The following is a 115,343-nucleotide window of genomic DNA, read 5'->3' as shown; positions in this document are numbered from 1 at the left end:
CCGACCAGCCCGCCGTCAAGGCCAACATGGTCGTCATGGGACCGTCGACCCGGCCTGCCGGGGAGGCGCCGCCGACGAAGACGCAGCTGGTCGTCGTCGGAGCGGTCCTGTTCTTCCTGCTCGCGGTCCTCGGCCATCTCGCCACCGCGCGGATGGGCCGCCGTCTGCGCACCGAGCCGGAGATCGCGGCGGCGCTCGGCGCGCCGAGCCTCGGCACCGTCGAGGTCCCCGGTGAGCGGCGGGCGGACCGGGCGAAGGGCGCCGGTCCACGTGCCCTGGCGCGTCGGCTCCTCGGCGTCGACGTCCGGTGGGACCTGCCCACCCCCCTGACGGGTGACGAGGCCAGCGGCCGGATCCGCTACCGGCGGGTGGGCGCCCGGCTCCGGGAGCAGGTCCCGGCCCCGCTGCGGCTCCTGGTGGTCGTCCCGGAGGGTGACGAGCCCGCGCGCAGGGCCGCCGGGCAGCTCGCCGCCGAGACCGCGGCCGATGCCTCCCCGGGCGTTCCGGGCGGCGGGCGTCCGGCGCCCCGGGTGGTGGAGGTGTCGGTGTCCCAGCCGATGGTGCGGGACCGCGCCGACGAGTCGGGGGCGCTGGTGGTGCTCAGCGCGGGCAGCTGGACGGCCGGGGAGCTCTCCGGCATCGGCGAGGCCTGCGCGGACGCCGGGCACGACGTCGTGGGCGTCGTCGTCGCCTGCACGGTCCGGGCCGCTTCGGCACGGTCCGTCGGCCGTGCCCGGAAGAAGGCCGCCGCCCCGGCGTCCTCGGACGGCGGGCGGCCCGAGGGAGGTGCCGAGTGACGACGACCCCGGCCTCGGAACCCACGGCCCCCACCCCTCTCCTCGACCTCCAGAGCCTGGTGGTGGCGGTACGGCGACGGCGACGGCTCTGGTCCGCCGTGGCGCTGCTCGGGCTGCTCGCCGGAGCGGGCCTCGCGGTGCTGCTGCCGCCGCCGCCCACCGCGACGACCAAGGTGCTGGTCGCCCACCAGGAGGACCAGCCGAACGACCCCGGGACGCTCATCCGTACCGATGTCGCCCTGCTGCACACCACGCGCATCGCCGGTGCGGCCCTGCGGTCCCTCAAGTCCACGGAGGAACCGGAGGACTTCATGCGGGACTACGAGGGCGCGGGGCTGACCAACAACGTCCTCCAGATCACGGTGACGGGCGCGACCGACGCGGAGGCGGTGGCCCGGACGCGGGCGCTGGCCGACGCGTTCGTCGCGGACCACGTACGACGCATACGGGAGGTGTCGAACGCCGAGGCCAAGGCCTTCCTCGACCAGCGCGACCGGCTGCGGAAGGACCTCGCGCAGGTCAACAAGGCGATCGGCGAGGGACCGGCGACGAGCGGGACGAAGGCGTCGGCGGACATGGAGTCGCTCTTCGCCCGCCGGGCCGAACTCAGCTCCCAGATCGCCGACTTCGCCCAGCGGGCGGCCAGCGCGGGGATCGGCACGCCCCGGCTCGTCGCCGGGACGCAGATCGTGGACGCCCCGCGCGTGGTGCGGCACTCCCTGCCCAGGACCGCCGCCACCAACGCGGCGGTCGGGCTCGCCCTGGGACTCGCGCTCGGGCTCGCGGTGGCCTCGGTCGGCGCGGTGGTGGCGGACCGCCCCGTGCTGCGCCGGGACGTCTCCGCCCACCTCGGCGCCTCGATCATCGCCGAACTCCCGCGCCGGGCACCCCGGTTGTGGGGACGGCGGCGGGACCGGGAGGCACGGGAACGGCTCGTCTCGTCCCTGGCACGCACCCTGCGCCGCGCCACCGAACCGGTGTCGCTCCTCGAACTGGGCTGCGCGGGCGCCACGGGCACGATCGCCCTGGACCTCGCCGGAGCCCTGGGGACGGAGGGGCCCGTGGTCGTCGTCGACGCGCTGCCCCGCCGACGGCTCGCCGACCGGCGTGCCGCGCCGGGCGGCCCGACCGTGGTCAGGGACGAGAGCGCCCCGGCCGGACCGGGCCAGGAACTGCGGATCGGGGTCGGCACCGTGGCGCCCGGCACCGCGTGGACCGACCTCCAGCACCTCGGTGCGCGGACGGTCCTCGTCGTACGGGCGGGGCACGGCAGTGCCGCCTGGCTGCACACCGTGGCACGGCAGCTCGCGGACCAGCGCATACCGGTGATCGGTGTGGTGCTGATCGACCCCGATCCGCGTGACCGTACGGACGGCACGCTGTGGGACGGGCTCGACACCGCGCTGCGCGGCCGACGGGACGCGACGGCGGGACAGAACAGGACGGGACGGCATCGGACGGAACGGCTGCCGATATGGGCGGCCCGGGTCCCGGACAGCGACCAGGAGGCGCGCTAGCACATGTGTGGCATCGCAGGGACCTACCGATGGCCGGACGGGAAGGCCGTGACCGACCGGCTCACCGACATCATCGCCCACCGAGGACCGGACGGGGCGGGCCGGTACGGCCACCCCGTGGGTGACGGCGAGGTACAGCTCGGTCATCGCCGGCTGGCCATCGTCGACCTGTCGGAGACCGGCGCCCAGCCGATGGTCTCGGACGGCCTCGTCCTGACGTACAACGGCGAGCTGTACAACGCGCCCGAGCTGCGCGCCGAGCTGACCGCCGCCGGGGTGCGCTTCCGCGGCACCTCCGACACCGAGGTGCTCCTGGAGGCGTGGCGGCGCTGGGGCACGGACTGCCTGCCCCGGCTGCGCGGCATGTTCGCGTTCGGGATCTTCGACGAGCGCACCGGCGAGCTGGTGCTCGCCCGCGACCAGCTCGGCGTCAAACCGCTGTTCCTGCTCCGGCGCGGCGGAGGTCTGGTGTTCGCCTCCGAGCTGAAGGCGCTCGCCGCCGCCACCGGCGGTTCGCTGGAGGTGGACCACGCGGCCCTGGTGGCCTCGCTGCTCTACTACTGGGTGCCGGACACCCGGTGCGCGTACCGCGAGGCGGAGAAGCTGCCGCCGGGGACCTGGCTGCGGTGCCGTCCGGACGGCCGGGTGGAGCGGGGCCGGTTCTGGAACCTCCGGGAGGTCGCCGCCGAGGGCCGGGAGCGGGCCCTCTCGGGGGACGTGCCGGACATCGCCGCCGTCGTCGAGGAGTCGACCCGGCGGCATCTGCTCTCCGACGTCCCCGTGGCGACCTTCCTCTCCGGCGGTCTCGACTCCAGCTATCTGACCGCGCTCGCCTCCCGCGAGCTGCCCGGCATCTCCGCCTACACGATCGGGTTCCGCGCCGAGGACGCCAAGTTCGAGGCGATGCCGGACGACCTGCGCTACGCCCGTCAGGTGGCCGGGCGGTTCGGCGTCGACCTGCACGAGATCGAGATCGCCCCGGACGTGCTCGACCTGCTGCCGCAGATGACGCGGACCCTGGACGAGCCGATCGGCGACCCCGCCGCGATCAACACCTTCCTGATCTGCTCGGCCGCCCGGGAGGCCGGGGTCAAGGTGATGCTCTCGGGGATGGGAGCCGACGAACTGTTCGCCGGGTACCGCAAGCACCTGGCGAATCTGATCGCGCTGCGCTACCAGCGGGTGCCCCGGCCCGTGCGGCGCGGTCTGTCCTCGGCGGTGGACCGGCTGCCGGTGGCCACGGCCCGCCGGGGATACCGGTCGGTGCGGTTCGCCAAGCGGTTCCTGTCCTTCGCCGATCTGCCGGAGGAGACGGCGTTCCGCCGCAGCTACACCATGTACGACCGGGGCGAGCTGCTGGACCTGGTCGATCCGGATCTGGCCGGGACGGTCGACGACGTGCTGACCGAGCACGCGGACGTCTACCGGGACAACGACCTCGACGACTTCGTCAACCGCATGTGCCTGGGCGACACCCGGATGTTCCTGCCGGGTCTCAACCTCGCGTACACGGACCGGTCGAGCATGGCCGCCTCGACCGAGGTGCGGGTCCCGTACGTGGACGTCGAGGTGGTCAGGGCCGCGTTCGCCGTGCCCGGCGACCGGAAGATCGTCGGCCGGCAGGGCAAGGCCGTCCTCAAGGAGGCGGCCACCTCGATCCTGCCCCGGGAGATCGTGTACCGGCCCAAGGGCCTGTTCAGCGCCCCGCTGCGGGCCTGGATGAGCCGGGACCTGGCGCCGCTGGTGCGCGAGGTGGTGAACGACGGCGTCCTCGTCCGTTCCGGGTTCCTGCGCCGGGACGCGCTGGCCCGGATGGTCGCCGAGGACGCCGCAGGACAGCGGGACTTCTCCAAACATCTGTGGCATGTGCTGACCCTCGAGTACTGGTACCGCGCCGCGACCTCCGGGTCCGGCGAGAACGCTCGCCCGACGGCGTAGAAGCAAGGGGACTTCGGTGAAACAGGTCGTGCAGAACTACAAGAGCGGTGAGCTGACGGTGCTCGACGTGCCGGTGCCGGGGTGCAAGCCGGGCGGGGTGCTGGTCCGTACCGCCTATTCGCTGATATCCACCGGGACCGAGCTGATGAAGGTGTCCGAGGCCGGGATGTCGATGCTGGGCAAGGCCCGCTCCCGGCCGGACCAGGTGGCCAAGGTCATGCAGAGCGTGGCCACCAACGGGGTGCCCGCGACCTACCGCAAGGTGATGGGCAAGCTGGACTCCTACACGCCGCTGGGCTACTCGCTGTGCGGGGTGGTGGAGCAGATCGGCCCCGGGATCGACGACGTGAAGGTCGGCGACCTGGTGGCCTGCGCGGGGAACGAGCACGCGCTGCACGCCGAGCTGAACTGGGTGCCGAAGAACCTGTACACCCGGGTGCCGGACGGGCTCGCGCCCCGGCACGCGGCCTTCGGCACGGTCGGGTCGATCGCGCTCCAGGGCGTCCGGCAGGGCGGGCCGCAGCTCGGCGAGTCGGCGCTGGTCATCGGTCTGGGGCTCATCGGGCAGCTGGTGGTGCAGCTGCTCACCGCCTCGGGCGTCCGGGTCGTCGGGGTCGATCCCGATCCGGCACGGTGCGAGCTGGCGGAGCGGCTCGGCGCCGTGGCCTGCGGCGATCCCTCGTCGGCGGCCGTGGAGGCCGCCGTCGCCGAGCTGACCGACGGTCACGGTGTGGACCAGGTGTATCTGGCGGCGGGCGGCGACAGCAACCAGCCGGTCGAGCTGGCGGCCCGGCTGTGCCGGGACCGGGGCCGGGTCGTGGACATCGGCAAGTGCCGTCTGGACCTGCCGTGGAACGCGTACTACGAGAAGGAGCTGGACGTCCGGTTCTCCCGGAGCTACGGCCCCGGGCGGTACGACCCGGAGTACGAGCTGGAGGGGCGGGACTATCCGATCGGCTACGTGCGCTGGACCGAGCGCCGCAATCTGGCCTGCTTCCTCGACCTCCTCGGGCGGGGCAGCGTGGACGTGGAGCCGCTGATCTCGCACATCGCGGACTTCGACGACGCCGTCGACACCTACCGGCGGCTGAAGGACGGCGAGCTGAAGGCCGTGGCCGTGCTGTTCCGGTATCCGGAGGAGTCCCCGGCGCGGGAGGCGGCCCCGGCGGTGACCGTGCCCGTGGTGTCGCGCGGCGACCGGGCGCCCGCCCCGGCCCGGTCCGCCGGGAGGCCCGTGCGGCTCGCGTTCGTCGGCGCGGGGAACTACGCGACGTCGATGCTGCTTCCGCACCTGGCCGGGCGGGAGGGCGTCGAGCTGTCCACGGTCGTCACCACGACGGCGCTGTCCGGGGCCAACGCGCAGCGGAAGTTCGGCTTCGCCCGCGCGACCACCGATCTCGACGCCGTGCTCGGTGACGGGTCCGTCGACGCGGTGTTCGTGGTCACCCGGCACAGCTCGCACGCCGAGCTGACCCGCCAGGCGCTGCTCGCGGGCAAGACGGTGTTCGTGGAGAAGCCGCTGGCGCTCACCGAGGACGAGCTGGCGGGGGTGCTCGCGGCGGTGGAGGAGTCCGGCAACGACCGGCTCCAGGTGGGCTTCAACCGCCGGTTCGCGCCGCTGCTCCAGGACGCCAGGAAGCAGTTCGGCGACCGTACCGGCCCCGCGAGCCTGCGCTATCTGGTCAACGCGGGCCGTCTCGAACACGGAAGCTGGTACCTCCGGCAGGGCACCGAGGGCTCGCGGTTCGTCGGCGAGGGCGGGCACTTCATCGACACGGCGAGCTGGCTGCTCGGGGCCGATCCGGTCTCGGTGTACGCGATCACCACGCCCGGCAACGAGGACCTCCAGGTCGTGCTGCGCTACCCGGACGGGTCGACCGCCACCATCAGTTACGTCACCACCGGCGCCTCGGGCTTCCCCAAGGAGACGCTGGACCTCATGGCGGACGGCAGGGTGCTGCGGCTCGACGACTTCGTGCGCGCCTCGGTGTACGGCCGCAAGCGGTGGGTCAGTTCGCGGCTGCCCAAGGCCCGGGACAAGGGCCAGTCCGCCGAGCTGGCCTCGTTCGTGCGGGCCGTGCGGACCGGCGGGCCGCTGCCGGTGCCGCTGGAGTCGCTGGTCGCCACGACGGCGGCGACCCTCGCCGTGGGGGCGAGCCTGGCCGGTGGCGCGCCGGTGACGCTGGCGGGGCCGCGATGACCATGAGCGCGGGCTGGTACCTGCGGCGGCTGTCCCGGATGGGGCCGGGCGAGGTCGGCGGCCGGGTGGGCGACGCGGTGCGCAGACGGCGGTGGCGGTCGGCGCCGCCGGACTGCCCCCGGGTGACCGGTGCCCGGTTCACCTCGGTGCTGCCCGCCGGGGCGCTCGCCTCGGTGCCGCCGGACGCGGCGAAGCGGCTGGTCGCGGACGCGGACCGGCTGATGGCCGGGCACGGCGAGTTCTTCGGGGTGGAGCGCGACGACCTGGTCGCCCCGGACTGGTGGTACGACCCGAAGACCGGGCGCCGGGCGCCGTGGGGGTACGCCTTCGACGTGCCGTACCGGGACGAGGAGGTGGTCGGGGACATCAAGCAGATCTGGGAGCCGTCCCGGCACCAGTACCTCACCGTGCTGGCCGCCGCCTACGCGGTCACCGGGGACGAGCGGTACGCGGAGCGGGTGGCCGAGCACCTGCGGTCGTGGTGGGCGGGCAACGCGCCGCTGCGCGGGGTGCACTGGATCAGCGGCATCGAGCTGGGCATCCGGCTGCTGTCCTGGGTGTGGATCCGGCGGCTGCTCGACGGCTGGCCGGGCGCGGCCGGTCTCTTCGAGGACAACCCGGTGGCGGTGAACCAGATCTGGCACCACCAGCGGTGGCTGGCCGCCTTCCCCAGCCGGGGCTCGTCGGCGAACAACCATGTGATCGCCGAGGCGGCCGGGCAGCTCGCGGCGGCCTGCGCGTTCGGCTGGTTCCCGGAATCGAGGCGGTGGCGGGCCGACGCGCTGCGCTCGCTCGCCCGGCACCTGCGGAGCAACACCTTCCTCTCCGGCCTCAACCGTGAGCTGGCCAGCGAGTACCACGGTCTGGTGCTGGAGCTGGGCCTGGCGGCGGTGGCCGAGGCGGACGCCGCCGGGGTGCCGGTGCCCTCGACGGTGCGGCTGGTGCTGCTGCGGATGACGGACGCGCTCGCGGCCGTCGTGGACGACCGGCTGCGACCGCCGCGCCAGGGGGACGCGGACGACGGTCACGGTCTGGTGGTGGACGGCGCGGGCACCGACCGGTGGGGGTCCCTGCTGGCCACCGGGGACGCCGTGTTCGGGCGTCTCGACTGGTGGCCGGTGGTGACCGGCACCGATGTGCGCACCCCGCTGCTGGCCGCGCTCGTGCGGGCCACGGCTCCGGCGGTGGCCCGGCCCGCGGAGCGCCCGGCCCACTTCGCCGACGCGGGCATGACCGTCCTGCGCGGTCCCGGGGGGATCTGGTGCCGTTGCGACGGGGGTCCGCACGGGTTCCTGTCGATCGCGGCCCACGCCCACGCGGACGCGCTGTCGGTGGAGGTGCGGCACGACGGGGTGGACGTGCTCGCGGACCCGGGGACGTTCTGCTACCACGGGCAGCCCGAGTGGCGGCGGTACTTCCGCTCGACCCTCGGTCACAACACGCTGGAGTGGGACGGCGCCGACCAGTCCGCTTCCGGCGGCCCGTTCCTGTGGACCCGGCAGGCCCGTACCCGGGTGCTGGTCGCGGACCCCGGCGCCGAGGGGGTGGCCCGCTGGTGCGCCGAGCACGACGGCTACCAGCCGGCCACGCACCGCCGCCGGGTGGAGCTGACCGGCGCCGAGCGGGAGGTGCGGGTGGTCGACGAGATCCGGGGCGACCGGCCCGTGCGGCTGGCGTTCCATCTCGGTCCGGCGGTCAGCGCGGAGCTGTCGGGGAACCGGGCGGTGCTCACCTGGAGCCGGGACGGCGAGGACCGTTCGGCGGTGCTCGACCTCCCGGGCCAGTTGGCCTGGCGGGCGCACCGGGGCGAGGCGGAGCCGCCGCTCGGCTGGTACTCCGCGGGCTTCGGGCGCAAGGAGCCCGCCACCACCCTGGTCGGTACCGGCACCGGTCTCGCGGAGGGCGCGGAGGGGTTCACCACGGTGCTCACGTTCCACGGCTAGCGCCCTCGCGCGTGAGGACGACACGGGAGGCCGGGCCCCGCGAGCCCGGCACGGATCGGCGGGACATGTCCCTGGGAGGAGGCGTGGTGTTCAGGAGGCGGCGGTGGGCGTTGCCGGTGGCGGTGCTCGCGCTCGTCCTGCCGATGGCGGCCGGGTGTACGGGCCCGGCGGACGCCCCGGTGGCGCCGACGGGTGCGCCCAGCGCGTCCGGGGCCTCCGACGTCTCCGTGGCCCGGGTGTGCGACGGGCCCGTGGCGGGCCCCGGGTCCGCCCCGGCGGGCGCGGTGGCGGTGGATCCTTCGGTGGTCGGTGATCTGGCGGCGAAGACCGCGAGCCGTCCCCCGGGCACCACGTTCTGGCTGCGTCCGGGGACGCACCGGCTGGACGGTGACCGGTACGCGCAGGTCGTGCCGAAGGAGGGGAACCGCTACCTGGGCGCGCCGGGCGCCGTCCTGGACGGCGGGAAGGTCAACCAGTACGCGTTCGGCGGTACCGCCCGGGGCGTCACGCTCAGCCATCTGACGGTGCAGCGTTTCGTCGCGCCGAACAACGAGGGCGTGGTCAATCACGACATGGCCGACGGCTGGGTGATCGAGCACACGACGATCCAGCACAACTCCGGCGCCGGGCTGATGGCCGGTGCGCGTCAGCGGCTCACGGGCAGTTGTCTGCGCGCCAACGGGCAGTACGGGATGAACGCGTACAAGACGGGTGACTCCATCCGTGGTCTGGTGGTCGAGGGCAACGAGGTCGTGGGGAACAACACCGACGACTGGGAGCGGCGGGAGCCGGGCTGCGGGTGCAGCGGGGGCATCAAGTTCTGGGCGGTCGACGGTGCCGACGTGCGGGGCAACTGGGTGCACGACAACCGGGGCGCCGGGTTGTGGGCGGACAACAACAACAACGACTTCCGTATCGAGGACAACGTCATCGAGGCCAACGACGGTGCCGCGCTGGTGTACGAGACCAGCTACAACGCGGTCATCCGGAACAACACGATCCGGCGGAACAACTGGGTCGAGGGCCGCGCGTCCGCGGAGGGCGGCGACGACTTCCCGTACGCGACGGTCTACGTCTCCGAGTCCGGCGGCGAGCCTCGGGTCCCGGCCCGCACGGACAAGATCGAGATCTACCGGAACGTGCTGGAGGACAACTGGAACGGGATCACCCTGTGGGAGAACGCGGACCGGTTCTGCAACAGTCCGGCCAACACCTCCACCGGCTACTGCACGCTGCTCGTGAAGGACACCGGGCGCTGCGCGCGTCCGGCCATCGCCGGGGCTCCGCTCTACGCGGACTGCCGGTGGCGGACCCAGCGGGTGGACATCCACGACAACCGGTTCCTGCTCGACCCGTCCGTCCTCGCGTGCACGGCGGGGTGCGGCCGGATGGCGGTGGTGGCCAACTACGGCACCTACCCGCACTGGTCGCCGTACCGGGGCGACCGGGTGGCGCGGGCGATCACCCTCGAACAGGACAACCGCTGGCACGACAACGTCTACCGGGGGCCGTGGACCTTCGTGGCCAACGACCCGAGCCGGAGGCTCGACCCGGGGCAGTGGCGGCGGGCGCCGTACCTCCAGGACGCGGGCAGCACCTTCGCCGCGCGGTCGGGCGGCTGAGATGAGCGAGGACCTCAGGGGCACGGGACGGGACGGGACGGGCGGGCCGGAGGCGCGGACCGGTGCCGTGGCGCCGGGTGCGCCGAGCGCGTCGGAGCGGCGGTCCGGTGCCGTGGCGCGGCTCGTCGGGACGCCGAAGGCCGTCGGCGTCGTCTGGGCGCTGCTCGGCCTCAACACGCTGGGCTCGGCCGGGGCGAAGACCGTGGTGGCGATCCCGCGCTCCTTGATACAGATGGCCACCATGGGTGCGCTGGTCACCGCGTTCGCGCTGGCGCTCGTGCTCAATCTGCGGCTGCGCGTGCGGCCCAGTGCCTTCGTGTTCCTGCTCACCCTGCTGCTGGTGCCGAGTCTGATCTCCAGCGTGCAGTTGGAGGTCGGGTTCGGCGCGTTGTTCCGCTGTGCCCGGCTGTCGCTGTTCGTCGGCACGCTGTGGCTGCTCAGCCGCTGGTGGGACGGTGGTCTGACGTTCGTCCGGTACCACGTCCGGATGTACTTCGCGGTGCTGGTGCTCGTGGCGGTCGGGCTGGCGGTCGCGCCGGGGACGGCCATGCCCGAGTACTACGGCGGGCGGCTCGTCGGTGCGCTGTGGCCGTTGACCCCGCCGCAGATCGGGCAGTACTCCGCGGTGATCATCGGGCTGACGGTGCTGCTGCTGCTCGGCCGTCGGACCGGCGGGGCCCACGCGACGGCGGTCATCGTGCTGTCGGCGGTCCTGCTGGCGATGACCCACACCCGGACGGCCACGCTCGGTCTGCTCGTCGGGCTGTCCCTCGCGATCGGCTCGCTCGTCCTGACCAGTGCCGCCGCCCGCCGGTTCTTCGCCTGGGCGGTGGTGTGCGGCGCGGTGGCCGCGGTGGCGTTCAGTTCCGCGATGCAGGCGTGGTTCCTGCGCGGGCAGAGCCAGGAGAACTTCGCCAATCTGACGGGCCGGGCCGTGGTGTGGGACTCGCTCCTGTCCATGCCCCGCACGCTCGGGGAGCAGGCGTTCGGTACGGGTCTGGGCGACAAGTCGTTCGACGGCCTGCCGATCGACAACAGCTGGCTGGCGGTCTATCACGAGCAGGGTCTGACCGGGGTCGTGCTCGTCGCGTCGATGATCATCGTGCTGGGGGGTGTCGCGCTGCTCCGGCCGCCGTCGCTGCCGAGGGCCTGCGCGATCTTCCTGATCAGCTACTGCGCGATCTCCTCGTACACCGAGGTGGGGCTCGGCGACGCCTCCGCGTACCTCCTGCACCTGACCCTGGCCGCCTCGCTGCTCGCGGCCCCCGTCCCGGCCGAGCCCCTTCCGACGCCCCCACTCCCCCGACGACGTGTCCCGCGATGGGCCCGGAGGTGACCTGAGAGATGTATGTCCTGGTGGTCCACAACCGATACTCCTCGGCGCAGCCGAGCGGGGAGAACAGGGTCGTCGACGAGGAGGTGGAACTGCTGCGGGCGGGCGGCCACCGGGTCGAGCTGTTCGAGCGGCGCAGTGACGACATCGCCGGCCGGTCCTTGCTGGGCAAGGTGGCCGTGCCGCTGCTCGTGCCGTGGAATCCGGGGGTCCGCAGGGAGCTGGCCGACCGGCTCAGGGCCGACCGGCCGGACGTGGTGCACGTCCACAACGTCTTTCCGCTGCTGTCGCCCGCGGTGCTCGCCGCCTGCGCCGACGTCGGTGTGCCCGTCGTCGCCACGCTGCACAACTACACCCAGGTGTGCCCGCCGGGCACGCTGCACCGGGAGGGCCGGTCGTGCTCGGAGTGCGTCGGGACGGCGTGGGCGCTGCCCGCCGTCCGGCACGGCTGCTACCGGGACTCCCGGCTCGCGACGGTTCCGATCGCGGTCGGTCTGTCGGTCAACCGGCGGCGGTGGTGGACCGGCGTGGAGCGGTTCTTCTGCATCTCGCAGGCGCAGCGCGAGGTGCTGGTGCGGTCCGGGATGCCGTCGGAGCGGCTGACGGTGAAGCACAACTTCGTGCCCGACCCGGCCGACCGCCGGGAGGGCGCCGGTGAGCACCTGCTGTTCCTGGGGCGGCTCGCGGAGGCCAAGGGGATACGGCTCCTGATGGCCGCGTGGGACGAGCTGGCCGCCGGGGGCGGGGTGGGCGTACCCCTGGTGATCGCCGGGGCGGGCCCGCTCCAGCCGGAGGTGACGGCGTGGGCGGCGGGCCGGGAGGACGTGCGGTACGCGGGGCTGCTGGATCCGGCGGAGTGCCGTAAGGCGGTCGCCCGTTCGGTGGCCGTGCTGGCTCCCTCGATGGCCCTGGAGACCTTCGGTCTGGTGGTCGCGGAGGCGATGGCGGCGGGGGTTCCGGCCGTCGCCGCCGGTCACGGCGCCTTCGTCGAGCTCGTCGAGGAAGGGGTGACGGGGCTGCTGCACCGGCCGGGTGAGCCCGGTTCGCTGGCGTCCCGGGTGCGGGAGGTCGCGAGCGACCCGGACCGCAACCGGGAGATGGGCCGGGCGGCCCGGCGCCGGTACGAGCGGGGCTTCAGCCCCGCCGTCGGCCTGGAACGTCTGGTGGAGGGGTACCGCGCCGCGATGGCGGGGCGGTCCGGCGGTGGGCACGGCGCGCCGTCGACGGACAACGGGAACACGGGCCCGCGGCGGGACGACCGCGCGGGCAGGGATGGGGGAAGTAGATGACAGGATGCCGACTCTGCGGTTCGGAGGCGCTGGTCAGCGTCGTCGATCTCGGGGCGACTCCGCCGTGCGAGAGCTTTCTGGCGGCGGAGGAGCTGGACCGGCCGGAACCGACGTACCCGCTGCACCTGCGGGTCTGCACCGACTGCTGGCTCGCGCAGATACCTCCGCTGATCACACCGGAGGAGACGTTCACGCAGTACGCGTACTTCTCGTCGTACTCGACGTCCTGGGTGGAGCACGCCCGGGTGTTCGTCGCGGACGCCGTACGGCGGGCGGGCCTGGGCCCGGACGCCTTCGTCGTCGAGGTCGCGAGCAACGACGGCTATCTGCTGCGGCACGTGGTGGACCGGGGGATGCGCTGCCTCGGCGTGGAGCCCTCGGTGAACGTGGGCGCCGCGGCGCGGGAGGCGGGCGTGCCCACGCTCACCGCGTTCCTGTCCCCGGAGACCGGTTCGGCCGTCCGGGCCGAGCACGGTCCGGCGGACCTGGTCGTCGCCAACAACGTGTACGCGCACATCCCCGACGTGGTCGGCTTCACCCGGGGGCTCCGCTCGCTGGTCGCCGACGACGGCTGGGTCTCCATCGAGGTGCAGCACCTGCTGACCCTGATCGAGGAGAACCAGTACGACACGATCTACCACGAGCACTTCCAGTACTACACGGTCGCGTCCGCGATCCGGGCGCTCGCGAGCGGCGGGCTCACCCTGGTGGACGTCGAGCTGCTGCCCACGCACGGCGGTTCGATCCGGCTGTGGGCCCGGCCGTCGGAGGCGGCCGGGGAGCCGACGCGGGCGGTGGCGGACGTGCTGGCCCGGGAGAAGGCCGCCGGGCTCCAGGAGCTGTCCGGGTACACGGACTTCTCGGCCCGGGTGGCGAAGGTGCGCAGGGACCTCCTGAAGTTCCTCGTCGAGGCGGCCGAGCGCGGTGAGACGGTCGTCGGCTACGGCGCCCCGGGCAAGGGCAACACCCTGCTCAACCACTGCGGTGTGCGGCCGGACCTGCTGGCGTACACGGTGGACCGCAACCCGTACAAACACGGCAGGTTCACTCCGGGCACCCGTATCCCGATCCTTCCGCCGGAGCGGATAGCCGCCGACCGGCCGGACTACGTCCTGGTCCTGCCGTGGAACCTGCGGGACGAGCTGATCGAGCAGTTGTCCTTCGTCCACGAGTGGGGCGGCCGACTGGTCTTCCCCATCCCGGAACTGAGCGTCGTCGAGGTGAAGTCATGAAGGTCGTGCTGTTCTGCGGCGGTTACGGGATGCGGATGCGCAACGGAACCGCCGACGACGTGCCCAAGCCGATGGCGATGGTCGGCCCCCGGCCGCTGATCTGGCACGTCATGCGCTACTACGCGCACTTCGGGCACAAGGAGTTCATCCTGTGCCTGGGGTACGGGGCCCATCACATCAAGGACTTCTTCCTCCGCTACGAGGAGACGACGTCCAACGACTTCGTGCTGCGGCAGGGCCGTACGGAGCTGCTGTCCACGGACATCTCCGACTGGACGATCACGTTCGCGCAGACGGGGGTGGAGTCGCCGATCGGGGAGCGGCTGCGCCGGGTGCGGCACCATCTGGACGGCGACGAGATGTTCCTCGCCAACTACGCCGACGTGCTCACCGACGCCCCGCTGCCGGAGATGATCGACCGGTTCTCCCGGCGGGACGCCGGGGCGTCGATGATGGTGGTGCCGCCGCAGTCCTCGTTCCACTGCGTGGAACTCGCCGAGGACGGTCTGGTCGGCGGCATCACCGCCGTGAGCGAGCTGCCGTTGTGGGAGAACGGCGGCTACTTCGTGCTCCGGCAGGAGGTCTTCGACCACATACCGGAGAACGGGGACCTGGTCGCGGACGGGTGCGCGGGCCTGGCCAAGGGCGGGCGGCTCGTGGCGCACCAGCACCGGGGCTTCTGGAAGCCGACCGACACCGTGAAGGAACGCGCCGCGCTCGACGCCGGGTACGCCCGGGGCGACCGCCCGTGGGCCGTGTGGGAGCGGGACGGCGCGACCGTGGACGGGGTGGGGACCGCGTGATACATCTCGGGGCCGGGGGCCTGGACCGGATCGTCGCGGTGGGCGCGCACTGCGACGACATCGCGATCGGCGCGGGCGGCACCCTGCTGACGGTGTGCCTCGCGCGGCCGGGCGTCCGGGTCGACGCGCTGGTGCTCTCCGGCGGTGGCGGCGACCGGGAGGACGAGGAGCGGGCCGCGCTCGCCGCCTTCTGCCCGGACGCCGATCTGCGGCTGACCGTGCTGAAGCTGCCCGACGGCCGGCTGCCCGCGCACTGGGACGAGGCCAAGGCCGCGGTGGAGGAGCTGCGCGCCCGGACCGATCCGGACCTGGTCCTCGCGCCGCGCACCGACGACGCGCACCAGGACCACCGGGGCCTGGCCAAGCTGATGACCACGGGATTCCGTGACCACCTCGTGCTCGGCTACGAGATCGTCAAGTGGGACGGCGATCTGGGCCGTCCCTCCGCCTATCAGCCGCTGTCGCCGGAGACGGCCGAGCGGAAGGTGCGGCTGCTGCAGGAGCACTACCCCTCGCAGCGGCACCGGCCCTGGTACGACCGGGAGGCCTTCCTCGGCCTCGCGCGGATCCGGGGCATCGAATGCCACGAGCGCTACGCCGAGGCGTTCGCCGTCACCAAACTCACTCTCGACCTGGGGGAATGAACCTTGCGCGTACTGCTGACCGGACACCAGGGCTATCTGGGCACCGTGATGGCCCCGGTCCTCGCCGCCGCCGGGCACGAGGTCGTCGGTCTCGACTCGGGCCTGTTCGCGGACTGTGTCCTCGGCCCCCGGCCGGAGGACCCGGCGGGCCACCGGGTGGACCTCCGGGACGTCACGGCCGACCATGTGGCCGGGGTGGACGCCGTGATCCATCTGGCCGCGCTCTCCAACGACCCGCTGGGCTCGCTGGCGCCGGACCTGACCTACGACATCAACCACCACGCCTCGGTACGGCTGGCCCGGCTCGCCCGCGAGGCCGGGGTGCGCCGTTTCCTGTACGCGTCGACCTGCTCCGTCTACGGCGCCGCCGGGGGCGACGACCTGGTCTCCGAGGAGGCCCCGCTGCGTCCGGTGACGCCGTACGCGGAGTCCAAGGTGCGGGTGGAGGACGATCTGCACGCGCTGGCAGACGGCGACTTCACCCCGGTGTACATGCGCAACGCCACCGCCTTCGGGTACTCGCCCCGGCTGCGCGCCGACATCGTCCTGAACAACCTGGTGGGCCACGCGCTGCTGTCCGGCGAGGTCCTGGTGCTCTCCGACGGCACGCCGTGGCGGCCACTGGTGCACGCCGCCGACATCGCGCGGGCCTTCACCGCCGCGCTGGAGGCGCCCCGCGAGGCGGTGCACGACCGGGCGTTCAACATCGGCGGCGAGGCCAACAACGTCACCGTCGCCGAGATCGCCGAGCAGGTCGCCGAGGCGGTCTCCGGCGCGAAGGTCCGCATCACCGGCGAGAACGGCGCCGACCCCCGCTCGTACCGGGTGGACTTCTCCCGGTTCCGCGCGGCGATCCCCGGCTTCGACTGCGAGTGGACGGTGAAGCGGGGCGCCCTCGAACTCGCCGACGCCTACCGGGAGCACGGGCTGACCAGGGAGGACTTCGAGCGCCGGTTCACCCGGCTCGCCGTGCTGCGCGCGGGGTCCGAGAGCGGCGCGGTCGACGGCACCCTGCGGTGGCGCCGATGACGACGGTCGGCGAGGAGATGCACGCGCTGGTGGAGCGGCTGTACCCGCTCTGCCGGAGCATCACGGGCGACGGGGTGCGCGCCACCCTGGACATCGTGGGCGAACACCTCCCGCTCCAGGTGCACGAGGTGCCGACCGGGACGCGGGTGCTCGACTGGACGGTGCCGCAGGAGTGGAACATCCGGGACGCGTACATCGCCGACGCGAGCGGCAGACGGGTCGTCGACTTCGCCGCGTCCAGTCTGCACGTGCTCGGCTACAGCGTGCCGGTGGCGGCGACGATGCCGCTGGCGGAGCTGCGGGGCCATCTGCACACCCTGCCGGACCAGCCTTCCCTGGTGCCGTACCGGACCAGCTACTACACGCCGGAGTGGGGGTTCTGCCTGTCCCAGGAGACCCTGGACGCGATGCCGGACGGCGACTACGAGGTGCGGATCGACTCCACCCTCGCGGACGGCCACCTCACCTACGCGGAGCACGTGGTGCCGGGGCGGGTGCAGGACGAGGTGATCGTCTCCTGCCACATCTGCCACCCTTCGCTGGCCAACGACAACATGGCGGGGGTCGCGGTGGCGACGTTCCTGGCCAAGGAGCTGGCCGGGCGGACGCCGTACTACACCTACCGGTTCATCTTCGCGCCGGGCACCATCGGGGCGATCACCTGGCTGGCCCGCAACGCGGAGCGGGTGGAGCGGGTCAAGCACGGTCTGGTGCTGGCCTGTGCCGGGGACCCGGGCCGGCTGACGTACAAGCGGAGCAGACGCGGCGACGCGGAGATCGACCGGGTGGTGCGGCATGTGCTGACGGCCTCGGAACGCCCGCACCGGATCGACGAGTTCACGCCGTACGGCTACGACGAGCGGCAGTACTGCTCCCCCGGTTTCGATCTCGGCGTGGGCTCGCTCAGCCGCACCCCGTACGGGGCCTATCCCGAGTACCACACCTCGGCGGACGATCCGGACTTCGTCTCCCCCGAGGCGATGGCGGACACGCTCGCCGTCTGCCGCGAGGTGTTCGCGGTCCTGGACCGCGACCGGCGGTACCAGAACCTCAGCCCGTACGGCGAACCGCAGCTCGGCCGACGCGGGCTGTACGACTCGCTCGGCGGTCGCAGCGACGCGAAACAGGCCCAGATGGCCATGCTCTGGGTGCTCAGCCTGTCGGACGGCGAGCACGGTCTGCTGGACGTCGCCGAGCGGTCGGGCCTGCCGTTCGGCACGGTCGCCGACGCGGCCGACGCCCTGCGCGACGCCGGACTGATCAAGGCGTGACCCGATGAGCACCGGAAGCGAGAGGACGGCGGTGCCCACGGCCCGGCCCACCGCCCTGCGGACCATCGCCGGGCGGCTGTCCTGGGGGCTGGCCGACCAGGCGGTCTGCAGCATGACCAACTTCGTCGTGGGGGTCTATGTCGCACGGTCGCTGGGGCTGGCCGCGTTCGGCGTGTTCAGCCTGGTCTGGGTGACCTACGGCGTGGTGCTCGGGGTCTCCCGCGGGCTGGCCACCGACCCGCTGATGGTGCGTTTCAGCGGGGTGCCCACGGGCGTCTGGCGTGCGGCGGCGGCCCGGTCGACCGGGACCGCGCTCTGCGTCGCCGTCGCCGTCGGCGCCGTGTGCCTGGCGGCGGGGCTCGGGCTCGGCGGCCGGGTGGGGCACGCGTTCGCCTGCCTCGGCGCCGTCCTGCCCGCGCTGCTGCTCCAGGACGCCTGGCGGTTCTCCTTCTTCGCCGCGGGCACCGGGCGGAAGGCCTTCGCCAACGACCTCCTGGGCGGCCTGGCGCTCGTCCCGGCCATGGTGGTCGCGGCCCGGGTGGGCAGCGTGGCCGGGTTCGTGCTCGCCTGGGGCGCCGCCGCCGCGGTACCGGCGGCGTACGGCTGCTACCAGTCCGGCATCCGGCCCCGGGTGACCGAGGCGCGCGCCTGGCTGCGCGAGCAGCGCGACCTCGGCTACCGGTACCTCGTCGAGAACGTCGGCGTCAGCGGCGCGGGCCAGCTGCGCGCGTACGGGCTCGGCGCGATCGTCGGGGTCAGCGCGGTCGGCGTCGTCCGGGGTTCCGAGCTGCTGCTCGGCCCGTTCCTCGCCGTCCTGATGGGCCTCTCGCTCGTCACCGTCGCGGAGGCGGCGCGGGTGCTGCGGCAGGCCCCGCACCGGCTCCGCGTGTTCTGTCTGCTGCTCGGCGGCGGGCAGGCCGTCGCCGCGCTGCTCTGGGGCGCGGCGCTGTTGTTCGTACCGGACCGGTTCGGCGAGTTCGTGCTCGGCGGTGTCTGGTACGCCGCCTCGCAGCTCATCGTGCCGGCCACGCTCGGTGTCGCGGGCGCGAGCCTGGGCACCGGCGCGGCGGCCGGGCTGCGCGCGCTCGCCGCCGCCCGGCGCAGCCTGCGCTGTCAGCTGATCGCCTCCACCCTCTACGTCTGCGGCGGGCTCGGCGGGGCGCTCGTCGGCGGCACCGTCGGCTCCGCCTGGGGCGTCGCCGGAGCCACGGCGGTCAGTTCCGCCGTGTGGTGGCTGGAGCTGCGGTCCGCCCTGCGCGCGCACGATCACCACACCATCCGTGAAGTGAGGACCACATGACCACCCCTCCCCGGCTGAGCGTCGGACTGCCCGTGTACAACGGCGAGGAGTACCTCGCCGAGGCGTTCGAGGCCCTGCTCGGCCAGACGTACGAGGACTTCGAGCTGGTCGTCTCCGACAACGCGTCGACCGACGGGACCCGGGACATCTGCCGCCGCTACGCCGAGCGGGACTCGCGCGTCCGGTACATCCGGCTGCCCCGGAACATCGGCGCCGCGCCGAACCACAACTACGTGTTCACCGAGTGCCGGGGCGAGCTGTTCAAGTGGGCCTCGCACGACGACCTGTACGCCCGGGACCTGCTGCGGGCCTGTGTGGAGGCGCTGGACGAGCGGCCGGAGGTGATCCTGGCGCACAGCGGGCAGGCGGTCATCGACGGCGAGGGCCGGGTGAAGGTGCCGTACGAGTACGGGCTCGCCACCGACTCCCCACACGCGCCGACGCGTTTTCGCAGCATGTTGTTCGAGCCCGGCGGCGACGACTTCTACGGGGTGATGCGGGCCGATGTGCTGCGCCGGGTGAAGCCGCACGACAGCTACCACCACGCGGACCGCACGTTCGTCTCCGAGATCGGTCTGCACGGGCCGTTCCACCAGGTGCCGGAGCTGCTGTACTTCCGCCGCGACCACCCGACCCGGGCCGAGCGGGCCAATCCGTCCAAGCGTTCCCGGTGCGTCAATCTGGACCCGCGCCGGGCCGGTCCGCTGCATCCGACGCCCCGGCTGCTCGCCGAGTACGTGGGCGGGTTCGTCTCGGCGGTCCGGCGGGCGCCGCTGTCCCCGGCGGACCGGCGCGCCTGCTACGGCCATCTGGTGGCGTGGGCGGCCAGCCGGGTCCGGCCGGGTGCCGGTGAGCGGGTCGAGGACCGTGCGCCGGTCGATCCGCGCCGCACCACGGTCTCCCTCGACGACCTGGTCGCCGGGCGCGAGGGGAGGAAGGCGTGAGCTCCGCCGGGCGTGCCGGGGCGCGCGTCGGGGTGTTCGGGCTGCTGGGCTCCGGCAACCTCGGCAACGACGGTTCGCTCGAAGCGGTCCTCGGCTACCTCCGCGCGGAGCATCCGGGGGCGGTGGTGGACGCGCTGTGCGGCGGGCCCGAGGCGGTCACCGCCCGGTACGGCGTCCCCGCGACCCGGCTGCACTGGTACGGCGGGGAGTACCGGACGGCGTCGCGGGCGGGCGCGGTCGCGGGCAAGGGCCTGGGCAAGCTCGTCGACGCCGTGCGGACGGCCGCCTGGGTGCGCCGCCACGATGTGGTGATCGTGCCGGGCATGGGGGTCCTTGAGGCCACGCTGCCGCTGCGGCCGTGGGGTTTCCCGTACGCGCTGTTCCTGCTCTGCGCTACCGGGCGGCTGTTCGGCACCCGGGTCGCGCTGGCCGGGGTCGGCGCCGACACGATCCGCGACCGGCCGACCCGGGCGCTGGTGCGCTGGTCGGCGCGGCTGGCCGCGTACCGGTCGTACCGCGACACCCTGTCGCGGGACGCGATGCGGGCGATGGGCGTGGACACCTCGGGCGACGAGGTGTACCCGGACCTCGCGTTCGCCCTGCCGACGCCGTCGCCGGGCGCGCCCCCGGGGCCGCCGGGCCCGGTGTGCGTCGGTGTCATGGCCTTCCACGGGGGCAACGACGACCGCGACCGTGCCGAGGAGATCCACCGGCGCTATCTCGACGGGACGACCCGGTTCGTCCGTGCGCTGGCCGAGGACGGCCGGCCGGTCCGGCTGGTCACCGGGGACGCGTGCGACGCGCCGGTGGTGGCCGCGATCCTCGAAGCGGTGGACTCGCCGCTGGTCACCGCCTCGGAGGCGGCTTCGCTCGGCGATCTGATGAAGGAGATGGCCGCCGCCGACACGGTGGTGGCGACCCGTTACCACAATCTGGTCTGCGCGCTGAAGGTCGGCACGCCGACGCTCGCGCTCAGCTACGCGGCGAAGAGCGACGCGCTGATGGCCGAGATGGGTCTCGGCGCGTACCGCCATCCGGCGCGCGAGGTGGACGCCGACCGGCTGCTCGAACAGTTCCGGGAGCTCGAACGGCGCTCGGCGGAGCTGCGGAGCGTCCTCGCCGAGCGGAACCGGGCCGCCGCCCGGCGCCTCGACCACCAGTTCGCCGCTCTGACCTCGGCCCTCTTCCCGAGGACCGGTCCTGCCCACGCCCACGCCCTGCGGGAGAACACATGAAAGCGACCCCGGTCCCGGAGATCGACGGGGCCTACCTGTTCGAACCGACGCCGTACGCCGACGAACGCGGCTTCTTCTGCCGCACCTTCGACGCCGAGGTGGTCCGCTCGGTCGGCCTCGACCCGGACGCCTTCGTCCAGGACAGCCTGTCGCGGTCGGTCCGGGGCGTGCTGCGCGGTCTGCACCTGCGCGCGGGCGCCGGGGAGGCCAAGCTCGTGCGGTGCTCGTACGGGAGGATCTTCGACGTCGTCGTCGATCTGCGGGCGGGCTCCTCGACGTACCGCAACACGGCCTTCTTCGACCTCTCCGGCGAGACGCAGAACACCCTGTACGTCCCGGCGGGGTGCGCGCACGGTTTCCAGGCGCTCACCGAGACCGCCGACATCTCGTACCGCATCGACCGGCCGCACGACCCCGCCGAGGACGTGACGATCGCCTTCGACGACCCGGAGCTGGGCATTCCGTGGCCGCTGCCGGTCGCTTCGGCGTCCCGGCGGGACCGGGAGGCGCCGAGCCTCGCCGAGGCCCTGAAGCGCGCCGAGGCTCTGAAGCACGAGGAGAACTGAGATCAGCGTGAACACCGAAGACTTCCCCCTCCCCCGCTCACGGCGGGCGAACGAGCGGTTGCACGCCCTGATCCCGGGCGGCGCGCACACCTACGCCAAGGGCGACGACCAGTACCCCGAGGACCTGGCCCCGGTCATCAGCCACGGGCGGGGCGCCCATGTGTGGGACGTGGACGGCAACCGCTACGTCGAGTACGGCTCCGGTCTGCGGTCGGTCAGTCTCGGCCACGTCCATCCGCGCGTCACCGAGGCGGTGCGGCGGGAGCTGGACCGGGGCGGGAACTTCGTCCGGCCGTCCATCCTGGAGGTCGAGGCCGCCGAGCGGTTCCTGGCCACGGTGCCGACCGCCGAGATGGTGAAGTTCGCGAAGAACGGCTCCGACGTCACGACCGCGGCGGTGCGCCTCGCCCGCGCCGTGACCGGGCGTCCCCGGGTGGCCGTCTGCGGCGACCAGCCGTTCTTCTCCACCGACGACTGGTTCATCGGCACCACGCCGATGCCCGCGGGCATTCCGGCGGCGACCACCGATCTCACCCTGGCCTTCCCGTACGGGGACCTGGCCGCCACGGAGGAGCTGCTCTCGCGCCACCGGGGCGAGGTCGCCTGTCTGATCCTGGAGCCCGCGGGGCACAGCGAGCCGCCGCCCGGGTACCTCGCCGGTCTGCGCGAACTGGCCGACCGGCACGGGTGCGTGCTGGTCTTCGACGAGATGATCACCGGCCTCCGCTGGTCCGAGGCGGGCGCCCAGGGCCTGTACGGCGTGGTCCCCGACCTCTCCACCTTCGGCAAGGCGCTGGGCAACGGCTTCGCCGTCTCCGCGCTCGCCGGGCGCCGGGAGCTGATGGAGCGGGGCGGGCTGCGGCACTCCGGCGACCGGGTGTTCCTGCTGTCCACCACGCACGGCGCGGAGACCCACTCGCTGGCCGCCGCGATGGCCGTCCTCGCCACCTACACCGAGGAGGGGATCACCGCGCGGCTGCACGCCCTCGGCGAGCGGCTGGCCGCCGGGGTCCGCGCGGCGGCGGCAGGAGCGGGCGTCGGCGACCACCTCGTCGTCCGGGGCCGGGCCAGCAATCTGGTGTTCGCCACTCTCGACGGGGCCGGGCGGCCCTCGCAGGAGTACCGCACCCTGTTCCTGCGCGCCCTGCTCGCGGGCGGGGTGCTCGCCCCGTCGTTCGTGGTGAGCAGCGCGCTCGTCGAGGCCGACATCGACCGCACCGTGGAGGTGGTGGCCGAGGCGTGCGCGGTGTACCGCAAGGCGCTGGACGCCGGGGACCCGACCCCGTGGCTGGCGGGGCGGCCGGTGAAGCCCGTGTTCCGCCGTCTGGCGTGATCTGACGTCAGGGCTGTGCGGGGCGGCCGGTACCGGCCGTCCGCGCGGCCCGCCGGTCGGCCGCCCGGTCGGTCAGCCGGGCGAGGGCGGGTACGGCCGCGAGCGCGGTGCACCAGCCGCCGACGGTGTCGGTCGGATAGTGCGCGTCCAGGGCGACCTGCGCCCAGCCCATGGCGCCCCCGGCGAGCAGCGCCCCGGTGAGCACCAGCAGCGCCCCGGCCGCCCTGCCGAGGCCGAGGCGTCCGGCCGCGAGCACTCCCGCCACGAGGGCGAGGGCGGTGAGGAAGGCGGTGTGTCCGCTCGGGTAGGACAGGTGGCCGCCGTTGATGGTCCGGCCCACGACGTGCTTGAGCAGGGTCGTCGCCACCACGGGCACCCCGGTGCCGAGGACGACGAACACCGCCGCGCGGGGACGGCGGAGCAGCAGGCAGCCCGCCACGGCGGCCACGATCAGCGCGGCGGCTCCGGCGGGCTCTCCCAGGAAGTCGACGGCCAGGGCGAGCGTCCGCCACGGTGGCCGGAGGTCGTCCAGGGCCGCCGCGATCCGCTCGTCCACGGTGCCGGGTCCGCCCCTGTCGCCGTACAGGACGCCGAGCAGGAGGACCACGAGGGCGGCGAGGACGGCCGCCGGGCCCAGCGTCGAACGCAGCGCGGGTGGCAGCAGCACCGGGGGTGTCCGCCGGTCGGTCACGTCCGGTTCGGCGGTGGTGATCAGGCGGTCCAACGGAGCCCCCTCGTCGTGTCGGGCCGCTGTCCGGCGGCCTCGACCGGCCCCCAGAGCGCGGCTCCTGGCCCCGTCCGGCGTGCGGGTGCCGGGGGCGGTCGGCCTCGGCGCCTCACCCTAACCAACGAACCGGGCGCGGCACACCGCGTACGGGATCACGCGGGCGGCGCCCCGGCGGGCGACACGGCGGGCCGGTGGGCCGGGAGGCTCCGGGGCGGCTCCCCGATCGCTTCCAGTCGCTTGATCATCCGGCGTACGTGGATCAGGGGCAGGATGCCGAACACCCCGAAGGACATGTCGACCACCGACCACCAGAAGGGGATGTCCCGGATCGGGCCGCAGATCAGGGCGAGCGGGATGATGCCGACGCAGGCGATCATGCCGAACTCGACGACCCAGACGTTACGGACGGGGTCGCGGTGGACGCCGTAGAAGGCGACCGCGATGACGAGGTGGGCGAAGGCCAGCCAGTCGGTGCCGTAGAGCAGGTACGGGGACTCGGCGCCGGCGGTGTCGAGTCCGAGCCGGACCTTGTGGATCCACTCGCCGAGTCCGGGCAGGGCGTCGGCGACGGGGGCCGCCCAGGTGCTCAGGGCGGAGTCGAGCAGCCGGAGTTCGGTGATGAGCGGGAAGGCCGTGAGCCCGCTCAGAACAAGGCAGACGACGAAGAGGATCAGCCAGGCGCGAATGCGTGCGAGAAGGGCTCGGGGCCCGTTCGTGTCGCTCATGGGGGCAGCGTACGCCTCTGTTGAACGCGTTCAAAAACAGGGGTGGCGGCAGGGGAGAAGCACGGGCGCCGGGTCCCGCGGTCCGCTCGCGGCCGGAGCGGAGAACCGATACGCCCCCACGCGCGCGCGTGAACGGGTCCGGACGGCGGGGGCCGTGACGCCGGGTCACACGGACGCGCGACGGCCCGCCCGACGAAGCCCCCGCCGCTCCGGCCCGGACCCCCGGGCGGCGAGCCGTTCCCCTCGGGCCGCGAGGTCTCCGCTCAGCGGTCGGCGGTGGCCGGGGCGGGTTCGCGGGCCGGGGCGTCGCGCATTCCCAGGCGCAGGTGCTCGACGTGGTAGAGGGCCTGGTCGAGGAGTTCGGCGACGTGGTCGTCGTAGAGCGAGTAGACGATGCTGCGGCCCTGGCGTTCGCCGGTGACCAGGCCGAGGTTGCGCAGCAGGCGGAGCTGGTGGGAGCAGGCGGAGTTCTCCATGCCGACGGCCTCGGCGAGCTCCCCGACCGAGCAGGGACCCTCCTGGAGGCGGGCGAGGATGTAGAGCCGGGAGGGGGTGGCCAGGGCCTGGAGGGTGGCGGCGACGTCGGCGGTGCCGACCGCGTCGAGGCGCTCGCGGGTGCTGGCGCTGCTGATGGTCTGGCGTCCGTGGCCCATGCGCCCCATCATACCGATGACACATGAAGACCTGTTCACATGTTCCTGTATTGTGGGATTGTTGCCTCGTCCCGCCCGTGAAGGGTCGTTCCGTCATGCCTTCTGTCCTGGACCGGCGGTCCGCGCCGCCCGCGGACGGCCCGCGCCCGGTCCCGCCCCGGCGGCGCACCCGCCTGCTGGCGCTGCCCGAGGCCCGCTGGGCGCTCGCCTCCCTGGTGCTGTTCCTCCTCGCGCTGGCCGTCCATCTGCTGGACGGCCCGGGATGGCTGTGGGGGGCGCTGTTCGCCGCGACGTACGCCGCCGGGGGGTGGGAGCCGGGCTGGGAGGGGCTGAAGGCCCTGAAGGGCAGGACGCTCGACGTGGACCTGCTGATGGTGGTGGCCGCGCTCGGGGCCGCCGCGATCGGTCAGGTCCTCGACGGGGCACTGCTGATCGTCATCTTCGCGACCTCCGGCGCCCTGGAAGCCGTCGCCACCGCGCGGACGGCGGACTCCGTGCGCGGCCTGCTCGACCTCGCGCCCACCACCGCGACCCGTCTGCTGCCCGGCGGCGGGGAGGAGACGGTGGACACCGGGGACCTGGCGGTCGGCGACACGGTGCTGGTCCGCCCCGGCGAGCGGATCGGCGCGGACGGCCGGGTGGTGGACGGGGCCGGTGACGTGGACCAGGCCACCATCACCGGCGAGCCGCTGCCGGTGGCCAAACGGGCCGGGGACGAGGTGTTCGCCGGTACCGTCAACAGCACCGGCGCCCTGCGCGTGCGCGTCGAGCGGGACCCGTCGGACTCGGTGATCGCCCGGATCGTGAAGATGGTGGAGGAAGCCTCCGGGAGCAAGGCCCCCACCCAGCTCTTCATCGAGCGGATCGAACAGCGCTACTCGATCGGCATGGTCGTCGCGACCCTCGCCGTCTTCGCGGTGCCCCTGGCCCTGGGCGCCACCCTCCAGTCCTCCCTGCTGCGGGCGATGACGTTCATGATCGTGGCCTCGCCGTGCGCGGTCGTCCTGTCCACGATGCCTCCGCTGCTGTCCGCCATCGCCAACGCGGGACGGCACGGCGTGCTCGCCAAGTCCGCCGTCGTCATGGAACGCCTCGGCCAGATCGACACCGTCGCCCTGGACAAGACCGGAACCCTCACCGAGGGCACTCCCCGCGTCACCGACATCCGGCCCCTGGCGGGAAGCGGCCTGGACGAGGACGGCCTGCTGGCGCTGGCGGCGGCGGCCGAGCACCCCAGCGAACACCCCCTCGCCCGCGCCGTGGTCGCCGCCGCCCGCGAGAGGAACCTGTCCCTGCCCGAAGCCCGCGACTTCACAGCCGCCCCCGGCCGTGGTGTCACCGCCACCGTCGACGGCCGTGGCATCGCCGTCGGCTCGCCCGCCCGGCTGCCGGACGACTCCGGCCCCGGCGCCCACCGGGCCGTGGTCGCCGCGCTGGAGGAGGGCGGTCGCACCGTCGTCCTGGTCGCGCGCGACGGGGTGCCGGTGGGGGTGCTCGGCCTCGCCGACCGGCTCCGGCCCGACGCGGCGGCCACCGTCGCCGCCCTCACCCGCCTGACCGGCCGCACCCCGGTCCTGCTCACCGGCGACAACGAGCGCGCCGCCCGGCACCTGGCCGCCGAGGTCGGCATCACCGACGTCCGCGCGGGACTGCTGCCCCAGGACAAGGCCGCCGCCGTCAAGGAGTGGGAGGCCGAGGGCCGCCGGGTGCTCGTGGTCGGCGACGGCGTCAACGACGCTCCCGCCCTGGCCGCCGCGCACACCGGGATCGCCATGGGCAAGGCGGGCTCCGACCTCGCCCTGGAGACCGCCGACGCCATCGTCGTCCGGGACGAACTCGCCACCGTCCCGTCCGTCGTCCAGCTCTCCCGCACCGCGCGCCGCCTGGTCGTCCAGAACCTGGCCGTCGCGGGGGCGTTCGTCACCGTCCTGGTCGCCTGGGACCTGATCGCCACCCTTCCCCTCCCGCTCGGCGTCGCCGGACACGAGGGCTCCACCGTCATCGTCGGCCTCAACGGCCTGCGCCTGCTGCGCGAAGCCGCCTGGCCCCGCCCGGCCGAGGACACCGTGTGAGCGGACGCACCCGCCGCACGGCCCCGGCCCGCGACCACCGGTCACGCCCTCGGCACATCTGACGGGACCTGCCATCCCCGGGCCGAAGTGCCTCTCGCCCAGGGGTTTCTGTCGGTGTCTCCGAGCGGATCGGGCGGGCGGCCCGTGGTGTTTCGGAAGACGGGGAGGGGGCGCGCGGCTTCCCTGGCTCGGGCCCGCCGCGCACTCCCCCCTCGTGACCCCTCGCCACCTGGGCTTTCTCGCCTCCTCTCATGGCTTTTCCCCGCCTCCCCCGCGTGCGCTCCGGCGCATTCGACTGTGCCCCGGCGCGCACGAACAGCCGTGAACTGCGCTGTGCGCTCGCCGCATCAAGTGAAAAGCTGTCTGGTGTGTTGGTATGCCCAACACCTTCGGGCAACGTTCCGACCAGCGGTTCTCACCGTTGAGAGGGACACGCATGACGAGCCACGCAATTGAAGCCGAGTTCGAGAGCCTCCTCGACCGGGCGCTGGACGCGACCGGTACCGGAGCGCGCTGGACGACCGACACCGACGACATGTGGTGCCGGGTCGCGAACCCCTCGGGGGCCCAGCGCACGCAGGGCTGGAAGCTGCACGTGTCGGCCAGCGCCGCCTCCGCCCCGGCGGTCCTCGCGAAGGCGCTGGACGTGCTGCTGCGGGAGGAGTCGACGTTCAAGTTCGCCCGGTCGCTCGACCAGGTGAGCGCGCTGAACTCCCGTGCCACCCCGCGCGGAAGCTCGGGCAAGTTCATCACCGTGTACCCGCGTTCCGACGAGGACGCGACCCGGATCGCCCGGGAGCTGCACCGTGCCACGGCGGGGCTCACCGGCCCCCGGATCCTGTCGGACCAGCCGTACGCGGTGAACAGTCTGGTGCACTACCGGTACGGCGCCTTCGTGGGCCGGCGGCGGCTCTCGGAAGAGGGCCTGCTGGTGTGGTTCATCGAGGACCCCGACGGCAACCCGGTCGAGGACAAGCGCACGGGTCAGTACGCCCCGCCGTCCTGGGCGGTGTCCCCCTTCCCCGCCTCGGTGCCCGCGCCGCCGCGCAAGGAGGACGCGGCGAACCGTCCGGTGCTGCTCGGCGGACGCTTCTCGGTACGGGAGGCGATCCGGCACACCAACAAGGGCGGTGTCTACCGGGGCACCGACGTGACCACCGGCGCCCCCGTGGTGATCAAGGAGACCCGGCCCCATGTGGAGGCCGACTCCTCGGGGAACGACGTCCGCGACTGGCTGCGGGCCGAATCCCGGGCCCTGGAGAAGCTCAGCGGTACGGGGCTGGCGCCCGAGGCGCTGGCGATGTTCACCCACGGCGGCCATCTGTTCCTGGCCCAGGAGGAGGTGCCGGGCGTCCCCCTGCGCAACTGGGTCGCCGAGCACTTCCGCGACACGGGGAGCGAGCGGTACCGCGCCGACGCGCTGGAGCAGGTCGCGCGGCTCGTGGACCTGGTCGCCGCCGCCCACGCCCACGGCTGTGTGCTGCGGGACTTCACCCCCGGCAACGTGATGGTCCGTCCTGACGGCGAACTCCGCCTCATCGACCTGGAACTGGCCGTCCTCACCGAGGACGAGCCGCTGCCGACCCGGGTGGGCACCCCGGGGTTCAGCGCCCCCGAGCGGCTCGTGGACGCACCCGTCTCCCCGACCGCCGACTACTACAGCCTCGGCGCCACCGCCTGCTTCGTCATGGCGGGCAAGGTGCCGAACCTGCTGGCGGAGGAGCCCGCCGACCGGCCCGCCGAACAGCGGCTCGCCGACTGGCTGGCGGCCTGCGCCGCACCGGCGGGCCTTCCCGAGGGCCTCACCGAGATGTTCCTCGGCCTGATGCGGGACGACCCCGCCAAGCGCTGGGACCCCGCCACGGCCCGGGAGGCGCTCCGGAAGACGCACCCCGCGCGGCAGGGGGTCCGGACCGTCGCACGGGCCGCGGCCGACGACGAACGGCGCGGCACGGTGGCCGGGATCGTGGACCACCTCGTGGACTCCCTCACCCCGGCGGACGACCGGCACCTGTGGCCGGTGTCCACCATGGCCGGGGAGACCGACCCCTGTACCGTCCAGCAGGGCGCGGCCGGTGTCCTCGCCGTCCTCACCCGGTACTACGAACTCACCCGGGACCCCCGGCTGCCCGAGGTGCTCGCCACCGCCGGACGCTGGATCGCCGACCGCACCACCGGCACCGGACCCGTCCGCCCCGGACTGCACTTCGGGGGCCGCGGAACGGCGTGGGCGCTGTTCGACGCCGGGCGGGCCCTCGACGACCGGGGGCTGACGGACCACGCCCTGGCCCTGGCCCTGGCGCCGCAGGAGGCCACGCTCAGCCACGACATCACCCACGGGGCCGCGGGCAGCGGCATGGCCGCCCTCCACCTGTGGCACCGCACCGGTGATCCGCGCTTCGCGGAGCTGGCCTCCGAAGCGGCCGACCGGCTGGTCGCCGCCGCGCTCCACGAGGACGCCGGGGCCGGCTGGGCGGTGCCCGCCGAGGCGGTCTCCGAGGAACGCGGCAAGCGGTACCTGGGCTTCGCCCACGGCAGCTCCGGCATCGGCGCGTTCCTCCTGGCCGCGTCGGAGGTGACGGGGCGCGCCGAGCACCGGGACCTCGCGGTGGCGGCCGGTGAGCTGCTCGTGGCCCACGCCGTACGCGTCGGGGAGACGGCCCAGTGGCCCGCCCAGGCCTCGGACGTGCCCACGGCCTCGTACTGGTGCCACGGCTCGGCGGGCATCGGAACCTTCCTGGTGCGCCTGTGGCGGGCCACCGGGGACGACCGGTACGGCGACCTCGCCCGGCGCGGCGCGGGCGCCGTGACCGAACGCGCCTCCCGCGCGGCCCTGACGCAGTGCCACGGGCTCGCGGGCAACGGCGACTACCTGCTCGACCTGGCCGAGGCGACGGGCGATCCCGCCTATCGCGCCATGGCCGAGGAGCTGGCCCGGCTCATCGTCGCCGAACGGGCCCGGCGCCACGGTCACGTGGTCTTCCCCAACGAGTACGGGGAGACCTCGACCGGTTGGAGCGACGGTTCCGCAGGAATCCTGGCCTTCCTCCTGCGGATCGACCACACAGACCCCCGGCACTGGATGGTCCAGAAGCCGGTCTAGCGGGCAACACCGTCCGCGTCACATCGCAGAGAAGGAGTCACACCATGGAGAACAACGACCTCGAACTGCTGGCCGCCCTCCACGCCCTTCCGGAGACCGACCCGGTCGGGGCCGACGGTGGCGCGTTCAGCGGCACCTGTGAGTGCGTCGGGCTTCTGACGCTCCTCAACACCATCTGTATCGGCATCAGCTGCGCCTGATCCTCAGGCAGCACCATCCGGCCGACGGCTGTCCCGGGCAGCCGTCGGCCGACGGCCGTTTCCCGGGCGCGCCCGTCAGCGGCGACGGCTCCGCACCACGGGCGGGACGGCCGCCGAAGTCTCCCAGGACGAGGACCAGACGACATGCAGCTTCACGCCGGTGACGACGATCTCGCCCCCGCGGGCCTCATGACCACGGCCGTCTCCGGCCCGGAGCCCGGCCACGACCCCCCGGCGCCCGCCCTCGCCATCAGCACGCGCGGCCTGGTCAAGAGCTACCCGGGCCCCGACGGCACCACCACCCTGGCCGTACGCGGTCTGGACCTGGACGTGCGGCAGGGCGAGACCTTCGCGTTCCTCGGCCCCAACGGTGCCGGGAAGTCCACCACCATCGCGCTGCTGTGCGCCCTCGCCCGTCCCACCGGCGGCCACGCCACGGTGGCGGGCGCCGATGTGCGCACGGAGCCCGACCGGGTGCGGCAGCAGGTCGGTATGCTCTTCCAGCACAGCGCCCTGGACCCGGACCTGACGGCCGAACAGAACCTGTACATCCACGCGCGGCTCTACGGGATGCGCCGCCGCACCGCGCGCCGCCGCACCGCCGAGGTGCTGGAGACCGCCGAGCTGACCGACCGGCGCCGCTCCCCGGTCCGCGCCCTCTCCGGGGGGATGCGGCGGCGCCTGGAGATCTCCCGTCAGCTGCTGCACGCCCCCAGCGTGCTCTTCCTGGACGAGCCGACCACCGGTCTCGACCCCCATGCCCGTGCCCAGATCTGGGAGCACCTGCGCGCCCTGCGGGAGAAGCACGGCAGCACGCTCTTCGTCACCAGCCACTATCTGGACGAGGCGGAGAACTGCGACCGCATCGCCATCATCGACCACGGGCGACTGGTGGCGCAGGGCACGCCCCTGGCGCTGAAGGCGGCCGTCGGGGACGACCGGGTGGTGCTGCGGACCAGCGACGACGTCCGGGCCCGGCGGGTCGTCCGGCGGGTGGTGCCGCCGGACCGCGCCGTCTCGGTGGACGCCGACGGGGTCTGGCTGCGGGTGCCGGACGGCAGCGCCTGGATCCCCCGGCTGTGCGCGACCCTGGAGGCCCACGGGGTCTCGGTGCAGGCCGCCTCCGCGACCCCGCCCACCCTCGACGACGTGTTCTTCCACCACACCGGCCGCAGCATCCACGCCGCGCAGTCCGGGCGCGCGCCCCTCGCTCCCGCTCCGGGCCGGACCCCGGCGGAGAACGGCGGCGGCCGATGACCGCGCTCACCCTGGAGACCCCCGGCGCCCCGGACGTCACGGCCGGGGAGCGGCTGCCCCGGCTGCGGCACGAGCTGCGCGCGATCCACGCCCTGGTCCACCGGGACCTGCTGCGGCTGGCCTGCCAGCGCGCCCACACGGCGCTGATGCTGCTCCACCCGGTGCTCTATCTGTTCATCCTCGGTGGCGGCATGGCCGCCCTGATCCCCGACGCGAAGCTGGGCGTGGGCTATCAGACCTACCTCTTCCCCGGCATGTTGATGATGACCGTGCAGACCCCGGCCATCATGGTCGGCATCAGGCTGATCACCGACCGGCAGAGCGGCTACCTCAGGGAGCTGCTGATGGCTCCGGTGAGCCGCTCGACCCTGCTCCTCGGGAGCTGTCTCGGCGGCACGCTGGTGGCGACGGTCCAGGGGGCCGTGCTCCTGTCCTTGTCCGGCGCGGTCGGTCTGCCGTACGACCCGGTCCTGCTGCTGACGCTCCTCGGCGGGATGCTCCTGGCCTCGTTCACGATCACCGCGCTCGCCCTGGCCCTGGCCGTGGGCCTGCGCAGGCCGGAGACGTTCCACACGCTGCTCGGAGTGGTGATGATGCCGCTGCTCTTCCTCTCCGGCGGGTTCTTCCCGCTGGAGAACATGCCGGGCTGGGCGCACGCCCTGGCCGCCGTCAACCCGATCGCGTACGGGGTGGACCTGCTGCGCCGGAGCATCGGGCTGCGGGTGCCGGGCCAGGAGGCGGTCGGCGGGATCGCGTGGGGCGGCTGGCAGCCGCCGCTGCTCCTGGAGGCCGGGCTGCTCCTGGCCGGGGGCGCGCTCGCCCTGTGGTGGGCCACCCGCCGCTTCAGCCGTCCGGAGTGACGAGGACCGTGCCGTTCTCCCGCCCCGGTGGCCGGGGCGGGAGGACGGCGGCGGGGCTCAGGAAGTGCGCTTCAGCGTCCAGGTGTTGGGGTCGAGGCTCGGGACGGCGGAGTAGCGGCACGAGCTGGAGTAGTAGGTGCTGACGATGGTCCATCCGGCGGGCGGCCAGGTGGAGCCGCAGGCGTTGACCTGGGTGCCGACCGGGTAGCCGCGCAGGTCCTTGATCTGCTTGCTGTTGGGCGTGAAGCCGGGTCCGCAGCCGCTGCTGTTCCACCACTGGACGTCCACCCAGCCGCTCGGGGTCAGCGCGCTGGCGCACATGTTGACGGTGTCGCCGGGCGCGGCGGACGCGGGTCCGGTGGAGAGCGCGAAGACGGCGGCGGTGGCGGTGGCCATCGCGGCGGCGTGACGGATGCGGAACACGGGACTTCCTCCCGGCGCGCTGGACCTGCCGCCGGCCTTCGGCGGGCCTCACCAGGCGCCGCAGTATTGGTATCCGACATCGGGACGGGACAGACAGTCCTCTTCTGGGCACAACTCCTGGGCGGTTTACGGCCGCTGAGCGGGGCGGGCGGTTCGCACGGCGCCCGTCCGGGCCCGGGGCGCCGACGTTTCCCCCGGGCTCGGGCTCGGGCTCGGGCTCGGGCTCGGGCTCGGGCTCGGGCTCGGGCTCGGGGGATTGTCAGTGCCGGGTGACAGGCTGGAAGCATCATCCAGACGGAACCGAGGGGGCCCCGCCATGTCCGGAACCCAGAACTACATCAATCACGTCGCGCTCGTCCTGGACGCCAGTTCCTCCATGTCCGCTCTGAGCCGGAAGGTCGTCCAGGTCGCCGACCAGCAGATCGCCTATCTGGCGCGCCGGTCCCAGGAGTTGGACCAGGAGACCCGTGTGACGGTGTACGTCTTCGCGGACGAGGTGGAGTGCGTCATCTACGACAAGGACGTGCTGCGGATGCCGTCCCTGAAGGAGCTGTACCGGGTCGGCGGGATGACGGCGCTGCTCGCCGCGACCCTGAAGTCGCAGGACGAACTGGCGCGGACGGCCCAGCTGTACGGTGACCACAGCTTCCTCACCTTCGTACTGACCGACGGCCAGGAGAACGCGAGCCACCGCTGTGCGGGCGTCCCGTCCGGGGGGCCGGGCGCGCTGGCCGGGGCCGTCGCCTCGATGATCGAGCGGCAGGAGGACAACTGGACGCTGGCCGTCTTGGTGCCGGACCAGGCGGGCAGGCGGGAGGCCGTGCGGTGCGGCTTCCCCCAGGACAACGTCGCGGTCTGGGACGCCACGAGCACCCGGGGCCTGGAGGAGGCCGGTCAGGTCATCCAGGAGGCCACCGAGAAGTTCATGATCGGGCGCACCAAGGGCATCCGGGGGTCGCGGACGGTGTTCTCCACCGGTGCGGACGCGGTCAACAGGGAGACCATCGAGGCGGCGGGGCTGACCCCGGTCGAGCCGGGGGCGTACGCGCTGATCCCGGTGACCCGTGACGTCGCGATCCGGGAGTGGGTCGTCGAGTCCGGTCACACGTACCGGTCCGGGGGCGCGTTCTACCAGTTGAGCAAGGCGGAGAAGGTACAGGCGCGGAAGCGGATCGCGGTCCTGGAGAAGAAGACGGACCGGGTGTACTCGGGTCCGGAGGCGCGTGCGCTGCTCGGTCTGCCCGACGCGGAGGCCCGCGTCAAGCCCGATCAGAACGACGACTTCACGATCTTCGTCCAGAGCACCAGTGTGAACCGGAAGCTGGTGACGAACACGCGTCTGCTGCTCATGCTCTGACGCCCCGGGCCCGGGCCGTGACCGGTGTGGGCCTGTCGCGGCGGCGGACGGGACGACGGGGCGGGCCCGGGGGTTCCGCCCCGTCGTCGGCGGTACGTCAGCCGGTCTGGCCCGCCGGGACCGGAGTCGGGACCGGAGCCGGGCTCACCGCGAGCTGGCGGATCAGCGGCAGGTCCGCGTACAGGTTCGCGCCGGGGCACTCCGTCGGGAAGCCGTCGCGGTGGCCGGAGATCCGCTGCATGGCGACGACCTGGCCCTTCTTGTACAGGCCGTTGTCCGCCGCCGCCACGAGGTTGACGGTGCTCGCCGGGTCGTAGCCGTACAGGCCGAGCTTCCAGGCGGCCACGCCCGCGATGGCGTCGAGCAGCGGCGGTGTGGCGACGGCGTCGTTGTAGTTGCCGAGGACGGCGATGCCGGTGGTGTCGGTGTTGAAGCCGTAGGTCTGGGCGCCGAGGACCGGCTTGTCGATGCCGCCCGCGCGGCCCTCGAAGACGGTGCCGCACTTGTCGACGAGGAACTGGTAGCCGATGTCGTTCCAGCCCTGTCCCTGCACGTGGTAGAGGAAGATGCCACGGATGACGGCGGCCGACTGGTCGCAGGTGTAGTCGTTGCTCCCGGCGGTGTGGTGCACGAACACGGCCTTGGTCTGGGCGGTGTACGTCGGCGGGTTCAGGACCAGGGACTCGTCGGCGCCCCAGCCGGACCTCGGGGTGATGGCGGGCTGGACGGTGGTCGTCGTCGCGGTCGTCGTGACGGTGCGCGCCTCCGAGGGCAGCACGGCTCTGGTCGCGGTCCGGACCGGGGCGGCGGTCGCGGTCGCGGTCGGGTCGACCAGTTCCACGCGCAGGCCTCCGGGCAGCTTCTTCCCTGCGGTGACGCGGACCTGGACGCCGTCGGCGGGGCCGGTCCAGAGCGGCTGGGTGCCCGCCCTGGCCCCGGCGTCACGGGCGGTCTCGGGGGTCCGCACGTCCAGGTCGAGGGTGCGCCAGCCGGACCAGACACCGGTGATGTGGTCGCGGGTGCGGACCTGGGCGGTGCCGCCGAGCTCGGCGCGGGGGTCGGCCCAGGTGAGTCCGATCATGCTGAAGGGCGCGGTGCGGCGGGCCGGGAGGGCCCGGTGCGCGGGGTCCGTGCCGTCGAGGGCGATGCTGCGCAGTCCCTTGACGGCGGTGGCGGTGGGCGCCGGGGCGGGCGCGGAGGTGGCGGCGGGCGCGGCGAGACCGGTGGTGGTCAGGACGGCCGTGGCGATGGCGGCGACGGTGGCGGCGCGGGCGGTCCGGCGGAGGGGCTTCGGGGTCACGGGTTTCCTCGTGGTTCGGTACGGGGTGGAGGTGTCGGTGTGCGCGCGGGCGCCTCCTCCGGGGGCGCTCGCGGTGGTGGAGCTCCGGACGTGGCGGCCCGCGCCGGTGGCGCCGGGACCGGCGCGGCGGCCGTCCCGCGGGCCGGGCGGGCCGACGACGGCGGCCGTTGTCGCGGGACGGCGGGCGCGCTTCCGGAATTCCGGGACGGTCCCGGTTCTTCCGGGCCTTTCCGGAACCGGGGGGCCTTCCGTGGCTGACATGGTCGCTCTTTCGTTCGATAGGGAGATCGTCCTGCTTATACACCATCAGGTTCCTCGAAATCCAGGCGGCGGGGACATTAAGTCATTTACCCCGCGCAACCGCCCCGCCCACTGACTTGGCGTCAACTGGTCGAATTCCGCGAGCGTTTGACTCCGCTTCGGCCGCCTGACTCAAAACCGACCGCTCCATGGGGACGGCCGGGCTCCGTCGGGCTTCCCGTGTGCGGAGCCGCAGGCAGACCGCACGGCGGGTGCCAGAGAAAGCACGCGGCCATGGCCTCGTAACGCCCCGGCGTCCTTTCCGCGACAACTCCCGCGCGGGCAGGGGCTCGACGGGACACGAGAAGGCTGCGACGGAAGAGCTTCGGGGGATAAGGGCGCGAGAGGAAGGGTTTCGGCTCCTCGCCGCGCGGTTCCCCGAGCGGCGGCGGAATATCCCTTTCACGTCCGCCGGGACCGGAACCCGGTGAATTGCCGTAAGGGACGCCCCGGCGCGTCCCCCACCGATCCGTCCGGAATCCCCGCCCCGTGACGGGCGGTGCCGAATCGCGTTTCCGGGACCGGGTTACAGCCAAGTTGGCGTCCAGGCACCGCCCTTGCCCGTCCCGGACCCCGAGAACGCTCTGGGACCCGCCCGGGAGCACGGTCTTCGAGCGTCCCGCCCGCGCCGCCGTCGCACAGGCATCGCACCGGTGTCGTCGTCCGGTCACACACCCGTCGTCGTCCCCTCGCACTGCGCGGCCCCTCGGTGGCCGGAAACCCCATGACCCGGGCGTCCGGGCCCCGATCCGCGTTGATGGCCCTCCCGCCGACCTCACATACTGCGCTGACCGACGGCGGGCGACCTCCTGTGCCCCCGGCCGGAACCGACCACTCCCACCCCAATTCCTCTCTCCTGGGGGAGACTTGCGCGCACATGTGAAGAGAGCAGGCGCCTTCACCGTCGCAGCGGCCACATCGGTGGCCCTGGCGGCAGGCATGACCGGCCCCGCGACGGCGGTGGCCGCCCACGCGACGGCCGTACCCGACGTCCGGGGCGTCACCGGAGACCAGCGCGTCCCGCTCGTCACCGGCGACCGCGTCGTGGTGAACTCCAAGGGCCGGATGGTGGGCTTCGAGCCCGCCCCCGGCCGTGAACACATACCCGTACAGGTGCAGCGCACCGGCGACCGCACCCTCGTGGTGCCCGCCGATGCCCAGCAGCTGATCTCCTCGGGCAGGCTGGACCAGCGGCTCTTCGACCTCGGCGTCCTCACCGACCCCCGGCTGCGCGAGAGCCACGGCTCCGGGCTGAAGCTGATCGTGCGGTACGCGGGAGGTGCCGCCGCCGCCCGGTCCGAGGTCCGCGCCGCCGGTGACGCCGGGCTGCGGCGCACCTTCCCGACGCTCGACGCCGACGCCGTCACCGCCTCCCAGGACGACCTCACCCGGGTCTGGGACGCGCTCACCGACCGGGGCAGGGCCGGTGCCCGCACCGCCGCCGCGGGCATCTCCACCGTCTGGCTGGACGGCGTCCGCTCGGCCCGGCTCGACCGCAGCACCCGGCAGATCGGCGCCGACAAGGCGTGGCAGTCCGGATTCGACGGCACCGGCGTCAAGATCGCCGTTCTCGACACCGGCGTCGACAAGACCCACGACGACCTGAAGACCCAGGTCGTCGGCGAGAAGAACTTCTCCTCCTCCCCCGACGCGGTGGACCGGGTCGGCCACGGCACGCACGTCGCGTCCATCGCCGTGGGCACCGGTGCCAAGTCCGGCGGCCTCTACAAGGGCGTGGCGCCCGGCGCCAAGGTGATCAGCGGCAAGGTCCTGGACGACGAGGGCTACGGAAGCGACTCCGCCGTCATCGCGGGCATCGAGTGGGCCGCCGCCGAGGGCGCCGACGTCGTCAACCTCAGCCTCGGCAGCCCCGACAGCCCCGGTGTCGACCCGCTGGAGGCGACCATCGACCAGCTGTCGGCCCAGAAGGGCATCCTGTTCGCCGTCGCGGCGGGCAACGACGGCGAGCTCGGCTCCTCCTCGATCGGCTCCCCCGGCAGCGCGGACTCCGCGCTGACCGTCGGCGCCGTCGACAAGGACGACCGGCTGGCGCCGTTCTCCAGCACCGGACCGCGCCCCGGCGACGGCGCCGTCAAGCCGGACGTGACCGCGCCCGGCGTGGCCATCACCGCCGCCGCCGCGCCCGGCAGCCTCCTGGACACCAAGCCCGGCACTCCGCACCCGGCGCCCGGCTACCTCCAGATCGACGGCACCTCCATGGCGACCCCGCACGTCGCGGGCGCCGCCGCGATCCTGAAGCAGCGCCACCCGCGGTGGAAGTCCGCCGAGCTGAAGGGCGCGCTGACCGGGTCCACCAAGGGCGGCGCGTACACCGCGTTCCAGCAGGGCACGGGCCGCGTCCAGCTCGACAAGACGCTCGACCAGAGCGTGATCACCGAGCAGGCGTCGCTGAACTACGGCACGGCGCTGTGGCCGCACCAGGACGACAAGCCCCTCACCCAGAAGGTCACCTACCGCAACCTCGGCACCGCCGACGTGACCCTCGACCTGTCGGTGAACACCCTGGACCCGGCGGGCAGACCCGCCCCGGCCGGATTCTTCTCCCTCGGCGCGTCGAAGGTGACCGTCCCCGCGGGCGGCACCGCCGACGTGGACCTGATCGCCGACACCCGCGTCGGTGACGTCGACGGCGCCTTCTCCGGCTACGTCACCGCGACGGCCGGGGGCCAGTCGGTCCGCACCGCCGCCGTCGCCGTGCGCGAGGCGGAGTCGTACGACCTGACGCTCCGGGCCGTCGGCCGCGACGGCGCCGACGCCACCTTCTTCTCCAGCACCCTCAACGGCGTCGACGGTCCCGCCTCGGGCTTCAACACCCGCGTCGACAACCAGCCGGGCAGCCACACGATCCGGGTGCCGAAGGGCTCGTACACCCTCAACACGGCCGTGTACACGGACCCGTCGGACTACACCAAGGGCACCGACTGGATCGCCCAGCCGAAGCTGGAGGTCACCGGGGACGCCACGATCGTCACCGACGCGCGCACCACGAAGCCCGTCGACCTCACCGTGCCGGGCATCGGCCAGTCGGACTACGCCGGTACGTACTACGAGCGCAGGACCGCGAACGGCTTCGCCGGCAACGGCTGGGTCCTCCGGGGGATGGCCGGTTTCCGCACCGCGCACCTGGGCCCGGCCGTCACCGACGGCTCGCTCCTGCAGACCTGGGACGCACACTTCCTCAAGGACGCCACCAGCCAGTACTCGGTGGCCTTCGGCGGCAGGACCGGGACCGTGGCCACCGGCTACACCAAGCACGTGAAGGCGAACGAGCTGGCCACGCTGAAGGTCGGCATCGGCGCCTCCGTGCCCGGGAAGTCCTTCCTCACCTCCCCGTTCGCGCACCTGCCGGGCGCCCCGGAGGGCAACGGCTTCTCCGCGCCGCAGCCCGCGCCGGGTGTCCGCACCTTCTACGTCTCCACCGCCGACGACGTCACGTGGCTGACCAAGTCGTCCCAGGCGGGCGCCCCCGACCAGTGGGGCTACCCGGCGTGGGACGGCGACCAGGACATGGCCGAGCCGAAGCGCTACGAGGCCGGCCGGACGTACCGGGAGACCTTCAACACGGGTGTCTTCGGTCCGCTCCTGAACAAGAACACCGGTGTCTTCCGTACCGCCCCCGACCCGGCGACGGGTGTGCAGCAGATCGTCGGCGCCGTGCCGCTGTTCTCGGACGGCCAGGGTCACCTGGGCTCCGTCCGGTACTCCTCGGCCACGACGGCGCTGTACCGCGACGGTGTGAAGATCGGTGAGAACGCCGACGGGCTGAGCGGCACGGAGCCGTTCACGGTCGGTGCCGACGACGCCTCCTACCGGCTGGCGACCTCGGTGGAGCGCCCGGCGGGCGTCACCTCGGTATCCACCCGGATCGAGACGGACTTCACGTTCCGGTCGAAGCGGGTCGCGGCCACCACGGCGCTGCCGGTGTCCACGGTGCGGTTCGCCGCCCCGGTCGACCTCGGTTCGCGCATCGCGGCGAACACCCCGGTCGCGGTGCCGCTGACGGTGCAGGGCGCGGCGGCCGACGGCAACCTGGCGTCGCTCTCGGTGTCGGTGAGCTACGACGGCGGGACGACCTGGAAGCCGGTCGAGGCGCGCGCCGGTCTGGTCGTCGTGCGGAGCCCGGCGAAGGACAGCGGTGTCTCCCTCTCCGCGAAGGTCACGGACAAGCAGGGCAACGTGTCGACGGTGACGATCCGCGACGCGTGGCTCGGCAGGTGACGCCGCACCGCCTCGGCTGAACGTCCCTCACCGGGCCCGGCGTCACCATGTGGGTGGTGACGCCGGGCCCTTCCTCACGACCGGGCCCTTCCCGTCCGTCCCGGTGCCGTCCCCTTCAGCAGGGGTCGCGCCACGCGTCGAGCGGGAGGCGCTTGCGCATCGAGGAGAGCCGCAGTTTCCTCGACTCCGGGCAGAAGGCGTGCGCGGGTTCCTCGTACTCCACGTGGAAGACCGCCTTGCCCGCGGCGACGAAGGGGGCCAGCAGCGCGCACTCGTCGAACTGCGCGCACTCCTCGTTGACCGCGAAGTCGAAGTGGTCGATGAGCTGCGGGATCTGGGCCAGGTCGTTCTTGAGTCCGACGGCCAGGCCCCGGGCGTGCGCGATCTCGGCGATCATGCGGTTGTACCGGAGCTGGTCGCGTGCCGTCAGGGGGAAGCCGGTGTCGGCGGCGTACCCCTCCACGAGGTCGGGTTCGACGGCGTCGAAGCCCTTGTCGCGGCACATGTCGAAGCGGCGTTCCATGAGGGGCCGCAGCACGGACAGCCGACGGATGTCGAGCCACCGCTCCCCGTGCCAGCCGTTGGGCCCGCCGAGGACGGAAGCCGGGAAGTCGTCGCGGTCCGGGCGGTAGTCCTCCCAGGCGCCGACGTTGACGTAGCAGATGACCTTCCGTCCGGCCCGGTGCAGCGCCGCCACGTCCTCGGCGGTGTTCTCGAACGCGTCGATGTCGTAGACGGCCACGTCGACCGACCGGTCGATCTTTCCGTTGAGCTGCCACTGCCAGGTCAGTCCCGGCCGTGGCTGCCAGCGCCGGGCGGGGGTGCCGGTGGCGCCGGGTGTCCGGGCCGGTCCGGGCGGTTCCGGCCGGACCGTGTGCGCGGGGGTCCGTGTCCCCCGGGGCGGTTCGGTGCGGTCCGGGGTGGCAGGGGGACCGGTGCTCCGCGCGGGTGCGGTCCGGTCCGCGCCCGCCGCGCCGCCGGGGGGAGCGGTGCCGGAGCAGGCGGTGAGCACGGCGAGCAGGAGCAGCAGGGCGGTGGCCGTCCCCGCCCGGGGCCGGTGGTTCACCGGTCCGTCTCCGTGAGCGCCGGGGTCAGGGCGGCCCAGGGGTTGGGGAGTTCCCCGGTCACCGGACCGCAGACCGTCGCCCCGCGTTCGCGGGCGGTCCTGACGGCGAGCGGCACCAGGGGCAGGGGCACCCCGTAGACCAGGTGGCACAGTTTTTCCGCGGGGAGTCGCGCCGTCCACGCGGGGCGGCTGAACCCCGATACGTAGGTGCTCCAGGAGCCTTCGAAGGTGACGGTCAGGTCGGCGAGCCGGGCGTAGCCGGGTGCCGGGTGGACGCCGGGGTTGAGGACCACGGTGGCGGCCCCGGCCCGGCGCAGGGTCCGTACCAGGCGCTTGCAGTCGGCCAGGGCTTCCTGGCGGGCGGTCGTCCGGTCGAGGAAGCAGCCGTCCACGCCGTACCAGGCCCGGTGGCGGTCCCAGTCGGCGGTCACCTCCGCCGGGGTGCGGACGCCGTAGTCGGTGTCGACGTAGCCGAGCAGCCGGGCGCCCGCCGTGCGCAGGGCGCCGACGGCGGCGGTGAAGGCGGGGTCGGGTGCCTCCCCGGGGCCGTTCGCCGGGTTGATGACGACGCCGTAGGTGCGGTCCCCGGCCGTGATCAGGCGCCGCCAGGCGTCCGGGTCCTCGGCCGGATGCACGTACAGCGGGACGAGCAGGCTCACGGTGCCGCCACCCGCTCGGGGGCGCGGGCGGGCCGGTGGGCGGCCCACAGGTCCGTGAGGGAGTCGCCGAAGGAGTGGACGGGACGCCAGCCCAGGTGCCGACGGGCGGCGGTGATGTCGGAGCACTGCCAGGAGACGTTCGCGGAGCGGGCGGAGCCGCCGTCGGCCTCGACGATCCGGCCGGGGAATCCGGCCGTGTCGGCGAGCCCGTGGACCAGTTCGCGTACGGAACGGGCCTCCCCGCCGCTGATGTTGAGGACCGGTGGGAGCGGGCCCGTGACGGTGGCGGCGAGTTCGGCGGCCCGTGCGACGTCACGGGCGTCGACGAAGTCCCGGTACGCGGAGAGGTCGCCGAGCCGGAGTTCGGCGCCCGGTTCGGACGGCGCCCCGGCGAGGAGGGCGGCGACCCGGCCGGGCAGCCCTTCCGGTGGTGCTCCGGCGCCCACCGGGTTGCCGACGCGGAGCACGACCGCGTCGAGGCCGGAGGTGGTCACGGTGACGGTGCCGGCCAGTTTGGTGGCGCCGTAGGGTCCGGCCGGGGCGCAGGGCGCGGATTCCTTGACGGCGTGGCCGGGGTCCCCGGGGCCGTACTCGGCGGCGGAGCCGAGGTGGACGAGCCGGGCGGCGGGGGCGGCCTCGCGCAGGGCGGCGCAGAGCGCGGCGGCGCCCCGGGCGTTGACCTCCGCGAGGTGGACCGGGTCGCCGCCGGTGGCGCCCGCGCAGTTGACCACGGCGTCGGGGGCGGCCTCCGCGAGGGTCCGGGCGAGATCGGTGGGGCGGACGGTGGCGAGGTCGGCGGTGACGTCGGCGGCCGGGGAGCGACCGCCGAGGAGCACCCGGGTGCCGGGGCGGGCGCGGAGCCGTTCGACGACATGGCCGCCGAGGTATCCCCCGGCGCCGAGGACGAGGATCCTCATGGTGGTTCAGGCTCCCTTGAGCAGGAGGGACTTGCGGCTGGTGAACTCGGCGTTGGCGCGGTCGTAGTCGTCGGGGCGGCCGATGTCGAGCCAGTAGCCGTCGAAGGCGTAGGCGTGCGGCGGGGTCCCGGCGGCGAGCAGGTCGAGGACGAGTTCGTCGAAGCCGAGCGGCAGTCCCGGGGTGTACGTCTCCAGGGTGTCGCGGGAGACGCCGTAGACGCCCATGGAGACGCGGTAGTCGATGCTGGGCTTCTCGGTGAAGGCGACGACCCGGCTGTCGTCGGTGGTGAGGACGCCGAAGTCGATGCGGACCTTGCGGGCGTAGGTGGCGATGGTGAGCGGGGCGCGCGCGGCGGTGTGCTGCCGCAGGACGTCGGCGTAGTCGAGGTCGGTGAGGACGTCCCCGTTCATGACGAGGAAGTGCTCGGGGAGCCGGTCCTTGAAGGTGAGCAGGGGGCCCATCGTGCCGAGCGGGCTCTCCTCGGTGGCGTAGTCGATCTTCATTCCCCACTGGGAGCCGTCGCCGACGTAGGCGCGGATGATCTCGCCCAGGTGGCCGATGGCCAGGGTGCAGTGGGTGAAGCCCGCGCCGGACAGCTGGCGCAGCACTATCTCCAGGATGGCGTGTTCGTCACCGATCGGGACGAGCGGCTTGGGCAGGGCGGTGGTGTACGGCCGGAGCCGGACGCCCTTGCCTCCGGCCAGGATCACAGCGTGCATGGCGGACCTCCTTCGGGGTGCGTGCCGTCGGGTTCAGATGTTGTAGATGCCGGTCTTGTAACGAGAGAGGTTGGCGGGGTCGGTGAACCAGTCGGCGGTCCGGGCGAGTCCTTCCTCCAGCGTGTGGCCGGGGCTCCAGCCGGTGGCGTCGGTGAGCCGGGAGGCGTCGGCGACGAGCCGCATGACCTCGGAGGCGGCGGGCCGGAGCCGTTCGGCGTCCTCGCGGACGTCGAGGGGGGCGTCCATGACCTTGCCGATGAGGGCGACCAGGTCGCCGACGGAGATCTCGCCGCCGGTGCCCGCGTTGAAGGTGCGGCCGACGACCCGTTCCGCGGGGGCGGTGCCGACGGCGAGGAACGCCTGCGCGGTGTCGGCGACGAAGGTGAAGTCGCGGGTGGGGCGAAGGTCCCCGAGGGTGAGGGTGCGCTCCCCCGCGGCGACCTGTGCGATGACGGTGGGGATGACCGCCCGCATGGACTGGCGGGGCCCGAAGGTGTTGAAGGGGCGCAGGGTGACCACGGGGGTGTCGAAGCTGGCGTGGTAGCTGTCGGCGAGCCGGTCGCCGCCCGCCTTGGAAGCGGCGTACGGGGACTGGGTGTTGATGGGGTGGTCCTCGGTGATCGGCACGGTCTGCGCGGTGCCGTAGGTCTCGCTGGTGGAGGTGTGGACGAGCCGGGGGGTGCCGAGGGCGCGGACCGCCTCCAGGACGTTGAGGGTCCCGGTGACGTTGGTGTCCACATAGCTGTGGGGGGCCTGGTAGGAGTACGGGATCGCGATGAGCGCGGCGAGGTGGTAGGCGCAGTCGGCGCCGTCGAGGAGGGCGCGGACGGAGCCGGGGTCGCGGACGTCGCCGAGCACGATCTCCACCTGGTCGAGCACCTCGGGCGCGAGGGTCTCCAGCCAGCCGTAGGAGGAGAAGGAGTTGTACTGGGCCATGGCGCGGACCCGGTGGCCGGAGGCGACGAGCGCCTCCGTGAGGTGCGAGCCGATGAAGCCTTCGGCTCCGGTGACGGCGGCGAGCGGTGCGGAGGTCACGTGCGGGTTCCTTTCGGGGCGGTCGCGGGGACCGGGTGGGACGGGGAAGGCATGGGGGTGCCGTGCGGCCGGGCGGCGCGGGTGGGCGCCGGCCGGTCGTCAGGCGTGCGGGGAGGGCCGCCCGAGGAGGGCGAGGGTCACCCCGACGAGGCAGAGCGCGGCGGCGCCGCAGACGGCGGGGAGCAGCGCGTCGGGGCCGGGTGGTCCGGCCGCCCAGGTGACGGCGCCCGCCGCGGCGGCGGAGGTGAGGCAGACGAGGGCCGGTGGCCAGGCCACTCCGAAGGCCTGGAGCAGCAGCGCGGTCCAGAGCAGGGCCGCGAGGGCGAGCAGGGCGGCGGGTCCGGTACCGATGATCAGGGCGGGCGGCAGGAGGAGGAGCAGGTAGCCGGTGAGGCAGAGGGCGAGGACGCCGCAGGAGCGCAGGAGGAAGCCGCCGGGTGTGGTGGCGCGGCGCAGGGCCGTGACGGACCAGCCCCGATAGCGGTAGAGCAGCCATTCGGCGGGGCCCATGCTGAGGGTGAGGGCGATGACCGCGTACGGGTCGCGGCGCCCTTCCAGCATGGTGAGGACGGCGGCGGCGAGCCCGAAGAGGCCGTACGGCACGGAGGCGCGCAGGGGCGGGCGGGGGCCCGCGTCGGCGGCGGCCGGTTCGGCGAGGCAGTCGGCGAGGACGCGGGCGGCGGCGGCGAGGGTGGCCAGGACGGCGAGCAGGGGCAGGGTGAGCCGGATCAGGGCGCCGGGGTCCCACCAGGGCAGGACGGCTGCGCCCAGGACGAGCGGGGTGAGGGTGAGGAGCAGGAGGCGTTCGCGGCCGAGGACGAGGAGGACGCCCGCCGCGCCCAGGTAGAGCGACTGGAGGCCCGCGACGGCGGTGACGGGTCCGCCTCCGGCGGGGAGGGCGGCGAGGGCGGTGGCGACGGCCGCGCCGAGTGCGGCGCCGCCGACGAGGGAGCGTCCGGCTTCTCTGCGGCCGGTGACGAGCCGGAGGTGGGCGCGGTGTCCGAGGGCCTGGCCCCAGGCCCAGGAGACGGTGCCCGCGACGATGAGCGCGGGGGCGTGCCGGGTGACGTCCCAGAGGGGTGAGGTGAGGAGGTAGGCGAGCGCGGGGAGGGCGAAGAGGGCTCCGCGCAGCAGGCAGCGCAGGGTGTCCGGTCGCCAGGGGTCGGCGGTGGCGGGCGGTTCGGGGAAGGTCCGGGGGACGCGGTCGTAGAGGGCGGCGGCCAGGGAGAAGAGGGTGGGGTGTCCGTACCGCTCTTTGATCATGGAGGCGGAGAGGCCGTCCGCTTCGAGGAGCGCGGCGACCTCGTAGGGGTGGACGGCGGGTCCGATGCGGTCGGCGAGTTCGGCGGCGAGTTCGCTGACGGCTTCCTCGTCGGGGCCCTTGCGGGGCATCCGGATCGCGAGGGTCGGCGAGTCGCCCGGGTCGGCGGACCAGCGGCGCGGCCGGGGCACGGCGAGGCGGATCGCGAGGGTGTCCTGTTCGCTGCCGCCGGGTTCGAGGGACATGGGGCCGCTCATCCGGCGAAGCTTCCGGTGCCGCTGACCGCCGGGGTGGGCAGGACGATCCGGGCGGGCGCCGGGACCGGGCCCCGGGCGAGTTCGCGGTAGATGGCGCGGAAGGTGTCGATGGTCTGCCGCAGGGTGAACTGTTCGACGACGCGGGTGCGGGCGGCGGCGCCCATGGCGCGGCGCCGGGCGGGGTCGCCGAGGAGCCGGAGGGCGGCGGCGGCCATGGCCTCGGGGTCGCGCGGGGGGACGACGAGGCCGGTGTCGCCGACGGCTTCGCGGACGCCTCCGACGTCGGTGGAGACGGTGGCGCGTCCGCAGGACATGGCTTCGATGAGGGTGAAGGGGAAGCCTTCGCTGATGCTGGAGAGCATGACGACGTTGCCGGCGGCGTAGGCGTCCCTGATGTCGTCCACGCGTCCTTCGAAGGTGACGTGTCCGCCGTGGCCGAGGTCGGCGGCGAGTGCCTCGCAGCGGTCCCGGTAGGCCTCGCCGCCGCGCGGGGTGCCGCCGAAGAGCCGGAGCCGGGTCTCGGGGAGGCGTTCGCGGACGAGCGCGAAGGCGCGGATCAGGGTTTCCAGGTCCTTGATGGGGTCGACGCGTCCGGCCCAGCTGAGGGTGAGGGCCTCGGGTTCGGGTCCGGCGGGCGGGAAGGCGGCGGGGTCGACGCCGTTGTAGACGGTGCGGATGGCGGCGGGGTCGGCGCCGCCCTCCTCCTCCCAGAGCCGGTTGTAGCGGTTGCCGGGGGTGATGAGCGCGGCCCGGCGGTAGCTCTCTTCGGCGAGCAGCCGGAAGAAGCCGAGGATCACGGCCTTGACGGGCCAGCGGTAGGGGGCGGTGCGGTAGCCGAGGTAGCGCTCGCGCAGGTAGACGCCGTGCTCGGTGAGGAGCAGGGGGACGCCGTGGCGTTCGAGGGCGGCGAGTCCGGGCAGGACGGCGACGCCGCCGCTGACGGCGTGGGCGACGCCTTCGGTGGGGACCGGTGCGGCCAGGGGGCGCAGGGCGTGTTCGAGGAGGGCGGTCGCGGTGAGCGCGTCGTGGACGGTGGGTCCGGCCTCGGCGGCGGGTATGCCCGGCCGTCGCCAGACCGAGGTGAGGACGGATATCGCGGTGTCGCCGCGGAGGAAGGGGCTGAGGACCCCGTCGGCGGCGGCGTGCGCGAGCCCGTGCAGGGCGGGGGCGAATCCGGCTTCGGCGGTGGGGTCGAGCAGGGCGGTCAGGAAGGTCTCGTAGGTGTCCGCGAGGCGTCTCGCGGTGCGTCCGCGCGGGGCGCGGCCGGGTGGGGCGGGGCCCCACATGGGGACGGACAGGACGTCGGTGACGTGGGCCGGCAGGTCCCACGCGAGCGGTTCGCGTCCGGTGCCGGTGACGGCTATGACGTCGAAGCGTATGTCGGGCATCCCGGTGACGAGCTGGTCGCACCAGACGCTGACGCCGCCGTGGCTGTGCGGGTAGGTGCCTTCGGTGAGCAGGGTGACGCGCGGGGCGCCGGAGCGCCGGGCGCCCTGGGGTACGTGCATGGGTGTGTGCTCCACGGCGGTGGTGGGGTGGTGGTACGGGTCCCGGGCACCCCTGTCGGTGAGGTGTCCGGGACCTTCGCTGCCGGTGGTGGGGTCAGCCGTCGGTGCCGGGCGCGACCGGGGCGGAGACGCCCCGGGGTACGCGGGCGACCGGGGCGGGCGCGGGGACGGGGCCCGGGGCGCCGGTCGTGGTGACCGGGGCGGGCGGCGCGGACAGGGTGAGGGTGAGCGGGGTGGCCGTGAGGGCGGTCCAGCCGGAGCGGGTGCCCGCGTAGGCCTCGCCGAAGGCGGTGCCGGCGCGCAGGGTTCCCGCGGGCATGGTGGCGGGGACGGCCAGTCCGGTCGGGCCCTGGACGGTCACGGCGCCGCCGATGCGGTAGGCGGTGATCTGTCCGGCGCTGACGGCGGTCTGCCAGGCGGTGCGGCGCTTGAGCTCGCCGCCGATGTCCTTCATCCGCAGGTTGACCACGGGGGTGCTGGTCGCGAAGAGCGACTGGTAGCTGTCGAGGACGCCGTCGAGGACGGGGTAGGCGATGCGGTCCTCGGCGAGGTTCGACTGGTGGATGAAGTGCGGCTTCGGGTCGTTGGCGAGGACGTGGCCGAGGGCGATCTGGCGCTCCAGCGGCACGATGTGGTTCGTGTAGCCGGTGGCCGGGTCGAGCGGGGCGGGCAGGCAGGTGGTGGTCGCGGGGTTGTCCTCGCAGATGCCGCTGCCGCCCTGGGCGCGGCTGGTGTAGATCCAGTTGTACTCGTCGACCTGCTCGGCGGCCCGGCCCGCGTTGTAGAAGATGTTCATGGGGTAGCGGGGGACGGTGGTCGCGGAGCCGACCTGTCGCTGGCCGGGGTCGCGGGAGTTGTCCGAGGCCAGCCAGGTGATGCCGTTGTCGCCGAGGGCGAGGCCCAGGTTGGGGTTGTCGGTGGGCTGCTGGGGCAGGACGCGCAGCCCGGAGTGCTCCCCGGTGACGAGTTCGCCGTTCTCCAGGGGCAGTCCGGCGCTCTGGCCCCAGACGCGGTTGAGGGCGATCTCGTCGGAGACGGCGGCCCTGCTCACCCACTTCACGGAGCCGTTGGGCAGGGTGGCGCAGCGCCAGGGCACGACGGAGGTGTCCTGTTCGCAGCCGAGGAAGGCGTGGGTGTAGGTGTGGTTGATCCAGCGGAACTGGTTGCGCTGGGTGACCAGTCGGTCGGCGAGCGGGTCGGCGCCGTTGTTCTCCTCGCGGTGGTCCACGCTGCCCGCGGCGTTGTAGGCGAGGTCGAGCGTGAAGCCCCGGGTGTTCTGCCAGGTGACGGCCGCGTCGACGTCGGCGGGGGTCATCCGGATGGGGTCGGGTACGGCGTTGGGGTCGGTGCAGTCGACGTCGCCGGGGGTGCAGTTGAGCGTGGAGTTCCAGCGGTCGTCGGCGGCGAGGACGTCGTCGATGTGGACGGCGAAGTAGTTGCGGGAGGCGCCCAGGTGGACGCCGTCGGTCATCCATTCGACGATGCCGCGGGCCAGCAGGCGGAACTGCTGCTGGTAGCGGTTGTAGACGAAGGTGACGACGAGTTCGCGCCGTCCGTCGTGCTGGTACTCGCCGACCAGCGAGCCCTTCTTGGTGGTGCCGGGGATCGTCGCCTCGACGTACGGGGTGAAGTCGGCGCCCGCCACCGGGGTGGAGAGGTAGGCGTAACTCTCGCCGACGGTGGGCGAGTTGTCCTCGAAGGGCACCGCTCCTGCGAGGTATCCGAAGGGGCCGTTGCGACCGGCCGTGGTGACCTGGGCCTGGACGCCGTCAAGGCTGCCGGAGTAGCCGCCGTAGACCGGGTACTGGAGTCCGGCCTCGGGCCGGGCGTAGGTGTACGCGTCGACCTGCGGGATGTCGTAGGCCTGCTCGTAGGCGACGAGGGCGGCCATCTCGGACGAGTTCGCCGGGAACGGGTTGTCGTTCGGCAGGACGACCGCCTGGAACTTGGCGCGGGCGCGGCCCCCGACGCTGTCGGCCAGATAGGCGGCGTCGATGACGGGCCGGTCGGCGCGGTTCAGGTCGATCTCGGTGTACGGCGTTCCCGCCGTCTGGAGTTCGGCGGCGATGGCCTGGGTGGCGGGCCCGCCGTCGGTGACGACCAGGACCCGTAGGTCGACCCGGGGCAGCGGCTCGACCGCCCCGGCGGTCGAGGTGGGCAGGACGAGTCCCGCCAGGAGCGCGCCGGTGGCGAGCAGGGTGGTGCTGACTATCCGCTTCATGCGGTGGTGTTCTCCTCCCGGAGCAGGGGTGGGTACGGCTCCGTGGAGCGGACGCACCCCCTCGTGCGACGCCGGCGTCCCCCTCGAAGGCCGGTCGTCCACGCATCCGTCGCGTCAAATGGTGAGGTATCTGTGAGGTTTTTGTGGTGTTGCTGCGCAAGGTGGCGGGAATTCGCCGGTCCTCGCGGAGGGCGATGGCGGTGCTTCCGGGGCGCTCAGGGGGTCTGCCGCCGCACCGGAGGTGATCCTTCCGATGGCCTACAGGTCATGACTGGCGGGAATGAGGACCACCGGCGGGCCGAGGGCCCGCCGGTGGCTTCGCCAGAGGTGTGGACCTGTCCGAAAAGGAGGCCGCTAGGGGCGAGTTTCGGACGGTGTCCGCCCGGGGCGCCGGTGTCTCAGGCGCAGAGGACGCGGGTCTCCGGGGTGTAGACCGGGCCGCCGTTGACGCTGGTGGTGTCGCTGAACTCGGCGTAGAAGTACGAGTAGAAGCCTATGTTGCCGTTGCAGCCCGAGTCGGGGGCGACCTGGAGGGTCAGCGTGACGGTGCGGCTCTGGCCGGGCGGGATGGTCGCGCCGTAGTTGGCGCCCAGGTTGGCGGGGCCGGTGCCGGAGCAGGAGCTGCTGCCCGAGGGGCCGGCGAGCGTGCAGCCGGTGAACGCGTACTTGAGGTCCGGGCGCTGGGTGGTCAGCCAGGTCGGGTCGATGGTCTGGTAGACGAACCAGATGTCGTAGTTCTTGTTGTTCGTGAGCGTCATCGAGAGGTTCACGGTGCCGCCGGGCGTGGTGGTGGCGGCGCTGGTGGAGAAGGTCAGCTGCGCGGGTGCCGGGTCGGCGGCGTTCGCGGCCGGGGCCAGGCCGAAGAGGCCCATACAGAGCGCGAGAACGACGGTGAGACCGAGGCGTCGGGTCAGGAGTGATCGCATGGTCCGGGAGGCTAGGCACCGGGAGGGCGCGCCGTCTCCCTCCACGAGCGGAATGAGGCGGTCCCCGCGGCCGAAAGTATTCCCTGTGTGAAGGCGGTGGGGAGAAAACGTGAAGGCCCGCGCGAAGGATCTTTGCGCACGCCGTGGGGAGTGTGGCACCACCCCCGGAGAGGGGCGCGGAGCCCCGCGCGAACCGGTCGCCCCCGTCACGGATTTGGCGCGTACGCAACAGACCACGATGCGCCGGAACCTCCTCCGCATCGCACAACGATCAATACTTTCGGGCCAATTGGCGTGATTCAACCAGCCGATCCCGTCTCCCGTCGCCATCGAATGGAGACCGATCCTGATCGATTACTTTCTGTTATTTTCTTTGATTTTCCTGTGCACGTTTGGGCCGCCGTGATCGCTGATACCGGTGGAGGCGATGGCCTCCGGTACCGCGGAGAGGGGGCGGCGGGCGGTGCGCAGGATCGACGGGAGGGGGCCACATGCGGGAGGGCACGACGGTGTCGCGGAGCGGACTCGCCGCGGAGGCGGCAGCGGGGGGAGACACCGCACGGGCCCGGGAGGGCGTGCCCGCAGCCACGGTGAGGTGCTCCGCCCGCCCGGGGTGGACCGACACGGACGCAGAGGTGCTCCCGTGAGCGATGTCGGCACGGAGGAGCCGGGCGCCACCGGACCGCCCCGGCCGCCCCTCCCCCCGGACGGATGTCCCGCCGGGTACTGGGAGTTCCACGCCCGGCTGTACGACAGGTTCGTCAGGTTCGCACGGTACGACCTGCGGTCCGACGAGCTCGCGGAGGCGGCCGTGGACACCACCTTCGCGGAGCTGATGTACCGGTGGCCGAAGGTGGCGGCGCGGGACAATCCGACCGCCCACGCGTGGACCGTGCTGAAGAGGCGCCTCGTCGACCAGGGCCGCAGACGCCGGAGGACCGCCCTCCCGGTCGACGACCCGACCCTGTGGAGCCTGCTCGACGAACGTGCCGGGGCGCACGACCCCTTCGACGCACTGGCCCTGCGGATCTCCGTGCGCAACGCCGTCCACCGGCTGCCCGAGCGGCAGCGGGACGTGATCACCCTCTATTTCCTGCTGGACCAGCCGACCTCCGTGGTGGCCGAGGTGCTGGGCATCAACGAGGCCACGGTCCGCTCGCACATCAGCCGGGCGCTCCCCCGCCTCGGGCGGACACTCGACCTGCCGGGCAGCCGCCCGGACCACCGAAGGGCCTGCTCATGAGCGAGCACAGTGAGGTCTTCCGGTCCGTGGAGGACGTCCTCGCCACGGCCTCGTCCGACGTCCCCGGGCGGCGGCCCGATCTCGCGGCCTCCCGCGCCCGGCTCCTGGCACACGCCGCCGGTCTCCCGTCCGCACCCGGCGCCGGGGCCGCCGACGAGCCGTCCGAACCGGCCACCGGGACCGTCACGGACAGTCACCCCGGGCGGCCTCCGCTCGACGCCGACGAGGCCCTGCGCCGACTGGACGCCCTGTGCGGCTCGGTCGTCCTGTCCCGCACGGCCGGTTCCTCGCTCGCCGCGTTCGCCGAGTACACGGCGGCCGATCCTGGTGGCGCGCTCGTCTTCGCCTGTGTGCTGCATCTCGCGGGTGACGGCGAAGGGGCCACGTTCTGGTGGCAGTTGGCGGCCGGGGCCGAACTGGACCCGGCCGTCCACTGCCTGTTCCTCGACCACTCCCGGCGCGGGGAGTACCAGGACGCGGCCGTGTGGGCCCGCCGTCTCGGCGACGCCGACGCCCCGCACGCCCTCACGGGCGGCCCGCTCCGCTCCCCGTCCCCGCTGCTGCGGCAGACGCTCGCGCGGGCCCGCCGGTGGACCGTTCCGCACGAGCACGAGGACTTCGGCACGGTGCCGCTCGCCACCCCGGGCCTCGCCAAGGAGGTCTTCGCGCTGGCCCCCCGGCGCGAGGGGACGGCCCCCGGGGACTGGATGGTCCCGCACCCGGCGGCGGCACCGCGCGCGAAGGAGGGCGGCCGGGCCGCCGGAGGACCCGCCGCGCGCGGGCCACGGGCGGACGGGGGCGCCCCGCCGCCCGGCGGGAGCACCGCCTTCTCCGTACGGCCCCTGCGGCACACGACCCTGACCGCGCTCGCCCAGCAGGTGCCCGAGGCACCGGACCGGTGGACGGAGGCGATGCGGGTGCTGGACGTCCTGCACGCCGTCCGGGGCGCCCGCGCGCCCCTCGCCCCGGCCGGGATCGCCTCGGCGGCGGGGCTCGGCGGGATCGACCTCGGCCGGCTCCTCGGCTGGCTGTGCGGGCACCATCTGCTCAGCCGCCTCCCCGACGGCTCGTACACCGTCGGGCCGCTCTTCTCCCCCGTCCCCGCGGGCGATCCGGTCCTGCGCCACGACACCCTCACCCGGCTGCTCGACGATCTGCGGGACACCACGGGCGCGGCCGTCTACTTCTCGCGGTACACCGACGGGGAGATCGACATCCAGCACTGCTCGGACGGCCCCGGCACTCCGGCGATCATCCAGTGGGTCGACCTGAAGGAGGCCGCCCACGCCAGCGCGAACGGCAAGAGCCTGATGGCCCAGCTCGACTTCGAGGGCCGGATGGACCACCTGGCGCGGTACCGGCCGTACGCCCTGACGGAGCGGACCATCACGGATCCCGCCGCGCTGTTCCGCACCCTGGACGGCCACGGCCCCCACGCCAGCCAGTTCGACGTCCTGGAGTACTCGCGGCGCGAGGTGTGCGTGGCGGTTCCGGTGGCCCTCGACGGGCAGCCCGCCTGCGTCGCCCTGTCCCTGCCCGCCGACCGGTCGCCACGGCTCGTCGAGGCCGCGCGGATCCTGTCCGGGCAGTCGGCCCTGATCCTGCTGACGCTGCTCGCCGCGCTCCCCGCCGCCGCACCGGAGCCGCCGGAGGGAGGGGCGGCGGCGTCCCGGCACGGCCCCTCGGGGCTGCTCCTCCCGGCGGGCTCCCTCGGTCCCTCCCCCGTCGACTGGACCGGCTTCCTCACCGATACGCACCACTCCTGACGACGACCCGCACCCGTGAGCCCGGGGGTGCGTCGCCCAGCCCCACGCCCAGGAACGGACGTCGGCGCGCGACCGGGCTCCTCCGGCGCGCCCGCATCACCGACATGATGGACATCGTCTTCTCCGCGCTTCCGGAGTTCCTCGGCAGTCTGTGCGCGGGGCTCGTCATCGCCGCCGTCGGCCGCGCCCGCAGACGCCCCCGGCGGAGCCGCCGGAGCCACCGGGCCGGGCGCGGTCACCGATTCTGAGGGCGGGAGCCCGCGCGCGTACGCCCGCCGGGGAGTGTCGTCGGGGAGTGCCGTCGGTCAGCGCCTGACGATCCGGTCGAGGACGTCGGCGACGGCGGACTTGACCGCTTCGCGGTGGTGCAGGGGTTCGGCGGGCAGGTCGCTGGTGGGGCGCACGCCCCGGTCGGCGAGGACGTGGAGCATCCGCAGGGTGCGCAGGCAGTTGCTGATGTGGGCGGGTACCGGGGTGCTGATGCGGTCGGACCCGAAGCGTTCCGCGATCGGCTCCAGCCAGCCGGTGGAGCCGGCTCCGCTCAGATCGGTACGGGTGAGGACCAGGGCGACGGCCCGCGCCAGGCGGTCGTCCTCCAGTTGGTCGTAGACGTGGTCGGTGGGCGCCGTCAGCCGTGCGGCGGCCAGCTCCAGCATCCGTACGGGCGCCACCTCGGGGTGGCGGCCGAGGCGGGACAGCAGGTCGGCGCCGTGCGCCACCGCGTGCAGCCAGCCGAGCGTCCCGTCGTGGCCGCGCAGATCCCGCTCCGCCGGGTACCAGCGCTCGAACGCGTCCACCCATCCGGCCTTCAGGTCCCCCGCCGCCACCAGCATGTCGAGCACGAGGGGCGCGAAGGTACGGGCCTCGATCCTCGGGTCGTCGAACCGGGCGGCCATCTCGTCGCCCAGTTCGAGCCGCCGGGACGCCCCGATCGTCCCCCGGTCTATCCAGGTGGCCAGAACGGTGTAGGGCGCGCCGTCCCGGACCAGCGGGTCGGGGTCCGCCAGGGCCCGGGACAGTTCGCCGACGAGGTCGTCCATGGCCCGGTCGGCGGGCACGGCGCAGTCGGCGGCTTCGATGGTGTTCCAGTCGATCATGCCCGGCAGGGTAGACGCCCACCGCCGCCCCGCGCCTCCCGATTAGGCGCACATATGGGCTTATTTTCTCAACTGCCTTGCGAGGGAGTGGAGTTCTCAGGAAGACCGAGCGGCCCTGTCGCTGCCCCAGGTCCGGGAGGCTGCCGTCCCAGGTCGTGGCCGGGGCAGCCCGGTTCACTCCGTGTCGTCGACTCCCTCGACGTCGACCGGGCTCGTTCCGTCGAAGGTCACGAGGATCCCGTAGGGGTCCGCGAGCCGGAAGCGGCTCTCGGTGAAGAGGACGGCCCAGGACCGGCCGCCCCACACCGTCGCCTCAGGACCGGCCAGGGGAAGGTCCGGCAGGTCCAGCAGGCCGATCTCCTCGGCGGTGAGTCCGAAGCGCTCCTCCCCGAGCCGGGTGCGGCAGTACCGTCGCGCCTCGGCCACGAGGGCGTCGAACCGGCCCACCACCTCGTGGGCCAGGCGGAGGGTGGCCTCGTCGGGCGGCGCGGGTGGTTCGGTCACCACGCTGATCGCCGCCGACCCGCCGCCCTCGGGCTCCGGCCGGGAGCCGGTCCAGCAGGCCAGATGCGCAGGGCCCGGCGTACGGCTCAGTACGAGCCCCGCGACGCTCAGGGTCCTCGGCAGTCCCCCTCCTTCGCCGGGCGCTTCCGTCTCTTCCGTGCGCGGGACGTGCGGTGGTTCGTCGTGGTCCGGCATCGGCTCAGCATAGGACCGGGGGGCGGGACCCCGTCCCGGGGGCCGGACGGCACGGCGGAAATTCCCGGCAGGCCGAGAAGGCGACTGTTAGGGTCGAAGGGACGTTGACCGTGTGACGAGGAGCGGCAGACATGTCGGGTGACGACGACATCTCCGGGTGAGACCCGGAACTGACGGCCACCGCGGCGCCCCGGGCGCAGGCGGAGTGGCCCGTCTCGTCGTACCCCGTTTCCGCATGTCTGCCCGGGGCGAAGCCCTCTCCGCCCCCAGCCCTCCCGAGGTCCTTCCATGTCCGACGTCTCCGTCGTCTGCTCCGGCCTGTCCTTCTCCTGGCCCGACGACACCCCCGTCTTCCACGACCTGACCTTCGCCCTGGCCTCCGGCCGTACCGGGCTCGTCGCGCCCAACGGCTCCGGCAAGAGCACCCTGCTCAGGCTGATCGCCGGTGAGCTGCGGCCGTCCGCCGGTTCGGTGTCCACCGGCGGCACCGTCGGGTACCTCCCGCAGACCCTGCCCCTGAGCGGTGACCTCACCGTGGCCGAGGTCCTCGGCATCGCCCCGGTGATCCGCGCCCTCGACGCCGTCGAGTCCGGTGACGTCGGCGAGGAGCACTTCGCCACCATCGGCGACGACTGGGACATCGAGGAGCGGACCCGTGCCCAGCTCGACCGCCTCGGGCTCGGGGGGCTGGCCCTCGACCGCCGTCTCGGCACCCTCAGCGGCGGCCAGATCGTCTCCCTCGGTCTCGCCGCGCGGCTCCTGGCCCGCCCCGACGTACTGCTCCTCGACGAGCCGACCAACAACCTGGACCGGGACGCCCGGCACCGGCTGTACGACGTGCTCGCCGACTTCAACGGGCTGCTCCTGGTGGTCGCCCACGACCGGGCCCTGCTCGACCGCATGGACGGCATCGCCGAACTGGGCGCCTCCCGGCTGCGTCTCCACGGCGGCGACTTCACCTCGTACGAGGAAGCCGTGCGCACCGAGCAGGAAGCCGCCGAGAAGAACGTGCGCAACGCGGAACAGGACCTGAAGCGCGAGAAGCGCGAGCTCCAGCAGGCCCGCGAACGCGCCGACCGCCGCGCGAGCAACGCCGCCCGCAATCTGAAGAGCGCCGGGCTGCCCCGCATCTTCGCGGGGAACATGAAGCGCGGCGCGCAGGAGTCCGCCGGGCGCGCCAGGCAGACGCACGTGTCCCGGGTCGGTGAGGCCAGGGACCGTCTGGACGAGGCCGGGCGGGCGCTCCGTGACGAGCAGCGCCTCTCCCTGGACCTGCCCGACACCCAGGTGCCCGCCGGTCGGGACCTGTTCCTCGGTGAGGGGATGCGGGTCCGGCGCGACGACCGCGACCTGTTCGCACAGGACGGTGTCGATCTCTCCGTGCGCGGGCCCGAGCGCATCGCGCTGACCGGTCCCAACGGCTCGGGGAAGACCACCCTGATGCGGCTGGTCAGCGGTGAACTCGCCCCGGACGGAGGGCTGGTCAAGCGCGGTGACGGCCGGGTCGCCCATCTCTCACAGCGCCTGGACCTGCTGGACACGGACCGCACCGTGGCGGAGAACTTCGCCGCCTTCACGCCCGAGCGGTCCGACGCGGAGCGGATGAACCTGCTCGCGCGGTTCCTGTTCCGGGGCCCCCGGGCGCACCTCCCCGTCGGTGTGCTGTCCGGCGGGGAGCGGCTGCGGGCCACCCTGGCCTGTGTCCTGTGCGCGGAACCGGCGCCGCAGCTGCTCCTCCTCGACGAGCCGACGAACAACCTCGACCTGGTCAGCGTGGGCCAGTTGGAGGGCGCGCTCCAGTCGTACCGGGGCGCGTTCCTGGTGGTCAGTCACGACGACCGGTTCCTCGCCGAGATCGGGGTGGACCGCTGGCTGCGGCTGGCCGACGGCAGGCTGGAGACCATCGGCGGCCCTGGGATGTGACCGGCGGGCGCGTCCCGTGCCCCGGGCGGGGACGGGACGCGGCTCGGTGTCCTCGGGCGCGTTCCCGAGGACACCGCCCGGTGGGACGACGCCTCCGGCGGGACGCTCCGGGCGAGGCTCCGGCCGCGTCCCCGCCGGAGCGGTGAGCTTCTCGGGCGGGGCCGCTCGCCGGGGGTCTCCGGGGCGGTCCGCACCGCGCCCCGGAGACCTGGAGCCGGGGGCTCAGTCCTCGTCGCCCTCGTCCTCGTCGTCGCCCTCGAAGAAGTCGCCCACCTCGTCCACGACTTCGGCGGCCACCATGCCGCCGACGACGCCCACGGCCAGGCCCGCCGCACCGGCGGCGACGACGGTGCCCATGCCCGGCCCCGAGCGGTGGCCGCCGTCGTGGTGGCCGTGCCCGTGGTCGCCCTTGTGGGCGTGGCCGCCGTACGGATCGTGGCCGTACGCATCGTGGGAGCCGTGGCCGCCCTGGGCGAAGAGGGCGCCGCCGGGCCCTGAGGCGCCGTGGTTCCCGTACGCGGAGTGGTGTTCCACCAGCCTGCGCAGCCAGTCGTCCACCTCGGCGTTCCAGTCGATCCGCTCGACGCCGTGGTGGCTGACGGTGAAGCGGGTGAGGGCGTCGTGGCCCTCGGAGCGGAAGCCGCCGCGCTTGTCGGCCTCCAGGACGACCTCGAGACCGGCGGGACCGGCGAGGAAGGTCACCTCGATCTCGTTGACCTGGTGCGCGTACCGGGGGGACGGGGCGAGTTCGATCTCCTGGTAGAAGGGCAGTTGCTGGCCGGTGCCGCCGATGTGGCCGAGTTCCAGGTCGGCCGACTTGAAGCCGAGGCCGAGCTGGCCCAGGGCTTCCAGGATCGCCTCCTGCGCGGGCAGGGGGCGGACGGCCAGCGGGTCCGTGTCGCCCTTGTCGCGGGCGCCCGCGACACCGAGTTCGGTGCGGACGCCCAGCACGATGCCGAGGCCCTGCCCGTACAACTCGGTGATCGGGGTCTCCCAGGGCAGCGGGAAGGAGAAGGGGACGCTTCGGTGCTCCTCCTCCGCGAGCCGGAAGTTCCCGGCGACGACGTGCCGGTGGAAGACGGCGAGGCCCTCGGACTCGCCGTCCTCGTGCTCCGCCTCGACCCGGGCCACGAGTTCCAGGGTGATGTGCTCGATCGTGAAGTCGGCGCCGCCGCCCTTCAGATGGACCTGCCCGCTCAGGACACCGCCCGGCGTCACCGCGCCGGGGTCGAGCACGGTGTCCACCGAGGGGCCGCCGACGCCGAGCGAGCCGAGCAGACGCTTGAACACCATCTGGCGTTCACTCCATTCATGTCACGTGGGGTGGTTCGGCACGAGGAGCTCCGGAGACCGCAAGCCCTCTACATGCCTGTAGAAGCATAGAGGTGGCCGGTGCGTGCCAGATCCACTCAGGGGTCCGCCGGGTCGCGTCCGTACCGGAGTTGACCCTCCGCGCGCGGGTCGCGGCGGCGACGGAGAGGGCGTCGGCCCGTGCGCCGGATCCTTGGGGACGCCCGCACGGGTGAGTCGCCCGGACGACGTCCGACCGCGCGGCCGTACGGACGTGAAGCCCCGCCGAAGGGCCCGCCGGTCGAGCACCGCCCGCCCCCGCGCCGTACGGGACGGCCCGTGGCGACGGCTGCCCGCCGGGCGGAACGCGGTCGGCCGCCCGGCCCGTGCGGGCGGGGCGGCGACACGGGCGGCGCGGGTTACTTGGCGGCGGCCAGGGCCGCGAGGGCCTGCGCCCAGCGGGCGAACTTCAGGTCCGCGAGGTCGGCGACGGTCTTCACTCCGAAGGCCTCCTCCAGCAGCTCGCCGTCCCGGTCGGAGACGCCCTTCAGCGCGGCGACGGGGGCGGCCAGGATCTCGGGCAGGCTCTTCTCCGCCCACGCCTTGTCCAGCACCTTGTCGAGATCGATCGAAGCCATGAGGCCCTCCAGCCGTCGAGCAGGCGCGACCACCGCGCCTCTACACAGCTGTAGAAAATACGCGGTCGATCACTTCCGGAAGCACCCGCGCCGCATCTCGGCCAAGAAAGTCCGAAAGACGGCGCAGGTGGGTGACGGGGGCGGCGAGAGGCCGCCACCCGGACGACGGCGGCGGGAGGTCGCCCGGACGACGGAGGAGCGGGAGAAGGCCGTCCCGACGACCGAGGACGGCGAAGCCCGCCGGGACGGCCGAGGGACCGGCGAAGGCCACCCTGAGGAGGGAGAGACCGGGGGAAGCCACCCGGACGGCAGGGAACGGGAAGCCGCCCGGACGGCAAGGGGCGGGAGGTCACCCGGACCCTTCCTAGTCGCCGCCTCCCCCACCGCCTCCGTCCCCGCCGCCACCGTCCGAGCCGCCGCCCGAGTCCCCTGCGTCGCCGCCGTCCGCGCCCCAGCCGTCGCCGCCGCCCGCCTCGCAGTCCTCGCCACCGGTGCCGAGGTTGCTGTACCAGGAGCAGTCCCAGTCGGAGTCCGTGACGGCCTCTCCGCCGCCGCCCCCCGTGCGCCGTCGGGCCGGGAACCGGGCCAGGCCCGTCGTGTCCCCGAGCCCGAACGCGACGGAGAAGAACTGCGCCATGACGGCGTCCCGCGGGTCGTCGCCCTCGTACCGGACCGGTCCGAGTGGCAGGAGCACCGCGTCCTGCCCGGCCGCCCGGCGCCGGGCGGGGCGGCTCAGAAGGGCGACGTGGTGCTCGTCGCGCAGCAGCCACGAGCTGGTCGCGCTCCCCCGCAGCAGCGTCCACCGCTGTCCGGGCAGCGTCACCTCCACCGAACTCCTGGACTTCCGCAACCTCCTGTGGAGTTCGAGACCGGCCGTGACGTCCCCGACGGTCAGGCACAGCCCCCTGGACGGTTCGGCCGCGTCGGGCCGGAAGCCGTACGGTGCCCGCATCCGTACGACGGGGGCGCACGGCCCCCACACGTCGACGCGCGCCAGACGCCGGTCCACCGCCACGGTCACCGGTCCGGCCGGTCCTCCGGCGAGGCGCCGGGCCATCCAGAGCGGCACGCCTTCGGCCGCCGCCCGGTCCGCGAGCGCCGCCACCCCGGCCGGACCGCCGCTCAGCCGTACCGCCAGCTCCCCCAGTTCACGGGCGAACGCGGCGGCGTCCCGTACCTTCAGCGCCGTGGCCGTCCCGGTCACCCGGGTGACCGGGACGACACCGGGCCCTTCCGGCAACCGGTCCAGGGGCCGTTCCGAACCGCCGCCGCCGAGCCAGCGTCCGCGCCGGTACGCCTCCGCCATCGCCCCCAGGTTCAGCACGTCGAGCGGCGTACTGGTACCGCCCCTGCGCAGCCGGTCCCCGGTCAGTTCGACCGTCCGCGCGAACGGATTGCGCGACCGTTCGCCGTAGAGCACCCCGCTCATCGTCCCCGCCCCCGCCGGTCCGCTACTTGCTGACCGCGAAGCGCATCAGGGCGTGCTCGTCGCCCTGCTTGATCTTCCCGGTGGTGTTGATCACTTCGAGTTTCCAGCCGCCGCCCACACGCAGCGCCTTGGCCACGGCGCAGCCGTTGTCCTGGGTGAGCAGGCTGGGCCAGATGTCGGCGACCTGCTGGGAGCTGCCGCCGGTGGCGTCGTACACCTTGAAGCTGATGTTGCGCGCCTTCTGGAAGGAGCTGCCCTTCTTGTAGGCGGCGGCGACGAAGACGATGGCGGTGATGTGGGCGGGGACGCGGGCGAACTCGACGGTCACGGTCTCGTCGTCGCCGTCGCCGTGCCCCGTCTGGTTGTCGCCGCTGTGGACCAGCGCGCCGTTCCCCATCGGGTCGAGGGAGTCGAGCCCGGCGAGCCGCACGGGGTCGCCGCCCTGCATGGCGACGGCTATCAGGTCGAGGTCGGTGCCGGTCTTGCGGCGCAGCCGGCCCAGTACGCCGCCGCTGCTGCCCGCCGTGGGGTCCCAGGACACCCCGATGGACAGCCGGGTCACCCCGTCCAGGTCCGCGGGTCCGTCTTCCTTGGTCAGCGTGATCATCTGCGTGCCTTCCTTCTGCCGGGGCTTCCTCGGGGCTTCCCCCGGGGCTTCCCTCAGGGCTTCTTCCCACGCAGAGTGTGCCCGGCGTCCCCGTGGTTCCCTCCGGGGGGTCCGGGCGGCGGCACGCGCGGGCGCCCGCCCCGGTCTCTTCGCCGGGACGGGCGCCTCTCGTACGGTCAGGGCAGCAGGTGTCCGAGCGTCCCGCCGTGGATCTGGCCCTCGCAGTTGGTCTGGTGGGACTCGAAGATCTGACGGTTCTCGTTGCGCAGGCACCTGAGCAGCGGCAACGTGGAGACGCCCGGGGGCGGGCTGGTGTAGAGCCAGCCGAGGCGGGTCACGTACGCCTGGCCCTCGCAGTTGACGTCCGTGCTGGTGAAGTGGTCACCGCGCACCTGGCAGAGGTAGAGCGGCGCGGTGCCCGGGGCGGCCGAGGTGTGGAGGGTGCCCAGCGGGCCCTGGAGCTGGTACCCGACGGGGGCGTCCCACGGGGTGCTGAGGGTGTCCGAGGACTTGTGGTAGCGGTACAGGACGAAGGTCGGCGAGGTCACGTTCGGTTCGCCGGTGCACAGGTACTCGATGTGCACCTGGACGTAGCCGTTGGGCAGTGTGTTGACCACGGTCGGGCCGGCGGCCACCTGGCACTCGGACGGGGCGAAGCCACGGGCGGCGGCGGCTTCCAGACCGGTGGCGCGGGCTGCCTGCACAGCCACGTTCAGAGGGCCGCTGCCGAAGCCCTTGATGTAGAGCTTCACGGGCCCCACGGTGGAGACGGCGGCCGGGGCGGCGGGCGGCGCGACGGCGGGCGCGGCCGACGCGGAGGCGCCGAGCAGGGTGGTGGCGAGCGTGGCGGCGAAGGCGGTGGCGAGGACGGCGGAGCGTCCGGCGACCTGGCGTAAGAACTTCAAGGGCGTCCCTCGGTCGGATGCGTGGATGGCCGGAGCGGACGACGGAGGCGCTGTCGCACCCCATGTGCTTCTGCGTGTCATCCGCAACAGGACCATCACTACCAGGCACCGGCTGGGCCGTTCGGGCGTGTCGCGCGGTACGTCCGGTTCCGGGGCGGTGCTGACCGGTGACGCCCTCTTGACGGTGCGTCGGGCGCGTCGGGCCGTACGCCCCGCCGGGAGCCTCCCTGCTCAGCGGGGGGCGGGGACGGCCGTACGGGACTCGTCGTGCTCGTCCGAGTAGGTGGTCACCGTGGTGGACGTGACATGGCTCAGGAGACCGAGCAGCAGGAAGAGCCAGACCAGTACCTTCGCGGCCGTGCCCAGGACGAGCGGCCGGGTGCCGGAGGCGGGCCGCTCCGCGAGCGGACCGGGGACGTCGCCCAGGATGCCCTTCGGGTACACGGGCGTCAGCATCATGGCGTACGCGGAGAAGCGCATCCGGTAGCGGACCACGGCCGCCGTGGCGCCGTAGACCGGCTCGGGCAGACGGCCCAGGGCGATGCCGATCAGCCAGAACACCCAGCCGATCACGAACCAGCCGCTCTGGGCGAGGCTGCTGACGATCGCCGCCGGGATCATCAGGATCAGCCGGAAGAGCACCGCGAGCCGGTTGAGCGGGGTGGCCCGCAGTTCGATCTGGACCGGATGGTCGGGGACGTCGAAGGCGAACGGCGGATAGCGGTCCACCAGCAGGAAGGCACTCGCCGTGACCCGCGTCTGGTAGACGAGGACCGCGCCGAGGAACGAGGCGATCGGATCGGGCAGCCTGCCCAGCACCAGGGCCGCGAACCAGCCCGCGACCGTCACGAAGAACGCGAGGAAGGACAGCACCGCCACGACGACGAACTGCGGCAGGAGCAGCAGCCAGCGCAGCAGGACCGTCCAGCGCCGCTGCGGTCCCGGTGGGGGCACGTCGAGGACCGGCCGCCATTCACCGCCCTCGACGTCGTCCGAGGGGCGGGGTTCCCAACCGGTCGCCATGGGCGTCTCCGTCTCCTCCGGGAGGTCGAGGTCCCTTCGATGATGACCCGGCCCGGCGGAACCCGCACCAGAAGGGCGGCCACCGGAGGAACCGGTACGAACCGGGTGCCCTCCCCACCCCCGAGGGGGAGGGCACCCGGGGGCCGGGGGCGATGTCCGGGACCGGGGCCGGGACCGGACCGGGATCGGGCAGGAACCGGAGCCGGGCCGGGCCGGGCCGGGTGGGGTCCTGCCCGGTCCTGTCCTGTCCGGGCAGGTCGCGTCGGGCTCGGCGCGGAGCCAGGATCAGGATCGGGCTCGGGCCGGACCCGGCGGGATACGGCTCCGGCACGGTTCCCGCGTCGCCCCGGACCGTCCCGGCCCCGTCCCGGCCCGGCGCGGCGGCCCGGCTCCAGCCCGGCGCGGCGCGGCTCCGGCATGGTTCCCGGGCCGCGCCGGGACCGGTCAGTTCCCGCCCGGCCGGGTGAACTCCTCGATCAGCACCGGGTACTGCTCGCCGCCGTGCCCGGCGGCGATCGCGCGGTCGGCCATCGCCTTGAGCAGCTTCGGCAGTTCCGCGTCGACGCCGAGCGCTTCGCTCTCCTCGATCAGATGGGCCATGGCCCGCGCGTCGGTCTCGAGCGCCGCCACCTCGGCGGTGAAGGTGTTGCTGTCGATCTGCTCGGCGTACCCGGGCAGCCAGTCGGCCACGCCCATGGCTATCCGCCGGGCGAAGGGCGCGTAGGTCGCGGCGTCCACACCGGCCGTCCGGAGGAGGGCGGTGCCCTGCAGCCAGGCGTTCAGGACGCTCCACATCATGGTGAGACCGGCCGCGTCGTAGAGCGACGCGAGCCCCGGGTCGTCGCCGAGGTGGGTGACCGTGCCGAGGGCGGCGAGGGTCGGCTCGTGGGTGGCGAAGAGGTCCACGGGGCCGCTGTGCAGGATCGTGGCCTCCGGGGTCCCGATCGAGGGCGGGACGGCCATGACGGCGCCGTCCAGGTACCGGGCGCCGCGCTCCTCGGCCCAGCGCGCGGTCTCCCTGGCCTGCGCCGAGGAACCGGAGGTGAGGTTGATCAGGGTCGTACCGCGCAGCTCGACGCCGTCCGCGCCGAGCACCTCGTGGACGGCGCGGTAGTCGGTGAGGCAGAGGATCGCGAGGGTGTCCGGCCGGAGCGCGTCGGCCGGGGTGGGTGCGAGCCGGGCGCCCCCGGCGACGAGGGAGGCGGCCTTGGAGTCCGTACGGTTCCAGACGGTGGTGGGGTGTCCTGCCTTCAGGAAGGCATCGGCGAGGGCACGGCCCATCAGTCCGAGGCCGAGGACGGTGACGGAGGAAGTGGTTCGGTCGGTCATGACAGCATCGTGAACGTTGATACCGGTGTGAAGGTCAAGCGAGGGATGTCATGAGGATCGGGGAACTCAGTCGCCGGACGGGCGTCCATGCCCACCAGTTGCGCTATTACGAGGCCCAGGGCCTCCTGGAGGCCGAGCGCGGGGCCAACGGCTACCGCGCGTACGACGAGAGCGCCGTCCTGCGGGTCCGGCAGATCCGGCATCTGCTCGGCGCCGGACTGTCCTCCGAGGACATCGCCTACTTGCTGCCCTGTGCCGTGGGGGAGGTCCCCGAACTGGTCGGCTGTCCCGACCTGCTGGCGGCGATGCGGTCACGGCTGCGGCGGCTGGAGGAGCAGTCGGAGCGGATCGCCCGGTCCCGGGAGGCCCTGAGCGTCTACATCGACGCGGCCGAACGCATGGGGGCGGAGGCCTATCCGCCCTTCGAAGGACCGGGGCGGGAGGCCGCGTCCGCCTGACGGCGGGGAGACCGCTGCGGCGCGCACGGAGCGGCTGCGCGGTACCGTCGGCCGGGGCGGACGCCCCGACGGGTCGTCCCGCCCCGGCCGACGCGGCGGACCCGGCTCAGACCGAGAGCAGGTCGACCACGAAGACCAGCGTCGAGTGTGCCGGGATCAACGGCGAGGGCGACTGCTTGCCGTAGCCGAGACGCGGGGGAACGACGATCTCGCGTCGGCCACCGACCCTCATCCCCCGCACTCCCCGGTCCCAGCCCTTGATGACCCTGCCCCCGCCCACGGCGAACTTGAACGGCTGGCCCCGGTCCCAGGAGGCGTCGAACTCCTTCCCGGACTCGAAGGTGACTCCGACGTAGTGGACCCTGACCACCATGCCCGGCTTCGCCTCGGCCCCGTCCCCGACGACCAGGTCCCGAGTCGTCAGCTCGGTGGGAGCGTCTCCCTCGGGCACGACGACCTCGGGCTTCGTCAGTTCGCTCATCACAGCCTCATCGCTCTCCGCCGGAAACCTCCCGACGGCCCTTGCCGTACTCATGGGCGCTCCATGCGGCACACGATCACGCTACCGAGAATCCGGACCTCCGAGCGCGTCCGCTCCCGAGGTGCGCGGCGCCCGGCGGAACCCGGCGGAACGTCCAGGATGCCGCCCTCGTGGCCCCCGGGAGCGTTCGCCGGACGGCCGGGAGCGGAGCGGGCCCCCTCGCCCCGTGGCGAGCCGTCTGTGGCGACCGTCACGGCGACCCGGCCCGCCGGTGGCCGGAACCCGTACGGTCCGCCACGCGTCCGATTCCGGATCGATCGTCCGGTCCGGAATCGGCATCCGCCCCACCCGGTGTTGGCGTGACCGACGTTCCGCCGAGATGCGCCGTTCACCCTGGTCACGGCCGGATGTGCGCTCAGGGAGTGGCTGCCGTGACTCTCACGGTGGACGAACCACCCTCCCGTACAAGCCACTTGGGGCCGCAAGAGCTTTCGGCGCACAAACGGAAAACAGCCATTCTTCTCATCGGAAGCGCGCCATCGTCCGGGCTTCCCGAGGCCCGGACGTACGCGCGAGTAGGTACCCTCGCCACGGACTGAAAGTGTCATGACCTCGCCATCCTTCTGGTCCGGACCCCCCTCCGCCCCACGGAGTGGCACGCTCCACCCCGGCCCGTCAACCACACGGGCCCGGTTGGCCGGAAGGTTCCCGGCCCCGTCCCCTCGGCGCCCGGCCCCCTGTACCTTCCTCCTGACCCTGCCGCCGACCGGGGTCACGCCCGCTCACCCCCCCTCGTCCAGGCCGCCCCACGGCCTCAGCCGCTCAGTGCTCCCCTCCTCTCCTCCGCCCTCCCACGGTGGTTCGCCATGCCCGCTGCACCCTCCCCGCCGCCACCCCGCCGACCGGGGGCGACCGTGCGTTTCCAACTGCTCGGACCGCTCAGCATCACCGACGGGCGGACTGTCGCGGTGCTCCCGCCGTCCAAGCCCACGGCGCTGCTCGCCGCCCTGCTCGTCCGCCCCGGTTCCCTCGTCTCCGCCGAGCGGCTGCGCGGTTTCGTCTGGGGCGAGGAGCACCCCCCGACCGCCAAGACCGCGCTCCAGAGCTGTGTGCTGCGGCTGCGGCGGCTGTTCGCCAAGTACGGCATCGAGCACCAGGCCGTCGTCGCGGTGGCGGGCGGGTACCGCATCGACGCCGATGCCGACACCCTGGACCTGCTCCACTTCCGCCGCCTCGTCGAGGGCGCCGCCTCCTCGGACTCCGGGGCCGAACTGTCCGCGCTGCGGACCGCGCTCGGCCTCTGGCAGGGAGCGCTCCTGTCGAACGTCCCCTCCGAACTGCTCCACCGCGACGAGGTGCCCCGCCTCGCGGAGGAACGGCTGCGGGTCCTGGAACGCGTCTGCGACATCGAGCTGGAGCACGACCGGTGCCGGGAAGCGCTCGTCGATCTTTGGGAGGTTACGCGCGTATACCCGGCCCACGAGCGGTTCGCGGAGCAGCTGATGACCGCCCTCTACCGGACCGGCCGGCAGACCGAGGCCCTGGCCGAGTACCACAGGATCAAGGGCCATCTGCTGGAGCGGCTCGGCGTGGATCCCCGGGCCGCGCTCCAGCGCCTGGAGATGTCGATCCTGCGCGGTGAGGACCTCGGGCCCCTGGACACGGCACGCGGTCCGCTGACGCTCGCCCCTCCACCGAGGACGACCTCGCCGAGCCCCTCGCCGCACAGCTCGTCGACGGTCGGGACGGCAGGCTCCCCGGACTCCCCGGACTCCCCGGACTCGACGCACCCGACGCACCCGACGCACCCGACGCACCCGACGCACCCGACAGACTCCGCCGGCTCCACGGACTCGACCCACCCGACGGACTCCACGGACTCGACGGACTCCACAGGCCCGTGGACCGGTCCCCCGTCCAGTCTCTCGTCGAGCGCCTCGGGACCGCCTTCGACGCGTCTCGCGGATCGGCTCGCGGTCCCGCCCTCGCCCTGTCCGTCGCTTCCCCCGCCTCCTCCCTCGCTTCCTTCCGCGTCAGCTCCCTCGGGGGCTCCCCCGGCGGCTCCGCCCCTGTCGGCCCCTCGCCCGATCCTCCCGGCGGAAACCCCCTCGCCCCACCCCGCGCACCCGGCGTCCGACCCGGTTCCCGGGATCTCGGCATCCAGACCCGTCGAGCCCCTTGAGGACCGCCCGCCCGCCACCGGCTCCCTCCTCAGGACCGCCGCGACCGGCGCGACCGGCGAACGCCCCACCGCCCCCCTCCCCACGGTCCCGCACTTCACCGGGCGTGAGGACGAAGTCGGGTCCTTGCTGGCCCTGCTGGATCCCGGCCGGTCGGGCGCGGGGGCCGAGCGCCTCCCGCTCGCCGTTCTGTCCGGCGCCCCCGGCATCGGCAAGACGGCCCTCGCGCTCCACGTCTCGCACCGGACGATCCGTCACTTCCCCGATGGCTGCGTCCTGTTGAGCCTGACCGGCCCGGACGGCACCCCGCGCCGGACGGAGGAGGCCGCCGCCGAACTCCGCCGCGCGCTGCCCCGGGGCGCCGACGGGGAACGCGGGCGCGCCCTGCTCGTCCTGGACGACGTCGTCCACCCCGACCAGGTCCGGCCGTTGCTGACCGCCCACGCGGGCGGCGCCGCGCTCGTCACCAGTCGCATGGGACTCGCCGGGCTCGTCGCCACGCACGGCGGCACCGTGCACCGGCTCGACACCCTGGAGCCCGAGCAGGCGCGGGCCCTGCTCACCGCCGTCCTCGGCCCGGCCAGGTTCGCCGCAGAGCCCACCGCCGCGCGGACCCTCGCGGCCGTCTGCGGACACCACCCGCTCGCCCTGCGCATCGCCGCCGCCCGGCTGCTCACCCGCCCCCGGATGCGCGTCGGCGACTACGCGGAATGGCTCCGGCACGACCCCGTCGGACGGCTCAGACTCGCCGACGACGCCCGGATGTCGGTACCACGGCGCTTCGACGAGGCCCTCGGGCGGCTGTCCCCGGGACTCGCCGAGGCCCATCTGCGCCTCGCCGCCTCGCCGTACGAACCGCTCACCGCCGCCCGGAGCGCCGAGGTCCTCGGCCTTCCGGTGGACACGGCGGAGGAGATCGTCGAGCGGCTGCTCGACGCCGGGTTCCTGGAGGAGAGCCAGCCCGGCGCCTTCTGGACGCACGAGTTGCTGCGGGCCCACGCGCGCAGGACGACGGGCACCGCCTCCGGGCACGCGACGGCGCCGCTCCGCCCGCCCCGGTACGGCGAACTCCCCCCGGCGGGACGGCCGGAGACCGCCCGCGCCACGGCGACCACGACCACCTGAGGGCCCGGACCGCACCCGTACCCGCCGTCCGGCCGAAGCCGCCGCCCCGCCCGCACCGCACCCGCCCGTCGCCCCGGGCTCCATCCCGCCACCCCAACGAGAGGTGTGACGCACGCATGACCGCAACGCCCTACGCGGAGATCGCCGGAACCCGGCCCCGGGTCCGTCGGGACGTCCTGTTCACCCAGACCCCCGACGGGGTGATCTTCCACAACGCCGACGGCGGATTCCAGCTCACCGCCAGGTCCGGCTACCGCTTCGCCACGCTCCTGGTGCCGTACCTGGACGGCACCCGGGCCGTCGAGGAGATCTGCCGGGGCTTCGGCGAGGCCCAGAAGGCGATGGTGGGCGAGCTGGTCAAAGCGCTCTACGCGCGGGGATTCGCCCGTCCCGTGCCCGCGCCGGAGGAGGGTCCCACCACCCCCGCGAACCCGCCCGCCGTGGCCGCCCGGTTCGCCCCTCAGATCGGCTACGTCGACCACTACGCGGACGGCGCCGAGGCGCGCTTCGCCCGGTTCCGGGGGACCCGGGTCGCCGTGCTCGGCGACGGTCCGACAGCCCGCTGGTGCGTGCTCTCCCTGATCCGGAACGGCTGCGCCGCGATCGGTGTCGAGCCCGCCTTCGCGGACGGCACCGGGGGTGTCGCGTCCGAGGAGTTCGCGGCCGTCCACGCGGAGGCGGCGGCACTCGCCGAGGAGGGCTGCCCCGTCGAACTGGCCGTCCTGGAAGGGCCGGTGGAGGTCCCGGGGCGAAGCGGCTGGGCGTCCTTCGACGGGTACGACGTGGTCGTGGCCGCCGCCGGGGACGACGTCCCCGGGCGCGTGCTGCCGCTGCTGCGGGAGGGCGTTCCGGAGGGCCGTGTCCTCCTCCCCGCGTGGACGTTCGGCGCTCTGGCCGTCATCGGTCCCGCCATGGCCTCCGGCACGTCCTCCTGCTGGGCGTGCGCGGCCCTGCGGCTCGGCGCGTCCTCCGGTACGGCCGCCGGGGACGCGGCCGAGCTGTGGAGCGGTCTGGCGCTCGGCACCGGCACCCCGGGCGACCGGCCCTCGGGACCGCTCGCGGCGATGCTCGGGAACCAGTTGGGGTACGAGGTGTTCCGGCTGGTCACCGGGGCGCTCCCGGACGAGAGCCGGGACCGGGTGCTCGTCCAGTCCACGGCCAGCTTCGACGTCGCTTCGGAGCCGCTGCTCGCCCATCCCCGGTGCCCGTTCTGCTCCTCGCCCGCCGGACCGCCCGAGCCGGTCGACCTGACGGCGGCCCCGGCGCGCCCCGCCTTCCTGCCGACGGTCGCCACCGCCCCCGACGACGAGGCCGCGCGGGGGCCGCTCGCCGCCCTCGAACGGCGCTCGGTGCTCGTCCGGCCGTTCGCCGGGGTGTTCAGGGAGTACGCCGACGAGCCGCTGACGCAGACGCCGCTGAAGGCGGGTTCGGTCGTCCTCGGGCTCGGCGCGCGGGGCACCCGTACCGTCACCGCCTTCGACGTGCACCACACGGCGGGTGCCCGGCTGCGGGCGCTGGACGCGGCGGCGACGGTCTACGCCGAGCACGTGGTCCCTCCCGCCGTCCCGGCGGAGCGGTCGGCCGTCCTCCCCTCGGTGGACCCGGACCTGCTCACCGTCGCGTCCGGTACGGGCGGCTCCGGTGGGGAGCCCGTCTGGACCCTCGCGACCTCGCTGCTCACCAAGGAGACCGTACGGGTGCCCTCGGGCGCCGTGCGTCCCTTCAGCCGGGACAACGCCGACCGGCGCTTCGAGCCCACCCGGGCCGGGGCCGGGGCCGGGGAGGACCTGCCGGGGGCCGCGGCGGCGGGGCTGCTGTCGGCGCTGTCCCACGACGCCCTGCGCCGGGCCGTGGCGGGCGGCGGGAGCGTCACCGTGCTCGCGGCGGACGCCTTCGGCGAGGACCCGGAGATGACGTTCCTGCTGCGTTCGGCCGCGCTGCTGGACCTTCCGGTCGAGCTGCTCGACCTCGGCGAACGGGCGCACTCCGGCGTGTCCGTGGTCCTGGCCCGGACCGACAGCCCCGCCGGGGGCGACGGCTGGGCCGTCGGGGCGGCGCTGGATCCGGCCTCGGCCGCCGTCGACGCGGTGCGGGACCTCCTGGGCCGGGCCCAGTTCGCCGCCGAGGAGGGCGGTGCCGTCGCCGACGAGGGCGACCCGCTGATGCGGGACCTCGACGCCTCGCTGATACGGATCGCCCCAGGCACGGATACAGACACGGACACGGTGGCGACGGGCGCGCCGCCGCCGGAGTGGGCCGACGTCCTGGAGCGCCTCGCGGCCACCGGCCGGGACGCGCTGGTCGTCCCGACGCACGCGGCCGACCTGCCGGGCGCGGGCGTCCACACCGTGCGGGTGCTGCTCACCCGGGCGGCGGCCCGATGAGAACCGGACCGCCGACGACTCCGGGGGGCGCTCCGGAGGCCGTACCGGACGCCGTGTCGGCCCCGCCTCCGACGGCCGTTCCGGAGGCCGTGCCAGAGACCACACCGGAGTCCGCGCCGGGTTCCGTGCCGCCCCAGCCGCTCGCGTGCCACGACGTCTTCGCGGACGCGCTGCGCGTGGCGTTGCGGGCGTGGGAGTCCGGGGGCGTGCCGCTGCCCGAGGTGGTGGTCGGTGCCCTCGGTACGGGTGACGCGTACGCCGGGGCGGTGCCGTCCGGGGGGCGGCTGCCCGTGCACCTCTACGGGCGTCACCTGTTCGTCGGTCCCTGGCCGTCCGCCGGGCGGGGGCGCGGCTGCGCGACCTGTCTGGCGCGGCGCTGGCAGGGCGTCCGCTCGGTGCCGCTGCGCGACGGTCTCGAACGCGGTGCGGAGACCCGGTGGGCGGGCGACTGGCCGTACGGCGTGCCCTTCGCCGCGACCGCCGTGGCCGCCCTGGTGGCGGGGCTCGCGGCGGCGGGCCCGGGGCCGGGCCCGTACCCCCGGGTCCATCTGCTCGACCTGGACGCGGGGACCGTGCGGAGCCATCCGCTCGTGCCCGATCCGGAGTGCCCGTCCTGCGGGGTGCCGGAGGCGGACACCGCCGGGGGCGCGGCCCTGGAGCTGAGGCCCGCGCCCAAGTACCGGGAGGGGGTCTTCCGGGTCCGCCGGATCGAGGACCACGCGCTGCCGGTGGACGCCTTCGCCAATCCGCACTGGGGGGCGATCGGTTCCTCGGTGGTGTGCGACGTGGCGTCCACCACCACCTCGGCGACCGTCGGCTGCTTCTCGTCCCGCTCCGGGGAGTATCTGCGCGAGACGTTCTGGGGCGGTCACGCCGACACCTTCGCGCGCAGCCAGCGCGTCGGGGTGCTCGAAGGGCTCGAACGGTACGCGGGGATGCGGGCCAGGACCCGGACGGCGCGGCTGACGGCGTCGCTGGACGAGCTGGGCCCGATGGCCGTGGACCCGCGGGTGACCGGTCTGTACGCGGAGGAGTTCCACCGCGACAACCCCCGGGTGCGGCCGTTCGCCCCCGACCGGCGCATCCCCTGGGTGTGGGGCTGGTCGTTGCGCGACGGCGCGCCCCGGGCGGTGCCCGAGGTCCTGGCGTACTACCACGCCCCCGGTCTCGAGCACCGGTTCGTGCAGGAGAGTTCCAACGGCTGCGCTTCGGGGGGCAGTGCGGAGGAGGCCGTCTACTTCGGTCTGATGGAGGTCGTCGAGCGGGACGCCTTCCTGCTCGCCTGGTACGGGCGGGTCCCGCTGCGTGAGATCGACCCGTCGACCAGCGTCCGGGCGGGCACCCGGCACATGGTGGACCGGCTCGCGATGTACGGCTACCGGGCCCGGTTCTTCGACGCCCGGCACGATCTGCCGGTGCCCGTCGTCACCGCCTGCGCCGAGCGGGTCGACGGCGGGGTGGGCCGTATGTGCTTCGGCGCGGGGGCGGGGCTCGACCCCGAGTCGGCGCTCGACTCGGCGCTGTGCGAGATCGCCACCGACTCCGTCAACCTGGTCGGCAGGACCCGGCGCGACGAGGCCCGGCTGCGGGCGATGGCCGCCGACTTCTCGCTGGTGACCACCCTCCACGACCATCCGCTGATGTACGGCGTCCCGGAGACGGGCCGTCACGCCGACTTCCTGCTGCGGCAGCCGGAGCCCGCCCCGCCGCTGGCCGTCGCCGAGCTGGCGCGGGCGCGCACGGCGGGGCCGGGCGGTCCGGCCGTGGGGGCGTCCGCCGTCTCCCCCGACGTCCGCGAGGACCTGCTGTGGGCGGTGGGCGCGGTGGCGGACGCCGGTCTCGACGTGGTGGTGGTCGACCAGACGCTGCCGGAGCAGCGGGCCGTGGGGCTGCACACCGTGAAGGTGCTGGTGCCCGGTCTGCTGCCGATCGACTTCGGCTGGTCCCGGCAGCGGGCCCGGCACATGCCCCGGATGCGCGGGGCGCTGGCCGGGCACGGGCACGGGCTCAATCCCGCTCCCCACCCCTTCCCGTAGCCCCCCTCCCGCCGTGCGGTTCCCGTGCCCCGTGCGGCTCGCCCGTCCGGTGCGCCGCCCGTTCCGCCCGCCGTCCGAAAGGAGGCCGACCCCGATGGGGTTCGCCCATGAGTACGCCGACGCCGTCCTGTACCGGGGCCGCGTTCCGATGGAGCCCGCCGACTTCGTCCCCGACTGGCCCGACGGGCCGCGCCGGGGGAAGTTCTATCCCGACGCGGAGCCGTACGCGCTCCCCGACGGCCCCGGTCCCGCCGACGCGCCGGCCCGGCTCGGTCTGCTGCCCCCGCCCGGCGGCCCCATCGGGTCCGGCGCGCCCGGTTTCACCCTGCCGCTGCTGTCCGCGATGCTCAAGGACTCGTACGGGCTCACCGGGCGCCGTCTGGGCGTCCAGGCCAACAGCGATCTGCCGGGGCTGCCGCTCTACCCGCACGCCAACTGGTCGCGCGGCACGGCGGGCGGCGGCGGCCTCTACCCGGTGTCGGTGCACTGGGTGTCGGGGCCTTCGGGGCCGCTCACCCCGGGCGTCCACCACTACGACGTGCACCGGCACGCCGTACGGCGGCTGCTGACGGGCGATGTGACGGACCGGGTCCGGGAGGCGCTGGGCGCGGACGCGCCCGCCGGGGCCCTGGGGACCGACCAGTATCTGGTGCTCGGGGTGAAGTACTGGCAGACCGCGTTCAAGTACAACAGTTTTGGCTACCACGTGGTCTGCACCGATGTGGGCACCCTGGTGCAGACCTGGCGGATCTGGGCCGCCGCCCACGGGCTCCGGATCGCGCCCGTCCTCTGGTTCGACGAGCCCCGGCTGAACGGGCTGCTCGGCACCGACGGCGAGGAGGAGAGCGTCTTCGCCGTCGTCCCGCTGCGCTGGGAGGACGGCACCGGGCGCGCGGCCTCTCCTGACGGGGCCGGACGTTCCGTGTCCCCCGGTGGGACCGGACGTTCCGTGTCCCCCGGTAGGGCCGAGCGGGCGGTGTCCCCCGCGGGACCCGGGCCCGGCGCCTCCCCCGGCCCCCTCGCCCGTACGGCCTCCCCCGACGGGGCCGGTCACGGCGGGACCGGCTCCGACCGCACCGGGTCCGGCCGCGACCCCGCCGTGCGGCACCGGGACGTCGAGCGGTCCCGTACCGTCGTCCGGTTCCCCACCGTCCTCGCGATGCACGCGGCGACGGTGGCCGGGGCCACGGACCGGCCCGCGCCGGGGGCGCTCGCCGCCTCGGCGGCGCGGCCGGTTCCCGGGGGCGGCACCCGGATCGCCCTGCCCGCGCCCGAGCTGCCCGAAGTGCCGGTGCGGCGGGTGCTGCGGAACCGGCGCAGCAGCTTCGGACGGTTCGACGCCTCCGTCCCGGTCACCCCCGGCCAGTTGTCGACGGTGCTCGCGGCCTGCGCGGCGACCTCGCTCGGCGGGGACGCGGCCCCCGAGGGCACCCCGCGCCTGGTCCGGCTCTACGCCTTCGTCAACCACGTCGAGGGCATCGCTCCCGGGGCGTACGTCCACGACGCCGACACGGGCGAACTGTCGCTCGTCGTCCCGGGCCCGCAGGGTCACTTCCTCCAGGAGAACTACTTCCTGGCCAACTACAACCTGGAGCAGGCGGGCGCGGTCCTGGTGCCGACGGTCCGCACGGCGGCCGTCCTGGACGCGGTCGGCGACCGGGGCTACCGGCTCGCCGTCGGTACGGCGGGCGCGGTGGCGCAGACCTTCTACCTGGCGGCGTCCGCCCTCTCCCTGGGCGCGGGGGTGGCCCTCGGCTTCGACAACGTGTCGTTCGTCGAGCGGCTGGACCTCGCGGGCACCGGGGAGGCGCCGCTGCTCATCATGCCGCTCGGCAACGAGCGTCCCGGTCCTGCCGACTTCCGCCACGAGATCGCCTGAGGTGAGACCGCGATGACACTTCTGACCAGCGGTACGGCCGCCCGCCGACCCGTCACCTGGGAGGTGGGCCGCCGTTTCCTGCTCCGGGCCGCGGGGCTCCCCGTGGAGACCGTGCGCGGGCTGCGCTGCCCCCGTACCCGCGCCTGGGCCGACGAGGTGCTCGCCCGGGAGGACCGGCTGACCGCCGAGGGCGCCGCCGTCAGCGAGCTGCTGCACGGTCTGCTCGGGGCGGCCGACGCCACCGGCGACGAGGCCCGGCGGGCGCTCCTCGCCCTGCGCCGCCGCGTCTTCAACAACCGGGCGCCCGCCGACCCCGGGGCGGCCGTGCGTCTGGTCGCCGGGCTCGACGCGGCGGCGGGCGGGCGGGTCGCCGCCTGGCTCGACGACCGGGAGCGGTACGGCGCCCTGCTCGACGCCGGTCCCGCACTGCTGGCCGGGGAGCTGGCGACGGCGCGGGGCGAGCTGCGCGTCGCGCTGTCCCGCGAGGAGATCCGCCGGGGTCTGCTCCTGGCGTCACCGACGCTGGACAGCAGGCTCGACGGGTATCTGACGGCGGGCGTGGACACGGAGTCCGGCGCGGGCGCGGGCTCCGGCTCCGCTTCCAGCCCCGGCTCCGGCTCCGGCTCCATGTCGGGCGGGCGGATGCGGAAGGTCGAGCGGTCGGCGCTCACGTACCTCTACCGCACGGCGTGCAAGACCAGCCCCTTCAGTACGTTCACACCGGTCGCGTCCGCCGTCTTCGGCACGGTTCCCGACGGCGCCGGGGACGACGGACCGGGGCCGCGCCTCGGCGCGGAGCGGACCGGTCATGTGCGGCTCAACGTGCTCGCGCTGGGCCGGATCGCCGATCTGATCCTGGCCGATCCGACGCTCCGCCAGGACCTGCCCGTCGTCCTGTCTCCGGGCTGGGGGCGCGACGAGGACCGCGTCCGGTACGTGCGGCAGTGGGTGACGAGCGGCGACGACGACGCGTCCGTGACCTTCGACTCCGTCCGCGACCGGCTGTTCTACCTGCGGAGCAGCGGCACCCTCGAACGGCTGCTCGGGTTCCTGGACGGCTCCCCGGGGCTCCGGCACCGCGATCTCGTCGAGCGGCTCCGGGCCGAGCACGGCGCCGAGCACGCCGAGTGCGAGCGGTACGCCGCCGCGCTGCTCCGGGTCGGGATGGTGCAGGTGCCGTGTCTGCGCACCGATGTGCACGCCACCGATCCGCTGGACGCGTTCCGGCGGGCCCTGCGGGCCCTCGCGGTGCCGTGGGCCGAGGCGGTCGCCGACCGGCTCGGGGGTCCGGCGGCCCGCCTCGCCGCGTATCCGGCCGCCGGACCCGCCGAGCGGCGCGCCCTGTTGCGGACGCTGCGCTCCGAACTCCTCGACGTGCAGCGGGGGCTGGGCGCCGAGGAGCCGTCGCTGCCCCGGACGCTGCTGTACGAGGACGTCGGCGCGGGTGAGGGGCTGGTCGCCGACGCGGGACTGCTCGCGGGCCGGACGGCGGCGGCGCTGCGCGCGGTCGAGGGCGTGCTGCCGATGTTCGACCTGACGCTCCCGCACCGGATCTCCCTGCACGGCTTCTTCCTGGCCCGGTACGGGCGGGGCGGGCGCTGCGACGATCTGCTGGGCCTCGTGCACGACTTCCACGAGGACTTCTTCGACCAGTACGTGTCCTTCACGGCGAAGCGCTCGGCGTTCGACGCGGACGGCGCGTACGTCCCGGAGGAGAACTGGTTGGGCCAGAGCGCGCTGCGGAGGCTCGACGACGCCCGCCGCCGGTTCGTGGCGGGGATGCGCGAGCTGTGGGACCGTCACGGCATGGAGGAGGAACTGCGGCTGCCCGCCGGGCTGCTGGCCGACGTGTCGGCCGAACTGGAGCCTCTGGCAAGGGACTTCACTCCGCTGAGTCATCATCTCCAGGTGGTGCGGCCCCCGTCCGGGGACGCCGGGGCGACCCGGGTGGTCCTGAACCGTTCGTACGGCGGGCTCGCGTTCCCCTTCAGCCGCTTCACCCATGTGTACGACGGGCCCGCCGCGTCCGGCCTGTCCGACGCGCTGCGGGCCGAGCTGCGGGACCGGCAGCCGCCCGGGGCGGTGTTCGCGGAGCTGACCGGTGGTCCCGTCACCAGCAACCTCAATCTGCACGGACGTCTGACCGACCACCGGATCGTGTGTCCGGGCGAGACGGCGGCGGTGCCGGAGGAGGCCCGGATCGACCTGGACGACCTGTGTCTGGAGCACGACGAGGCGGCCGACCGGCTGGTGCTGCGGTCACGGCGGCTCGGCCGCGAGGTGGTGCCCGTCTACCTCGGCTATCTGGTGCCGGTGGCGCTGCCGGAGATCCCCCGCACGCTGCTGCTCCTTTCACCGAGCGGGATGGCCCCGGCCGATGTGTGGGGCGGGGTCCCGGAGGGCCCGGCGGTGGACGGGGTGACCCGCCGTCCGCGCGTGGCCCACGGCGACGTCGTGGTCTCCCGCCGGAGCTGGACGGCGGACGCGGCGGTCCTCCCGGTGCGCGGGCCCGGCGCGGACGAGGCCGGGTGGTACCTGGGGTGGCGCCGCTGGCAGCGGGCGCACGGGCTGCCCGACCGGGTCTTCGCGACGGTGCTGCGCGAGGGCCGCCGGGCGCTCGGTGCCAAGCCCGTGTACGTGGACTTCGAGAGCCCCCTGTCGCTGGCCGCCTTCGAGGCGCTGGTCGATCGCGCGCCGGGGACCGGAGTCGTCCTGCGCGAGATGCTCCCGGCCGAGGACGCGCTGCACGTGACGTCCGACGAGGGCCGGCACGTGGCCGAACTGGCCGTGGAGACCTTCACCTTCCGCCACCGCACCGAGGACGGCCCCCCATGCCGGAACTGATCACCCCCTCCCTCTCCCCCGACCTCCCCCGCGCCGACACCCCTGCCCCTGCTCCCGACTCTGCTTCTGCCCCTGCTTCTGCTTCTGCTTCTGCCCCGACGACGCCGGACGGAGCGACCGGACCGGCCTCGGCGCGCGACCATGTCGGACAGGGTGAACCGGGTGCGTGGATCGCGCTGCACGTGTTCTACGCCGCCAGCCCCCGGCCGATGCTGGTGGACTGCGTCCGGCCGCTGGTCGCCCGGCTCACCGAAGAGGGCCTGCTGCACGGGTACTTCTTCCTGAACTACTGGCTGGAGGGTCCGCACGTCCGGCTGCGGCTGCGGCCCGCGAGCCCGTCGGCCGCCCCCGAGGTGCGGCGGCGCGCCGAGGAGGCGCTGGCCGCGTTCCTCCGGGGCAGACCCGCGCTGTACGCGGTCGACTCGGGGTTCCTGAAGGACTTCTACAACGCCCTGTTCGACATCGAGTTCCCCGGCGAGGACCGGGGGCGGTACATGGGCGAGGACGGCCGGATGCGGCTGCGGCCCAACAACAGCTTCAGCGAGGAGCCGTACGCCCCCGAGTACGCGAAGTACGGCGGGCCCGCCGGGGTCGAGCTGGCCGAGTGGCACTTCCGGCACTCCAGCGACCTGGTCGTGGACGCCTTCCGCACGATGAACCTGCATCTGCGCACGGTGCTGCTCGGGACCTCCGCGCAGCTGATGATGGTGATGGCGAGCTGCTTCCTGCCGGAGGATGACCGGCTCGCCGACTATCTGGACGGCTACTACGCGTTCTGGCACCGGGCGTTCCCCGGGACCGGTTTCATCGGCTCGGCGGAGTACGAGCGGAACTACGCGGAGACGGCGCCCGCGCTCGGCCGCCGGTTCGCCGCCGTGCGGGCGGCGGTCGCCTCGGGGGAACTGGGGCGGCTGCCGTCGTTCCTCCGGGGCTGGGCGGAACACTGCCTGGAGCTGCGGACCCGCGCGGCGGACCTCGCGGTCCGGGGCGAGCTGCTGTTCCCGCCGCACGAGGGGCCCGCCCGCGAGGACACCGGGCAGGTGCGCGCGGAGCCGGTGGACGCGGTCCCGCCGGAGCCGGAGACCCATGTGCCGTCGGTACTGCCCCGGCTGCTCTCCCCGTACATGCACATGACCAACAACCGGCTGCACGTGACGATCCGTGACGAGGCCTATCTGTCCTTCGTCCTCGGGCAGGTCCTGCGGGACGGGCGCGGGACGGCGGCGGGCTCGTGACGGCCGCCGCCGCGCGGGCCCACCGTCCGGCCCTGCGGTCCGGGGTCCTGCTGAGCGGGCCGCTGCTGCGCGGCCCCCGGACCGTGCACCTGGTCCGGCACCCGGTCACCGGCGCGGCCTTCGAGGTCGGCGTCAAGGAGCACTTCCTCATGGCCCGGCTCGACGGGACGCGGAACCTGGACGACCTCGCGCCGGTGTACGCGGACCGGTTCGGCCGCCGTCTCGGCGAGGACCACTGGTACCGGCTGCTGGGTCTGCTCGGCGCCCGGGGGCTGCTCGCGGGGGCTCCCGACCCGGCGCCGCCCGCGACCGCGCCGAAGCCGCCGAACTCGGTGTGGCGCGGCACCCGGCCGCTGGTCGCGGACGCCGACGCGACCACGGCGCGGCTGCACCGCGCGCTGCGTCCGCTGCTCCGCCCCGCCGTCCAGTACCCGCTGCTGGTCGCCGTCCTGGCGTTCCTGGTGCTGTTCGCCGTACGGGCGCCCGAGCTGATCGACGGCGCGGCCTGGCTGGTCCGGCGGCCCGTCGCGCTGCTGGGCGCCGCCCTGTTCCTCTGGCTGAGCATCACCCTCCACGAACTGGCCCACGGGGTGGCCGCCCAGCACTACGGGGGGCACGTGGCCGAGATCGGGCTGCGCTGGCGGCTCCCGGCCGCCCTGCTGTACTGCACGGTCGACGACTACCTGTTCCTGCCGGGCCGACGGGCCGGACTGGTGATCGCCGGGGCGGGCGCGCACCTCAACATGGTGCTCCTGCTGCCCTTCGCGGTCTGGTGGCTGCTGCTGCCCGCCGGAGCGCCGGAGCGTCCCGCGCTCGCCGGGCTGCTGGTGCTCGGCACCGTACAGGGGCTGAGCAACCTCGTACCGCTGCCGCCGCTGGACGGGTACCGGATGCTCGGGCGGGCTCTGGGCACCGCCCGGCTGGCCGCCGAGACCAGGACGTATCTGGCCGTGCGGCGGGGCGGGCGGGGTTCCCCGGCCCTGGCCGCGTATCCGGCGCGGGCCCGGCGGATCCACACGGCGTACGCGATCGGGGCGGCGGTCCTGGTCCTCCTCGTCGCGGCGGGCACCGTCGCCCTCGTCCTCGCCGTGCTCGGCTGACCGGCCACGGGCGCCCCGCGCGCCTCCCGGCCACCACGCCTCCCGACACATGTCTCCCGACACCACGTTCCACGCACCACACGAGTGAGGTACAGGCCATGCCAACCACATCCGCGGCGGGCGGTTCACCGACCGCCGCCGTCCAGGTCCGGGGAGTCTCCAAGCGGTACGGGGACCGACAGGCCGTGGACGACGTCTCCCTGGAGATCCACCGGGGCGAGTTCTTCGGTCTGCTCGGCCCCAACGGCGCGGGCAAGTCCACCCTGATCGAGATCATGGAGGGGCTGCGCCGGGCCGACAGCGGCACGGTCGCCGTCTTCGGGAAGTCCCCGTGGCCGCGCGACACCACGCTGCTGCCCCGGCTGGGGGTCCAGACGCAGAGTTCGGCGTTCTTCGTGCGGCAGACCGCGCACGAGCACCTGCGGACCGTCGCCGCGCTGTACGGGGCGCCCCCGGCCGCCGTGGACGCCACGCTCGCCTCGGTGGGCCTCACCGAACAGCGCGGTGTCCAGGTGGAGAACCTCTCCGGGGGCCAGCGGCAGCGGCTCGCCATCGCCTCGGCCCTGGTCCACGGGCCCGAGCTGATCTTCCTGGACGAGCCGTCGGCGGCGCTCGACCCGCAGGCCCGCCGCGCCCTCTGGGAGGTGCTGCGCGGCCTGAAGGCGCAGGGCCGCACGATCGTCCACACGACCCACCACCTCGACGAGGCGGAGGCGCTCTGCGACCGGATCGCGATCCTGGTGGACGGCCGGATCGCGGTGACCGACTCGCCGCACAACCTGGTGGGCGCCTCCCGTGCCCCGAGCCGTCTGCTGCTTCCCCTGGGGCGTCTCGACGAGACGGCGGCGGCGGCCATCGAGGGCGTCGAACGGGTCACCGTGGAGGGCGGTTCGCTCGTCCTGGAGACCCACCAGACCGGGCGGGTCCTCGCGGCCGTCGACCGGCTGGCCGGGCTCGACGGCGTCCAGACCAGGACGGCGGGACTGGAGGACGTCTACCTCGACCTGACCGCCCGGCTCGCCGGTTCCGGCCGGTCGGCCCATCCGCACGCCGAGACCACGGAGCCGTGACCATGAGCGCCTACGCCGCACTGACCCGGGCGGGCTACCGGGCCCAGGTCCGGGACCGGACCACCCTCTTCTTCACGTTCGCCTTCCCGCTCCTCTTCCTCGTCGTCTTCGGGCTGATCTTCCGGGGCCAGGAGGTGACGGAGAGCGGCCTGTCCTATCTGTCGTACACGGCGGCGGGCGTGCTGTCCTGGGGCGTGGCGAACGCCGCCGTCTTCGGCATCGCGTTCACCCTCATGCAGTGGCGCACCGACGACATCCTGCGGCTGATCCGGATGTCCCCGGCGCCGCTGTCGGCCGTCATCGGCTCCCGGTACGTCCTCGCCCTGATGGTGGGCGCCGTGCAGTCGCTGCTCTTCGTCGGGGTGGCGATGCTGCCCGTGTTCGGCCTGGAGCCCGCGTCCGGCTGGCCGCTGCTGATCCCGGTGCTGCTCCTCGGCATCACCACCTTCCTGCTCCTGGGGGTGATCATCGGGTCCTTCGCGAACACCCCCGAGTCGGTCGCGGCGGTCGCCAACTTCCTGATGCTGCCGATGGCGTTCCTCTCCGGCTCCTTCTTCCCGCTGGACTCGATGCCGTCCTGGCTGCGGCAGGTCTCCCTGGTGATGCCGCTGCGCTACCTCAACGACGCCGTGTCCCACGCCCTCGCGGGCCGTGGCGAGCCCTCCGACGTGTGGGTGGGCTGCGCCGGGCTCCTCGTGTTCGCCGTGGTCTTCGGCGCCGTCGCGGTGAAGACCTTCCGCTGGACGAGGTCCTCGTGAGCACGGCCGCCCGGCCGCTGCCGCCGCCCATGGACACGGCACGGGCGGACCTGCGGGCCGCGCTCGGCGGGCGTCTCGGCCGGGACGTCCCCGTCGTCCCGGTCGGCGCCACCGACGCCGCCGCGCCCTCCGGCGGGCGGGGCGCCCCCGACCCCTGGGCCGCCGAACGCGCCGGGGCCCGCGTCCACCTCACCGCCTCCGCCGTCCTCGTCGGCCCCTGGGGCGGCGACGGCACCGCGCCCGCCTGCGGGCGCTGTCTCGCGCTGCGCTGGCAGCGGCTGCGCAGCCGCAGCGAACGCGACGCGCTGGAGACCGGCGGACCGGAGGGCCCCCGCCCCGCCGGAGCCTGGCCGGTCCTCACCGCCCATGTGTACGACACGGTCGCGGCGCTCTGCGAGGCGCTGCTCGACGGTCCCGGCGCGCGGCCTCCCGCGCGGGAGGCCGCCGACCGGGCGCTGCCCCAGGTGACCCGGGTCGATCTGGCGACGCTCGCGGTCCGCACGTTCCCGCTGCTCGCCGATCCGCTCTGTCCCGACTGCGCCCCGGCGCCCGCCCCGGCCGGACCCCGGCCGCTGGACCTCGTGGCGCGTCCGAAACCCGGCCCGGGCGCGTACCGGCTGCGTCCCGCGTCGGCGTACCCGCTGCCCCGCGAGGCGCTCGCCAACCCGGTGTGCGGGGCGCTCGGCGGCGGGACGTGGCTCGGCGTCACCTCGCCGACGACGGCGCCCGTCGCGGGCAGCGTCTTCGTGCGCGGCTACGCCGGTCTCCACGACGTCACCTGGAGCGGGCAGGAGAACGCCTTCGCCACCAGCCGCACCCTGGCCTTCCTGGAGGGCCTCGAACGGTACGCGGGCACCCACCGGCGCACCCGCCGCACCCCCGTGGTCGGCTCGTGGAACGCGCTGCGGGAGGACGCCGTGGACCCCGCCGTCTGCGGCTTCTACGCTCCCGCGACCTACCGCGACGACCCGCTGGTGGATCCCTTCGACCCGGACCGGGCCATCCCCTGGGAGTGGGGCTGGTCCCTCCGCGACGCCCGCCCCGTCCTGGTGCCCTCGCGCCTCGTCTACTACAGCGCCGGTCTCGCCGCCGACAACTTCGTCTTCGAGTGCTCCAACGGCTGCGCCATCGGCGGCGGTCTGGAGGAGGCGGTCCTCGGCGGACTCCTGGAACTGATCGAGCGCGACGCCTTCCTCAACGCCTGGTACGGCGGCGCCCGGCTCACCGGCATCGACCTCGCCACGGTCGGCGGCCGGGCGTCCGCCGCCATGGCCGCGCGCGCCGCGCTCCAGGGGTACGACGTCCACGTCCTGGACAACCGGATCGACCTGCCGGTGCCCGTGGTCACGGCGGTCGCCGTACGCCGGGACGGCGGTCCGGGCACCCTGTCGTTCGCGGCGGCGTCCTCGCTGGACCCGCGCGCCGCCGTGGAGGGCGCGCTCTCCGAGGTGCTCACCTACATCCCGCACCTCTCCCGCCAGACCGAGGAGCGTCAGCCCGAACTGGAGTCCATGGCCGAGGACTTCCACCGGGTCCGCCACCTCAAGGACCACGCCCAGCTGTACGGGCTCCCGCGCATGGCCGAGCACGCCAGGGGCTATCTGGAGCCGGAGGCGGTACGCGGCTTCGACGAGGTGTACCGGGACTGGGAGGCGACCGTACGGCCCCGCACGGGCGACCTCGCGGACGACGTGCGGGCCGTGACGGGGTACCTCGCGGCGGCGGGACACGACGTGATCGTCGTCGACCAGACCACCCCGGAGCAGGAGCGGATGGGCCTGCGGACGGTCAGCACCCTCGTGCCGGGGCTGCTGCCGATCGACTTCGGCTGGAACCGGCAGCGGGCGCCGCTGATGCCCCGGCTGCGCACGGCGCTGCGCCGGGGCGGCCACCGGGCGACGGACCTGGCCGACGAGGAGGTCCGGATGGTCCCGCACCCGTTCCCGTGACCGGCGGGCCCGCCCCGGGAACGGAGGCGCGCCCGGTGACCGGTCCTCCGGTCGCCGGGCGCGCGTCCGGCCGTGGCCGGTCCGTCCTGGTCCGGTCAGGCGGAGCAGGAGGTGGTGCTGGTGGTGGAGCTGCACGTCGAAGTCGAGCTGGTGCTCGTGGAACCGGCGAGCACGACCTCGCTGGCGTCCGAGTAGTCGGAGATCTCGAAGGTCTCGGCCTCCAGTTCGAGGATCTCGTCGGCGAGGGTGCTCAGGTCCTTGTTCATGGCGCCTCCTGTGACCACGGCCCCGCGCGGGGACCGACCGGGGGTTACGCCTCCATTCCACCGCCGCCCGCTCACCGTTCGGCACGTCTCGCGCGCGCACATCGCTGGCACCCGGCGCCAGCGGTCCGCGCACCCCGTCCCCTGGAGCCCCGTTGGAGTCCCCGTGAACCTCCCCGACCCGGCCCGTGGGGCCACTGGCTCCCCGGACGCGTCCTCCGGCGCGTCGGCCCACTCCGCCGCCACCGGACCCGCCTCCGGACCCGCTTCCGACCCCGCCTCCGACCCCGCTCCCGGCGGTCCCGCCGAAGCCGTCCGCGCGGTGCTCGCCCCCGCGCGGGAGGTGCTCCGCCCCGCCCTGCTGCTCTGTCTGGACGTCCATCGCACCCCGGAGCTGTCCGGCGAGGAGGGCCGTACGGCCGGGCTCCTCGCCGACCGGCTCGCCGCCCTGGGCCTCGACGTCACCCGGGGAGTCGGCGGCCACGGCGTGGTCGGGGTGCTGCGCAACGGCGCGGGCCCCCGCGTCTTCCTGCGGGCCGAACTGGACGCCCTGCCGCTGACGGAGCTGACCGGACTGCCGTACGCGAGCGGGAACGGCGCCATGCACGCCTGCGGGCACGATCTGCACCTCGCCGCCGCCACCGGTGCGGCGGACCTGCTCGTCCGGGCCCCGGGGCGCTGGCGGGGCACCCTCGTGGTGCTGGGCCAGCCCGCCGAGGAGACCTTGACGGGGGCCCGCGCGATGCTGGCGGACGGGCTGTACGAACGGTTCGGCAGGCCGGACGCGGTCCTCGCCCAGCACGCGGCGCCGCTGCCCGCGGGCACGGTCGCGCACGGCACCCCGTACGCGCCGGTGACCTCCGCGTGCGCCGCGCTGGAGGTCGTGGTGCACGGGCGGGGCGGGCACGCGGGCACCCCGCACCTGGCCGTGGACCCGGTGGTGACGGCGGCGGCGGTGATCACCCGGCTCCAGACGGTCGTCTCCCGCGAGTCCGCGCCGGACGAACGGGTCGTCGTCACCGTCGGCACCGTACGGGCGGGCACGGCGGTGAACGTGGTCCCGGACACGGCCGAACTGGGCATCGGCGTACGGGCGGCCACGGACAGCGCCCTCGACCGGGCGGTCCTGGCGGTGGAGCGGATCGTACGGGCCGAGTGCGCCGCCTCCGCGTGTCCGCGCGACCCCGAGGTCCGGCGGGTGTCGCGCGCCCCCGCGCTGTGGGGCGACCCGGCGGCGACGGCCGCGGTACGGGCGGCCCACACCGCCGTGTTCGGCGCGGCGAGGGTCGGCGGCTGGCCGCCGTCCCCGGCTTCGGAGGACTTCCCCCTCTACGGCGACGCGGGCGCCGCCCTGCACGGCGAGGAGGGGGTGCCGCTGGTCTACTGGATGACCGGCACCGCCGGGGCCGGGCAGTGGGCGGCCTCCGGGGGCCGCCTCCCGCCCAACCACTCGCCGCGCTTCGCGCCCGACGTGCGGGCCGCCCTGCCGCCCGCGATCGACGCCCTGACGGTCGCCGCCCTGGACCGGCTGGCCCCGCCGCCCGGCGGCTGAGCGGCGGCGCGGGCGGCGACGGAGGTCAGTCCGCCATCTCGTACGCGTCGGACAGCGCCTCCACCGTCTTCCAGACGCGGCCCGAGCGGGCGGGGTCGACGACCGGGCGGCGGACCGCGCCCAGCGCCCAGTCCTGCTGCCGCCCGGTGGCCGAGTCCTTGCCGTGCAGTTCGACGGCGTGCGCGGAGAAGTCCCGTACGAGCACCGCGAACAGCTCGTCGAGGACGTCCTCGTCCACCTCGGTGAGGCCCGCCCGCTCCAGGACCAGTTGGCCGTGGACGACGAGCGCGAAGAGCTGGCCGACCGCGAGCAGCAGATCGAGGTCCCTGCTCTGCTCCTCGTCAGGGGCGGCGGTGGCGACGAACGCGCAGAGGGCGTCGGCCTGTTCGCGGAAGCGGACGACGTTGGGCAGGTGGGCGTGGGCGTCGAACGCGGGCCGCCAGTCGTGGAAGCGCACGGAGCCCAGGCCCCGGGCCGGACCCTGCCGGAAGAGGAAGGCGTCGTCGGCCGGGTCGAGACGGGTCGGTACGGGCTCGTACGCGACCGGGTCGAGCAGATGGGCGCGCAGGAACTTGAGGATCAGCGCCAGGTTGACGTGGACGGTGCCCTCCAGCTTCGGCAGGCCCCGGATCTCGACGGCCGCCTGCCCGAAGTAGTTGTCCTTCTCGAAGCCCTTGGCGGCGATGACGTCCCACAGGAGGTCGACGACCTTCTCGCCCTCGGTGGTCACCTTCATCTTCGTCATCGGGTTGAAGAGGAGGTAGCGGCGGTCGTCGGGGCCCGCCGAGCGGAAGTAGTCGACGGCCCGGTCGCTGAAGAGCTTCATGCCGACGAGCCGGACGTAGGCGTCGGTCAGTTCGCGCCGCACGTGCGGGAAGGCGGTGACGGGACGGCCGTAGAGGACCCGGTGGTGGGCGTGGGTGACGGCCTCGTACATCGCGTGCTCGCAGATGCCGATGGAGGCGGTGCACAGGTTGAACTTGCCGACGTTGACGGTGTTGAGGGCCGCGTCGAAGGCGGCGCGGCCGGTGTGCAGGACGTCCTCGGCGGCGACGGGGTAGTCCTCCAGGCGGAACTCGCTGACGAACTTGGACGAGTCGACGACGTTCTTGACGAGGTGGTAGGCCGGGTGGCGGCTGTCGGCGGCGAAGAAGACGTACCCCTCGGGGCCCTCGACGTCGGTGCGGCGGCCGAAGACGGAGACGAGCCCGGCGGCGTTGCCGTTGCCGATGTAGTACTTGGAGCCGGTGGCGCGGAACCCGCCGTCGCCGTCCGGGGTGAGGAGCATGTCGGTGGAGTAGATGTCGGCGCCGTGCGTCTTCTCCGACAGGCCGAAGGCGAACACCTCGCCCTGGTCGAGGAGTTCGGCGGCCCGGCGGCGGGCCGTGGCGTTGTCGCTCTGCCAGACCGGGCCCAGACCGAGGACGGTGACCTGCCAGACGTACCAGTAGTCGAGGCCGTAGAAGCCGAGGATCTCGTTGAGGGCGGCGATCCGGGCGGTGTCCCAGCGCCGGTCCCCCTCGCCCTCCGACGCGGGGGTCAGGAAGGTCGCGAAGAGGCCCTCGGCGGCGGCGAAGGCGAGGAAGTCGCCGAGCCAGGCGCGGGTGCGGTAGTCCTCGATCAGCCGCCGCTTGCCGCGCGCCTCGAACCAGTCGACGGTGGCGCGCAGCAGCCTGCGGGTCTCGGGGTCGAAGTGCGCGGGGTCGTAGGTGCGCGGGTTGAACAGCGGCGAGTCGGCCATGGCGTTCGTCTCTCGGTCCGGAGGGGCGGGGCGGGTGGTGCGGGCGGTGCGAGCCCTGGGGCGCGGGGTTACGGGGTGCGGGCGGGCGCGGTCTCAGCGCGGGGCGCCGAGCCGGTGGAGGGTGGCGAGGACGTCGTCGAGCCAGGCGAGCGTCATCCGTTCGTACGCGATGCCGCCGCGCAGCACGACGTGCTGGAGTTCCCGCCCGGGGTCGGGGGGACCCCCGGCGGTGCCGGGCGCGTCGGGGCCCGTGAAGTCCCGTTCCTCTCCGGCGAGGTAGTGGGCGAGCCGGTCGGCGTGCGTCCGCCGGTGCCGTTCCACCTCGCGGACCAGGGCGGCGGGGTCGTCGAAGGCCGCCCCCCGGATCTTCACGGCGAGGTCGTGCCGGAGGCTCTCGGGCTCGACGGGCTCGCGCAGCCAGCCGGTCAGGGCGGCGCGCCCGGGGGCGGCGACGGAGTACTCCTTCTTGTCCGGACGGCCCTGCTGGGGCACGTCCCTGACATCCACCCAGCCGTCGCCCTCCATGCGTTTGAGGACGCGGTAGATCTGCTGGTGGCTGGCCGTCCAGAAGTAGCCGATGGAGCGCTCGAAGCGCCGGGCCAGTTCGTATCCGGAGCCGGGCTTCTCCAGCAGGGACACCAGAATCGCGTGTTCGATCGCCACCCCCGCATCCTTCTATGCAACTCGTTGCATAGGCAAGGGAGCGCGCCGGGGTGAGACGCGGCTCACCCGCCGCACGGGAGCGGCCCGGGGGGAGCGGGGGCCGCTCCCGTAGGCTTCGCCCCGAGGACAGCGGTCGGGCGGAGCCGGGTGGGGGCGGGTCGATGACAACCGGTACGGAACGGACGACGGACACGACGGGACGGTGGGCCTCGTCCCTGGACTCGGTCGTGGTGTACGCGCGGGGCGCGCTCTGCCGCAGGCTCGCCCGGGGCGTCGTGCCGCCGGACGGCCGGGTACGGGTGACGGGCCTGCCCCGCACCCTCGACCACGGCTCGCTGCGGGCCCGGGTCCTGGGCTCCCCCGGCCCCCGGGTGACCGAGGCGCGGGTGGAGATCGGGGCGGAGCCCCGCGCCACCGTCCCCGACGGGCGGGACGCGCTGCGGCGCGAGGTCGAACGGCTGCGTGACGGAGCCGAGGCCGCACGGGCCCGCCGGGACCGGCAGCGGGCGCTGGTCGCGGAGATCGGCGCCCTGCGTCCGGTGGCGCCGCCCCGCAGGCGCGACGAGCCCCAGCACCGCCGCACCCCGGTCGACGCCTGGCTGGAGCTGGCCGACTTCGTCGACGGGCGGCTGACCGGTCTCCACGCCCGGCTGACCGCTCTCGACGAGGAACTGCTGCGCGCCGAGCACGCGCTGGAGCTCGCCGCGGACCAGCTGGACCGCGCCTCCACCGACGCGCCGTCCCGGCACGTGGACACCACGGTCCACGCGCTCCTCACCGTCGCCGGGGCGGGTGCGGAGCCGGTGGAGATCGAGGTGGAGTACGGGGTGCCGGGCGCCGTCTGGGTGCCCGCGTACCGGCTGTCCCACCGTCAGGGCGAGGACACCGGCCGTCTGGTGCTGCGCGCCTCCGTCGCCCAGCGCACCGGCGAGGACTGGACCGGGGTGCGCGTCGCCCTGGCCACCGCCGACCTCTCGCGCCGCACCGACCCGCCGAAGCTCCGCTCGATCAGGATCGGACGGCGCCAGGAGGCCCCCGCCGCCTCCGGCTGGCGCGAACCGCCCACGGGGCTGGACGACCTGTTCACCGGGTACGACGCGGCGGGTCCCCGGCCCGGGGCGGGGACCTTCGCCGGAGCGTTCGGCCCGGCCGGGAGCGCCGTGCCCGTCGCCGTCGGCGGCCCGCCCGCCCCGCTCTCGCCGCCGCCCACCGGGCTCCCGGTCCCGGGCGGTCCCGGCTCCGCGCCCGAGGCCTTCGACGGCCAGGGCTACGGTGGCCAGGGCTACGGTGGCCAGGGCTACGGCGCTGACGCCTTCGCCGCCGAGCGGCACGCCCCCGCACCGGCCCGGACGCGCTCCCGGAGCGCCGCCCCCGGGGGCGCGGCCTTCGGTGCGGCACCCGCCGCGTTCGCCGCCCCGCCACCGGCCCCGTCCGCTCCCGGCGCCCCCGCGCCCGGCGCGGCGCCGCCGGTCCCGCCGCCGGTGCCCGGACCGCCGCGCCCCGACGCCGCCGCGCTCGACTACCCGGCCCTCGTCCTGCGCGGTCCCGACGAGCCCGGTCACCACCGGGGGCGGCTGTTCCCCGGCACGCCGTCCGACGCGGTGGCGGCCGAGTACCGGCGACGCGCCGAGGCGGTGGCCGCCCTGCCGCTGCCCGCGCACGCCGTGCTCCCGCGCGAGTCGGCCGGCTCCTTCGACCAGCGCTTCGACGCCGCCGCCCGCGCCGACGTCCCCTCGGACGGCACCTGGCACACCGTCACCGTCATGGAACTCGCGGTCGGTCTGCGCACCGAGCACCTCGCCGTACCCTCCGTGGAACCGGTCGTGTACGCGACCCTGGTGCTCTCCAACGCCTCCGACCGGGCGCTCCTCGCGGGCCCGGTCGAGGTCACCGTCGACGGGGAGTTCCTGCGGACCTCGGCCCTGCCGACGCTCGCGCCGGGCGGCACGAGCCGGCTGGGGCTCGGCCCGGCGGAGGGCGTGCGGGTCTCCCGGAACGCGCATCTGCGCGAGTCCACCTCGGGTCTGCGCAACCAGACCGCCGTACTGGACCACCGCGTCCGGGTGGAACTCTCCAACGGGCTCGCGCGGCCCGTGACCGTCGAGGTCCGCGAACGGGTGCCGGTCTCCTCCGACCCGGACGTCCGGATCGAGGAGCACACCGACTGGTCGGCCCCCGGGGACGACGGTCCCGAGCGGCACGCGCCCGGCACCCGCCTCTGGCGGGTCGAGCTGCCCGCCGGGGGCACCACGGCCCTCGACGGCCGATACGAGATCCGCATCCCGGCCGGCAAAGCCCTGGTCGGCGGCAACCGCAGGAGCTGAGGCACCATGTCCACGGACGTCGAGACCGTCGCCGCCCCCGTCACCGCCGTCACCTGTCTGGAGGACCGCGCGCACGTCGAACGCGAGGCCGTCGTCGAGCTGGAGCCGGGCGTCCACCGGCTGCGCCTGGGCCCGGTCACCGCGCTCGCCGCCGACCGCACCCTGCACGCCGAGCCGTTCTCCGGGCCCCCGGCGACCGTGCTCGACGCCCGGATCGTCCGCGCCTGGACACCGCGCGGCCCCCGCCCGCCGGGCGAGGACGACTCCGCGCTGCGCCACCGCGAGCACGCCCTGGAGGAGGAGCGGACCGGCCTCGGACGGACCCGGGACCGGCTGCGCACCCGGCTGGACCTGCTGGGCGGGCTCGCCGCCGATCTGCTGCGGGAGATCGGCGAGGGCGTCGGGCACGGGGAGGACGAGGGGCCCCGCTGGGCCCGGGAGCTCGACCGGGTGGACGCCGGGCGCGAGGAGCACGCCGAGCGGCTGCGGGTCGTGGACGCCCGGCTGGCGGCCGTCGCCGCCGAACTGTCCGAGGTCCTGGAGGCCCGGGCGCTCGCCGAGGAGGAGCCCGCCGAACTGCTCGGGCACGTCGAACTGACCGTGGAGGTCGCCTCGGCGGGCCCGGTCGGGCTGCGGCTGGGCCATCTCGTCCCGTGCGCGCTGTGGCGTCCCGCCTACCGCGCCGTCCTCGACGGGGACTCCGTGACCCTGGAGACGGACGCCGTGGTGTGGCAGCGGACCGGCGAGGACTGGTCGGGGGTGCGGCTCACGCTCTCCACGGCCCGGTCGGCGACGGCCGCGGGACCGCCCCGGCTCGACGAGGACCGGCTCGTCCTCAAGGACCGCACGGCGGCCGAGCGCCGCACGGTCGACGTGGAGCTGCGCGAGGAGGAGATCGGTTCGCTGGGTCCGGCCGCGGCGGTGCTCGGTCTTCCCGGGGTGGACGACGGCGGCGAAGTCCATGTCCTGCACGCCCCCGCGCCGGTGTCGGTGCGCTCGGACGGGCGGGCCCACCGGGTACCGCTCTCGTCCTTCAGCACTCCCGTGAGCGGCGAGTACGCCTGTGCGCCGGAGCTGTCTCCGCTGGTCACCCGGGTGGTGCGGGGTGGCAACCGGTCCGGTCACGCGCTGCTCGCCGGTCCGGTGGACCTGGTCAGGGGCGGTGGTTTCGTGGGCCGGGGGACGCTGGAGTTCACCGCGCCCGGCGCGCCGGTGGAGCTGGCCTTCGGCGGGGACGACGACCACCGGGTGGTCCGTACGACGGAGGAGGTCCGGGACACCACCGGGCTCACCCAGCGGACGGTGGTCACGCGCACGGTCCGGCTGCACCTGTCCCGGTTCTCCGCTCCCGGGGAGAGCGGGGAGCGGACGGTGGTGGTGCGCGAGCGCGTTCCGGTGTCCGAGGTGTCGGCGGTGGAGGTGCGGCTGCGCGAGGAGGCGTGTTCGCCGGTGCCCGACGCGGTGGACGCCGAGGGGGTGGTCCGCTGGGACGTCGCTCTCGCGCCGGGTGCCCGCCGGACGGTCACGCTGGTGTACGAGCTGTCGGCGGGTTCCCGGGTCGCCGGGCTCTGACCCCGTACCCGGTCCGTCCCGTACGAGGGGCCCGTCCCGTACGAGGGGGCGGACCGGTCCCGGTGCCGGTGTCCCGCGTGTTCATCGCGCCGCGCGGCCCGCCGTGCGCGACCATACGGACGCGTCGCGTCGCGTGCACGGCACCGGAAGTGGGGGGGACGTCGGGGTGCGCGGCCGGCATTCGGAGACACCGCGACAGGAAGGACGGACGTGTCCGAGAGCGAGAACCCGGCGATCCCCTCCCCCACCCCCACCGACGCCCCGCCGATGAGCAACCGGGACTGGTGGCCGAACCAGCTGGATCTGCAGGTGCTGCAGCAGCACGCGCGGCGGTCCGGGCCGATGGACGAGGACTTCGACTACGCGAAGGAGTTCGCGGGCCTGGACGTCGAGGCGCTGAAGCGTGACGTCTTCGAGGTGATGACGGCGTCGCAGGACTGGTGGCCCGCCGACTACGGCCACTACGGACCGTTGTTCATCCGGATGAGCTGGCACTCGGCGGGAACGTACCGCATCGAGGACGGCCGGGGCGGCGGCGGTTCCGGCGCCCAGCGCTTCGCCCCGCTCAACAGCTGGCCGGACAACGCCAGCCTCGACAAGGCCCGGCGGCTGCTGTGGCCGGTGAAGCAGAAGTACGGCCGGAAGGTCTCCTGGGCGGACCTGCTGGTCTTCGCGGGGAACTGTGCACTGGAGTCGATGGGCTTCGAGACCTTCGGGTTCAGCTTCGGCAGGGAGGACGTCTGGGAGTCGCAGGAGGTCTTCTGGGGTCCCGAGGACACCTGGCTCGGTGACGAGCGCTACCGCGGCGACCGGGAGCTGACCGGGCCGCTCGGGGCCGTGCAGATGGGCCTGATCTACGTCAACCCGGAGGGCCCCAACGGCGATCCGGACCCCCTCGCCGCGGCCCGGGACATCCGCGAGACGTTCCGGCGGATGGCGATGGACGACGAGGAGACGGCCGCGCTGATCATCGGCGGGCACACCTTCGGCAAGTGCCACGGCGCCGTCGACCCCTCGTGCGTCGGTCCCGAGCCGGAGGCCGCGCCCCTGGAGCAGCAGGGTCTCGGCTGGCGGAACACCTGTGGCAGGGGGGTCGGCGCCGACGCCCTCACCAGCGGTCTCGAAGGTGCCTGGACCACGGCGCCGACCACCTGGGACAACGGCTACCTGGACCATCTGTTCGGCTACGAGTGGGAGCTGACGACGAGTCCGGCAGGGGCCCGTCAGTGGAAGCCGACGGATCCGGCGGCGGGCGACACGGTCCCGGACGCGCACGACCCGTCGAAGCGGCACGCCCCCATGATGCTGACGACGGACCTCGCGATGAAGCTGGACCCGGTCTACGCCCCGATCGCCCGGTCCTTCCACGAGGACCCGGAGCGGCTCGCGGAGGTCTTCGGCCGCGCCTGGTACAAGCTGCTGCACCGTGACATGGGGCCGGTCTCGCGCTGTCTCGGTCCCTGGGTTCCCGAGCCGCAGCTGTGGCAGGACCCGGTCCCGGAGGTGGACCACCCGCTGGTCGAGGAGGTGGACGTCACCGCCCTGAAGGGCGAGATCCTCGCCTCGGGCCTGGCGCTGTCCCAGTTGGTCACCACCGCCTGGGCCGCCGCGGCGAGCTTCCGGGGCACCGACCGGCGGGGCGGTGCGAACGGGGCCCGCATCCGGCTCGCGCCGCAGAAGGACTGGGAGGTCAACGCCCGGCCCGAGGTGGCGCGGACGGTGGAGACCCTCGACCGTATCCGGCGGGAGTTCGACGGGGGCCGTTCCGACGGCGTGCGGATCTCGCTGGCGGACCTGATCGTCCTCGGTGGCTGCGCGGCGGTCGAGCAGGCCGCGCGGAACGCCGGGCACGCGGTCGCGGTGCCGTTCGCGCCGGGCCGTACGGACGCGACGCCGGAACAGACCGACGTCGAGTCGTTCGCCGTGCTGGAACCCCGGGCGGACGGTTTCCGCAACTACCTCGGGACGGGCGAGAAGCTGTCGCCGGAGACCCTGCTCCTCGACCGTGCGAACCTGCTGACACTGACGGCGCCCGAGATGACGGTGCTGGTCGGCGGGATGCGCGCCCTGGACACCGGTTTCGCGGGCTCCCGGCACGGTGTGTTCACCGACCGGCCGGAGTCGCTGACGACGGACTTCTTCGTGAACCTGCTGGACATGGGCACGGAGTGGAAGCCGTCGGTGACGGACGAGAACGTGTACGAGGGCCGCGACCGCGCCACGGGCGAGGTCCGGTGGACGGCGACCGCCGCCGATCTCGTCTTCGGCTCGCACGCGCAGCTCCGGGCGCTGGCCGAGGTCTACGCGTCCCGCGACGCGGGCGGGAAGTTCGTGCGGGACTTCGTGTCGGCGTGGGACAAGGTCATGAACCTGGACCGGTTCGACCTCGGCTGAGACGGACCGGTCCCGCCGCCCGGCAGGACGGGCCGGGCGGCGGGACCGGTGTGGTCAGGTGGTGACGGGCTCGCGCTCCCGGGGGATCTTCTCGCCTGCCTCGACGGCGACCGGGAGGCGGTTCTCGGTCGGGGGCAGCGGGCAGGTCGCGTAGTCGGTGTACGCGCAGGGCAGGTTGCCCGCGCGGTTGAAGTCGAGGAGCACGGTGCCGTCGGGTCCCGGCGCGTCGACCCGCAGGCTGCGGTTGGCGGCGTAGGTGGTGACGCCCGAGGTCCGGTCGGTGAAGAGGACGGTGAAGCCGCCGGGCACGTAGCCGTTGAAGGCGGTCAGGCTCAGGTCCTGTCCGTCGAGCCGGAAGTCGATCCGGCCGGGCGCGTCGTACACGTGCCGCAGGCCCTCGACGCTGGCGCCGACGGTGGTGGGCCGGGGCACGTCGAAGGGCACGTACCGGCCGGTGACCGCCCAGCGCGGGTCGGGCGCGTAGGCGGGGGTCCCCGTGAAGGCGACCCGCAGCGGGTGATCGGGGTGGCGGGGCCGGACGACGTCGTGCCCGCCGCGCCGGGCGACCTCGATGACGATGTTCCCCCAGACGGCGTCGACACCGCCGCGCTCGGGGATGTCCCCGAAGGCGTACCGGCCCTTGACGGTGGTCCCGTCGATGACGAGTTCCTCGTCGTCGGCGAGTTCGACGACGACTCCCTCGGGTCCGGTGGTCCAGGCTCCGGGGGCGTCAGGGACGCGCTGCGGCTCGTCGGTGAGCCAGTGGAGGCCGGTGATGGCGAGGAAGCCGTGCTCGGCGGAGAGCCGGGCCTCCTTGTCTCGGTGCCATGCCTCCCACTCCGCGACGAAGTCCTCGGGGACGCCGTCGGCGGTGCTGGGGCGGGTGGGCGCGGTGCGGGACTCGGGGTCGTTCCCGAGGCTCATGGGTCCTCCAGGTGGGACGGGCGCGGGTGGGGTTCGCTGCACCGGGAGGCGCTCGTGCCGACGGCGACGGGCCCGGAAGGGCGCGTCGGAGGGCGGCGTCGAGGGGTGACGGGGGCGCGGTGGTCGCGCGTGCGACGGCCGGCTGCCGGGACGAGGGCCTCGGGGTCAGCCGGAACAGGACGTGGTCGTGACGCGCACGTAGTCCACGTGTCGGCGCATCACGAGCAGGGTCATGGGGTCAGCAAAGCACAACACCCGTGCCCCGGGCCAGTGATCGTCGGATCTCGATCACCGGTCCGGGGCCGGGAGCCGTGCGGGCGCGGCCGTGGCCGACGGCCGTGGCGCGGTTGCGCGGCGGGCGGGCGTGGCAGGGGACGCGTGGTGGTGCGGGTGGGCCGGTGTCCCCTGGCCGGTGCCCGGGGGTCAGCGGCCCTGGAGCGCCTTCACGTTGTCGCCGAAGGTCCAGCCCTTGGAGCCGTCCCAGTTGGCGGACCAGGTCATCAGGCCCTTGAGGGCGCCGTTGTAGCGGTTCCAGGCCTGGGAGACCAGGGAGGGCGACATGTAGCCGCCGCCCGCGCCGGGCTGGGCGGGCAGACCGGGGACCTGCTTGTCGTACGGGACGCGGATGGTGGTGCCCTGGATCACCAGGCCCCGGTTGAGGCAGTCGGTCTGGGCGGCGAACCCGGCGACGGTCCCGGCGGAGTAGGAGTCGCCGGAACAGCCGTACATGCTGCCGTTGTAGTACTGCATGTTGAGCCACCACAGGCGTCCGTTGTCGGCGTACTTCTTGATGATCGGGAGGTACGAGCCCCAGATCGAGCCGTAGACGACGCTGCCGCCGGTGACGTAGGCGGTCTCGGGCGCCATGGTCAGTCCGAAGCCCGCGGGCATCCGGGCGAGGACGCCGTCGATGATGTGGACGAGGTTGGCCTGGGAGGTGGAGAGGGTGTTGATGTTGCCGCTGCCGACGAGACCGGTCTCGATGTCGATGTCGATGCCGTCGAAGTTGTAGGTCTGGAGGATCGGCACGACGGTGGCGATGAACTTGTCCGCGACGGCGCGGGAGCTGAGGTCGATGCCCGCGGTGGCGCCGCCGATCGACAGGAGCAGGGTCGCGCCCGCCGCCTTGGCGCGGCACATCTCGGCCGGGGTGGAGACCCGGACGGTGTTGTCCATGCCGTCCTGCCAGAGCACCGTGCCGTCCGAACGGATCACGGGGAAGGCGGCGTTGATGACGTTGTACCCGTGGGCGGCGAAGCGGGGGTCGTCGATGGGGGCCCAGCCGAAGGGCGGGTGGACGCCGTTGGCGGAACCGTCCCAGTTCTCCCAGTAGCCCTGGAGCACCTTCCCGGTGGGGCGGGACTTGAGGGCGCAGGTGTCCCCGGGGGCGGCGGCGGACGCGGTGCCGGGGGCGGCGGCCCGCCCCGGGGTGGTGGCCTGGGCGGTGGGGGCGGCGAGGGCTGCGGCCGTGAGCAGGGCGGCGATTCCCGCTCCGAGGGCGCGGGCGATCCGTGGGCGTGACATGCGTGCTCCTGGGGACGTCGTGGGGGATGGTCCTGGGCATGGCTCGCGTTCGACCAGACCGTAGGTTGGTCCAGACCTTTCGTCAACCACCCCGGCGACCCCCGCTCCCGGCGGCACACGGCGGGCGGGAAACAGCTGAGGCGAGGAGTCCAAGGACTCCTCGCCACTCTCAAGATATAGCGCACGGGGGGCCTTGCCGCAAGGCCCCCGTCGTGGTCCACAATCTCCGGGCGAAGCCGTGGACGGCGTAATTCGACGACACACGGAATACCCGCCCCCACGGAACACCGGAAATATCGAACGGGGCTTTTCCCATGATCGACGTGATCATCGCCGGGGCCGGTCCGACCGGCCTGATGCTCGCCGGAGAACTGCGGCTGCACGGCGTGGACGTGCTGGTTCTCGACAAGGAGACGGATCCGACCCGCCAGTCGAGGGCGCAGGGGCTGCATGTGCGCAGTATCGAGGTGATGGAACAGCGCGGGCTGCTCGGGCGTTTTCTCGCGGAGGGCCGGGAAATCCGGGCCGGTGGTTTCTTCGCGGGTCTCAGCGCTTCCTGGCCCGAGCGTCTCGACACCGCGCATTCCTATGTCCTGGCCATTCCGCAGGCCGTCACCGAGCGGCTGCTCGCCGAGCACGCCGTGGAGACCGGAGCCGAGATCAGACGCGGCCACGAACTGGTCGGACTGGAACAGGACGCCGAGGGGGTGACCGTGGAGCTGGCGGACGGCGCCCGGCTGCGCGCCCGCCATCTGGTCGGCTGCGACGGCGGTCGCAGCACCGTGCGCGCTCTCCTCGGCGTCGGCTTCCCCGGTGAACCCTCACGGGTCGAGACGCTGCTGGGCGAGATGGCGCTGGACGTCTCCCCGGAGGAGCTGGCCGCCGTGACGGCCGAGGTCCGCAGGACGCAGCTGCGGTTCGGCGCGATGCCGCTGGGCGACGGTCTGTACCGGGTGATCGTGCCCGCCGAGGGCGTGGCCGAGGACCGCACGGCCGCCCCTGGACTCGACGAGTTCCGCACCCAGCTGCGGAAGTTCGCGGGCACCGACTTCGGCGCCCACGCGCCGCGCTGGCTCTCCCGCTTCGGCGACGCCACCCGGCTGGCCGACCGCTACCGGACCGGCCGGGTGTTCCTCGCGGGCGACGCGGCGCACATCCATCCGCCGACCGGCGGGCAGGGGCTCAACCTCGGGATCCAGGACGCCTTCAACCTGGGCTGGAAGCTCGCCGCCGAGATCGCGGGCTGGGCTCCCGAGGGGCTGCTCGACAGCTACCACGCGGAGCGGCACCCGGTCGCCGCCGACGTCCTGGACAACACCCGGGCGCAGATCCAGCTGATGTCGACGGAACCCGGCCCGCGGGCCGTGCGCCGACTGCTCGCCGAGCTGGTGCGGTTCGAGGAGGTGGACCGGTATCTGATCGAGAGGATCACCGCCATCGCGGTCCGCTACGACTTCGGCGGGGGCCACGAACTGCTCGGCAGGCGCCTGCGGGACCTGCGGCTCGGGAGCGGTCATCTGTACGGGCTGACGCACGCCGGGCGGGGCCTGCTCCTGGACCGGACCGGGCTGCTGTCCGTCGCGGGCTGGGAGGACCGTGTCGACCACGTCGTGGACGATCTCGGCGAGGGCGAGGAACTGGACGCGCGGGCGGTGCTGCTGCGCCCGGACGGCCATGTGGCGTGGGTCGGCGAGGACCAGCGGGACCTGGCCGGACACCTGCCGAGGTGGTTCGGCGCGGCGAGGGGGTGACGCCCGGCGGCCCCGGGGCCGCCCCTTCCCCTCTCGGGGGAGTACGCCTGGGGGCCGGGTCCGTCGGTGACGGACCCGGCCCCCGTGGTCGGTGGTCGGCCACCGACGGTCAGCGGGGCGCGACGGTCAGACGCGGTCGGCCGCGATCAGGACGTACTGGAAGGAGCCGTCCTTGTAGGACTCGATGAACGCCTCCTCGATGCCGGTGACCAGCGAGGAGGTGGCGCGCAGCTCCCAGTACGGCAGGGTGTCCGGCGTCAGGTCGATGACGGCCTGCGGGACGAGCCGGTTGTCGGCCATGGCCCGCAGGTACTCACGGCGGGAGTGGATGTTGCACTCGAAGTGGGCGTTGATCTGGGAGACCCACTTCGAGGGCTGGCCGTAGCGCGGGTTCCAGCAGCCGGTGATGGTCACGTACCGGCCGCCGACCTTGAGGAAGCGGGAGTGCTCCGCGAAGAGGTCGTCGAGGTCGACGTACATGCTCGACTCGTTGTTCCACGAGGCGGCCACGCTGCCCTTCTCGAAGGGGGTGTCGAGCATGTTGCAGACCTGGGCGTGGACGTGGTCGGCGATGCCCAGCTCCGCCGCGCGCCGGTTGCCGAACTCGGCCTGGGTCGAGGAGAGGGTGACACCCTCGACCTTGCAGCCGAAGCGCTGGTGGGCCATGACGCTCGAACCGCCTCGGCCGCAGCCCGCGTCGACGAGGGTGTCCGTGTCCTGGATGACGCCGAGGTGGTCCAGGAGGACTTCCGCCTGGGCCGACTCCAGCCGGTGCAGCTCCGTGATCAGCTTCTTCTCGTACTCGCTGTCCTCGGGGGTGCCGAGGCCCGCGTGGTCCACGGCACCGATGCCGTAGTGGTGGTGGTACAGCCCGTCCACATCGCCGAGGCGCAGGTTCACCGGCCGGGCCTCGGCGTTCCAGTAGCGGGCGATGTCGCCCTGGTAGGGCGTCGCCGGGTTCGGGACGAACGCGGTGGTGTCGTTGACGGTGGTGAACTCGGTGCTGGTCACAGATAATTCCATTTCTTACCAGAAATCGGGCAGGCTGTATCGGTAGGTGTTGGTCTGGTGCCAGTAGTGGTTGCCGTCGACCCAGACGGCGACTCCGCGCAGGAAGCGCAGCACGTTCGGGACGGGGCAGGCGAGGGCCAGGGCGGCGGCCTCGCTCTCGAAGGCGCGCATGAGGTCGTTGTGGACCTCGACCGCCTTGAGGTATCCGTCGCGCTCGGAGAGGTTCTCTCGCTCGGAGAGCACCACGGGCAGGTTCAGGTGGTTGCCGGGGCTGTCCAGTTCCTTCATGTACGAGTAGAGGTCGTTCACGATGGTCGTGGCGTTCCCGGCCAGGGCGAGGACCCGCTGCATGGCCGGCTGGGCGTGCAGGTCCGCGGGCAGCTCGTAGCCGCCGACGGTGTCCGTGATGGTGGGGCAGGGGCGGAAGTTGTTGAACTGCCGCATCGACAGGTACTCCCACACCTCCGGCATGTGGTTCGTCTCGGCCCAGGCGGCCTCGGCGAGGTAGCCCAGGTGCAGCCGCGCCATGTCGTGCCGGAAGCGGTCGGCCTGGGAGGGGGTCGACTGCCGGACGAAGTACTCCATGGCGGAGCGGTACGCGCGCCGCGGGGAGTCGGAGCGGAGCGACTCCGCCCACGGGGACGCGTACTCCTCGGTGGTGTGCAGCGGGTCGAGCGCGGTGTGGGCGAGGAGCAGCCGTCCGCCGAGTCCGACGGGCGAACCGCCGTGGTCCTCGCAGTAGATGTCGTCGACGGCGTTCTCCGCGACCATCAGCCGGGTGGCGACCATCAGGTGTTCGACGGTCGGCGCGTCCGGGTGGCAGGCGACCATGTAGCGCCCGACGGAGAAGCCGTCGAACTCGCCCTCCCAGTCGTCGGGGAACAGCTGGACCTCGTCCACGGCCCAGTCCTTGATCCGGCGGCTGACCTCGTCCACCCGGACGGGGTCGGGCTCGGCGACGGGGTGGAAGTAGAGGCCGGGGATGGGCCTCCCCCCGGCCGCCTCGGGGAGCGGGGTCTCCGGCAGGGCCGGTGCCTCCGGGGGCCGGGCCAGCGAGAGGGTCGCCGTGCCCAGACCGGTGGGCCCGCCGGGGAACCGCGCCGGGGCCCCGGCGGGTTCGACGGGGGTGGGGCGGGGTGCGGGGGCGGACTCCGGCGCCGGGACCTCCGGCACCTCGAAGGCCGGTGGGGCCCCGGCGGCGGGCGCCGGGACCGGGGGCGCCGCCACGGCGGCGGTGACGGCCGTCCCCGCGGGCGCCTCGGCGAGCACCTCGGCGAGCGCCCGGGACCCGAAGAGGGCCGTGGCGGAGGGCAGGCTCGACAGCAGAGGGGAGAGCCCGGGTTCGGGCATCCGTGACTCCTCGGTGAGATGGATGGGCTGTCCCGGATCCCGGGCGTTCTCGGACGGCCCGGGAATCCGGACCGTCACGGCCTCCGTGCGGGGGCCGGACGGCTCCGCTAGTCGCGCCTGCGGGCGATCTGCACGTTCTCCAGGACGCCGAGCGCGTTGGGCACGAGGATGGCGGCGGAGTAGTACGTGGTGACGAGGTAGGACATGATCGCCTGCTCGCTGATGCCCATGAAGCGGACGGACAGACCGGGCTCGTACTCCTCCGGCAGACCCGTCTGACGGAGGCCGATCACTCCCTGGTTGTCCTCGCCGAGGCGCATCGCGAGGATCGAGGTGGTGTTCTCCGCGCTGATCGGGATCTTGTTGCAGGGGAGGATCGGGACACCGCGCCAGCTCGGGATGCGGTGGCCTTCGAGGTCGATGATGTCGGGGTAGAGGCCGCGGGCGTTCCACTCGCGTCCGATCGCGGCGATCGCCTTGGGGTGGGCGAGGAAGATCTTGGTGCCGCGGCGGCGGCAGAGCAGCTCGTCGAGGTCGTCCGGGGTGGGCGGGCCGGAGTGGGTCTGGATGCGCTGCTTGAAGTCGGCGTTGTGGAGGAGACCGAACTCCCGGTGGTTGATGAGCTCGTGCTCCTGGCGCTCGCGCAGTGCCTCGACGGTGAGCCGGAGCTGCTCCTCCGTCTGGTTCATCGGCCCGTTGTAGAGGTCGGCGACCCTGGTGTGGACCCGCAGGACGGTCTGGGCGACGGAGAGCTCGTACTCGCGCGGCTTCAGCTCGTAGTCGACGAACGCGCCGGGCAGGGCGACCTCGCCGGTGTGACCGGCCGACATCGCGATCTCGGCCTCGCCGTGCTTGTTCTGGCGCTGGAGCGGCAGCGAGCTGAAGTCCTGGATGTGGTTCTGCAGGCCGGGGGCCGAGGCGAGGACCGCGCCGAACTCGGAGCGGGAGAGGGTGAGCAGGGTGCCGGAGGTCTCGGCGGTGGCGGTGTAGTCCCATCGGGCGTCGGTGTCCAGAAGGGCGTTCTCACCGAAGCGGTCGCCGTCGGCGAGCACGGCCACGGTGACCTCGTCGCCGTACTTGCCGACCGAGGTCTGGCTGATCCGGCCGTGGGCGATCAGGTGGATCTCGTCGGCGGGCGCGCCGCGCTGGACGAGCACCTCCCCGGCGCTGAAGTCGCGCTGGACGCAGCGGCCGGCCAGCGCCCTCAGCACCTCCTCGTCCTCGAAGCCGCGGAGCAGGGCGAGCTCGCCGAGCTCACCGGGGATGACCCGGACGCGGGAGCCGTCCTGGACGAACTCGATGCGTCCGTCGCCGACGGTGTAGCTGAGTCGGCGGTTCACCCGGTAGGCGCCACCCTTGGTCTCCACCCAGGGGAGCATCCGCAGCAGCCAGCGGGAGGTGATCTCCTGCATCTGGGGGGCGGACTTGGTGGTGGTGGCGAGGTTCCGGGCCGCCGCGGTGCTCAGGCTGGACTGCTTCGGCGATTCCTGCTGAGCTTCCGGGCTGGTGTCAACGGTCATGGGGTCGAGCTCTCCTTGGGAGGGTGCTGACGGGCGCACGAGCGCGCCGGTCGAAAAGCGGAGAAAGCAGGTGAGGGAAGGAAATTCCGGAGGAATTCAGGGAATCCGTCCAGATCCCGGGGAACAGTAACGGCCTGCTCCGCTCATCCACCTCGTCGGACTGACGGCATTACCTCGATCCAGCGATCTTGCTCCCGAAAAGGTTTAAAGACGCGGACGGCGACATTCGGCCGGTCTGGCCGGGACGCAACCGACAGGAGACGGTGAGCGCGCGCCGGGCGGGACCGTCGCCCCCTCGCCCTGACGGCGCATGAATCACGCCGAAATGGGATAAGCATGATCTCTCCGACTTCATTCGCATGACAGTCATTTCTTTCCTCAGCCGCCTCACCTTCCGCGTCTCGTCTTCCGCGTCTCACCCTCCACTTCTCCGCTCCCCCCTCTCCCCGTCCCCCTTTCCGGCCCCTTCCGGCCCCTTCCTCGTCGCTCGCGTCCGAAAGGCCCCGCATGACCAGCGCCAACGCCTCCTCCGGGCCCCCGCTCGGCGTGTACTCCGAGGTCGGACGGCTCCGGAAGATCACGGCCGATGAGGTGGGCCTCGGTCTCGTCGAGGACACCCGGGCCTTCCTCGACTCCCTGGCGCCGCGCGGTCTGGCGGAGTACCTCATCGGCGGTCTGTCGACGGCGGACCTGCCGGAGGACCTCCGCTCCGGGTACGTGGCCCTGGCGCGCGGCGGGACCGGCGCGCGCGAGTACCTGATGCCGCCGCTGCCGAACACCCTCTACACCCGGGACACCACCTGCTGGCTGTACGGCGGGGTGACCCTCAACCCGCTGTACTGGCCCGCCCGGCACGGCGAGACGCTCCTGATGAAGGCGGTCCACACCTTCCACCCGGACTTCCGGGACGCCACCGTGTGGTGGGGCGACCTGGAGCGCGAGTGGGGCCGGGCGACCTTCGAGGGCGGCGACATCATGCCGGTCGGGAACGGCGTCGTCCTCATGGGGATGAGCGAGCGGACCTCACGGCAGGCGATCACCCAGGTGGCGGCCTCGCTGTTCCGGAACGGGGCCGCCCGGCACGTCGTCGTCGCCGGGATGCCGAAGCTGCGGTCCGCGATGCACCTGGACACCGTCTTCACCTTCGCGGACCGGGACGTCGTCACCCTCTACCCGAGGATCATGGACTCGGTCCGGACCTTCTCGCTGCGGCCCGCCGACCGGGCGCCCGGCATCGAGATCACCGACGAGGGCGGCACCCCGTTCGTGGACGTGGTCGCCGGGGCGCTGGGGCTGCCGCGGCTCCGGGTGATCGAGACCGGCGGCGACGTGTACGCCTCGGAGCGGCAGCAGTGGGACAGCGGCAACAACGCCGTCGCCCTCGCACCCGGTGTCGTCGTCACGTACGACCGGAACACCCAGACCAACACGCTGCTGCGCAAGGCGGGCATCGAGGTGATCACCATCGTCGGCGCGGAGCTGGGCCGGGGGCGCGGCGGCGGTCACTGCATGACCTGCCCGCTGAGCCGGGACGCGGTCGCGTTCTGACCGGCCCGTCTCCCGTACGACGGGTCCGGTCAGCCGGGCGTGCCGGTCCGGCCGGTGAGCTGCTCGGCGAGGTCCCGCTCGGTCTCCTCGGGGAGCGAGGTCTTGAGGACGGTGCCGCCGAACGGCTCCATGGCCGTGGCGAACCGGTCCTCTGTGATCTTCGAGGCCATGATCACGACGGCGGAGCCGCCCGGTCCGAGGAGCGAACGGACCTTGTCGCGGAAGGCGTTGTCGACGCCCGTCTGGTTCAGTCTGCCGATCAGCCCGCCGACGGCGGCGCCGATCACGCCGATGCCCGGCGTGAGGACGATCATGCCGAGGACCAGGCCCCAGAGGGCGCCGGCGGTGGCCGAGAGGGCCACCTGTCCCTCCCGGCACGCCGCGGTGTCGACATGGGTCGCGCCCTGCGCGTCGACCGACACGACGGCGAGTCCCGTCAGGTCCACGACGTGGCTGTCCGCCAGCTCCTGGACGGCGGCGAAGGCCCTGTTCGCGACGGCGAGGTCGTCGTAGCCGAGGACGACGAGTTCGGACATGTGTCTCTCCCTCCGGGGTCAGTAGCGCAGTACGGCGGCGATGCGGCCGAGTTCGGCCAGGGTGTCCTCGGGGACGAACTGGACCTCGGCGCCGGTGTCGAGGGCCCGTTCGACGATCTCGTCGACCATGTCGTCCCTGGAGTCCGCGGCCCCGGACTCGACGGGCTCCAGGTGCCCGCCCTCCTCGCGTACGACCGTGCGGTACTGGTCCTCGACGGCGAGCAGTCTGATCCGGCCCTCCTTCACCGCCTGCCACACCTCGTCGAGGCCCCCGGCGAACTCTCGGCGGCCCCGTGCGGTGTCGAGTTCGGCCACGACGGTGGCCGACGCGGCGGCCTCGCGGGCGGCGCGCGCGGGCTCCACGGCCTCGTGGACGGCAGCGGCGGGTCCGCGGGCGAGCCCGCCGTGCTGGATGGGGGTGGTGCCCGCCCGGAGCGGTCCGGTCTCCTCCAGGAGGGTGAGGGCGGCGGGCTCGCCGAGCAGGTAGAGCGGGCGCGGGTCGGAGGCCAGGACCGCGTTCAGGGCCTCGTGCGCCTCGCGGAAGAACTGGCGGGTGGCCTCGTCGCGGAAGGTGCTGGGCAGGTCCCCGATCCGCTCCTTGCGCTCCGCGTCCGGGTCTTCCAGGCTGCGGGTGAGCGGGAAGCCGTCGGCGGTGTGCTCGGTGGTCCGCTCGGGGCCGCCGCTCCACAGGGAGATCCGGTCGGCGGCCACCGCGAGGGCCCAGGTGGGCCGTTCGGCGGCCTGGGCGGCGACGAGGTTGCGGGTGAGGAAGGTGTCGGCGAGGACCACCCGCTCGGGGACCGTACGGGCGACCGTCCACACCTGGTGCTCGCCCTGGGCCACGAGGATGACCAGGCCGTCCTCGACGTGCGCGAGATCGGTCTCGGCCACCGCGCGGCGCAGTTGGTCCAGGATGTCGGCGCGCCGCTCGCGGGGGACGTCCGGGTCGTCCCGGAGCGCCTTCTCCGCCGTGCTCACCAGGTTGCGGAGGCGTACGGGGTCCTGGGCGTTGTCCGGTTCGCGGCGGTGGGTCGGCATCACGAGGGACACGGCCGGGTACGGACGGGGCTGTCGCAGTTTGGCGAGCGCGTCGCCGCTGAGCGCGGGGGGCATGGGGGGTCCTTCCGGTGACGGAGTGGGCGGGGCCTGCGGAGTGGGGGGTGGCTACCGTGGGGGGCCGGTGAGCCGTTCGGCGAGTTCCCTCTCGTCCTCGTCGCTGAGCGAGGTCTTGAGGACGGTGCCGCCGTACGGCCGCATCGCGGCCGTGAACTTGTCCTCCGTGACCTTCGAGGCCATGATCACGACGGCGGCCGTGCCGGGTCTGAGCAGGGCGTCGACCTGTTCGCGGAAGCGGTCGTCGACTCCCGACTGCGCGAGTCTGCCGACGAGCCCGCCGAGGGCCGCCCCGGTCAGGAGGCCGACCCCGGGCAGCAGGAAGAGGATGCCGAAGACGGTTCCCCAGAGGGCGCCGGTCGCGGCGGTGGCGCCGACGACGCGTCTGCTGGTGTCGACATGGGTCTCGCCCTCGGCGTCCAGGGAGACGACGGCGAGTCCGGCGAGCCGCACGACGTGGTCCCGTTCCAGGTCCTTGACCGTGGCGAGCGCCTCTTCGGCGACCCGGTGATCGTCGTATCCGATGACGATGAGTTCGGCCATGCCCGCCTCCTCGGGGAAGGGATGCCGGGGTCCTCCCTTCTGCCGGAGAGGCCCGGACGGGCTCTCCGGGGCCCACAGGCAGTCATCCTGTCCCGGTTCGCGGGTCCCCGCGACTCGATGGGGTCCGGCCGGGGACGCGGCGGGCCCCGCCGTCCCGTGGTGCCGGACGGCGGGGCCCTGAGCCGGTCGTGGCCTCGCGGTGTTACGTCACGGGCTGCTGCTGGGTGACGCAGTGGATGCCGCCGCCGCCCGTGCCGAGCCGGTCGATGTTCAGCTGTTCGACGACGCGGTCCGGGTAGAGCCGGGCCAGGGTGGCCCTGGCCGCCTGGTCCGCGCGGGTGTCACCGAAGTGGGCGCTGATGACGGCGCCGTTGCAGAGGTAGTAGTTGGCGTAGGAGGCGAGGAAGTCCCTGCTCCTCGAACGGATCTTGTCGTAGTCCGGGCCCTGGAGCTGGGTGACGTCCATCGGCACGCCCCCGGCGGTCGTCGCGGCGTCCAGGAGGGCGTACTGCTGGCGCGCGTCCCGGGCGTACACGTCGGTGTCGGTGGCGAGCGGCATCTGGACGAGGGCCTCCCCCGGGCCGAGGAAGCGGGAGGTGGCGTCGACGTGGTCGTCGGTGATGTCCTGGCCCTTGACGCCGTCGAACCAGATGAGCTTGGAGGCTCCGTACGCGGCGAGCACGGCGGTCTCCACCTGGCGCTCGGTCATCGCGGGGTTGCGGTTGCGGTTGACGAGGCTGCTGCGGGTGGCCATCAGGGTGCCCGCCCCGTCCTGCTCGACGGCGCCCCCCTCGCCGACCAGGGCGGCGTAGCTGATCGGCACGCCGACGTAGGCGGCGATCCGGCCGGCGACGAGGGCGTCCTTGGCGTGGGTCTGCTTGTTGCCCCAGCCGTTGAAGTTGAGGCCGATCGCGTCCAGGCCGCCGGTCCCGTTCGTACGGAAGACGGGGCCGGTGTCCCGTGTCCAGCAGTCGTCCACCGGGATGGTGGTGATCACGGTGACGGTGGAGCCGCACAGCTGGCGGGCCTTGGCGGCGCTGCCGGAGTTGGCGCACATCACGACCGGCTCGTACTTCGCGACGGTGCGGGCGATCAGGGCGATGTCGGCCTGGACCCCGCTCAGGGTGCTGCCCCAGATGGCGGTGCTGTCGGGCCAGGTCATCCAGGTGCGGGTGTGCCGGACGTCCTCGGCGGGGACCCGGAAGGTCCCGGCGGTCCCGGCGGCCAGGGCGCTGCCCCCGGCCGTGGTGGAGAGGGCCGCGCCGACGGCGGTCAGTCCGGCGGCGACGAGGAAGCCGCGCCGGTTCGGTCCGGGGCGTACGGGCCGGTCCTCCTCGGGCCGGTTGTCTTCGGGCCGGTTCGCCTGGGCGGAGTGTGCGGCGGGTCGGTTCACTTCTGCCTCCTGGGTGTGGCGGTGGGCGGTACGGGTGCGGTCATCAGGCGCTGCCGGGCTTCCGCGATCCGGTCCGGGTTCCAGCCGGGGCGCGGGACGGAGTCCAGGAGCAGCCGGGTGTAGGGGTGCCGGGGCGCGGCGAGCACCTCGGCGGTGGCACCGGCCTCGACGACGCGGCCCCGGTGCATGACGAGGAGTTTGTCGGTGACGCACCGGACCACGCCGAGGTCGTGGGTGATGAAGAGGTAGCCGATGGGGGTCTGTTCGCGGATGTCGGCGAGCAGGTTGAGGATCTGGGCCTGGACGGAGACGTCGAGGGCGGCGACGGCCTCGTCGAGGACGAGGACGGCCGGTTCGACGGCGAGGGCGCGGGCGATGGCGACGCGCTGGCGCTGGCCGCCGGAGAGCTGCCGGGGCAGGGCTTCGGCGGTCCGGGTGCCGAGGCCCACCTGGTCGAGGAGTTCACGGACGCGGGGTGCGGGGTCCCGGTCGGGGAAGTGGAGGCGGAGGGTCTCGCGCAGGGCCCGCTCGACGGTGCTGCGGGGGTCGAGGGACAGGTAGGGGTCCTGGAAGACCAGTTGGACCTCGCGGGCCCTGGCCAGGCGCTGGGCCCGGCCCCGGGCGCGGGCGGGCCGGACGGTGCCCCGGACCCGTACCTCTCCGGTGTCGGCGTGTTCGAGGCCGACGACGATCCGGGCGGTGGTGGTCTTGCCCGAGCCCGAGCCGCCGACGATGCCGAGCGAGCCTCCCTCGGGGAGGGTGAAGGACACCGCGTCGACGGCGTGGACGTCCCCGAAGGCGCGGCTGAGGCCGTCGGCCCGCAGCAGGGGTTCAGTCATCGGCGGTGCTCCCTCGGGCGGCGAGCCGGTCGTGGTGGTGGCAGGCCGTGTGGTGGTCCTCGTCGATCCGGGCGGGTTCGGGCGCCCGTTCCGCGCACAGGTCGGTGGCGAGCGGGCAGCGGGCGGCGAAGGCGCAGCCGGTGAGGGCGGTGCGCGGGTCCGGCGGGCGGCCGGGGATGGCGGGGAGCCTGCCGCCGGGGGCGGTGTGGCGGGGGGTGGAGGCGAGCAGGGCCGCGGTGTACGGGTGGCGGGGGTGGGCGAACAGGGTTTCTGCGGGTCCCGTCTCGGCGATCCGGCCCGCGTACATGACGTAGACGCGGTCGCTGACGGCGGCGGCCAGGTCGAGGTCGTGGGTGACGAAGAGCAGTCCGGTGCCGAAGCGGCGGCGGAGCCGGGCGAGGAGGGCGATCACCTCCGCCTGGGTGGTGACGTCGAGCGCGGTGGTGGGTTCGTCGGCGAGGAGGAGGGCGGGGTCGCCCATGAGCGCGGCGGCGATCACGACGCGCTGGAGCATTCCGCCGGAGACCTGGTGCGGGTACTTGGGGAGGGCGGTGGAGTCCAGTCCGACGGCTTCGAGGAGTTCGACGGCGCGCGCGGTGGCTCCGGCGCGGTCCGTGGTGCGGGCGGCGCGGACCCCTTCGGTGAGGAAGTCGCCGATGCGGCGGAGCGGGTTGAGGGCCGCGCGCGGGTCCTGGAAGACCATGGCGGCGGTGCCCGCGCGCAGGGCGCGGAGCCGTTCGGGGGCGAGGGAGAGGACGTCGTGTCCGTCGACGAGGACCGTGCCCCCGGTGGTGGCGCCGGGCGGCAGCAGACCGAGGGCGCTGCGGGAGGTGAGGGACTTCCCGGAGCCGGACTCTCCGACGAGGGCGACGGTCTCGCCCGCGCCGACGGTGAGGCTGACGCCGTCGAGGACCGGGCGGGCGGTGCCGGGGAGGGTGATCCGCAGGTCGCGGACGTCGAGGGCGAGGGGCGGTGGGGTGATCCGCGGGTCGCGGACGTCGGGGGCGGGGGGCGGTGGGGTCATCCGGCTCTCCTTGCGACGCGGTCGGCCCAGCGTTCGCCGACCACGTTGAACGCGACGACGGTGAGGACGACGAGGAGGCACGGCAGGACCGCGGAGAGCGGGTAGCCGTACTGGACGGCGGTCTGGCCGTCGAAGACCATGCGGCCCCAGTCGGGGGTGAGCGGGGGGACGCCGAGGCCGAGGAAGGACAGTCCTGCCAGGTCCATGAGGGCGTAGCCGAAGTTGATGGTGGCCTGGGCGAGGACGACGGGAGCGACGGCGGGCAGGACGTGCCGCAGGCAGATCTGGAGCCCCGAGTGGCCCTGGACGCGGTAGGCGCTGATGTGGGGGCGGGCGCGTTCGGCGAGGACGAGGGAGCGGGTGAGCCTGCTGACGTACGGGAGGTAGGCCACGCCGAGCGCGACCACGGGGGCGAGGAGCCCTTCGCCGTACACGGAGACGACGAGGACGGCGAGGAGCACCCCGGGGAAGGCGAAGACGAGTTCGGTGCCCCGGGAGAGGAGGGTGTCGAGCCTGCCGCCGCGCCAGGCGGCGGCGGTGCCGACGGCGACGCCGACGAGGGTGGAGGTGATGACGACGCCGAGCGGTCCGAGGAGGGAGGTGCGGGCGCCGAGGAGCAGGCGCGAGAGGGTGTCGCGGCCCGCGGCGTCGACGCCGAGCGGGTGTTCGGGGGAGGGTCCGGCGAGGGCGGCGCCCAGGTCGACGGCGTTGGGGTCGTGGGGGGCGAGCCAGGGCGCGAGGAGCGCGACGGCGACGACGCCCGCGGCGAAGGCGAGGCTGAGGAGGTGGAGGGGGGAGCGGCCGGAGGAGGCGCGCAGTCCTCTGAGTCCGGGTCTGCGGGTGAGGGCGGTGGTCATGTGCTCGCTCCTCTCGTCCCGAGGGCGATCCGGGGGTCGACGAGCGGGAGGAGCAGGTCGACGAGGAGGTTCACCGTCATGAAGAGGGCGACGATGATCAGGGAGACGGCCTGGACGGTCGGGAAGTCCTTGGTGGTGGTGGAGAGTTCGAGGAGTTGTCCGATGCCACCGATGCCGAAGGCGGTCTCCACGAGGATCGTGCACACCAGGAGGGTGGAGACGATCAGTCCGGCGGTGGTGAGGACGGTGCCGAGCGAGTTGCGGAGCACATGTGCGCGGATGACCTGGCGTTCGGGGACGCCCCGGCCACGGGCGACGGTGACGTGTTCGGCGGTGAGCGCTTCGAGCATGGCGGAGCGCGTGACGCGGGCGAGCATACCGACCAGGTAGAGGGCGAGGGCGATCGCGGGCAGGGTCAGGTGCCAGACCCGGTCGAGGAATCCGGTGCCCGCGCCGCCGCTGGGGAACCAGCCGAGCCGGACGGCGAAGAGGCCCTGGAGGAGGACGGCGGCGACGAAGGAGGGGGTGCCGACGGCCAGGGTGGTGCCGAGGAGGACGGCGGAGTCGGTGGCTCCGCCGCGTACGGCGGCGATCCGTCCGAGCAGCAGACCGAGGACGACCACGACGGCGAGGGCCATGGCGATGAGGAGGAGGGTGGTGGGCAGCCGGTCGGCGAGGAGCCGGGAGACGTCGGTGCGGTAGGTGAGGGAGCGGCCGAAGTCGCCTTGGAGGACGTCTCCGAGCCAGCTCAGGTAGCGCACGGCGAACGGGTCGTCGAGGTGGTACTGGGCCTTGACGGCGGCGAGTGCCTCCGGGGACGCGGAGCGGCCGGAGAGCAGGAAGCTCGCGGGGCTGCCGGGCGCCAGGTACATGGCGCCGAAGACGACGAACGACGCCACGAGCAGGGTGGCCGCCATCTCGGCGGCCCGCCGGACGGCGAATCTCAGGAAGTTCACGGCGCGGCCCCGACGTCGGCGGCCCACGGGTAGTACAGGTAGGCGATGGTGGTGGGGGCGCCGGTGATCCTCTTGTTGAGGAAGAGGGAGGTGGGCCATTCCGCGACGGGGATCCACGGGAGCTGTTCGGCGGCGTGCCGCTGGAGTTCGCTCTCGATCCGGAGCCGGGCGCCGCGGTCCTGGGTGGCGGTGGCGCGGTCGACGAGTTCGTCGTACCGCCGGTCGCGGTAGTCCGCGAAGTTGAGGTAGGCGCCGGTCCTGAAGTTGGCCAGGAGGTCGAGCGGGTCGGTGATCGAGTCGTAGTAGGTGAGCGGGAACATGTCGATGCCCTCGCGCGCCTCGGGGTCGGTGAAGAGGGCCGTGAAGGCGTTGGGCGCGACGGACTTGAGGTTGATCTTCAGGCCGATGCTGGTGCCCGCCGCCTGGACGGCGGTGGCGAGGAGCGAGACGTCCTGGCCGATGGAGCTGGTGGCGACGGTGAGGGTCTTGCCGGTGGCGCCCGCCTCCCGGATCAGGGCGCGGGCCTTCTCCAGGTCGCGGGCCGTGGGCGGAAGTCCGGCGAAGGCGGCGCGGCGCGTCTCGTCGGAGGCGCCCGCCCAGGCGGCGCGGCTGGTCGGGGAGGTGGTGGCCGTTCCGGCGCCGCCGAGTCCGGCGCGGACGAATCCGCCGCGGTCCAGGGCGAGGGAGAGCGCCCGTCTGACGCGTACGTCGCCGAGCGGGCCCTTCATGTCGGTGACGTTGACGTGGACGGTGCTGAGGCCCTCGCCGAAGGAGAGGGTTCCGGCGCCGCTGTTCCTGAGCCGGTCGTAGCTCTCGGTGGGGATGAGGTAGCCGCCGTCGGCCTCGCCGCTGAGGAGGGCGTTGGTGCGGCCGGTCGGGTCAGTGAGGAAGCGGAAGACGACCTTGCCGGCCTTGGCCCGTTCGCCCCAGTAGCCGTCGAAGCGGTCGAGCTGGAGCGACTGGCCCTTCTGCCAGGAGCCCAGGGTGAAGGGGCCCGTGCAGGCGAGCCCGCCGGAGGTGCCGTAGTCCTTGCCCGCGGTGGTGACGCCCGCCCGGGAGGCGACGGCTCCGGCGGCGGTCGCCATGTACTGGGGGAACTGCGAGTCGGGCTTCTTCAGTTTGACGGTGACCCGGAGCGGTCCGGTCTTGCGGACGGAGGCGACGTTCCGGAAGTTCTGGGCCCAGGCCGCCGCGTTCTTCGGGTCGGTCTGGCGGCCCAGGCTGAACACGACGTCGTCGGCGGTCATCGTGCGGCCGTCGTGGAAGCGCACCCCGCGCCGCAGGTCGTAGACCCAGGTCGTCGGGTCCGGCTGGGTGGCCTTCTCCGCGAGTCCGGGTTCGAGGGTGAGGCCCGGCGTCCAGCGCATCAGGCTCTCGCACACGTTGGAGAGGATCGTGTTCTGCGGGTAGTCGAACGCCATGGTGTAGTCGAGCGTCGGCGGTTCGGCGTACATGGCCCAGGTGAAGGAGTCGATGTCGCCCTTGGCCCGGGGGGTGCCGGGGGAGAGGGCGAACGCGCCGCCGGTCCCGTCGCGGGGCGGCCCGGCGCAGGCGGCGAGCACGGCGGCGGAGAGCAGCGCGAGCGCGGCGCGCGCGGCCGTCGCGGGGACGGACCGGCCGCGCGGCGGTCCGGGTCGGCGTCTGGAGACGCGGAGTGGGGGTGCGGTGGTCATCGTCGCGCTCTCTTTCGGTACGGCGGTCGGTACGGCGGTACGGCGGTCGGTACGGGTCGCGGCGGCTCGGGCCCGGCGGGGGCGGTGGGACGAAGGGCGGGAGGAGGGAGGGGGCGGGAGGCGGTGCCGGGCGGGGGTGTCGGGGGTGGGCGGTCCGGGGAGCCCGGGGGGTGGCCGGGGGTGTCGGGAGCCGGGCGGTCCCGGGCGTCGGCCCGGGGTGGACCGGGAGTCGGCGTGGGACGGCCCGGGGCTCTCCGTCAGTGGTGCCGGGCGGAGACGGTGTTACGGGGTGGGGCGGTTACGGGGCGGGGTTACGGGGTGGGGCGGGCCGCCGCCGGGATCTGCTGGGTGATGCAGTGCACCCCGCCCCCGCCGTACGCGATGACCGGCGCCGGGACTCCGACGACCTCCCGGCCCGGGTGGGCGCCCGCGATGACGTCGAGGGCCGCCTTGTCCTGCGGCACTCCGGCGACCGGGACGACGATCCCGCCGTTGGCGAGGTAGTAGTTGAGGTACGAGACCTCCACCCGCCCGCCCGCGACCTCGGTGAACGCGGTCTGCGGCACGTCGACGATCTCCAGGGCGCGGCCCCGGGCGTCGGTCGAGACCTCCAGGACGGCCCGGTTGGCGCGCATCCGGGCGTGGTCGGGGTGCGTCGGGTCGTCGGGCAGGGAGACGACGACCCTGCCGGGGGCGGCGAAGGCGCAGACGCCGTCCACGTGCCCGTCGGTCTCGGTGTCGAGGAGCCCGCCGTACGGGAGCCAGATCACCTTCTCGACGCCGAGCCGCGCCTTCAGCTCGGTCTCGATCTGCTCGCGGCTCAGGTCGGGGTTGCGGTTGGGGTGGAGGAGGCACTGTTCGGTGGTGATGAGGGTGCCTTCGCCGTCCACGGTGACCGCCCCGCCCTCCAGGATCATGCCGGAGGCGATGCGCTCGATCCCGAGGTGGTCCAGGAGCAGGGCGCTGATCCGGTCGTCGGAGTCGTACGGGTGGTGCTTGCGGCCCCAGGCGTTGAAGCGGAAGTCGACGCCCGCGCGGTGGCCGTCGGCGTCGAGCACGAAGAGCGGGGCGGAGTCACGGAACCAGGAGTCGTCCAGGGGCAGTTCGACGACGGTGACGCCCTCGCCGCAGTGCGCGCGGGCGTCGTCGCCGTAGCCGGGCGGGGCGACCATGGTGACGGGCTCGAACCGGGCGACGGCCTGGGCCACATCGGCGTACTCGCGCTTCACGGCGTCCAGGACGCCGTCCCACAGCTCTGCGCGGGTGGGCCAGGCCATCAGGCAGCCTTCGTGCTCGGACCACTCGGCGGGCATACGGAAAGCGGCCATCAGTGTCTCGTTTCTTTCGATGGAGAGGATCGTGTCCCTAACTGAATTTTCAGTCAAGAAGAAGGGCATGAAAAAAGAGTCGGATACGAAGAACGCGTCGGCGGGTCTCCGGGCGCGGATCGGCCGGAAGAGGGCATCTCAGAGGAAATAGAGGCGGCTGAGGGAGACCCGCTGCGCCGGTTCCGAGCGCAGCGGGGAGCCGTCGAGCGTCACCAGTCCGTCGCGCGGATCGACCTGGACGTCCCCCACGCGCGCGTTGCCGACCATCTGCGCCGGCCCGATGCCCCGGGTGTCCCGGACGGCGACCCTGCGGCGCCGGGTGCCGAGGGCGTCGTAGGGGCGTCCGGGCGAGCCCGACTCGGCGGCTGCCCGGCTGACGAAGGCCACCGAGAGCTCGGCGGGGGCGGCGCCGTGCGCGCCGAACAGCGGGCCGAGCACCAGGGGCTCACAGGTGTCGGTGGCGGCGTTGGGGTCGCCGGTCACCCCGTACGCGGGGAAGCCGTTCTTGATGACCATCTGCGGTTTGGCACCGAAGAAGGGGGGTCGCCACAGCACGATGTCGGCCATCTTGCCGACTTCGATGGAGCCGATCTCGTGGGCGAGTCCATGGGCGATGGCCGGGTTGATGGTGAGTTTGGCGACGTACCGCAGCACGCGCGCGTTGTCGTCGCCCGGCCCGTCGCCCTCCATCGGCCCCAGTTCGGCCTTCATCTT

At 73.8% G+C, this 115,343-nt stretch carries 88 protein-coding genes and 1 pseudogene (1 of these 89 running past the window's edge); 46 read left to right on the top strand and 43 right to left on the bottom strand.

All coding sequences use genetic code 11. The features are described 5' to 3' along the window. From ACFXGN_RS25800 to ACFXGN_RS25715, 18 genes are all read left to right on the top strand, one after another. On the top strand, positions 1-797 hold the 3' portion of the coding sequence (locus ACFXGN_RS25800) for a polysaccharide biosynthesis protein (protein ID WP_384863562.1). The gene continues 601 nt to the left of window position 1, outside the view; only the last 797 of its 1,398 coding nucleotides appear in the window; its start codon lies beyond the left edge, outside the window; its stop codon occupies positions 795-797. Then, entirely contained in the window at positions 794-2,314 is a 1,521-nt protein-coding gene (locus ACFXGN_RS25795; protein ID WP_384863559.1) for a Wzz/FepE/Etk N-terminal domain-containing protein, read from the top strand. Before ACFXGN_RS25800 ends, ACFXGN_RS25795 begins: the two co-directional genes overlap by 4 nt. A gap of 3 nt (positions 2,315-2,317) precedes the next feature. Continuing rightward, a complete protein-coding gene (asnB, locus tag ACFXGN_RS25790) occupies positions 2,318-4,252 on the top strand; it encodes an asparagine synthase (glutamine-hydrolyzing) (protein WP_384863556.1) in 1,935 nt (644 codons plus the stop codon). 16 nt (positions 4,253-4,268) lie between these two features. Next, positions 4,269-6,452 (top strand): bi-domain-containing oxidoreductase, encoded by a 2,184-nt coding sequence (locus ACFXGN_RS25785; RefSeq protein WP_384863554.1) that lies wholly within the window; start codon positions 4,269-4,271, stop codon positions 6,450-6,452. Next, entirely contained in the window at positions 6,449-8,395 is a 1,947-nt protein-coding gene (locus ACFXGN_RS25780) for an alginate lyase family protein (RefSeq protein ID WP_384863551.1), read from the top strand. Before ACFXGN_RS25785 ends, ACFXGN_RS25780 begins: the two co-directional genes overlap by 4 nt. Before the next feature lie 143 nt (positions 8,396-8,538). Then, a complete protein-coding gene (locus tag ACFXGN_RS25775; protein WP_384863638.1) occupies positions 8,539-10,017 on the top strand; it encodes a right-handed parallel beta-helix repeat-containing protein in 1,479 nt (492 codons plus the stop codon). Position 10,018: 1 nt separating this feature from the next. After that, complete coding sequence (locus ACFXGN_RS25770; RefSeq protein ID WP_384863548.1) at positions 10,019-11,353, top strand: O-antigen ligase domain-containing protein; 1,335 nt, start codon at positions 10,019-10,021, stop codon at positions 11,351-11,353. Positions 11,354-11,361: 8 nt separating this feature from the next. Then, on the top strand, positions 11,362-12,639 hold the full coding sequence (locus ACFXGN_RS25765; RefSeq protein WP_384863546.1) for a glycosyltransferase: 1,278 nt from the start codon (positions 11,362-11,364) through the stop codon (positions 12,637-12,639). After that, positions 12,636-13,871 carry a class I SAM-dependent methyltransferase gene (locus ACFXGN_RS25760; RefSeq protein ID WP_384863543.1) on the top strand — a complete coding sequence of 412 codons (1,236 nt, stop codon included), beginning with the start codon at positions 12,636-12,638 and terminating at the stop codon, positions 13,869-13,871. The genes ACFXGN_RS25765 and ACFXGN_RS25760 overlap by 4 nt, the downstream gene beginning before the upstream one ends. Further along, positions 13,868-14,674, top strand: a complete 807-nt coding sequence (locus tag ACFXGN_RS25755) for a glucose-1-phosphate cytidylyltransferase (RefSeq protein ID WP_384863540.1) — start codon at positions 13,868-13,870, stop codon at positions 14,672-14,674. The genes ACFXGN_RS25760 and ACFXGN_RS25755 overlap by 4 nt, the downstream gene beginning before the upstream one ends. Next, positions 14,671-15,318 carry a PIG-L deacetylase family protein gene (locus ACFXGN_RS25750; protein WP_384863537.1) on the top strand — a complete coding sequence of 216 codons (648 nt, stop codon included), beginning with the start codon at positions 14,671-14,673 and terminating at the stop codon, positions 15,316-15,318. Before ACFXGN_RS25755 ends, ACFXGN_RS25750 begins: the two co-directional genes overlap by 4 nt. A gap of 3 nt (positions 15,319-15,321) precedes the next feature. Then, a complete protein-coding gene (locus ACFXGN_RS25745; protein ID WP_384863534.1) occupies positions 15,322-16,347 on the top strand; it encodes an NAD-dependent epimerase/dehydratase family protein in 1,026 nt (341 codons plus the stop codon). Beyond that, on the top strand, positions 16,344-17,618 hold the full coding sequence (locus tag ACFXGN_RS25740; RefSeq protein WP_384863531.1) for a DUF4910 domain-containing protein: 1,275 nt from the start codon (positions 16,344-16,346) through the stop codon (positions 17,616-17,618). The genes ACFXGN_RS25745 and ACFXGN_RS25740 overlap by 4 nt, the downstream gene beginning before the upstream one ends. Before the next feature lie 4 nt (positions 17,619-17,622). Continuing rightward, positions 17,623-18,918, top strand: a complete 1,296-nt coding sequence (locus ACFXGN_RS25735; RefSeq protein WP_384863528.1) for a hypothetical protein — start codon at positions 17,623-17,625, stop codon at positions 18,916-18,918. Further along, a complete protein-coding gene (locus ACFXGN_RS25730) occupies positions 18,915-19,862 on the top strand; it encodes a glycosyltransferase family 2 protein (RefSeq protein WP_384863525.1) in 948 nt (315 codons plus the stop codon). Before ACFXGN_RS25735 ends, ACFXGN_RS25730 begins: the two co-directional genes overlap by 4 nt. Further along, on the top strand, positions 19,859-21,097 hold the full coding sequence (locus ACFXGN_RS25725; protein ID WP_384863522.1) for a polysaccharide pyruvyl transferase family protein: 1,239 nt from the start codon (positions 19,859-19,861) through the stop codon (positions 21,095-21,097). The genes ACFXGN_RS25730 and ACFXGN_RS25725 overlap by 4 nt, the downstream gene beginning before the upstream one ends. After that, a complete protein-coding gene (locus tag ACFXGN_RS25720; RefSeq protein WP_384863520.1) occupies positions 21,094-21,663 on the top strand; it encodes a dTDP-4-dehydrorhamnose 3,5-epimerase family protein in 570 nt (189 codons plus the stop codon). The genes ACFXGN_RS25725 and ACFXGN_RS25720 overlap by 4 nt, the downstream gene beginning before the upstream one ends. Before the next feature lie 7 nt (positions 21,664-21,670). Then, entirely contained in the window at positions 21,671-22,996 is a 1,326-nt protein-coding gene (locus ACFXGN_RS25715) for a glutamate-1-semialdehyde 2,1-aminomutase (RefSeq protein WP_384863517.1), read from the top strand. Positions 22,997-23,003: 7 nt separating this feature from the next. On the opposite strand, the gene ACFXGN_RS25710 is transcribed toward ACFXGN_RS25715, so the two are convergent. The 3 genes from ACFXGN_RS25710 to ACFXGN_RS25700 all read right to left on the bottom strand — a co-directional run bounded on the left by ACFXGN_RS25710 (position 23,004) and on the right by ACFXGN_RS25700 (position 25,101). After that, positions 23,004-23,720: a phosphatase PAP2 family protein gene (locus ACFXGN_RS25710; protein WP_384863514.1), complete on the bottom strand. Its 717-nt coding sequence runs from the start codon at positions 23,718-23,720 to the stop codon at positions 23,004-23,006. Positions 23,721-23,875: 155 nt separating this feature from the next. Next, on the bottom strand, positions 23,876-24,448 hold the full coding sequence (locus ACFXGN_RS25705; protein WP_384863511.1) for a hypothetical protein: 573 nt from the start codon (positions 24,446-24,448) through the stop codon (positions 23,876-23,878). 263 nt (positions 24,449-24,711) lie between these two features. Further along, positions 24,712-25,101 carry an ArsR/SmtB family transcription factor gene (locus ACFXGN_RS25700; RefSeq protein ID WP_384863508.1) on the bottom strand — a complete coding sequence of 130 codons (390 nt, stop codon included), beginning with the start codon at positions 25,099-25,101 and terminating at the stop codon, positions 24,712-24,714. Positions 25,102-25,196: 95 nt separating this feature from the next. On the opposite strand from ACFXGN_RS25700, the gene ACFXGN_RS25695 reads away from it, so the two are divergent. From ACFXGN_RS25695 to ACFXGN_RS25675, 5 genes are all read left to right on the top strand, one after another. Further along, positions 25,197-27,173: a heavy metal translocating P-type ATPase gene (locus ACFXGN_RS25695; RefSeq protein ID WP_384863506.1), complete on the top strand. Its 1,977-nt coding sequence runs from the start codon at positions 25,197-25,199 to the stop codon at positions 27,171-27,173. A gap of 436 nt (positions 27,174-27,609) precedes the next feature. Further along, complete coding sequence (lanL, locus tag ACFXGN_RS25690) at positions 27,610-30,276, top strand: class IV lanthionine synthetase LanL (protein ID WP_384863503.1); 2,667 nt, start codon at positions 27,610-27,612, stop codon at positions 30,274-30,276. Between the two features lie 44 nt (positions 30,277-30,320). Continuing rightward, on the top strand, positions 30,321-30,476 hold the full coding sequence (locus ACFXGN_RS25685) for a VenA family class IV lanthipeptide (RefSeq protein ID WP_366443363.1): 156 nt from the start codon (positions 30,321-30,323) through the stop codon (positions 30,474-30,476). 144 nt (positions 30,477-30,620) lie between these two features. Continuing rightward, the gene (locus tag ACFXGN_RS25680) at positions 30,621-31,733 is read left to right on the top strand and encodes an ATP-binding cassette domain-containing protein (protein WP_384863500.1); all 1,113 of its coding nucleotides are present in this window, start codon (positions 30,621-30,623) and stop codon (positions 31,731-31,733) included. Then, the gene (locus ACFXGN_RS25675; protein ID WP_384863497.1) at positions 31,730-32,593 is read left to right on the top strand and encodes an ABC transporter permease; all 864 of its coding nucleotides are present in this window, start codon (positions 31,730-31,732) and stop codon (positions 32,591-32,593) included. Before ACFXGN_RS25680 ends, ACFXGN_RS25675 begins: the two co-directional genes overlap by 4 nt. A 57-nt stretch (positions 32,594-32,650) precedes the next feature. Here the strand turns inward: ACFXGN_RS25675 and ACFXGN_RS25670 are convergent, their stop codons facing one another. After that, positions 32,651-33,016: a hypothetical protein gene (locus tag ACFXGN_RS25670; RefSeq protein ID WP_384863494.1), complete on the bottom strand. Its 366-nt coding sequence runs from the start codon at positions 33,014-33,016 to the stop codon at positions 32,651-32,653. A 316-nt stretch (positions 33,017-33,332) separates the two neighbouring features. Here ACFXGN_RS25670 and ACFXGN_RS25665 point away from each other — a divergent pair, with 316 nt between their 5' ends. Further along, positions 33,333-34,373 carry a VWA domain-containing protein gene (locus tag ACFXGN_RS25665; RefSeq protein WP_384863491.1) on the top strand — a complete coding sequence of 347 codons (1,041 nt, stop codon included), beginning with the start codon at positions 33,333-33,335 and terminating at the stop codon, positions 34,371-34,373. Positions 34,374-34,470: 97 nt separating this feature from the next. Here the strand turns inward: ACFXGN_RS25665 and ACFXGN_RS25660 are convergent, their stop codons facing one another. After that, the gene (locus tag ACFXGN_RS25660) at positions 34,471-35,673 is read right to left on the bottom strand and encodes a peptidoglycan recognition protein (protein WP_384863488.1); all 1,203 of its coding nucleotides are present in this window, start codon (positions 35,671-35,673) and stop codon (positions 34,471-34,473) included. A 1,239-nt stretch (positions 35,674-36,912) separates the two neighbouring features. On the opposite strand from ACFXGN_RS25660, the gene ACFXGN_RS25655 reads away from it, so the two are divergent. Further along, positions 36,913-40,212, top strand: a complete 3,300-nt coding sequence (locus ACFXGN_RS25655) for a S8 family serine peptidase (protein ID WP_384863485.1) — start codon at positions 36,913-36,915, stop codon at positions 40,210-40,212. Positions 40,213-40,327: 115 nt separating this feature from the next. Here ACFXGN_RS25655 and ACFXGN_RS25650 read toward each other — a convergent pair whose 3' ends face one another. The 9 genes from ACFXGN_RS25650 to ACFXGN_RS25610 form a co-directional block, all read right to left on the bottom strand. Continuing rightward, positions 40,328-41,278: an endo alpha-1,4 polygalactosaminidase gene (locus ACFXGN_RS25650; protein WP_384863481.1), complete on the bottom strand. Its 951-nt coding sequence runs from the start codon at positions 41,276-41,278 to the stop codon at positions 40,328-40,330. Beyond that, positions 41,275-41,937, bottom strand: coding sequence for a spherulation-specific family 4 protein (locus ACFXGN_RS25645; RefSeq protein ID WP_366443353.1), 663 nt, complete (start codon positions 41,935-41,937; stop codon positions 41,275-41,277). Before ACFXGN_RS25645 ends, ACFXGN_RS25650 begins: the two co-directional genes overlap by 4 nt. Next, positions 41,934-42,854, bottom strand: a complete 921-nt coding sequence (locus tag ACFXGN_RS25640; protein ID WP_384863478.1) for an NAD-dependent epimerase/dehydratase family protein — start codon at positions 42,852-42,854, stop codon at positions 41,934-41,936. Before ACFXGN_RS25640 ends, ACFXGN_RS25645 begins: the two co-directional genes overlap by 4 nt. 6 nt (positions 42,855-42,860) lie before the next feature. After that, positions 42,861-43,574 (bottom strand): sugar phosphate nucleotidyltransferase, encoded by a 714-nt coding sequence (locus tag ACFXGN_RS25635; protein WP_351784270.1) that lies wholly within the window; start codon positions 43,572-43,574, stop codon positions 42,861-42,863. A gap of 33 nt (positions 43,575-43,607) precedes the next feature. Further along, the gene (locus ACFXGN_RS25630) at positions 43,608-44,609 is read right to left on the bottom strand and encodes a GDP-mannose 4,6-dehydratase (protein ID WP_351784268.1); all 1,002 of its coding nucleotides are present in this window, start codon (positions 44,607-44,609) and stop codon (positions 43,608-43,610) included. 99 nt (positions 44,610-44,708) lie between these two features. After that, positions 44,709-46,127 carry a hypothetical protein gene (locus ACFXGN_RS25625; protein WP_384863473.1) on the bottom strand — a complete coding sequence of 473 codons (1,419 nt, stop codon included), beginning with the start codon at positions 46,125-46,127 and terminating at the stop codon, positions 44,709-44,711. Next, complete coding sequence (gene pelF, locus ACFXGN_RS25620) at positions 46,124-47,635, bottom strand: GT4 family glycosyltransferase PelF (protein ID WP_384863470.1); 1,512 nt, start codon at positions 47,633-47,635, stop codon at positions 46,124-46,126. Before pelF ends, ACFXGN_RS25625 begins: the two co-directional genes overlap by 4 nt. 94 nt (positions 47,636-47,729) lie before the next feature. Further along, complete coding sequence (locus ACFXGN_RS25615; protein ID WP_384863467.1) at positions 47,730-49,856, bottom strand: hypothetical protein; 2,127 nt, start codon at positions 49,854-49,856, stop codon at positions 47,730-47,732. 398 nt (positions 49,857-50,254) lie between these two features. Next, a complete protein-coding gene (locus ACFXGN_RS25610; RefSeq protein ID WP_384863464.1) occupies positions 50,255-50,782 on the bottom strand; it encodes a hypothetical protein in 528 nt (175 codons plus the stop codon). A gap of 643 nt (positions 50,783-51,425) precedes the next feature. On the opposite strand from ACFXGN_RS25610, the gene ACFXGN_RS25605 reads away from it, so the two are divergent. The 3 genes from ACFXGN_RS25605 (at position 51,426) to ACFXGN_RS25595 (ending at position 54,039) form a co-directional block, all read left to right on the top strand. Beyond that, positions 51,426-52,025 carry an RNA polymerase sigma factor gene (locus ACFXGN_RS25605; RefSeq protein ID WP_384863462.1) on the top strand — a complete coding sequence of 200 codons (600 nt, stop codon included), beginning with the start codon at positions 51,426-51,428 and terminating at the stop codon, positions 52,023-52,025. After that, the gene (locus ACFXGN_RS25600; RefSeq protein WP_384863459.1) at positions 52,022-53,791 is read left to right on the top strand and encodes an IclR family transcriptional regulator C-terminal domain-containing protein; all 1,770 of its coding nucleotides are present in this window, start codon (positions 52,022-52,024) and stop codon (positions 53,789-53,791) included. The genes ACFXGN_RS25605 and ACFXGN_RS25600 overlap by 4 nt, the downstream gene beginning before the upstream one ends. A 104-nt stretch (positions 53,792-53,895) precedes the next feature. Continuing rightward, a complete protein-coding gene (locus ACFXGN_RS25595; protein ID WP_384863456.1) occupies positions 53,896-54,039 on the top strand; it encodes a hypothetical protein in 144 nt (47 codons plus the stop codon). Positions 54,040-54,096: 57 nt separating this feature from the next. Here ACFXGN_RS25595 and ACFXGN_RS25590 read toward each other — a convergent pair whose 3' ends face one another. Together ACFXGN_RS25590 and ACFXGN_RS25585 are read right to left on the bottom strand one after the other, a co-directional pair. After that, positions 54,097-54,888: a DUF2785 domain-containing protein gene (locus tag ACFXGN_RS25590; protein ID WP_384863453.1), complete on the bottom strand. Its 792-nt coding sequence runs from the start codon at positions 54,886-54,888 to the stop codon at positions 54,097-54,099. 174 nt (positions 54,889-55,062) lie between these two features. After that, positions 55,063-55,587 carry a hypothetical protein gene (locus ACFXGN_RS25585; protein ID WP_384863450.1) on the bottom strand — a complete coding sequence of 175 codons (525 nt, stop codon included), beginning with the start codon at positions 55,585-55,587 and terminating at the stop codon, positions 55,063-55,065. A gap of 288 nt (positions 55,588-55,875) precedes the next feature. On the opposite strand from ACFXGN_RS25585, the gene ACFXGN_RS25580 reads away from it, so the two are divergent. Then, positions 55,876-57,510, top strand: a complete 1,635-nt coding sequence (locus ACFXGN_RS25580) for an ABC-F family ATP-binding cassette domain-containing protein (RefSeq protein ID WP_384863448.1) — start codon at positions 55,876-55,878, stop codon at positions 57,508-57,510. Between the two features lie 222 nt (positions 57,511-57,732). Here ACFXGN_RS25580 and ACFXGN_RS25575 read toward each other — a convergent pair whose 3' ends face one another. The 7 genes from ACFXGN_RS25575 to ACFXGN_RS25545 form a co-directional block, all read right to left on the bottom strand. Beyond that, complete coding sequence (locus ACFXGN_RS25575; RefSeq protein WP_384863445.1) at positions 57,733-58,803, bottom strand: sporulation protein; 1,071 nt, start codon at positions 58,801-58,803, stop codon at positions 57,733-57,735. 416 nt (positions 58,804-59,219) lie between these two features. Continuing rightward, entirely contained in the window at positions 59,220-59,438 is a 219-nt protein-coding gene (locus ACFXGN_RS25570; RefSeq protein ID WP_384863442.1) for a hypothetical protein, read from the bottom strand. A 364-nt stretch (positions 59,439-59,802) separates the two neighbouring features. Next, positions 59,803-60,867, bottom strand: a complete 1,065-nt coding sequence (locus ACFXGN_RS25565) for a hypothetical protein (protein WP_384863439.1) — start codon at positions 60,865-60,867, stop codon at positions 59,803-59,805. Positions 60,868-60,889: 22 nt separating this feature from the next. Beyond that, on the bottom strand, positions 60,890-61,474 hold the full coding sequence (locus ACFXGN_RS25560; protein ID WP_366443330.1) for a TerD family protein: 585 nt from the start codon (positions 61,472-61,474) through the stop codon (positions 60,890-60,892). 176 nt (positions 61,475-61,650) lie between these two features. Then, a complete protein-coding gene (locus ACFXGN_RS25555) occupies positions 61,651-62,379 on the bottom strand; it encodes a hypothetical protein (protein ID WP_384863436.1) in 729 nt (242 codons plus the stop codon). 231 nt (positions 62,380-62,610) lie between these two features. Beyond that, positions 62,611-63,402, bottom strand: a complete 792-nt coding sequence (locus ACFXGN_RS25550) for a DUF4389 domain-containing protein (protein WP_384863433.1) — start codon at positions 63,400-63,402, stop codon at positions 62,611-62,613. A 444-nt stretch (positions 63,403-63,846) separates the two neighbouring features. Further along, positions 63,847-64,731, bottom strand: coding sequence for an NAD(P)-dependent oxidoreductase (locus ACFXGN_RS25545; protein WP_384863431.1), 885 nt, complete (start codon positions 64,729-64,731; stop codon positions 63,847-63,849). A 50-nt stretch (positions 64,732-64,781) separates the two neighbouring features. On the opposite strand from ACFXGN_RS25545, the gene ACFXGN_RS25540 reads away from it, so the two are divergent. Beyond that, entirely contained in the window at positions 64,782-65,189 is a 408-nt protein-coding gene (locus tag ACFXGN_RS25540) for a MerR family transcriptional regulator (RefSeq protein WP_384863428.1), read from the top strand. 106 nt (positions 65,190-65,295) lie between these two features. On the opposite strand, the gene ACFXGN_RS25535 is transcribed toward ACFXGN_RS25540, so the two are convergent. Beyond that, entirely contained in the window at positions 65,296-65,670 is a 375-nt protein-coding gene (locus ACFXGN_RS25535) for an FKBP-type peptidyl-prolyl cis-trans isomerase (RefSeq protein ID WP_384863426.1), read from the bottom strand. 866 nt (positions 65,671-66,536) lie between these two features. Here ACFXGN_RS25535 and ACFXGN_RS25530 point away from each other — a divergent pair. The 10 genes from ACFXGN_RS25530 to ACFXGN_RS25485 all read left to right on the top strand — a co-directional run bounded on the left by ACFXGN_RS25530 (position 66,537) and on the right by ACFXGN_RS25485 (position 84,230). Continuing rightward, entirely contained in the window at positions 66,537-68,975 is a 2,439-nt protein-coding gene (locus ACFXGN_RS25530; RefSeq protein ID WP_384863423.1) for a BTAD domain-containing putative transcriptional regulator, read from the top strand. Between the two features lie 116 nt (positions 68,976-69,091). Beyond that, a complete protein-coding gene (locus ACFXGN_RS25525) occupies positions 69,092-71,359 on the top strand; it encodes a TOMM precursor leader peptide-binding protein (RefSeq protein ID WP_384863421.1) in 2,268 nt (755 codons plus the stop codon). 89 nt (positions 71,360-71,448) lie between these two features. Then, on the top strand, positions 71,449-73,395 hold the full coding sequence (locus ACFXGN_RS25520) for a TOMM precursor leader peptide-binding protein (protein WP_384863418.1): 1,947 nt from the start codon (positions 71,449-71,451) through the stop codon (positions 73,393-73,395). Between the two features lie 94 nt (positions 73,396-73,489). Continuing rightward, the gene (locus ACFXGN_RS25515) at positions 73,490-75,274 is read left to right on the top strand and encodes a nitroreductase family protein (protein WP_384863414.1); all 1,785 of its coding nucleotides are present in this window, start codon (positions 73,490-73,492) and stop codon (positions 75,272-75,274) included. A 12-nt stretch (positions 75,275-75,286) separates the two neighbouring features. Continuing rightward, the gene (locus ACFXGN_RS25510) at positions 75,287-78,118 is read left to right on the top strand and encodes a lantibiotic dehydratase (RefSeq protein WP_384863411.1); all 2,832 of its coding nucleotides are present in this window, start codon (positions 75,287-75,289) and stop codon (positions 78,116-78,118) included. Between the two features lie 209 nt (positions 78,119-78,327). After that, entirely contained in the window at positions 78,328-79,353 is a 1,026-nt protein-coding gene (locus tag ACFXGN_RS25505) for a lantibiotic dehydratase C-terminal domain-containing protein (protein WP_384863635.1), read from the top strand. Then, positions 79,350-80,453 carry a metalloprotease gene (locus ACFXGN_RS25500; protein ID WP_384863408.1) on the top strand — a complete coding sequence of 368 codons (1,104 nt, stop codon included), beginning with the start codon at positions 79,350-79,352 and terminating at the stop codon, positions 80,451-80,453. Before ACFXGN_RS25505 ends, ACFXGN_RS25500 begins: the two co-directional genes overlap by 4 nt. Before the next feature lie 98 nt (positions 80,454-80,551). After that, positions 80,552-81,523 (top strand): ABC transporter ATP-binding protein, encoded by a 972-nt coding sequence (locus ACFXGN_RS25495; protein WP_384863405.1) that lies wholly within the window; start codon positions 80,552-80,554, stop codon positions 81,521-81,523. Between the two features lie 2 nt (positions 81,524-81,525). Further along, positions 81,526-82,281: an ABC transporter permease gene (locus tag ACFXGN_RS25490; protein ID WP_384863402.1), complete on the top strand. Its 756-nt coding sequence runs from the start codon at positions 81,526-81,528 to the stop codon at positions 82,279-82,281. A gap of 29 nt (positions 82,282-82,310) precedes the next feature. Next, positions 82,311-84,230: a TOMM precursor leader peptide-binding protein gene (locus tag ACFXGN_RS25485; RefSeq protein ID WP_384863632.1), complete on the top strand. Its 1,920-nt coding sequence runs from the start codon at positions 82,311-82,313 to the stop codon at positions 84,228-84,230. 95 nt (positions 84,231-84,325) lie between these two features. On the opposite strand, the gene ACFXGN_RS25480 is transcribed toward ACFXGN_RS25485, so the two are convergent. Further along, positions 84,326-84,496: a thiazolylpeptide-type bacteriocin gene (locus ACFXGN_RS25480; protein WP_030757923.1), complete on the bottom strand. Its 171-nt coding sequence runs from the start codon at positions 84,494-84,496 to the stop codon at positions 84,326-84,328. 319 nt (positions 84,497-84,815) lie between these two features. Between ACFXGN_RS25480 and ACFXGN_RS25475 the strand changes: the two genes are divergently transcribed. Next, positions 84,816-86,045: an amidohydrolase gene (locus ACFXGN_RS25475; RefSeq protein ID WP_384863630.1), complete on the top strand. Its 1,230-nt coding sequence runs from the start codon at positions 84,816-84,818 to the stop codon at positions 86,043-86,045. A gap of 25 nt (positions 86,046-86,070) precedes the next feature. On the opposite strand, the gene ACFXGN_RS25470 is transcribed toward ACFXGN_RS25475, so the two are convergent. Both ACFXGN_RS25470 and ACFXGN_RS25465 read right to left on the bottom strand, forming a co-directional pair. Continuing rightward, positions 86,071-87,786 (bottom strand): acyl-CoA dehydrogenase family protein, encoded by a 1,716-nt coding sequence (locus ACFXGN_RS25470; RefSeq protein ID WP_384863399.1) that lies wholly within the window; start codon positions 87,784-87,786, stop codon positions 86,071-86,073. Between the two features lie 93 nt (positions 87,787-87,879). Beyond that, positions 87,880-88,449 (bottom strand): PadR family transcriptional regulator, encoded by a 570-nt coding sequence (locus ACFXGN_RS25465; protein ID WP_384863397.1) that lies wholly within the window; start codon positions 88,447-88,449, stop codon positions 87,880-87,882. Between the two features lie 161 nt (positions 88,450-88,610). On the opposite strand from ACFXGN_RS25465, the gene ACFXGN_RS25460 reads away from it, so the two are divergent. From ACFXGN_RS25460 to katG, 3 genes are all read left to right on the top strand, one after another. Beyond that, positions 88,611-90,773: a DUF4139 domain-containing protein gene (locus ACFXGN_RS25460; protein WP_384863394.1), complete on the top strand. Its 2,163-nt coding sequence runs from the start codon at positions 88,611-88,613 to the stop codon at positions 90,771-90,773. Between the two features lie 6 nt (positions 90,774-90,779). Continuing rightward, entirely contained in the window at positions 90,780-92,345 is a 1,566-nt protein-coding gene (locus ACFXGN_RS25455; protein WP_384863392.1) for a DUF4139 domain-containing protein, read from the top strand. Positions 92,346-92,612: 267 nt separating this feature from the next. Next, positions 92,613-94,739 carry a catalase/peroxidase HPI gene (gene katG / locus ACFXGN_RS25450; protein WP_384863627.1) on the top strand — a complete coding sequence of 709 codons (2,127 nt, stop codon included), beginning with the start codon at positions 92,613-92,615 and terminating at the stop codon, positions 94,737-94,739. Between the two features lie 54 nt (positions 94,740-94,793). Here the strand turns inward: katG and ACFXGN_RS25445 are convergent, their stop codons facing one another. Then, complete coding sequence (locus ACFXGN_RS25445) at positions 94,794-95,663, bottom strand: DUF1684 domain-containing protein (protein ID WP_384863390.1); 870 nt, start codon at positions 95,661-95,663, stop codon at positions 94,794-94,796. 423 nt (positions 95,664-96,086) lie between these two features. Further along, positions 96,087-97,187, bottom strand: coding sequence for a chitinase (locus ACFXGN_RS25440; protein WP_384863387.1), 1,101 nt, complete (start codon positions 97,185-97,187; stop codon positions 96,087-96,089). Between the two features lie 314 nt (positions 97,188-97,501). Between ACFXGN_RS25440 and rox the strand changes: the two genes are divergently transcribed. Further along, positions 97,502-98,938 carry a rifampin monooxygenase gene (gene rox / locus ACFXGN_RS25435; protein ID WP_384863386.1) on the top strand — a complete coding sequence of 479 codons (1,437 nt, stop codon included), beginning with the start codon at positions 97,502-97,504 and terminating at the stop codon, positions 98,936-98,938. Between the two features lie 126 nt (positions 98,939-99,064). Here the strand turns inward: rox and ACFXGN_RS25430 are convergent, their stop codons facing one another. The 3 genes from ACFXGN_RS25430 to ACFXGN_RS25420 all read right to left on the bottom strand — a co-directional run bounded on the left by ACFXGN_RS25430 (position 99,065) and on the right by ACFXGN_RS25420 (position 102,819). Continuing rightward, positions 99,065-99,949, bottom strand: coding sequence for a geranyl diphosphate 2-C-methyltransferase (locus ACFXGN_RS25430; RefSeq protein WP_384863384.1), 885 nt, complete (start codon positions 99,947-99,949; stop codon positions 99,065-99,067). Positions 99,950-99,964: 15 nt separating this feature from the next. Beyond that, on the bottom strand, positions 99,965-101,299 hold the full coding sequence (locus ACFXGN_RS25425) for a family 2 encapsulin nanocompartment cargo protein terpene cyclase (protein ID WP_384863381.1): 1,335 nt from the start codon (positions 101,297-101,299) through the stop codon (positions 99,965-99,967). Positions 101,300-101,406: 107 nt separating this feature from the next. Beyond that, a complete protein-coding gene (locus tag ACFXGN_RS25420; protein WP_384863378.1) occupies positions 101,407-102,819 on the bottom strand; it encodes a family 2B encapsulin nanocompartment shell protein in 1,413 nt (470 codons plus the stop codon). Positions 102,820-103,389: 570 nt separating this feature from the next. Between ACFXGN_RS25420 and ACFXGN_RS25415 the strand changes: the two are divergent. Next, positions 103,390-104,367: pseudogene (locus ACFXGN_RS25415) on the top strand (arginine deiminase family protein); the annotation flags it as partial. A 29-nt stretch (positions 104,368-104,396) separates the two neighbouring features. Here the strand turns inward: ACFXGN_RS25415 and ACFXGN_RS25410 are convergent. The 11 genes from ACFXGN_RS25410 to ACFXGN_RS25360 form a co-directional block, all read right to left on the bottom strand. Next, positions 104,397-104,903, bottom strand: coding sequence for a DUF1269 domain-containing protein (locus ACFXGN_RS25410; RefSeq protein ID WP_384863377.1), 507 nt, complete (start codon positions 104,901-104,903; stop codon positions 104,397-104,399). 18 nt (positions 104,904-104,921) lie between these two features. Beyond that, positions 104,922-106,016: a chemotaxis protein gene (locus ACFXGN_RS25405; protein WP_384863374.1), complete on the bottom strand. Its 1,095-nt coding sequence runs from the start codon at positions 106,014-106,016 to the stop codon at positions 104,922-104,924. 51 nt (positions 106,017-106,067) lie between these two features. After that, positions 106,068-106,559 (bottom strand): DUF1269 domain-containing protein, encoded by a 492-nt coding sequence (locus tag ACFXGN_RS25400; RefSeq protein ID WP_384863371.1) that lies wholly within the window; start codon positions 106,557-106,559, stop codon positions 106,068-106,070. A 202-nt stretch (positions 106,560-106,761) separates the two neighbouring features. After that, the gene (locus ACFXGN_RS25395; protein WP_384863369.1) at positions 106,762-107,952 is read right to left on the bottom strand and encodes an agmatine/peptidylarginine deiminase; all 1,191 of its coding nucleotides are present in this window, start codon (positions 107,950-107,952) and stop codon (positions 106,762-106,764) included. Continuing rightward, the gene (locus tag ACFXGN_RS25390; RefSeq protein ID WP_384863367.1) at positions 107,949-108,791 is read right to left on the bottom strand and encodes an ABC transporter ATP-binding protein; all 843 of its coding nucleotides are present in this window, start codon (positions 108,789-108,791) and stop codon (positions 107,949-107,951) included. Before ACFXGN_RS25390 ends, ACFXGN_RS25395 begins: the two co-directional genes overlap by 4 nt. Next, positions 108,784-109,815, bottom strand: a complete 1,032-nt coding sequence (locus ACFXGN_RS25385; RefSeq protein ID WP_384863365.1) for an ABC transporter ATP-binding protein — start codon at positions 109,813-109,815, stop codon at positions 108,784-108,786. The genes ACFXGN_RS25390 and ACFXGN_RS25385 overlap by 8 nt, the downstream gene beginning before the upstream one ends. Continuing rightward, on the bottom strand, positions 109,812-110,672 hold the full coding sequence (locus ACFXGN_RS25380; protein WP_384863363.1) for an ABC transporter permease: 861 nt from the start codon (positions 110,670-110,672) through the stop codon (positions 109,812-109,814). The genes ACFXGN_RS25385 and ACFXGN_RS25380 overlap by 4 nt, the downstream gene beginning before the upstream one ends. Beyond that, on the bottom strand, positions 110,669-111,628 hold the full coding sequence (locus ACFXGN_RS25375; RefSeq protein ID WP_384863360.1) for an ABC transporter permease: 960 nt from the start codon (positions 111,626-111,628) through the stop codon (positions 110,669-110,671). Before ACFXGN_RS25375 ends, ACFXGN_RS25380 begins: the two co-directional genes overlap by 4 nt. Continuing rightward, positions 111,625-113,301, bottom strand: a complete 1,677-nt coding sequence (locus tag ACFXGN_RS25370) for an ABC transporter substrate-binding protein (protein ID WP_384863358.1) — start codon at positions 113,299-113,301, stop codon at positions 111,625-111,627. The genes ACFXGN_RS25375 and ACFXGN_RS25370 overlap by 4 nt, the downstream gene beginning before the upstream one ends. A gap of 311 nt (positions 113,302-113,612) precedes the next feature. Then, positions 113,613-114,698, bottom strand: a complete 1,086-nt coding sequence (locus tag ACFXGN_RS25365; RefSeq protein WP_384863355.1) for an agmatine/peptidylarginine deiminase — start codon at positions 114,696-114,698, stop codon at positions 113,613-113,615. Between the two features lie 69 nt (positions 114,699-114,767). After that, positions 114,768-115,343: amidohydrolase family protein (locus ACFXGN_RS25360; protein ID WP_384863353.1), on the bottom strand; the 576-nt coding region annotated here is incomplete at its 5' end.

The organism is Streptomyces sp. NPDC059247, assembly GCF_042754005.1.
In the GTDB taxonomy this organism is placed as follows: domain Bacteria; phylum Actinomycetota; class Actinomycetes; order Streptomycetales; family Streptomycetaceae; genus Streptomyces.
This window is presented reverse-complemented; position numbering and strand designations above follow the sequence as displayed.

Excerpts from the sequence above, each read along its gene's own strand:
- ACFXGN_RS25585 (WP_384863450.1), bottom strand. The coding sequence starts at position 55,587 with ATGCCGGACCACGACGAACCACCGCACGTCCCGCGCACGGAAGAGACG.
- ACFXGN_RS25760 (WP_384863543.1), top strand. The coding sequence starts at position 12,636 with ATGACAGGATGCCGACTCTGCGGTTCGGAGGCGCTGGTCAGCGTCGTC.
- ACFXGN_RS25675 (WP_384863497.1), top strand. The coding sequence starts at position 31,730 with ATGACCGCGCTCACCCTGGAGACCCCCGGCGCCCCGGACGTCACGGCC.
- ACFXGN_RS25665 (WP_384863491.1), top strand. The coding sequence starts at position 33,333 with ATGTCCGGAACCCAGAACTACATCAATCACGTCGCGCTCGTCCTGGAC.
- ACFXGN_RS25765 (WP_384863546.1), top strand. The coding sequence starts at position 11,362 with ATGTATGTCCTGGTGGTCCACAACCGATACTCCTCGGCGCAGCCGAGC.
- ACFXGN_RS25570 (WP_384863442.1), bottom strand. The coding sequence starts at position 59,438 with ATGGCTTCGATCGATCTCGACAAGGTGCTGGACAAGGCGTGGGCGGAG.
- ACFXGN_RS25440 (WP_384863387.1), bottom strand. The coding sequence starts at position 97,187 with ATGTCACGCCCACGGATCGCCCGCGCCCTCGGAGCGGGAATCGCCGCC.
- pelF (WP_384863470.1), bottom strand. The coding sequence starts at position 47,635 with ATGCACGTACCCCAGGGCGCCCGGCGCTCCGGCGCCCCGCGCGTCACC.
- ACFXGN_RS25700 (WP_384863508.1), bottom strand. The coding sequence starts at position 25,101 with ATGGGCCACGGACGCCAGACCATCAGCAGCGCCAGCACCCGCGAGCGC.
- ACFXGN_RS25405 (WP_384863374.1), bottom strand. The coding sequence starts at position 106,016 with ATGCCCCCCGCGCTCAGCGGCGACGCGCTCGCCAAACTGCGACAGCCC.
- ACFXGN_RS25705 (WP_384863511.1), bottom strand. The coding sequence starts at position 24,448 with ATGAGCGACACGAACGGGCCCCGAGCCCTTCTCGCACGCATTCGCGCC.
- ACFXGN_RS25480 (WP_030757923.1), bottom strand. The coding sequence starts at position 84,496 with ATGAACAAGGACCTGAGCACCCTCGCCGACGAGATCCTCGAACTGGAG.
- asnB (WP_384863556.1), top strand. The coding sequence starts at position 2,318 with ATGTGTGGCATCGCAGGGACCTACCGATGGCCGGACGGGAAGGCCGTG.
- ACFXGN_RS25755 (WP_384863540.1), top strand. The coding sequence starts at position 13,868 with ATGAAGGTCGTGCTGTTCTGCGGCGGTTACGGGATGCGGATGCGCAAC.
- ACFXGN_RS25590 (WP_384863453.1), bottom strand. The coding sequence starts at position 54,888 with ATGATCGACTGGAACACCATCGAAGCCGCCGACTGCGCCGTGCCCGCC.
- ACFXGN_RS25610 (WP_384863464.1), bottom strand. The coding sequence starts at position 50,782 with ATGCGATCACTCCTGACCCGACGCCTCGGTCTCACCGTCGTTCTCGCG.
- ACFXGN_RS25425 (WP_384863381.1), bottom strand. The coding sequence starts at position 101,299 with ATGCCCGAACCCGGGCTCTCCCCTCTGCTGTCGAGCCTGCCCTCCGCC.
- ACFXGN_RS25510 (WP_384863411.1), top strand. The coding sequence starts at position 75,287 with ATGACACTTCTGACCAGCGGTACGGCCGCCCGCCGACCCGTCACCTGG.
- ACFXGN_RS25455 (WP_384863392.1), top strand. The coding sequence starts at position 90,780 with ATGTCCACGGACGTCGAGACCGTCGCCGCCCCCGTCACCGCCGTCACC.
- ACFXGN_RS25540 (WP_384863428.1), top strand. The coding sequence starts at position 64,782 with ATGAGGATCGGGGAACTCAGTCGCCGGACGGGCGTCCATGCCCACCAG.
- ACFXGN_RS25390 (WP_384863367.1), bottom strand. The coding sequence starts at position 108,791 with ATGACTGAACCCCTGCTGCGGGCCGACGGCCTCAGCCGCGCCTTCGGG.
- rox (WP_384863386.1), top strand. The coding sequence starts at position 97,502 with ATGATCGACGTGATCATCGCCGGGGCCGGTCCGACCGGCCTGATGCTC.
- ACFXGN_RS25640 (WP_384863478.1), bottom strand. The coding sequence starts at position 42,854 with ATGAGGATCCTCGTCCTCGGCGCCGGGGGATACCTCGGCGGCCATGTC.
- ACFXGN_RS25420 (WP_384863378.1), bottom strand. The coding sequence starts at position 102,819 with ATGACCGTTGACACCAGCCCGGAAGCTCAGCAGGAATCGCCGAAGCAG.
- katG (WP_384863627.1), top strand. The coding sequence starts at position 92,613 with ATGAGCAACCGGGACTGGTGGCCGAACCAGCTGGATCTGCAGGTGCTG.
- ACFXGN_RS25580 (WP_384863448.1), top strand. The coding sequence starts at position 55,876 with ATGTCCGACGTCTCCGTCGTCTGCTCCGGCCTGTCCTTCTCCTGGCCC.
- ACFXGN_RS25530 (WP_384863423.1), top strand. The coding sequence starts at position 66,537 with ATGCCCGCTGCACCCTCCCCGCCGCCACCCCGCCGACCGGGGGCGACC.
- ACFXGN_RS25470 (WP_384863399.1), bottom strand. The coding sequence starts at position 87,786 with ATGGCCGACTCGCCGCTGTTCAACCCGCGCACCTACGACCCCGCGCAC.
- ACFXGN_RS25525 (WP_384863421.1), top strand. The coding sequence starts at position 69,092 with ATGACCGCAACGCCCTACGCGGAGATCGCCGGAACCCGGCCCCGGGTC.
- ACFXGN_RS25615 (WP_384863467.1), bottom strand. The coding sequence starts at position 49,856 with ATGAAGCGGATAGTCAGCACCACCCTGCTCGCCACCGGCGCGCTCCTG.
- ACFXGN_RS25595 (WP_384863456.1), top strand. The coding sequence starts at position 53,896 with ATGATGGACATCGTCTTCTCCGCGCTTCCGGAGTTCCTCGGCAGTCTG.
- ACFXGN_RS25560 (WP_366443330.1), bottom strand. The coding sequence starts at position 61,474 with ATGATCACGCTGACCAAGGAAGACGGACCCGCGGACCTGGACGGGGTG.
- ACFXGN_RS25550 (WP_384863433.1), bottom strand. The coding sequence starts at position 63,402 with ATGGCGACCGGTTGGGAACCCCGCCCCTCGGACGACGTCGAGGGCGGT.
- ACFXGN_RS25485 (WP_384863632.1), top strand. The coding sequence starts at position 82,311 with ATGGACACGGCACGGGCGGACCTGCGGGCCGCGCTCGGCGGGCGTCTC.
- ACFXGN_RS25635 (WP_351784270.1), bottom strand. The coding sequence starts at position 43,574 with ATGCACGCTGTGATCCTGGCCGGAGGCAAGGGCGTCCGGCTCCGGCCG.
- ACFXGN_RS25680 (WP_384863500.1), top strand. The coding sequence starts at position 30,621 with ATGCAGCTTCACGCCGGTGACGACGATCTCGCCCCCGCGGGCCTCATG.
- ACFXGN_RS25575 (WP_384863445.1), bottom strand. The coding sequence starts at position 58,803 with ATGGTGTTCAAGCGTCTGCTCGGCTCGCTCGGCGTCGGCGGCCCCTCG.
- ACFXGN_RS25400 (WP_384863371.1), bottom strand. The coding sequence starts at position 106,559 with ATGGCCGAACTCATCGTCATCGGATACGACGATCACCGGGTCGCCGAA.
- ACFXGN_RS25735 (WP_384863528.1), top strand. The coding sequence starts at position 17,623 with ATGAGCACCGGAAGCGAGAGGACGGCGGTGCCCACGGCCCGGCCCACC.
- ACFXGN_RS25775 (WP_384863638.1), top strand. The coding sequence starts at position 8,539 with ATGGCGGCCGGGTGTACGGGCCCGGCGGACGCCCCGGTGGCGCCGACG.
- ACFXGN_RS25380 (WP_384863363.1), bottom strand. The coding sequence starts at position 110,672 with ATGACCACCGCCCTCACCCGCAGACCCGGACTCAGAGGACTGCGCGCC.
- ACFXGN_RS25770 (WP_384863548.1), top strand. The coding sequence starts at position 10,019 with ATGAGCGAGGACCTCAGGGGCACGGGACGGGACGGGACGGGCGGGCCG.
- ACFXGN_RS25370 (WP_384863358.1), bottom strand. The coding sequence starts at position 113,301 with ATGACCACCGCACCCCCACTCCGCGTCTCCAGACGCCGACCCGGACCG.
- ACFXGN_RS25600 (WP_384863459.1), top strand. The coding sequence starts at position 52,022 with ATGAGCGAGCACAGTGAGGTCTTCCGGTCCGTGGAGGACGTCCTCGCC.
- ACFXGN_RS25720 (WP_384863520.1), top strand. The coding sequence starts at position 21,094 with ATGAAAGCGACCCCGGTCCCGGAGATCGACGGGGCCTACCTGTTCGAA.
- ACFXGN_RS25545 (WP_384863431.1), bottom strand. The coding sequence starts at position 64,731 with ATGACCGACCGAACCACTTCCTCCGTCACCGTCCTCGGCCTCGGACTG.
- ACFXGN_RS25385 (WP_384863365.1), bottom strand. The coding sequence starts at position 109,815 with ATGACCCCACCGCCCCCCGCCCCCGACGTCCGCGACCCGCGGATCACC.
- ACFXGN_RS25655 (WP_384863485.1), top strand. The coding sequence starts at position 36,913 with ATGACCGGCCCCGCGACGGCGGTGGCCGCCCACGCGACGGCCGTACCC.
- ACFXGN_RS25515 (WP_384863414.1), top strand. The coding sequence starts at position 73,490 with ATGGGGTTCGCCCATGAGTACGCCGACGCCGTCCTGTACCGGGGCCGC.
- ACFXGN_RS25740 (WP_384863531.1), top strand. The coding sequence starts at position 16,344 with ATGACGACGGTCGGCGAGGAGATGCACGCGCTGGTGGAGCGGCTGTAC.
- ACFXGN_RS25495 (WP_384863405.1), top strand. The coding sequence starts at position 80,552 with ATGCCAACCACATCCGCGGCGGGCGGTTCACCGACCGCCGCCGTCCAG.
- ACFXGN_RS25565 (WP_384863439.1), bottom strand. The coding sequence starts at position 60,867 with ATGAGCGGGGTGCTCTACGGCGAACGGTCGCGCAATCCGTTCGCGCGG.
- ACFXGN_RS25410 (WP_384863377.1), bottom strand. The coding sequence starts at position 104,903 with ATGTCCGAACTCGTCGTCCTCGGCTACGACGACCTCGCCGTCGCGAAC.
- ACFXGN_RS25505 (WP_384863635.1), top strand. The coding sequence starts at position 78,328 with ATGCTGGTGGACTGCGTCCGGCCGCTGGTCGCCCGGCTCACCGAAGAG.
- ACFXGN_RS25460 (WP_384863394.1), top strand. The coding sequence starts at position 88,611 with ATGACAACCGGTACGGAACGGACGACGGACACGACGGGACGGTGGGCC.
- ACFXGN_RS25695 (WP_384863506.1), top strand. The coding sequence starts at position 25,197 with ATGCCTTCTGTCCTGGACCGGCGGTCCGCGCCGCCCGCGGACGGCCCG.
- ACFXGN_RS25625 (WP_384863473.1), bottom strand. The coding sequence starts at position 46,127 with ATGAGCGGCCCCATGTCCCTCGAACCCGGCGGCAGCGAACAGGACACC.
- ACFXGN_RS25685 (WP_366443363.1), top strand. The coding sequence starts at position 30,321 with ATGGAGAACAACGACCTCGAACTGCTGGCCGCCCTCCACGCCCTTCCG.
- ACFXGN_RS25490 (WP_384863402.1), top strand. The coding sequence starts at position 81,526 with ATGAGCGCCTACGCCGCACTGACCCGGGCGGGCTACCGGGCCCAGGTC.
- ACFXGN_RS25535 (WP_384863426.1), bottom strand. The coding sequence starts at position 65,670 with ATGAGCGAACTGACGAAGCCCGAGGTCGTCGTGCCCGAGGGAGACGCT.
- ACFXGN_RS25780 (WP_384863551.1), top strand. The coding sequence starts at position 6,449 with ATGACCATGAGCGCGGGCTGGTACCTGCGGCGGCTGTCCCGGATGGGG.
- ACFXGN_RS25365 (WP_384863355.1), bottom strand. The coding sequence starts at position 114,698 with ATGCCCTTCTTCTTGACTGAAAATTCAGTTAGGGACACGATCCTCTCC.
- ACFXGN_RS25445 (WP_384863390.1), bottom strand. The coding sequence starts at position 95,663 with ATGAGCCTCGGGAACGACCCCGAGTCCCGCACCGCGCCCACCCGCCCC.
- ACFXGN_RS25730 (WP_384863525.1), top strand. The coding sequence starts at position 18,915 with ATGACCACCCCTCCCCGGCTGAGCGTCGGACTGCCCGTGTACAACGGC.
- lanL (WP_384863503.1), top strand. The coding sequence starts at position 27,610 with ATGACGAGCCACGCAATTGAAGCCGAGTTCGAGAGCCTCCTCGACCGG.